At 65.1% G+C, this 112,577-nt stretch carries 108 protein-coding genes, 1 tRNA gene, 1 other RNA gene and 1 pseudogene (2 of these 111 only partly in view); 66 read left to right on the top strand and 45 right to left on the bottom strand.

Annotated elements, in window-relative coordinates:
• From zapD to HDG37_RS21250, 8 genes are all read right to left on the bottom strand, one after another.
• Window positions 1-42 carry the 5' portion of a cell division protein ZapD gene (gene zapD, locus HDG37_RS21285; RefSeq protein WP_008921182.1) on the bottom strand. It extends 714 nt beyond the left edge of the window, so the window shows 42 of its 756 coding nt (coding positions 1-42); it begins with the start codon at window positions 40-42; the stop codon falls past the left edge of the window.
• Between the two features lie 188 nt (window positions 43-230).
• The gene (gene coaE / locus HDG37_RS21280) at window positions 231-845 is read right to left on the bottom strand and encodes a dephospho-CoA kinase (protein ID WP_184051028.1); all 615 of its coding nucleotides are present in this window, start codon (window positions 843-845) and stop codon (window positions 231-233) included.
• A 3-nt stretch (window positions 846-848) separates the two neighbouring features.
• Entirely contained in the window at window positions 849-1,790 is a 942-nt protein-coding gene (locus HDG37_RS21275; RefSeq protein WP_184051026.1) for an A24 family peptidase, read from the bottom strand.
• Between the two features lie 27 nt (window positions 1,791-1,817).
• On the bottom strand, window positions 1,818-3,056 hold the full coding sequence (locus tag HDG37_RS21270; protein ID WP_184051024.1) for a type II secretion system F family protein: 1,239 nt from the start codon (window positions 3,054-3,056) through the stop codon (window positions 1,818-1,820).
• Complete coding sequence (locus HDG37_RS21265) at window positions 3,053-4,309, bottom strand: GspE/PulE family protein (protein WP_184051022.1); 1,257 nt, start codon at window positions 4,307-4,309, stop codon at window positions 3,053-3,055. The genes HDG37_RS21270 and HDG37_RS21265 overlap by 4 nt, the downstream gene beginning before the upstream one ends.
• A gap of 147 nt (window positions 4,310-4,456) precedes the next feature.
• Window positions 4,457-5,755 carry an HlyC/CorC family transporter gene (locus HDG37_RS21260; protein ID WP_184051020.1) on the bottom strand — a complete coding sequence of 433 codons (1,299 nt, stop codon included), beginning with the start codon at window positions 5,753-5,755 and terminating at the stop codon, window positions 4,457-4,459.
• Between the two features lie 241 nt (window positions 5,756-5,996).
• Window positions 5,997-6,073, bottom strand: a tRNA-Pro gene (locus tag HDG37_RS21255).
• A gap of 49 nt (window positions 6,074-6,122) precedes the next feature.
• Window positions 6,123-7,115 carry a polyprenyl synthetase family protein gene (locus HDG37_RS21250; protein ID WP_184051018.1) on the bottom strand — a complete coding sequence of 331 codons (993 nt, stop codon included), beginning with the start codon at window positions 7,113-7,115 and terminating at the stop codon, window positions 6,123-6,125.
• A 285-nt stretch (window positions 7,116-7,400) separates the two neighbouring features.
• On the opposite strand from HDG37_RS21250, the gene rplU reads away from it, so the two are divergent.
• The 4 genes from rplU (at window position 7,401) to proB (ending at window position 10,545) form a co-directional block, all read left to right on the top strand.
• Complete coding sequence (rplU, locus tag HDG37_RS21245) at window positions 7,401-7,712, top strand: 50S ribosomal protein L21 (protein WP_007180329.1); 312 nt, start codon at window positions 7,401-7,403, stop codon at window positions 7,710-7,712.
• A 25-nt stretch (window positions 7,713-7,737) separates the two neighbouring features.
• The gene (gene rpmA, locus HDG37_RS21240) at window positions 7,738-7,998 is read left to right on the top strand and encodes a 50S ribosomal protein L27 (protein ID WP_008923994.1); all 261 of its coding nucleotides are present in this window, start codon (window positions 7,738-7,740) and stop codon (window positions 7,996-7,998) included.
• A gap of 237 nt (window positions 7,999-8,235) precedes the next feature.
• Window positions 8,236-9,357, top strand: coding sequence for an Obg family GTPase CgtA (gene cgtA, locus HDG37_RS21235; RefSeq protein ID WP_184051016.1), 1,122 nt, complete (start codon window positions 8,236-8,238; stop codon window positions 9,355-9,357).
• Window positions 9,358-9,426: 69 nt separating this feature from the next.
• Entirely contained in the window at window positions 9,427-10,545 is a 1,119-nt protein-coding gene (gene proB / locus HDG37_RS21230; RefSeq protein WP_184051015.1) for a glutamate 5-kinase, read from the top strand.
• 132 nt (window positions 10,546-10,677) lie between these two features.
• Here the strand turns inward: proB and HDG37_RS21225 are convergent, their stop codons facing one another.
• Both HDG37_RS21225 and HDG37_RS21220 read right to left on the bottom strand, forming a co-directional pair.
• A complete protein-coding gene (locus HDG37_RS21225; protein ID WP_184022883.1) occupies window positions 10,678-11,235 on the bottom strand; it encodes a CNP1-like family protein in 558 nt (185 codons plus the stop codon).
• Between the two features lie 76 nt (window positions 11,236-11,311).
• Window positions 11,312-12,061 (bottom strand): RNA pyrophosphohydrolase, encoded by a 750-nt coding sequence (locus tag HDG37_RS21220; protein WP_184051013.1) that lies wholly within the window; start codon window positions 12,059-12,061, stop codon window positions 11,312-11,314.
• Between the two features lie 300 nt (window positions 12,062-12,361).
• Here HDG37_RS21220 and HDG37_RS21215 point away from each other — a divergent pair, with 300 nt between their 5' ends.
• Both HDG37_RS21215 and HDG37_RS21210 read left to right on the top strand, forming a co-directional pair.
• Entirely contained in the window at window positions 12,362-14,098 is a 1,737-nt protein-coding gene (locus HDG37_RS21215) for a proline--tRNA ligase (protein WP_184051012.1), read from the top strand.
• 12 nt (window positions 14,099-14,110) lie between these two features.
• Entirely contained in the window at window positions 14,111-14,710 is a 600-nt protein-coding gene (locus HDG37_RS21210; protein WP_018421862.1) for a MarC family protein, read from the top strand.
• Between the two features lie 93 nt (window positions 14,711-14,803).
• Here the strand turns inward: HDG37_RS21210 and HDG37_RS21205 are convergent, their stop codons facing one another.
• Window positions 14,804-15,355 carry a hypoxanthine-guanine phosphoribosyltransferase gene (locus HDG37_RS21205; protein WP_008923084.1) on the bottom strand — a complete coding sequence of 184 codons (552 nt, stop codon included), beginning with the start codon at window positions 15,353-15,355 and terminating at the stop codon, window positions 14,804-14,806.
• 157 nt (window positions 15,356-15,512) lie between these two features.
• Window positions 15,513-16,880 carry a signal recognition particle protein gene (gene ffh, locus HDG37_RS21200; RefSeq protein WP_184051010.1) on the bottom strand — a complete coding sequence of 456 codons (1,368 nt, stop codon included), beginning with the start codon at window positions 16,878-16,880 and terminating at the stop codon, window positions 15,513-15,515.
• 81 nt (window positions 16,881-16,961) lie between these two features.
• Between ffh and HDG37_RS21195 the strand changes: the two genes are divergently transcribed.
• From HDG37_RS21195 to HDG37_RS21170, 7 genes and pseudogenes are all read left to right on the top strand, one after another.
• Window positions 16,962-17,885: an inner membrane protein YpjD gene (locus HDG37_RS21195; protein ID WP_184051008.1), complete on the top strand. Its 924-nt coding sequence runs from the start codon at window positions 16,962-16,964 to the stop codon at window positions 17,883-17,885.
• Window positions 17,886-17,892: 7 nt separating this feature from the next.
• Window positions 17,893-18,204: a PP0621 family protein gene (locus HDG37_RS21190; RefSeq protein ID WP_184051006.1), complete on the top strand. Its 312-nt coding sequence runs from the start codon at window positions 17,893-17,895 to the stop codon at window positions 18,202-18,204.
• Window positions 18,201-18,797 carry a 1,6-anhydro-N-acetylmuramyl-L-alanine amidase AmpD gene (gene ampD, locus HDG37_RS21185; protein WP_184051004.1) on the top strand — a complete coding sequence of 199 codons (597 nt, stop codon included), beginning with the start codon at window positions 18,201-18,203 and terminating at the stop codon, window positions 18,795-18,797. The genes HDG37_RS21190 and ampD overlap by 4 nt, the downstream gene beginning before the upstream one ends.
• Before the next feature lie 534 nt (window positions 18,798-19,331).
• The gene (locus HDG37_RS21180; protein ID WP_184051002.1) at window positions 19,332-22,355 is read left to right on the top strand and encodes a ribonucleoside-diphosphate reductase subunit alpha; all 3,024 of its coding nucleotides are present in this window, start codon (window positions 19,332-19,334) and stop codon (window positions 22,353-22,355) included.
• 597 nt (window positions 22,356-22,952) lie between these two features.
• Window positions 22,953-24,188: a ribonucleotide-diphosphate reductase subunit beta gene (locus HDG37_RS21175; RefSeq protein WP_184051000.1), complete on the top strand. Its 1,236-nt coding sequence runs from the start codon at window positions 22,953-22,955 to the stop codon at window positions 24,186-24,188.
• Window positions 24,189-24,275: 87 nt separating this feature from the next.
• A pseudogene (locus tag HDG37_RS39425) lies at window positions 24,276-24,594 on the top strand (hypothetical protein).
• Window positions 24,595-24,623: 29 nt separating this feature from the next.
• On the top strand, window positions 24,624-25,265 hold the full coding sequence (locus HDG37_RS21170) for a histone H1-like DNA-binding protein (RefSeq protein WP_184051088.1): 642 nt from the start codon (window positions 24,624-24,626) through the stop codon (window positions 25,263-25,265).
• Between the two features lie 224 nt (window positions 25,266-25,489).
• Here HDG37_RS21170 and HDG37_RS21165 read toward each other — a convergent pair whose 3' ends face one another.
• The 10 genes from HDG37_RS21165 to HDG37_RS21120 all read right to left on the bottom strand — a co-directional run bounded on the left by HDG37_RS21165 (window position 25,490) and on the right by HDG37_RS21120 (window position 33,875).
• Complete coding sequence (locus HDG37_RS21165) at window positions 25,490-25,966, bottom strand: glycine zipper 2TM domain-containing protein (protein WP_184022888.1); 477 nt, start codon at window positions 25,964-25,966, stop codon at window positions 25,490-25,492.
• 25 nt (window positions 25,967-25,991) lie between these two features.
• Window positions 25,992-26,930 (bottom strand): carbohydrate kinase family protein, encoded by a 939-nt coding sequence (locus HDG37_RS21160; protein ID WP_184050998.1) that lies wholly within the window; start codon window positions 26,928-26,930, stop codon window positions 25,992-25,994.
• Between the two features lie 99 nt (window positions 26,931-27,029).
• Window positions 27,030-27,530 carry a thiol peroxidase gene (gene tpx / locus HDG37_RS21155; protein ID WP_090801909.1) on the bottom strand — a complete coding sequence of 167 codons (501 nt, stop codon included), beginning with the start codon at window positions 27,528-27,530 and terminating at the stop codon, window positions 27,030-27,032.
• Between the two features lie 72 nt (window positions 27,531-27,602).
• Window positions 27,603-28,994, bottom strand: coding sequence for a zinc-ribbon and DUF3426 domain-containing protein (locus HDG37_RS21150; protein ID WP_184050995.1), 1,392 nt, complete (start codon window positions 28,992-28,994; stop codon window positions 27,603-27,605).
• A 47-nt stretch (window positions 28,995-29,041) separates the two neighbouring features.
• Window positions 29,042-29,944: a 50S ribosomal protein L11 methyltransferase gene (gene prmA, locus HDG37_RS21145; protein WP_184050993.1), complete on the bottom strand. Its 903-nt coding sequence runs from the start codon at window positions 29,942-29,944 to the stop codon at window positions 29,042-29,044.
• 3 nt (window positions 29,945-29,947) lie between these two features.
• Window positions 29,948-31,312 (bottom strand): acetyl-CoA carboxylase biotin carboxylase subunit, encoded by a 1,365-nt coding sequence (gene accC, locus HDG37_RS21140; protein ID WP_184050991.1) that lies wholly within the window; start codon window positions 31,310-31,312, stop codon window positions 29,948-29,950.
• A gap of 116 nt (window positions 31,313-31,428) precedes the next feature.
• Complete coding sequence (accB, locus tag HDG37_RS21135; RefSeq protein WP_090801903.1) at window positions 31,429-31,902, bottom strand: acetyl-CoA carboxylase biotin carboxyl carrier protein; 474 nt, start codon at window positions 31,900-31,902, stop codon at window positions 31,429-31,431.
• A gap of 78 nt (window positions 31,903-31,980) precedes the next feature.
• Window positions 31,981-32,436 (bottom strand): type II 3-dehydroquinate dehydratase, encoded by a 456-nt coding sequence (gene aroQ, locus HDG37_RS21130; protein WP_090801901.1) that lies wholly within the window; start codon window positions 32,434-32,436, stop codon window positions 31,981-31,983.
• A 208-nt stretch (window positions 32,437-32,644) separates the two neighbouring features.
• Window positions 32,645-33,205 (bottom strand): TlpA disulfide reductase family protein, encoded by a 561-nt coding sequence (locus HDG37_RS21125; protein ID WP_184050989.1) that lies wholly within the window; start codon window positions 33,203-33,205, stop codon window positions 32,645-32,647.
• 19 nt (window positions 33,206-33,224) lie between these two features.
• The gene (locus HDG37_RS21120; RefSeq protein WP_090801898.1) at window positions 33,225-33,875 is read right to left on the bottom strand and encodes a UDP-N-acetylmuramate--alanine ligase; all 651 of its coding nucleotides are present in this window, start codon (window positions 33,873-33,875) and stop codon (window positions 33,225-33,227) included.
• A 188-nt stretch (window positions 33,876-34,063) separates the two neighbouring features.
• Between HDG37_RS21120 and mpl the strand changes: the two genes are divergently transcribed.
• The 16 genes from mpl to pyrF all read left to right on the top strand — a co-directional run bounded on the left by mpl (window position 34,064) and on the right by pyrF (window position 51,981).
• Complete coding sequence (gene mpl, locus HDG37_RS21115) at window positions 34,064-35,458, top strand: UDP-N-acetylmuramate:L-alanyl-gamma-D-glutamyl-meso-diaminopimelate ligase (RefSeq protein ID WP_184050987.1); 1,395 nt, start codon at window positions 34,064-34,066, stop codon at window positions 35,456-35,458.
• Window positions 35,455-36,069, top strand: coding sequence for a YqiA/YcfP family alpha/beta fold hydrolase (locus HDG37_RS21110; protein WP_184050985.1), 615 nt, complete (start codon window positions 35,455-35,457; stop codon window positions 36,067-36,069). The genes mpl and HDG37_RS21110 overlap by 4 nt, the downstream gene beginning before the upstream one ends.
• A 215-nt stretch (window positions 36,070-36,284) precedes the next feature.
• Entirely contained in the window at window positions 36,285-38,441 is a 2,157-nt protein-coding gene (locus HDG37_RS21105; RefSeq protein WP_184050983.1) for a ribonuclease catalytic domain-containing protein, read from the top strand.
• Window positions 38,438-39,301, top strand: a complete 864-nt coding sequence (aroE, locus tag HDG37_RS21100) for a shikimate dehydrogenase (RefSeq protein ID WP_184050981.1) — start codon at window positions 38,438-38,440, stop codon at window positions 39,299-39,301. Before HDG37_RS21105 ends, aroE begins: the two co-directional genes overlap by 4 nt.
• 25 nt (window positions 39,302-39,326) lie before the next feature.
• Window positions 39,327-40,061 (top strand): monofunctional biosynthetic peptidoglycan transglycosylase, encoded by a 735-nt coding sequence (mtgA, locus tag HDG37_RS21095; RefSeq protein ID WP_184050979.1) that lies wholly within the window; start codon window positions 39,327-39,329, stop codon window positions 40,059-40,061.
• A gap of 363 nt (window positions 40,062-40,424) precedes the next feature.
• Entirely contained in the window at window positions 40,425-41,453 is a 1,029-nt protein-coding gene (locus tag HDG37_RS21090) for an IclR family transcriptional regulator (RefSeq protein ID WP_184050977.1), read from the top strand.
• Complete coding sequence (locus HDG37_RS21085; RefSeq protein WP_184050975.1) at window positions 41,450-42,565, top strand: 2-dehydro-3-deoxygalactonokinase; 1,116 nt, start codon at window positions 41,450-41,452, stop codon at window positions 42,563-42,565. Before HDG37_RS21090 ends, HDG37_RS21085 begins: the two co-directional genes overlap by 4 nt.
• 45 nt (window positions 42,566-42,610) lie before the next feature.
• Window positions 42,611-43,291, top strand: coding sequence for a 2-dehydro-3-deoxy-6-phosphogalactonate aldolase (locus tag HDG37_RS21080; protein WP_184050973.1), 681 nt, complete (start codon window positions 42,611-42,613; stop codon window positions 43,289-43,291).
• Entirely contained in the window at window positions 43,288-44,070 is a 783-nt protein-coding gene (locus tag HDG37_RS21075) for an SDR family oxidoreductase (protein WP_184050971.1), read from the top strand. Before HDG37_RS21080 ends, HDG37_RS21075 begins: the two co-directional genes overlap by 4 nt.
• Window positions 44,071-44,190: 120 nt before the next feature.
• Entirely contained in the window at window positions 44,191-45,189 is a 999-nt protein-coding gene (locus tag HDG37_RS21070) for an arabinose ABC transporter substrate-binding protein (protein WP_184050969.1), read from the top strand.
• Window positions 45,190-45,302: 113 nt separating this feature from the next.
• Entirely contained in the window at window positions 45,303-46,859 is a 1,557-nt protein-coding gene (araG, locus tag HDG37_RS21065) for an L-arabinose ABC transporter ATP-binding protein AraG (RefSeq protein WP_184050967.1), read from the top strand.
• A gap of 54 nt (window positions 46,860-46,913) precedes the next feature.
• Window positions 46,914-47,930, top strand: a complete 1,017-nt coding sequence (gene araH, locus HDG37_RS21060; protein WP_184050965.1) for an L-arabinose ABC transporter permease AraH — start codon at window positions 46,914-46,916, stop codon at window positions 47,928-47,930.
• Window positions 47,931-47,981: 51 nt separating this feature from the next.
• A complete protein-coding gene (locus tag HDG37_RS21055; RefSeq protein WP_184050963.1) occupies window positions 47,982-48,782 on the top strand; it encodes an SDR family NAD(P)-dependent oxidoreductase in 801 nt (266 codons plus the stop codon).
• Window positions 48,779-49,720 carry an SMP-30/gluconolactonase/LRE family protein gene (locus HDG37_RS21050; protein WP_184050961.1) on the top strand — a complete coding sequence of 314 codons (942 nt, stop codon included), beginning with the start codon at window positions 48,779-48,781 and terminating at the stop codon, window positions 49,718-49,720. The genes HDG37_RS21055 and HDG37_RS21050 overlap by 4 nt, the downstream gene beginning before the upstream one ends.
• A gap of 220 nt (window positions 49,721-49,940) precedes the next feature.
• Entirely contained in the window at window positions 49,941-50,999 is a 1,059-nt protein-coding gene (locus HDG37_RS21045; protein WP_184050959.1) for an aldose 1-epimerase, read from the top strand.
• Between the two features lie 166 nt (window positions 51,000-51,165).
• Window positions 51,166-51,981, top strand: a complete 816-nt coding sequence (gene pyrF / locus HDG37_RS21040) for an orotidine-5'-phosphate decarboxylase (protein ID WP_184050957.1) — start codon at window positions 51,166-51,168, stop codon at window positions 51,979-51,981.
• Window positions 51,982-52,092: 111 nt separating this feature from the next.
• Here the strand turns inward: pyrF and HDG37_RS21035 are convergent, their stop codons facing one another.
• The 4 genes from HDG37_RS21035 to thiL form a co-directional block, all read right to left on the bottom strand.
• A complete protein-coding gene (locus HDG37_RS21035) occupies window positions 52,093-52,623 on the bottom strand; it encodes a cupin domain-containing protein (protein ID WP_184050955.1) in 531 nt (176 codons plus the stop codon).
• A 32-nt stretch (window positions 52,624-52,655) separates the two neighbouring features.
• Window positions 52,656-53,156, bottom strand: a complete 501-nt coding sequence (locus tag HDG37_RS21030) for a CinA family protein (protein WP_184022908.1) — start codon at window positions 53,154-53,156, stop codon at window positions 52,656-52,658.
• Window positions 53,157-53,265: 109 nt separating this feature from the next.
• Entirely contained in the window at window positions 53,266-53,841 is a 576-nt protein-coding gene (locus HDG37_RS21025) for a phosphatidylglycerophosphatase A (protein WP_184050953.1), read from the bottom strand.
• Window positions 53,831-54,832 carry a thiamine-phosphate kinase gene (thiL, locus tag HDG37_RS21020; RefSeq protein ID WP_184050951.1) on the bottom strand — a complete coding sequence of 334 codons (1,002 nt, stop codon included), beginning with the start codon at window positions 54,830-54,832 and terminating at the stop codon, window positions 53,831-53,833. The genes HDG37_RS21025 and thiL overlap by 11 nt, the downstream gene beginning before the upstream one ends.
• Before the next feature lie 178 nt (window positions 54,833-55,010).
• Here thiL and HDG37_RS21015 point away from each other — a divergent pair, with 178 nt between their 5' ends.
• The 3 genes from HDG37_RS21015 (at window position 55,011) to HDG37_RS21005 (ending at window position 58,759) form a co-directional block, all read left to right on the top strand.
• Entirely contained in the window at window positions 55,011-57,350 is a 2,340-nt protein-coding gene (locus tag HDG37_RS21015) for an NADP-dependent malic enzyme (RefSeq protein ID WP_184050949.1), read from the top strand.
• Window positions 57,351-57,768: 418 nt separating this feature from the next.
• Entirely contained in the window at window positions 57,769-58,182 is a 414-nt protein-coding gene (locus HDG37_RS21010) for a ribonuclease (RefSeq protein ID WP_090801868.1), read from the top strand.
• 16 nt (window positions 58,183-58,198) lie between these two features.
• A complete protein-coding gene (locus tag HDG37_RS21005) occupies window positions 58,199-58,759 on the top strand; it encodes a barstar family protein (RefSeq protein ID WP_184050947.1) in 561 nt (186 codons plus the stop codon).
• A gap of 129 nt (window positions 58,760-58,888) precedes the next feature.
• Here HDG37_RS21005 and HDG37_RS21000 read toward each other — a convergent pair whose 3' ends face one another.
• The 3 genes from HDG37_RS21000 to speE form a co-directional block, all read right to left on the bottom strand.
• Complete coding sequence (locus HDG37_RS21000; protein ID WP_184050945.1) at window positions 58,889-59,629, bottom strand: 16S rRNA (uracil(1498)-N(3))-methyltransferase; 741 nt, start codon at window positions 59,627-59,629, stop codon at window positions 58,889-58,891.
• A gap of 19 nt (window positions 59,630-59,648) precedes the next feature.
• Complete coding sequence (locus tag HDG37_RS20995) at window positions 59,649-60,062, bottom strand: glyoxalase/bleomycin resistance/extradiol dioxygenase family protein (RefSeq protein ID WP_090801864.1); 414 nt, start codon at window positions 60,060-60,062, stop codon at window positions 59,649-59,651.
• Between the two features lie 104 nt (window positions 60,063-60,166).
• Entirely contained in the window at window positions 60,167-61,069 is a 903-nt protein-coding gene (gene speE, locus HDG37_RS20990) for a polyamine aminopropyltransferase (RefSeq protein WP_184050943.1), read from the bottom strand.
• Between the two features lie 270 nt (window positions 61,070-61,339).
• On the opposite strand from speE, the gene tkt reads away from it, so the two are divergent.
• Both tkt and gap read left to right on the top strand, forming a co-directional pair.
• A complete protein-coding gene (gene tkt, locus HDG37_RS20985; RefSeq protein ID WP_184050941.1) occupies window positions 61,340-63,361 on the top strand; it encodes a transketolase in 2,022 nt (673 codons plus the stop codon).
• Between the two features lie 112 nt (window positions 63,362-63,473).
• The gene (gene gap / locus HDG37_RS20980; protein ID WP_008923882.1) at window positions 63,474-64,484 is read left to right on the top strand and encodes a type I glyceraldehyde-3-phosphate dehydrogenase; all 1,011 of its coding nucleotides are present in this window, start codon (window positions 63,474-63,476) and stop codon (window positions 64,482-64,484) included.
• A gap of 71 nt (window positions 64,485-64,555) precedes the next feature.
• On the opposite strand, the gene HDG37_RS20975 is transcribed toward gap, so the two are convergent.
• On the bottom strand, window positions 64,556-65,242 hold the full coding sequence (locus HDG37_RS20975) for a FadR/GntR family transcriptional regulator (protein ID WP_090801859.1): 687 nt from the start codon (window positions 65,240-65,242) through the stop codon (window positions 64,556-64,558).
• Window positions 65,243-65,478: 236 nt separating this feature from the next.
• On the opposite strand from HDG37_RS20975, the gene HDG37_RS20970 reads away from it, so the two are divergent.
• The 3 genes from HDG37_RS20970 (at window position 65,479) to HDG37_RS20960 (ending at window position 68,493) form a co-directional block, all read left to right on the top strand.
• Complete coding sequence (locus HDG37_RS20970) at window positions 65,479-66,807, top strand: C4-dicarboxylate transporter DctA (RefSeq protein WP_184050939.1); 1,329 nt, start codon at window positions 65,479-65,481, stop codon at window positions 66,805-66,807.
• A 135-nt stretch (window positions 66,808-66,942) separates the two neighbouring features.
• Window positions 66,943-67,953, top strand: a complete 1,011-nt coding sequence (alc, locus tag HDG37_RS20965; RefSeq protein ID WP_184050937.1) for an allantoicase — start codon at window positions 66,943-66,945, stop codon at window positions 67,951-67,953.
• Between the two features lie 27 nt (window positions 67,954-67,980).
• Entirely contained in the window at window positions 67,981-68,493 is a 513-nt protein-coding gene (locus HDG37_RS20960) for an ureidoglycolate lyase (protein WP_184050936.1), read from the top strand.
• 101 nt (window positions 68,494-68,594) lie between these two features.
• Here HDG37_RS20960 and fur read toward each other — a convergent pair whose 3' ends face one another.
• On the bottom strand, window positions 68,595-69,023 hold the full coding sequence (fur, locus tag HDG37_RS20955) for a ferric iron uptake transcriptional regulator (protein ID WP_013090534.1): 429 nt from the start codon (window positions 69,021-69,023) through the stop codon (window positions 68,595-68,597).
• A gap of 152 nt (window positions 69,024-69,175) precedes the next feature.
• Here fur and HDG37_RS20950 point away from each other — a divergent pair, with 152 nt between their 5' ends.
• The 9 genes from HDG37_RS20950 (at window position 69,176) to HDG37_RS20910 (ending at window position 79,092) form a co-directional block, all read left to right on the top strand.
• Window positions 69,176-70,021 carry an outer membrane protein assembly factor BamE gene (locus HDG37_RS20950; RefSeq protein ID WP_184051086.1) on the top strand — a complete coding sequence of 282 codons (846 nt, stop codon included), beginning with the start codon at window positions 69,176-69,178 and terminating at the stop codon, window positions 70,019-70,021.
• A gap of 352 nt (window positions 70,022-70,373) precedes the next feature.
• Complete coding sequence (gene dapB, locus HDG37_RS20945; RefSeq protein WP_184050934.1) at window positions 70,374-71,171, top strand: 4-hydroxy-tetrahydrodipicolinate reductase; 798 nt, start codon at window positions 70,374-70,376, stop codon at window positions 71,169-71,171.
• Window positions 71,172-71,249: 78 nt separating this feature from the next.
• Window positions 71,250-71,969: a MotA/TolQ/ExbB proton channel family protein gene (locus HDG37_RS20940; RefSeq protein ID WP_184050932.1), complete on the top strand. Its 720-nt coding sequence runs from the start codon at window positions 71,250-71,252 to the stop codon at window positions 71,967-71,969.
• A 91-nt stretch (window positions 71,970-72,060) separates the two neighbouring features.
• Complete coding sequence (locus HDG37_RS20935; protein WP_184050930.1) at window positions 72,061-72,492, top strand: biopolymer transporter ExbD; 432 nt, start codon at window positions 72,061-72,063, stop codon at window positions 72,490-72,492.
• A gap of 184 nt (window positions 72,493-72,676) precedes the next feature.
• The gene (leuS, locus tag HDG37_RS20930) at window positions 72,677-75,268 is read left to right on the top strand and encodes a leucine--tRNA ligase (RefSeq protein WP_184050928.1); all 2,592 of its coding nucleotides are present in this window, start codon (window positions 72,677-72,679) and stop codon (window positions 75,266-75,268) included.
• 89 nt (window positions 75,269-75,357) lie between these two features.
• Window positions 75,358-75,909: an LPS assembly lipoprotein LptE gene (gene lptE, locus HDG37_RS20925; protein ID WP_184050926.1), complete on the top strand. Its 552-nt coding sequence runs from the start codon at window positions 75,358-75,360 to the stop codon at window positions 75,907-75,909.
• A gap of 54 nt (window positions 75,910-75,963) precedes the next feature.
• Window positions 75,964-77,091 (top strand): DNA polymerase III subunit delta, encoded by a 1,128-nt coding sequence (gene holA / locus HDG37_RS20920; protein ID WP_184050924.1) that lies wholly within the window; start codon window positions 75,964-75,966, stop codon window positions 77,089-77,091.
• Between the two features lie 263 nt (window positions 77,092-77,354).
• A complete protein-coding gene (locus HDG37_RS20915; RefSeq protein ID WP_184050922.1) occupies window positions 77,355-78,626 on the top strand; it encodes a glutamate-5-semialdehyde dehydrogenase in 1,272 nt (423 codons plus the stop codon).
• A 49-nt stretch (window positions 78,627-78,675) separates the two neighbouring features.
• A complete protein-coding gene (locus HDG37_RS20910; RefSeq protein WP_018421800.1) occupies window positions 78,676-79,092 on the top strand; it encodes a CopD family protein in 417 nt (138 codons plus the stop codon).
• Window positions 79,093-79,204: 112 nt separating this feature from the next.
• On the opposite strand, the gene HDG37_RS20905 is transcribed toward HDG37_RS20910, so the two are convergent.
• Window positions 79,205-80,050, bottom strand: a complete 846-nt coding sequence (locus HDG37_RS20905; protein WP_184050920.1) for a MurR/RpiR family transcriptional regulator — start codon at window positions 80,048-80,050, stop codon at window positions 79,205-79,207.
• Window positions 80,051-80,348: 298 nt separating this feature from the next.
• Between HDG37_RS20905 and edd the strand changes: the two genes are divergently transcribed.
• The 4 genes from edd (at window position 80,349) to HDG37_RS20885 (ending at window position 85,122) form a co-directional block, all read left to right on the top strand.
• Window positions 80,349-82,313 carry a phosphogluconate dehydratase gene (edd, locus tag HDG37_RS20900; RefSeq protein WP_184050918.1) on the top strand — a complete coding sequence of 655 codons (1,965 nt, stop codon included), beginning with the start codon at window positions 80,349-80,351 and terminating at the stop codon, window positions 82,311-82,313.
• A gap of 2 nt (window positions 82,314-82,315) precedes the next feature.
• Window positions 82,316-82,957: a bifunctional 4-hydroxy-2-oxoglutarate aldolase/2-dehydro-3-deoxy-phosphogluconate aldolase gene (gene eda / locus HDG37_RS20895; RefSeq protein WP_184050916.1), complete on the top strand. Its 642-nt coding sequence runs from the start codon at window positions 82,316-82,318 to the stop codon at window positions 82,955-82,957.
• A gap of 256 nt (window positions 82,958-83,213) precedes the next feature.
• Window positions 83,214-84,617, top strand: coding sequence for a gluconate:H+ symporter (locus tag HDG37_RS20890; protein WP_184050914.1), 1,404 nt, complete (start codon window positions 83,214-83,216; stop codon window positions 84,615-84,617).
• A 10-nt stretch (window positions 84,618-84,627) separates the two neighbouring features.
• The gene (locus HDG37_RS20885; RefSeq protein WP_090801834.1) at window positions 84,628-85,122 is read left to right on the top strand and encodes a gluconokinase; all 495 of its coding nucleotides are present in this window, start codon (window positions 84,628-84,630) and stop codon (window positions 85,120-85,122) included.
• A gap of 98 nt (window positions 85,123-85,220) precedes the next feature.
• On the opposite strand, the gene purB is transcribed toward HDG37_RS20885, so the two are convergent.
• Entirely contained in the window at window positions 85,221-86,609 is a 1,389-nt protein-coding gene (purB, locus tag HDG37_RS20880; RefSeq protein WP_184050913.1) for an adenylosuccinate lyase, read from the bottom strand.
• Window positions 86,610-87,058: 449 nt separating this feature from the next.
• Here purB and HDG37_RS20875 point away from each other — a divergent pair, with 449 nt between their 5' ends.
• From HDG37_RS20875 to HDG37_RS20850, 6 genes are all read left to right on the top strand, one after another.
• The gene (locus HDG37_RS20875) at window positions 87,059-88,015 is read left to right on the top strand and encodes a LysR family transcriptional regulator (protein WP_184050911.1); all 957 of its coding nucleotides are present in this window, start codon (window positions 87,059-87,061) and stop codon (window positions 88,013-88,015) included.
• 162 nt (window positions 88,016-88,177) lie between these two features.
• Window positions 88,178-89,500, top strand: coding sequence for a Glu/Leu/Phe/Val dehydrogenase (locus HDG37_RS20870; protein ID WP_184050909.1), 1,323 nt, complete (start codon window positions 88,178-88,180; stop codon window positions 89,498-89,500).
• Between the two features lie 284 nt (window positions 89,501-89,784).
• A complete protein-coding gene (locus HDG37_RS20865; protein WP_184022934.1) occupies window positions 89,785-90,678 on the top strand; it encodes a glutamate/aspartate ABC transporter substrate-binding protein in 894 nt (297 codons plus the stop codon).
• A 91-nt stretch (window positions 90,679-90,769) separates the two neighbouring features.
• Window positions 90,770-91,510 (top strand): amino acid ABC transporter permease, encoded by a 741-nt coding sequence (locus HDG37_RS20860; RefSeq protein ID WP_184050907.1) that lies wholly within the window; start codon window positions 90,770-90,772, stop codon window positions 91,508-91,510.
• Window positions 91,510-92,187 (top strand): glutamate/aspartate ABC transporter permease GltK, encoded by a 678-nt coding sequence (gene gltK / locus HDG37_RS20855; protein WP_184050905.1) that lies wholly within the window; start codon window positions 91,510-91,512, stop codon window positions 92,185-92,187. Before HDG37_RS20860 ends, gltK begins: the two co-directional genes overlap by 1 nt.
• Window positions 92,184-92,909 (top strand): amino acid ABC transporter ATP-binding protein, encoded by a 726-nt coding sequence (locus HDG37_RS20850; RefSeq protein ID WP_184050903.1) that lies wholly within the window; start codon window positions 92,184-92,186, stop codon window positions 92,907-92,909. Before gltK ends, HDG37_RS20850 begins: the two co-directional genes overlap by 4 nt.
• A 100-nt stretch (window positions 92,910-93,009) precedes the next feature.
• Here the strand turns inward: HDG37_RS20850 and HDG37_RS20845 are convergent, their stop codons facing one another.
• On the bottom strand, window positions 93,010-93,969 hold the full coding sequence (locus HDG37_RS20845) for a class II glutamine amidotransferase (RefSeq protein WP_184050901.1): 960 nt from the start codon (window positions 93,967-93,969) through the stop codon (window positions 93,010-93,012).
• 163 nt (window positions 93,970-94,132) lie between these two features.
• Here HDG37_RS20845 and pyrC point away from each other — a divergent pair, with 163 nt between their 5' ends.
• The 3 genes from pyrC to rnpB all read left to right on the top strand — a co-directional run bounded on the left by pyrC (window position 94,133) and on the right by rnpB (window position 96,584).
• Window positions 94,133-95,194, top strand: coding sequence for a dihydroorotase (pyrC, locus tag HDG37_RS20840; protein WP_184050899.1), 1,062 nt, complete (start codon window positions 94,133-94,135; stop codon window positions 95,192-95,194).
• A gap of 11 nt (window positions 95,195-95,205) precedes the next feature.
• A complete protein-coding gene (locus tag HDG37_RS20835; RefSeq protein WP_184050897.1) occupies window positions 95,206-96,135 on the top strand; it encodes a DUF3025 domain-containing protein in 930 nt (309 codons plus the stop codon).
• A gap of 35 nt (window positions 96,136-96,170) precedes the next feature.
• An RNA gene (gene rnpB / locus HDG37_RS20830) (RNase P RNA component class A) lies at window positions 96,171-96,584 on the top strand.
• An 86-nt stretch (window positions 96,585-96,670) separates the two neighbouring features.
• Here rnpB and HDG37_RS20825 read toward each other — a convergent pair.
• On the bottom strand, window positions 96,671-97,093 hold the full coding sequence (locus HDG37_RS20825; protein WP_184050895.1) for an OsmC family protein: 423 nt from the start codon (window positions 97,091-97,093) through the stop codon (window positions 96,671-96,673).
• A gap of 637 nt (window positions 97,094-97,730) precedes the next feature.
• Between HDG37_RS20825 and rplM the strand changes: the two genes are divergently transcribed.
• From rplM to erpA, 3 genes are all read left to right on the top strand, one after another.
• Entirely contained in the window at window positions 97,731-98,159 is a 429-nt protein-coding gene (gene rplM / locus HDG37_RS20820; protein ID WP_013090508.1) for a 50S ribosomal protein L13, read from the top strand.
• A gap of 11 nt (window positions 98,160-98,170) precedes the next feature.
• Window positions 98,171-98,563, top strand: coding sequence for a 30S ribosomal protein S9 (gene rpsI, locus HDG37_RS20815; protein ID WP_011489810.1), 393 nt, complete (start codon window positions 98,171-98,173; stop codon window positions 98,561-98,563).
• Between the two features lie 235 nt (window positions 98,564-98,798).
• Window positions 98,799-99,164, top strand: a complete 366-nt coding sequence (erpA, locus tag HDG37_RS20810) for an iron-sulfur cluster insertion protein ErpA (protein ID WP_027198818.1) — start codon at window positions 98,799-98,801, stop codon at window positions 99,162-99,164.
• 121 nt (window positions 99,165-99,285) lie between these two features.
• Here the strand turns inward: erpA and HDG37_RS20805 are convergent, their stop codons facing one another.
• Entirely contained in the window at window positions 99,286-100,416 is a 1,131-nt protein-coding gene (locus HDG37_RS20805; RefSeq protein WP_184051084.1) for an anhydro-N-acetylmuramic acid kinase, read from the bottom strand.
• A gap of 179 nt (window positions 100,417-100,595) precedes the next feature.
• On the opposite strand from HDG37_RS20805, the gene tyrS reads away from it, so the two are divergent.
• The 3 genes from tyrS to HDG37_RS20790 all read left to right on the top strand — a co-directional run bounded on the left by tyrS (window position 100,596) and on the right by HDG37_RS20790 (window position 103,072).
• On the top strand, window positions 100,596-101,846 hold the full coding sequence (gene tyrS / locus HDG37_RS20800) for a tyrosine--tRNA ligase (RefSeq protein WP_184050893.1): 1,251 nt from the start codon (window positions 100,596-100,598) through the stop codon (window positions 101,844-101,846).
• The gene (dtd, locus tag HDG37_RS20795; protein WP_184050891.1) at window positions 101,843-102,301 is read left to right on the top strand and encodes a D-aminoacyl-tRNA deacylase; all 459 of its coding nucleotides are present in this window, start codon (window positions 101,843-101,845) and stop codon (window positions 102,299-102,301) included. Before tyrS ends, dtd begins: the two co-directional genes overlap by 4 nt.
• 102 nt (window positions 102,302-102,403) lie before the next feature.
• Window positions 102,404-103,072: a histidine phosphatase family protein gene (locus HDG37_RS20790; protein ID WP_184022942.1), complete on the top strand. Its 669-nt coding sequence runs from the start codon at window positions 102,404-102,406 to the stop codon at window positions 103,070-103,072.
• Window positions 103,073-103,108: 36 nt separating this feature from the next.
• Here the strand turns inward: HDG37_RS20790 and HDG37_RS20785 are convergent, their stop codons facing one another.
• From HDG37_RS20785 to ruvC, 4 genes are all read right to left on the bottom strand, one after another.
• A complete protein-coding gene (locus tag HDG37_RS20785; RefSeq protein WP_184050889.1) occupies window positions 103,109-104,086 on the bottom strand; it encodes an oxygenase MpaB family protein in 978 nt (325 codons plus the stop codon).
• Window positions 104,087-104,109: 23 nt separating this feature from the next.
• A complete protein-coding gene (gene ruvB / locus HDG37_RS20780; protein WP_090801816.1) occupies window positions 104,110-105,171 on the bottom strand; it encodes a Holliday junction branch migration DNA helicase RuvB in 1,062 nt (353 codons plus the stop codon).
• A 30-nt stretch (window positions 105,172-105,201) separates the two neighbouring features.
• Window positions 105,202-105,783 (bottom strand): Holliday junction branch migration protein RuvA, encoded by a 582-nt coding sequence (ruvA, locus tag HDG37_RS20775; RefSeq protein ID WP_184050887.1) that lies wholly within the window; start codon window positions 105,781-105,783, stop codon window positions 105,202-105,204.
• Window positions 105,784-105,859: 76 nt separating this feature from the next.
• Entirely contained in the window at window positions 105,860-106,402 is a 543-nt protein-coding gene (gene ruvC, locus HDG37_RS20770; protein ID WP_184006515.1) for a crossover junction endodeoxyribonuclease RuvC, read from the bottom strand.
• Between the two features lie 131 nt (window positions 106,403-106,533).
• On the opposite strand from ruvC, the gene HDG37_RS20765 reads away from it, so the two are divergent.
• Window positions 106,534-106,773 carry a hypothetical protein gene (locus tag HDG37_RS20765; RefSeq protein ID WP_184050885.1) on the top strand — a complete coding sequence of 80 codons (240 nt, stop codon included), beginning with the start codon at window positions 106,534-106,536 and terminating at the stop codon, window positions 106,771-106,773.
• A gap of 75 nt (window positions 106,774-106,848) precedes the next feature.
• Here the strand turns inward: HDG37_RS20765 and purH are convergent, their stop codons facing one another.
• The 5 genes from purH to HDG37_RS20740 form a co-directional block, all read right to left on the bottom strand.
• Window positions 106,849-108,414: a bifunctional phosphoribosylaminoimidazolecarboxamide formyltransferase/IMP cyclohydrolase gene (purH, locus tag HDG37_RS20760; RefSeq protein WP_184050883.1), complete on the bottom strand. Its 1,566-nt coding sequence runs from the start codon at window positions 108,412-108,414 to the stop codon at window positions 106,849-106,851.
• Window positions 108,415-108,469: 55 nt separating this feature from the next.
• Window positions 108,470-108,703 (bottom strand): Fis family transcriptional regulator, encoded by a 234-nt coding sequence (locus HDG37_RS20755; RefSeq protein WP_008919619.1) that lies wholly within the window; start codon window positions 108,701-108,703, stop codon window positions 108,470-108,472.
• A complete protein-coding gene (gene dusB, locus HDG37_RS20750) occupies window positions 108,700-109,776 on the bottom strand; it encodes a tRNA dihydrouridine synthase DusB (protein ID WP_184050882.1) in 1,077 nt (358 codons plus the stop codon). The genes HDG37_RS20755 and dusB overlap by 4 nt, the downstream gene beginning before the upstream one ends.
• Window positions 109,777-109,964: 188 nt before the next feature.
• The gene (locus HDG37_RS20745; RefSeq protein WP_184050880.1) at window positions 109,965-111,236 is read right to left on the bottom strand and encodes a UbiH/UbiF/VisC/COQ6 family ubiquinone biosynthesis hydroxylase; all 1,272 of its coding nucleotides are present in this window, start codon (window positions 111,234-111,236) and stop codon (window positions 109,965-109,967) included.
• A gap of 6 nt (window positions 111,237-111,242) precedes the next feature.
• Window positions 111,243-112,577, bottom strand: partial view of an aminopeptidase P N-terminal domain-containing protein gene (locus HDG37_RS20740; RefSeq protein WP_184050878.1) — the 3' portion only. 84 nt of this gene lie beyond the right edge of the window; only the last 1,335 of its 1,419 coding nucleotides appear in the window; the start codon falls outside the window, past its right edge; the stop codon is at window positions 111,243-111,245.

Here is a 112,577-nt window from a genome sequence, read left to right as displayed (position 1 = left end):
CGTCCGGATTCGCTCATTGAAGGGGTACTCGTAAAGGATCAAGCGGGCTCGCCTCGGGCGTGGTCGGTGACAGGAATGCAAAACATTCTAATGCCGTGGGACTACCCAGGCAATCACGCACTTTTTCTGCGCGCTTTCGCAACTTTTTTGTGAGTTCCCGGTGTTATGAGCGCTTCGGCTCCCGCGTGCGCGCAAAGTTCAATGTGCCGGTGACGACGCGTCTGCGCGCGCTACAACTCGGCATCGCCCGTCGCCAGCGACAGATAGGCTTGATGGTGAGCGTCCACCTGCGCCTCGAGTTCTTCGAGCGGCGCATTGTCATTGACGATCACGTCGTCGGCGGCGGCGAGCCGCGCTTCGCGCGTGGCCTGGCGCGCAATGATTGCGAGCACCTGCTCACGGCTGAAGCCGTTGCGGCTCATCACACGCGCGATCTGCGTGTCGACGCTGCAATCGACGGTGAGCACGCGATTCACGCGGTTCTTCCAGGTCCCGGACTCGACCAGCAACGGCACCACGACGATCACATACGGTCCTTTCGCTTCGCGCTCTTCGCGCTCGGTTTCCGCGCGAATCAGCGGATGCGTGATGCCTTCGAGACGTTTGCGCGCGGTCTCGTCGCTGAACACGAGCGTGCGCATGCGCGCGCGATCGAGGGAGCCGTCGGCGGTGACGAATTGCGCGCCGAATTCGGCGGCGATGTGCGGCATTGCGAGGCCATGCGGCGCGGTGATGCGATGCGCGATCACGTCCGTGTCGACGAGCGGCACGCCGTGCGCGGCGAACAGGTCGGCCACCGTCGATTTGCCGCTGCCGATGCCGCCAGTGAGTCCCACAACGAACATGGTTCAGCCCCCCAGAGCCAGATAAAGCGGCGTGCCGGCAAACAGCGTCAACACACCGCCCGCCGCGAGAAACGGCCCGAACGGCAGCGGCTCCTCGAAGCGCATACGGCCACGCCACGTCGCCGCGAGGCCGATCACGGCACCGGCCACCGCGGCGACCAGCACGATCTGCGGCAGCGCGGGCCAGCCGAGCCACGCACCGAGCGCGGCGAGCAGCTTGAAGTCGCCATAGCCCATGCCTTCGATACCACGCACGAGCTTGAACGCCCAATGCACGGCCCACAACGCCAGATATCCGAAGATAGCGCCGAGCACGGCATCATGCAGATTCGTGAACATGCCGTTGAAATTGACGATCAGGCCGGCCCACAACAGCGGCAGCGTCAAGGAGTCGGGCAGCAAATGCGTGTCGACGTCAATCGCGCTCATCGCGAGCAACGTCGCGCACAGGCCGAACGCGGCGAGCGCCATCAGCGTCGGGCCGAACGCTATCAGTGCGCCTGCCGCGAAAGCGGCGCTCGCGATTTCGAGCAGCGGATAGCGTGCGCTGATATGCGTGCCGCACGCGGAACAACGGCCGCGTAACAGCAGGTAGCTCAGCACCGGCAAGTTTTCCCACGCGCTCAGCACATGGCCGCAATGCGGGCACGCGCTGCGCGGCGCCCACAGATTGTAGCGCGCGGGCAGTCCGTGGTCTGGCGGCGGCACGTCGGTGGTCTCGCTGATTTCGGCGCGCCATGCACGCTCGAGCATGATCGGCAATCGATGCACGACCACGTTCAGGAAGCTGCCAATCACGAGGCCAAGCACGATCGCGAATGCGATCTGCACGCCGGCGGGCAGGCTCGCGAGCGCGAAGCCGATATCGCTGGCAAAGCGGCCCGGCAGTAAGCCCGCGAGCAGGCTGGAGGAAGTTTGTGACACGAGCGGAAGAGGAGCCTGCATGGTGACGAAGTGGATTCGGCTGCGATGCTACACCACGTTGCCGAGTTGAATAATGGGAAGATACATCGCGATGACGAGGCCGCCGACCAGTGTGCCGAGCACGACGATCACGAGCGGTTCACACAGGCTCGATAGCGTGCCGATCCTGTCGTCGACCTGGCGATCCGCAAGCGACGCGACATCGAGCAGCATGCTGTCGAGCGCGCCGGATTCCTCCGCGACCGCAACGGGCTGCACGACTTCGGGAGGAAAGCAGCGGGCCGCGAGCATAGCCGCGGCGAGCCGTTCGCCGCGCCGCAATCTGATGGCGATGCTTGCCGTCGCGCGATCGAAGAAGGCATTGCCGGTCGCCTGAGTGAGCGAATCGAATGCGTCGGCGAGCGGCGTGCCGGCGGACAGCAAGGTGCCAAGCGCGCGACTCCAGCGCGCCGCGCACAGCGTGCGCAGCAGCGGGCCGGCCACCGGCAGGTCGAGCGACAGGCGCGCGAAGCGGATGCGCGCGCCAACCGAACGACGCAGCACGAGCGTGATGGCCGAGCTCATTGCGAGCATCAGTATGAACAGCGGCACACTCCAGCGCGCGGCGGCCGCCGAGAGCGCCAGCACGAACTGCGTCGGCGCGGGCAGCTTCGCGCCGAAGCCATCGAAGATCTGCTTGAACGTCGGCACGACCCACACCAGCAATGCGGCAGTTATCGCGAGCGCGAGCAGCAGGATCGCGGCTGGATAGGTGAGAGCCGCGCGCACCTTCGCGCGCTGCGCAGCGGCGCGTTCGCGATCGTCGGCGAGGCGGGCGAGCACGGTGACGAGCGCGCCCGCCGCTTCGCCCACCTCGACGAGCTGGCAATACAGCGCATTGAACTGCGCGGGGTGCCGCTGCAAGGCCGCCGAAAACCGCAGGCCGGCGGTGATGTCGCGCGCGACAGTGCCGACGATGCGCGGCATGCCTTGCCGCTGACCCGACGTCGACGCCTGCGCGAGTAGTTCGAGCGCGGGCGCGAGCGGCAAACCGGCACGCAGCAGACTGGACAGTTGTCGCGTGAACAGCGTGACAGCGGCCGCGCTCGTCTTCGGGCGTGGCGCCGGCCCTTGCGTTGCGAGTTCGACGATAAAGAGGTTGTCGCGTTTGAGCATCGTGCGTGCGGCGCTCGCGTCGGGCGCGATCAGCGTGCCGCTTTGGCGCGTGCCGTCCGCGTCGACGCCGCGCCATCTGAAGCGTAGGTCGGCTGAGACGGACCGGGTTGGTGACAGCGCGGCGGTACTCATGCGACCTCCGTGGCGGCGAGCGCTTCGGCGAGACTCGTGGTGCCGTCGCGCACGCGCGCAAGCGCCGCGTCGCGTAACGTCGCGACCTGCTCCATCTGCGCGAGGCGGGCCAGCTCGTGCGCGCCCGCGCTCGCGACGATCTGCTCACGCATCGCGTCGGAGACGGGCATCACCTGATGAATGCCGACGCGCCCCCGATAGCCGATGCCATGACAAACCGCGCAGCCGGTCGCCGCATACGGTTGCCAGCCGTCGAGCTCATGTTCGCCAAAGCCCGCGGCGTGGAGTGCCGCCGGCGAATGCGGCGCGGGCGCGCGGCATGCGACGCACAGTCGCCGCACCAGCCGCTGCGCGGTCACCATGCGCAGCGCGGCGGCAAGGTTGTACGGCTCGACGCCGATGTCGATGAGCCGCGCGATGGCCGCGGGCGCGTCGTTCGTATGCAGCGTGGACAGCACGAGGTGACCGGTTTGGGCGGCCTTCACGGCAACGTCGGCGGTTTCGTTGTCGCGGATTTCGCCAACCATGATCACGTCCGGGTCCTGACGCAGAAAAGCCCGCAGCGCGACCGCGAAAGTCAGTCCGGCTTTTTCGCGCACGCTGACCTGGTTGATGCCGGCCAGCTGGATCTCGGCTGGGTCTTCCACCGAGCAGAGGTTGCGTGCCTCGCCGTTCAGCAGGTTCAGGAAGCAGTACAGCGATAGTGTCTTGCCGCTGCCCGTCGGTCCGGTGACGAGCATCAGACCGTGCGGCGCGCGGATCGCGGCGTCGACGGCTTCGCGCTGCCGCGGATCGAGGCCGAGCGAATCGAGCGAAAGATCGGCGGGCAACGCGTCGAGCCGTCGTAGCACGAGCTTTTCGCCGAACAGTGTCGGCAGCGAATTGACGCGGTAATCCTCGAGCCGCCCTGGCGACGTCGCCAGGCGTAGCCGGCCGTCCTGCGGCACGCGTCGCTCGGCGATGTCCATGCGCGCGAGCACTTTCACACGCGTGACGAACGCGTCGCGCAGATGGGCGGGCGGCCGCGGGATTTCATGCAGCACGCCGTCGATACGCAGGCGCACACGCCAGCCATGCTCGGCCGGCTCGATGTGGATATCCGACGCATTGCGCCGCGTCGCTTCGTGCAACGTGTCGGTCAACAGACGCACGGCTGGGGCGTTGTCGGGATCGTTCAGACTCGTTGCGCTGGATTCGCCGTCGACAGCGAGTGGGCGCGGCAATGCCGCAGCGGTGGCAAAAGGTGTTTGCATGAGAGACCGGTGATGAACCGCCTTTAGAACATGACGGCTTCATCTTCCGGTTGCGGGCGTCCGAATGCCATTCGGCCATTCGGCTAATGGCGCGTTTCGCGAGCCTGTGCGATGCTGACCGTGAATCAGCGTGCGGCGGCGCGAAGTTCAGCCTGACCTTGCTTTACCGGCCTTTGTGCGCGACGGCGGTTTGAAGAGCTTGACGGTGCGGATCGCCTGATCGTCGCTGCGCATCACTTCGAGCTTGGTGTCTCCGATGCGCACGCAGACGTCGCCGTCGGGGATGTCTTCGAGGATCTCGAGAATCAGGCCGTTCAGCGTTTTGGGGCCATCGGTGGGCAGCCCGAGTTGCAGCCACCGGTTGAGCTCGCGCAACGGCATGCTTCCCGCGACGATGCATTCGCCCGCCTCGTTCCAGCCGCCGCGTGAGCTGGCGCTACGCGGAATCGACGTGGTGAATTCGCCGATCAGTTCTTCGATGATGTCTTCCGGTGTGACGAGGCCTTGCAGTTCGCCGTATTCGTTGACGACGAGCGCGATGCGTTGCCGGCTCTCCTGAAAGTATTGCAGCTGCTGGAACACCGGCGTGCCGCTTGGCACGAAGTACGGCTCGGCGAGCAGCTCGCGCAAGGTATCGCGCTCGAGCTCCTGGTTGTGCAGCGCTGACAGCGTCTTGCGCACGTGCAGCACACCGAGCACGCGGTCGATGTCGCCCTGGTAGACGATCAGCTTGTTGTGATAGCAGGTCTCCAGTTGATGCAGGATCTGTTCGAACGGGGCATCGAAGTCGAGGGCCTCGATACGGCGACGCGGGATCATCACGTCATCGACGGAGATGTTTTCGAGGTCGAACAGGTTCAGCAGGATGCTGCGGTGCTTGGTGGGCATGAAGCTTCCCGACTCGAGCACGATGGTGCGCAGTTCTTCGGTGGACAGCCGCTGGTCGCGCGCGCCCTTCGTGTTGATGTGCAGCACGCGCAGGATGCCGGTCGCGAACAGGTTGACAAACCAGATCAGTGGTCTCGCGACGCGCATCAACGGCGCGATCAGCAGGCTCGCGGGCAGCGCGATTTTCTCGGGAAACGTCGCGCCGACGATCTTCGGTGTGATCTCCGCGAACACGATAATGAGGAACGCGACGATACCGGTCGCGATCGACAGCACGAGGCTATTGCGGCCGAACGTATGCAGCGCGAGCGATGTCGTCAATACCGGAATGATCGTGTTGAACAGGTTGTTGCCTATGAGGATCACGCCGAGCAGCTGATCGGTTTTTGCGAGCAGGCCCTGAGTCGTCTTTGCGCCGAGCGTGTTCTTGCTGGCGAGATGTTTGAGGCGATGACGATTGAGCGCCATCATCGCTGTCTCGGAAATGGAAAAGAAGGCGGAGCAGACAAGCAGCAGAAGGACGGCGCCGATCTGCGCCCATAAGGGAAGTTGTTCCACGCGTCGTGAAAAATAAGGGAAAGGATGGAGAGAATATAGCAGAGGGGGCCGCGCGCTCCGGCGTGGCCGAAGGCTGACGCCGCTAGGACGACAACGTGGCAACGTACGCGCTGTGCCTGGCGAGCCGGAGGAAAGAAAGCGGCGAAGGGCAGCACGAGAGCAACGAAAAAAGCGCCGCGCAAAACAAAAAACCGCCCAGCAATGCTGCGGCGGTTTTGAACCTTGAGCTACAAGGAGAATCTGGTCGGGGTGAGAGGATTCGAACCTCCGGCCTCTACGTCCCGAACGTAGCGCTCTACCAGGCTAAGCTACACCCCGATTGGGTACTGCTGACTCGATACAGACTAATTCGGCGTTTCAGTTTCGTTCAAGACTGTCTTGCCGTCGAGTAAGAACATAATTCTAGCAGGCTCTCTTTGAAAATGGAACGGGGAAATGACGATATTGCTGCCGCGGCTGCCTGCGCCTCCTGTTTCGCGCACTCGAGCGTGTGATCCAGCGCGCCCGAGCGCGTGATCGCGTCGAAAATCGTATCGAAACGGTCGGTGCCACCTTGCTCGATGGCTTCGCGCGCGAGCGCCGACTGCTCGGGCGTGCCGCGTTCGATCAGATAGATGAGCGGAAGCGTCGGTTTGCCTTCGCGCAGATCGTCGCCGGCGTTCTTGCCCATCGACTCGGCCGTGCCCGTGTAGTCGAGCCAGTCGTCCATGATCTGGAACGCGGTGCCGATGCGACGACCGTACTCGGCGGCGGCGGCTTCGGTTTTCGCGTCCGCGCCGGCCAGCACAGCGCCGAGCTGGGCGGCCGCCTCGAACAACTTTGCGGTCTTGTAGCGGATCACCTGCATGTAACGGGCTTCGTCGACGTCGGCATCGTGCATGTTCAACAACTGCAGCACTTCGCCTTCAGAGATGATGTTGGTCGCCTCCGACAGAATTTCCATCACGCGCATCTTGCCCACGCCGACCATCATCTGGAACGACCGTGAGTAAAGAAAGTCACCGACCAGCACGCTCGCCGCGTTGCCGAACAGCGCATTGGCGGTCTGGCGGCCGCGCCTCAGGTCGGACTCGTCGACCACGTCGTCATGCAGCAGCGTGGCCGTGTGGATGAATTCGACGACCGCCGCCAGCTCGTGCCGGTGCCCCGTCGTATCGCCCAGCGCGCCCGCCACCAGCAACAGCAGCGCGGGCCGCAGCCGCTTGCCGCCGGCGCTGATGATGTACTCGGAAATCTGATTGATCAGCATCACGTCCGACGCAAGACGTTGCCGGATGACGCGATTGACCTGCTGCATGTCTTCGGCGATCGGAGCAAGCAGGCTGGCGACGTTGGGGGAGGTGGTGGCAGTCGACGACATGATGGCTGAATTGGGTAGTGCCGCGAATTATAAGGCGATCGGGGCGCTTCCGGGTCGTCGGCTGCGGCGTGGATGCGTTCCGCATCGCGCGCGGGGCGCCTGCCAAGGCCGTCTGCGGGGCGCCGCGCGTCGCAGGTATGCCATCTGCGCGCGCCTGCGAGGGAGGGCAAAGCCGGACGGTAGACGGTTTGGTAAGCAGGTTTTGACCGAGCAGCTAACTCTATGTATAATTGAGGGTTTCCGCGCGCGGTGCGTGGGAAAAATGAATACAGAGTGAGGTTCTCAATGTACGCGGTCATAAAAACCGGTGGCAAGCAGTACAAGGTTGCCGTCGGCGAAAAACTTAAAGTAGAACAGATACCGGCAGACATTGACGCTGAAATCACGCTCGACCAGGTTCTCGCAGTGGGCGAAGGCGAATCGATTAAGTTCGGTACGCCGCTGGTCAGTGGGGCTTCCGTCAAGGCTACCGTCGTGTCGCAAGGTCGTCACGCCAAAGTGACGATCTTCAAGATGCGTCGCCGGAAGCACTACCAGAAGCATGGCGGCCACCGCCAGAACTATACCGAACTGCGCATCGACGCGATCAACGCGTAAGCGCACCGGTTAAGGAGCAAATCAAATGGCACACAAAAAGGCAGGCGGATCGTCCCGGAACGGCCGCGACTCCGAATCGAAGCGCCTCGGCGTTAAGGTTTACGGCGGCCAGGCTATTAACGCTGGTGGCATCATCGTGCGTCAGCGCGGTACGCGCATGCACGCTGGCGAGAACGTCGGCATGGGCAAGGATCACACCCTGTTCGCGCTGAAGGACGGCCACGTCCAGTTCTCGACGAAGGGCGCGGCGAAGAAGCACACCGTTTCCGTCGTCCCGGCAGCCTGAGTTTAATCAGGCACGGGCTTCAGGACCGGAAAAAGGCCCCGCGAAGTTCGCGGGGCTTTTTTTATTGCGGCGCCTCCGTAGCTTGGCGCCGAAGCCGCGCAGCCGACCGCTCCTCATCGGCGGACTATGCCGTTCGGTCGATTGATCAACGCGCGGCGCGCGCGGCAAAATAGCAGCATCCAATCAGTGTCAACCCCTGCATCGAATCGGGCAGTACACCACGGGACGGAGTAACAAATGAAGTTCATTGACGAAGCGAGGATTGAAGTCATCGCCGGCGACGGAGGGGATGGCAGCGCGTCGATGCGCCGCGAGAAGTTCGTCCCGTTCGGCGGCCCCGATGGCGGTGACGGCGGGCGGGGCGGCAGCGTGATCGCGGTGGCTGACCGCAACATCAACACGCTGATCGATTACCGCTACGCGAAAAAACATCTGGCGCGCAACGGCGAAAACGGCCGCGGCTCGGATTGCTACGGCAAGGGCGGTGATGACATCACGCTGCGCATGCCGGTCGGCACCACCATCACGGACATGGAAACCGGCGAGCTGATCGCCGATCTGACCGAGCACAACCAGAGCGTGCAAATCGCCCAAGGGGGAGCCGGCGGCCTCGGCAACCTCCATTTCAAGTCCAGCACGAACCGCGCGCCGCGTCAGAAGACCGACGGCAAGCCGGGCGAGCGCCGGATGGTCCGCCTCGAACTGAAAGTGCTGGCCGACGTCGGTCTGCTCGGCATGCCGAATGCGGGCAAGTCGACGTTTATCTCGTCGGTGTCGAACGCGAAGCCGAAAATCGCCGATTACCCGTTCACGACGCTCGCGCCGAACCTCGGCGTCGTGCGCGTCGGGCCGAGCCGCAGCTTCGTGATTGCCGACATTCCGGGGCTGATCGAAGGCGCGGCGGAAGGCGCCGGCCTAGGCCATCAATTCCTGCGTCACCTGCAGCGCACCGGGCTGCTGCTGCACATCGTCGACATCGCACCGTTCGATGAATCGATCGATCCGGTCGCCGAAGCGAAGGCGATCGTCAACGAACTGCGCAAGTACGACGAAGAGCTTTATCAGAAGCCGCGCTGGCTTGTGCTGAACAAGCTGGACATGGTGCCTGAGGACGATCGCGAAGCGCGCGTGGCGGCGTTCCTCGAAGGCTTCGGCTGGGACGGTCCGGTGTTCGAGATCTCGGCGCTGACTGGCCAGGGCTGTGAAAATCTTTGCTACGCCGTGTTCGACTACCTCGCCGAGCACTCCGACGCGCAACGCGCGGCCGAAGCCGAAGACCTGGCCTCCGATGTCCGTTTCCGCGACGGGACGCAGGTACCGGCCGCGACCCGCGAAGCCGGCACCGATCCGCAGGAATAACAACTCGAGCGCCGGCGCCAGCGGCGGGTGCCGGTATGCATCACGCGTCACCTTGGGAGACAGCGCACAATGCGTTCCGTCATCGCAGATTCACGGCGATTGGTCGTCAAAGTCGGTTCGAGTCTCGTCACGAACGACGGGCGCGGCCTCGATCATGCGGCGATCGGCCGCTGGGCCGCGCAAATTGCCGCACTGCGCGCGCAAGGCAAGGAAGTGGTGCTGGTCAGCTCGGGCGCGATCGCCGAGGGCATGCAGCGGCTCGGCTGGACGAAGCGACCGCGTGAAATCGATGAACTGCAGGCGGCCGCGGCGGTCGGTCAGATGGGTCTCGCGCAAGTGTACGAAAGCCGCTTCGCCGAACATTCCATCCAGACTGCGCAGATCCTGCTTACTCACGCTGACCTTGCTGACCGCGAGCGCTATCTGAACGCTCGCTCCACGCTGCTCACGCTGCTGGGGCTCGGAGTTGTACCGATCATCAACGAGAACGACACGGTCGTCACCGACGAAATCAAGTTCGGCGACAACGACACGCTCGGCGCGCTGGTTGCCAATCTGATCGAGGGCGACGCGCTGATCATTCTGACGGACCAGCAAGGCCTCTTCACCGCAGATCCGCGCAAGGACCCGAGCGCGACACTCGTCCAGCAAGCCGACGCCGGCGCGCCCGAGCTCGAGGCGATGGCGGGCGGTGCGGGCTCGAGCCTCGGCCGCGGCGGCATGCTGACCAAGATTCTCGCTGCGAAGCGTGCGGCCCATAGCGGCGCCAATACGGTGATCGCGAGTGGGCGCGAGCCGGACGTGCTGGTGAGACTGGCGGCCGGCGAGGCGATCGGCACCCAACTGATCGCGCGCACCGCGCGCATGGCGGCGCGCAAGCAATGGATGGCCGATCACCTGCAGGTGCGCGGCCACGTCGTGATCGATGACGGCGCGGTCGAAAAACTGACCGCCGGCGGCAAGAGCTTGCTGCCGATCGGCATCGTCGGTGTGCAGGGTGCTTTCGCGCGCGGCGAGGTGATCGCGTGTCTGAGCGCGTCAGGCCGCGAGGTCGCACGTGGTTTGACGAACTACAGCAGCGCGGAAACCAAACTGATCCAGCGGCGTCCGAGCGGCGAAATTGAGTCAGTGCTCGGCTATATGCTCGAGCCCGAACTGATTCATCGCGACAATCTCGTGGTGCTTTGATCTGCGAGGCGGCGCGCATATCGCGCGTATGAAGAGCCAACAATAAAGCCGTTCCAGCGCAGGCTGGAACGGCTTTTTAATCGTCACGGATAAGCAACGGCGCCTGAGCCGGGCGCGCGCCGCGCAACGGCGTCAATGAATCTGCGACGTCTGCGTGCGCTTGTAACGAATGTTCTCGACGATGTGCTGCGCGCTGCCGGTCGGAATCTTGTTTGCACACATATAGTCCTGATACAACGCGGCCTGGTACGCATTCAGCGCGCCGTTTTCTATCCGCGAAAACGGGTTTGCGACCGTCGTGTCCCAGCCGTCGTGATCGGCGTTCAGGCCCGCATACTGACGCCATTCATACGTGTCGCAACGGATGCCCTCGTAATTGACGTTGCGCGCACCGCCCGGGCTCGTGACGACCACCGTGTAACGCACGACGCCGTCGTTGCCGACGCTGACGGACTTCGGGTCGATCGCAAATTGCAGCGGCGTATTGCCGGAGACTTCGAACGGCAGCAGGTTCGCGTCGGAGGGCAGCGGCGGCAACGTGTCGACCTTGTTTTCAACCCAGTTGCTCTTGCGATCCAGCAGATAGGTGAACTCGCTGTCGTCTTTGTTGGTCGGTTTGCCGGCGCTCGAACAGCCTGCCAGCAGGGCGCCGGTGGCGACGCACGCCACGGCGAATGCAAGTGCTTTCAATCTGATTCCCTCGAGAGACAGACGCGGCTCGAAAGCCGCGCCAGAGAGAGGCGGCGCGAGCCGCCGCCTGGAATGGTTAATCGCGCACGCCTCGTCGGACTAACGGGGCGACGGCCTCGTCGACTTCGGCCGTTTCGCGCTCATCCTCCGATCTCATGTTGGCATCCGGTGAGCCGGGACCGCAATCCGGCGCGACCAGCACGTGCGTCGAAGATTCGACGCTGACCGAAGTTACGGTCGTGACGGTGGCGACCACCGTGCTTACCGTGGAATCCGGCGGGCTTTGCATCGACGACGCTATCCGGGGATAACGCGACCCATGATGCCCGCCAGGTTTTTCCGCACGCGGCGCAGGCCGGCGCATGAAACGGGACAGCTCCGTTAGCGCCAACTGATACACATCCCGCTTGAACTCGATCACACAGTCGAGCGGCACCCAATATTCGTTCCAACGCCACGCATCGAACTCAGGGTGGTCGGTGGCGCGCAAACAGATGTCGCAGTCGCGTCCTACCATCCGGAGCAAAAACCAGATTTGTTTCTGGCCGCGGTAATGACCGCGTACTTCGCGCTTGATGAACTTGTCAGGCACCTCATAACGCAACCAGTCGCGCGTGCGACCGATCACCTTGACGTGCTCAGGAAGCAGCCCGGTCTCTTCGTGTAACTCCCGATACATCGCTTGCACGGGGGTCTCGCCATATTTGATGCCCCCTTGCGGAAACTGCCAGGAATGTTCACGGAGCCGTTTGCCCCAAAACACCTCGTTGTGCGCGTTCAAGAGGATGATGCCGACGTTCGGGCGAAAGCCTTCACGATCCAGCATACAACCACCTTCGAATCCTTTAAAATTGCTTTGATTATAAACAGATAACCGACCCTACGCACCGAATCGCATAAGAATGGAGCGATTCGCCGCAACAGGCCCGGGTTTGCGGTAGCCTGTCGGTTTTCCGTGCCTATCCCTTGTGAGAGAGGCTTTGCGCGGCGGTTTCGGTGCCGCACGGGGGCAGGGCGCCGCCAGTCGGGCGAACCCTGCCGGCTTCGCCGCGGATCTGTGTCGATTTCCCTCATTTTCCCCTTTTCTGGCGGTCCTACCGGAAGCCGCCGCTTTTGGACACCTTGAATGAAAGCTTCCCGTTTCTTTATCGGCACTCTCAAAGAAGCGCCCGCCGACGCCGAAATCATCAGCCACAAGCTCATGGTGCGCGCGGGCATGATCCGTCGCGTCGCGGGCGGTATCTATAACTACCTGCCGGTCGGCCTGCGTTCGATCCGCAAGGTGGAAGCGATCGTGCGTGAGGAAATGAACCGGGCGGGCGCCATCGAGCTGTTGATGCCGGCCGTGCAGCCGGCCGAACTGTGGCAGGAATCGGGGCGCTGGGAGAAGTACGGTCCCGAGCTGCTGCGCTTCAAAGACCGCAAGCAGGCCGATTTCGTGATGGGCCCGACGCACGAGGAAGTGGTCACCGACATCGCGCGCAACCAGATCAAGAGCTATCGCCAACTGCCGGTCAACTTCTATCAGATCCAGACGAAGTTCCGCGACGAGATCCGTCCGCGTTTCGGTGTGATGCGCGGCCGCGAGTTCATCATGAAAGACGCGTACTCGTTCGACAAGGACGCGCAGGGTCTGCGCGAGTCGTATCGCAAGATGTACGACGCGTACGTGCGCATCTTCACGCGCCTCGGTCTGGACTTCCGCGCGGTGGCGGCCGACAACGGCTCGATCGGCGGCAGCGGCTCGCATGAGTTCCATGTGATCGCCGACACCGGCGAAGACGACATCGCTTATTGCCCGACCTCCGATTTCGCCGCGAACGTCGAGGCGGCCGAAGCGCTACCGCTGATCGCAGAGCGCGCGGCGCCGGCAGAAGAGATGAAGAAGACCGCGACGCCCGGCAAGGCGAAGTGCGAGGCGGTTGCCGAACTGCTGAACATTGCGCTCGAACGCACGATCAAGTCGGTCGTGCTCGCCACCGAGAACGAAGGCGCCGAGCCGACAATCTGGCTGCTGATGCTGCGTGGCGACCATGATCTGAACGAGATCAAGGTGGCCAAGCTCCCGGGCCTCGGTAATTTCCGCATGGCGACCGAAGCCGAGATCGTCGAGACGTTCGGCACACCGCCGGGCTATCTCGGTCCGATCAACACGAAGAAGCCGGTCAAGGTGATCGCGGACCGCACGGTCGCGAACATGAGCGACTTCGTGGTCGGCTCGAACGACGTCGACTATCACACCACCGGCGTGAACTGGGGCCGCGACCTGCCGGAGCCGGTCGTCGCCGACATCCGCAATGTGAAGAAGGGCGATCCGTCGCCGGACGGCAGGGGCGTGCTCGACATCTGCCGCGGCATCGAAGTGGGCCACGTGTTCCAGCTCGGCACCAAGTATTCCGAAGCGATGAACGCGGCCTGTCTCGACGAAACCGGAAAGCCTCGGCCGATGGAAATGGGCTGCTACGGCATCGGCGTCACGCGGATTCTCGGCGCCGCGATCGAACAGAATTTCGACGACAAGGGCATCATCTGGCCGGAGTCGATTGCGCCGTTCGAAGTCGTGCTGTGCCCGATGGGCTATGACCGCAGCGACGCGGTGCGTGAGCAGGCCGACAAGCTGTACGCGGAACTCGTCGCGGCCGGTATCGACGTGATCCTCGACGATCGCGGCGAGCGGCCGGGCGTGATGTTCGCCGACTGGGAACTGATCGGCGTGCCGCATCGACTGGTGATCGGCGACCGTGGTCTGAAGGACGGCAAGATCGAGTATCAGGGCCGTCGCGAGGCCGAAGCGACGCTGTTGCCGGTCGCGGACGCCGCGCAGACCGTGATCGGCAAAGTGCGCGCGGCGCTGGCGAACTAAGCGGAGCGGGCGGTGGAGTACACCTTCCTGTCCGCGACGGTGCTGCTGATCCTGATCACCGATCCGCTCGGCAACATCCCGATCTTCGTCAGCTGTCTGCGCGGTGTGTCGCCGGAGCGTCGCACGGTCGTGATCCTGCGCGAGGTCGCGATCGCGTTTGCGATCCTGCTGGTGTTCATGATGCTCGGGCAGAGCTTTCTGCGCATGATGAGCCTCAGCGACCAGTCGTTGCGGATCGGCGGCGGCATCGTGCTGTTTCTGATTGCGCTGCGCATGGTGTTTCCGCATCCGGACGGTCCGTTCGGCGGCGACGCGCGCGGCGGCGAGCCGCTGATCGTGCCGCTCGCGATTCCTGCGCTAGCGGGTCCGTCGGCGTTGGCGACGGTCATGCTGCTGACCTCGCAGGCGCCGGGCAAAACGTTCGAGTGGGTCGGCGCGCTGACCGTCACGATGATCATCTGTGCGATCGTGCTGATGCTCGCCGAGCGCATTCAGGCGTGGCTCGGTGAACGTGTGATGGCGGCGTTCGAGCGGCTGATGGGGCTCGTGCTCGTCGCGATTTCAGTCGAGATGATGCTCGGTGGAATCCGCTCTTTCGTGCACAAGCTGTGAAACGCGAGCCGGTGCGCGCATTGCCACCGTCGCAGCCATAAAAAAGCAGCCAGGCAGGCTGCTTTTTTTTCGCCGGTAGGGCGGATGCCCCGCTCACGCTCCCTCGGTCAACGCCCGAATGGTCGGCAGGTTGCGCCAGTAGCCCTTCGCATCCATCCCGCAGCCGAACACGTACCGGTCCGGCACTTCGAAGCCGCAGTAATCGGGGCGCAGCGGTTTCGCCTTCGGAATGATCTTCTCGCACAGCACCGCGGACAGGAAGCGCTTCGCGCCCATCGCGAGGATGCGGTCGCGGATTGCGGCCATCGTCTCGCCTTCGTCGAGGATGTCGTCGAGCACGAGCACCACGCGATCCTTGACCGATTCGGCCGGCGCGACGCGCCATTGCATCTCGTTGCTGCCCTTCGTCGTATTGCGGTAGCGCGTCAGGTGGATGTAGTCGAACTCGAGCGGGAAATCGAGGTGCGGCAGCAGCATGCCGGTGAATACCGCGGCGCCGCCCATCACCGACAGCACGAGCGGGAAGTCCTCGCTCATCTCGTCGCGGATGGCAGCCGCCATGCGGGCGATCGACGCAGTGACGTCCGAGGCCGAAACTATCTCTTCGGAGTGTTGAAAAATATGGAGGGCTTCTTCGCGGTTCATGACGTCTGACGGACGGTAACTGTATACATAGTGTGAGTGGCAACGTCCCGAGGGACGTTCCCGCGAGGGACGGCGCAATGCGCTACAGAATAAACCCGCACGATGCCGAAGTCAGCCGCGCCGCACTCGGCGCGAGCGCGCGCCGGTCCCATCAAGCTTAGCGCATGCCGGGCATCATGCCCTTCATGCCGCGCATCATCTTCTGCAGGTTGCCGCCCTTGAGCTTCTTCATCATCGTGCGCATCTGTTCGTACTGGTTCAGCATGCGGTTGACTTCCTGCACCTGCACGCCCGCACCCGCGGCGATGCGGCGCTTGCGGGTTGCCTTGATCAGTTCGGGCTTGGCGCGCTCGGCCGGCGTCATCGAGTTGATGATGCCTTCCATGCGGCGCATCTGCTTCTCGGCCTGACTCATGTCGGCGCCGGCCGCGGCTTGCTGAAACTGCGCGGGCAGCTTGTCCATCAGCGACGACAGGCCGCCCATGCCCTTCATCTGCGTGAGTTGCGCGCGGAAATCGTTGAGGTCGAAGTCGCCGCCTTTCTTGACCTTGTCGGCGAGCTTCTGCGCGGCCTGCACGTCGACGCCGCGCTGCGCTTCCTCCACCAGCGCGAGAATGTCGCCCATGCCGAGAATCCGGCTCGCCATGCGGTCCGGGTGGAACACTTCGAGGCCGTCGAGTTTTTCGGCGACGCCCACGAACTTGACCGGCTTGCCCGTCACGTGACGCACCGAAAGCGCCGCGCCACCGCGCGAATCACCGTCTAGCTTGGTGAGCACGACGCCGGTGAGCGGCAGCGCGTCGCTGAACGCCTTCGCGGAGTTGACCGCGTCCTGGCCGAGCATCGCGTCGACGACGAACAGCGTTTCCGCCGGCTTCAGCTCGGCGTGCAGCGCGGTGATTTCGTTCATCATCGCCTCGTCGATACCGAGACGGCCGGCCGTGTCGACGAGCAGCACGTCGTGATAGTGGCGCTTGGCCCAGTCGAGCGCGGCGCGGGCAATGTCGACCGGCTTCTGGTTCGGCTCCGACGGGAAGAAGTCCGCGCCGACCTGCTCGGTCACCGTTTTCAGCTGCGCGATGGCGGCGGGACGATAGACGTCGCACGAAACGGTCAGCACCTTCTTCTTGTACTTCTCGCGCAGCAGCTTGGCGAGCTTGCCGACCGTGGTCGTTTTGCCGGCGCCCTGCAGACCCGCCATCAGGATGATCGCGGGCGGCGCGACGGCGAGATTGAGCTCGGAGGCCTTGCCTTCGTAATCACCGCCGATCACCGCGGTCAGTTCGCGCTGCACGACGCCGACGAGCGCCTGACCCGGCGACAGGCTGGAGATCACTTCCTCGCCGAGCGCCTTCTCCTTGACCTTCGCGATGAACTCGCGCACGACGGGCAGCGCCACGTCGGCCTCGAGCAGTGCGAGACGCACCTCGCGCAGCATTTCCTGGGTGTTCGCCTCGGTGAGCCGGGCTTCGCCGCGCAGCGTCTTGACGACGCGCGCCATCCGTTGAGTCAGATTGTCGAGCATGGGGAGCGATGAACGGTGGGGCCCGCGCAGCGCGCGAAGCGCAAGACGTCGCGGAGTAGGGCCCTAGTGTAAACTTCGAATATGGATATTGTACTGTATGCCCTCACCGCGCTTCTCTATGGCGGTCTTGCCGTGGCCGGCTGGCGCTCGCACCGGCACGCGGCCGTGCGTCCGCTGCTCGAGAGCGTGCCGCCGCTGCCCGGTCATGCCGCCAACGCGGGCGCTCTGGTGGCCTCCGGCATGAGCGCGCCCGGGCGCGCGCTGCTGTTCGTCGCGCTGCTCGCTCACGGCGTGCTGCTGCATACCACGATCTTCCCGCAGAACGCGATGGTGTTCGGCTTCGCGTTCGCGCTGTCGGCGATGTTCTGGCTCGGCGCCGGCATCTACTGGATCGAGAGTTTCTTTTTCCCGCTCGACGGACTGCGCCTGCTGGTGTTGCCACTCGCGTGCGTCGCGTCGCTGCTGCCGCTCGCGTTCGGCGGCGTGCGCGTGTTGCCGTATGCGGCCGCGCCGATGTTCAAGCTGCACTTCCTGATTGCGAATATCGCGTACGGTCTGTTCGCGATCGCGGCGTTGCACGCGGTGCTGATGCTGGCGGTCGAGCGGCGTCTGCATTCGATGCGCGGTGGTCTCGCGCAAAGGCACGCGGCGGCGGACAATGGCTGGTGGTCGAGTTGGCTCGACGCGCTGCCGCCGCTGCTCACGCTCGAGAAGCTGCTGTTCCGTCTGATCAGCGCCGGCTTCGTGCTGCTCACGCTGACGCTGCTGTCGGGCATCCTGTTCAGCGAGCAGCTGATCGACCGCGCGTTGCGGCTCGATCACAAGACCGTGTTCGCGATTCTTTCGTGGGTGATGTTCGGCGCGCTGCTGACCGCGCGCAAGGTGTCCGGCTGGCGCGGCCGTGCGGCATTGCGCTGGGTGCTGGCCTCGTTCGTCGCGCTGTTGCTCGCGTACGTCGGCAGCCGTTTTGTTTTCGAGGTGCTGTTGCACCGGCCCGTGGTGTGAGTGTCCCATGCGACAAATCTTTTTGCTGATTCTGCTGTTCATTGTCGGTCAATGGCTCGTGAAGGCGCTGCGCCGCCACGACGCGCAATCCGCGCAACGCACCGGTGCCGGCGGCGCCAACGCTGCCGGCACCGCGAATGGCGGCGCGCGTTCTTCGAATGGGCAACAGCCGCAGCTTGCCGAGCCGATGATCCGCTGCGTCGAGTGCGGCGTGCACGCACCGAAGAGCGACTCGGTCAGCGTCGCGGGGCAGGCGTTCTGCTGCGCCGCGCACGCGCAGCGCCACGGCGCGCGTCCGAGCGGCCGCGAGGCCCGATGAGCGGCGCGTACACCGTCGATGCCGACGGTTGGGTTCCTGCCGCACGCAAGCTTGCCTCGCCAAACTTCGAAGCGCGGCCGCAAGGCGCGCTGCCGACGCTGATCGTCGTTCACAACATCAGCCTGCCGCCGAACCAGTTCGGCGGCACCGCGATTGCCGAGCTGTTCCAGAACGCGCTCGACTGCAACACTCACCCGTACTACGACACGCATCTGCGCGGCGTGCGCGTGTCCGCGCATTTCGTGATTCATCGCAATGGCGCACTCGAGCAGTTCGTGTCGTGCAACGAGCGCGCGTGGCACGCGGGGCCGTCGAATTTTTTCGGCCGCGAGCGCTGCAATGATTTCTCGATCGGCATCGAGCTCGAAGGCAGCGACACCACCGCCTTCGAAGCGGCGCAATACCGCACGCTCGCCGCGCTCGTCAGAGCACTGACGGCACGCTATCCGATCGACGCGCTTGCCGGCCACTCCGACATCGCACCCGGTCGCAAGACCGATCCCGGTCCGTATTTCGAGTGGCCGCGACTGCAGCGCGACACGTTGCTCGACGGTCGGTATTTCCCCTATCTCAAGTTTTCCGAAACGCGGTAACCCCCTTCGCACGATCTTGCGTGATCCACGGAGAACGAGGCGCAGCCTGCTTCTCCGGGGAGCTTGTGCGCGCCGCGTGAAGCAAAAGTCAAGACTGCGAGCGCAAATAAAACCTTTTGACCTGTCTCGAAACTCCACTATACTTGGTGCCGACAACTGAGTTTCGCACTATATCTTGTGTTGTGCTGTGAATAACCATGTGCATAACCGAGTGAATAAGAGTGGATAAGTCTGCGGCGTCCCGCTCCCCGAGCCTGGCACCGCAAGCATTCCGGACAGCGAAAAAAATTCCTGGGGCGCAGCCGGTAGGGGATCTCCGGCCGCATCCAGAAGCATTCAGGAAAGGACCAGCCAGTGATCGCGACCGACCCGATGAAGACCGTCATCAAATCGAACCAGGCTTCCTCGCAGTTGCATCCCGCCAACCGGCGTAGCCGGCCTTCCTGCACCTCATCGCACGCGCACGCGGCGGCGCGGCGTTCGATTTAATCCGCGGCACTCGCCGCAATATTTCCAAGACCAGGAGCTTTGCACATGCAAACCACCGACAACGTGACGACCCGTTACGAGGGCTCACCGACTGGCCAGGCCTTCGGCCAGACCCAAGGCGCGCAGGCGCTCGCGCCGCAAGCGAATTACGCCGACTACAAGGTGATCCGCCGCAACGGCAGTGTGGTGTCGTTCGAGCCGTCGAAAATCGCGATCGCCGTGACGAAGGCGTTCCTCGCCGTCAACGGTGGCCAGGGCGCGGCGTCGGCACGGGTGCGCGAACTGGTCGAGCAACTCACGCAGAACGTGGTGCGCGCGCTGGTGCGCAGCCGTCCGAATGGCGGTACGTTCCATATCGAAGACATTCAGGATCAGGTCGAGCTCGCGCTGATGCGCGGCGGCGAACACAACGTCGCGCGTGCTTACGTGCTGTATCGCGAGAAGCGCAACCAGGCGCGCGCGCATGACGCTCATGAAGGTCAGGCAGCGGAAGGCGCCAGCACCCCGGGCCTGAACGTGACCGACAACGGCATCACGCGTCCGCTGGACATGGCTGCGCTGCGCGGCATCATCGAGTCCGCGTGCGCGAACCTCGGCGACGCCGTAAGCGCCGAGCCGATCGTCGCGGAAACGGTGAAGAACCTGTACGACGGCGTGCCGATGAGCCAGGTGTACGACTCGGCGATCCTCGCTGCCCGTACGATGATCGAAAAGGACCCGGCCTACAGCCAGGTCACCGCGCGCATCCTGCTGCATACGATCCGCCGCGAGATTCTCGAAGACGAAGTCACGCAAGCCGAGATGGGCGAGCGCTACGCCGAGTACTTCCCGCAGTTCATCAAGCGCGGCGTGCAAGCCGAGCTGCTCGACGACAAGCTGCTGCAGTTCGACCTGAAGCGCCTCGGGGCCGCGCTCGACGCGAACCGCGACCTGCAGTTCGGCTACCTCGGTCTGCAGACGCTGTACGACCGCTACTTCCTGCATCACGACAACGTGCGTATCGAAATGCCCCAGGCATTCTTTATGCGTGTCGCGATGGGTCTGTCGCTGAACGAGATCGACCGCGAAGCGCGCGCGATCGAGTTCTACAACGTGCTGTCGAGCTTCGACTTCATGAGTTCGACGCCGACGCTGTTCAACTCCGGCACGCGCCGCTCGCAGTTGTCGTCTTGCTACCTGACCACGGTCGACGACGACCTCGACGGCATCTACGAAGCGCTGAAGGAAAACGCCCTGCTGTCGAAGTTCGCCGGTGGCCTCGGCAACGACTGGACGCGTGTGCGCGCGCTCGGCTCGCACATCAAGGGCACCAACGGCAAGTCGCAGGGCGTGGTGCCGTTCCTGAAGGTCGTCAACGACACGGCGGTCGCCGTGAACCAGGGCGGCAAGCGCAAGGGCGCGGTGTGCGCGTACCTCGAATCGTGGCACCTCGACATCGAGGAATTCCTCGAGCTGCGCAAGAACACCGGCGACGACCGTCGTCGCACGCACGACATGAACACCGCGAACTGGATTCCCGACCTGTTCATGAAGCGCGTGATGGAAGGCGGCGACTGGACGCTGTTCTCGCCGTCCACCTGCCCGGACCTGCACGACAAGTTCGGCGCCGAGTTCGAAACGGCTTACGCGGCTTACGAAGACAAGGTCGCGCGCGGCGAGATCAAGCTGTTCAAGAAGATCCCGGCGGCGCAACTGTGGCGCAAGATGCTGGGCATGCTGTTCGAAACCGGCCATCCGTGGATCACGTTCAAGGATCCGTGCAACGTGCGCTCGCCGCAGCAGCACGTCGGCGTCGTCCACTCGTCGAACCTGTGCACGGAAATCACGCTGAACACGAGCGACGCCGAAATCGCCGTCTGTAACCTCGGCTCGGTGAACCTCGTCGCGCACCTGAAGGAGCAGGCCGACGGCACGCTCGCGCTCGACCACGACAAGCTGAAGCGCACGATCAGCGTCGCGATGCGCATGCTCGACAACGTGATCGACATCAACTACTACGCGGTCGCCAAGGCGCGCAACTCGAACCTGAAGCACCGTCCGGTCGGCCTCGGCATCATGGGCTTCCAGGACTGCCTGCACGTGCTGCGCACGCCGTACGCGTCGCAGGAAGCAGTCGAGTTCGCCGATCGCTCGATGGAAGCGGTTTGCTACTACGCGTACTACGCGTCGAGCGAGCTCGCCGAAGAGCGCGGCCGCTACTCGAGCTACCGCGGTTCGCTGTGGGATCGCGGCATCCTCCCGCAGGATTCGGTGGCGCTGCTCGCCGAAGCGCGCGGCGGTTATGTCGAGGTCGATTCGAGCGAGTCGATGGACTGGCCCGCGCTGCGCTCGCGTATCTCGACCTACGGCATGCGCAACTCGAACTGCGTGGCGATCGCGCCGACCGCGACGATCTCGAACATCATCGGCGTGTCGGCGTGCATCGAGCCGACCTATCAGAACTTGTACGTGAAGTCGAACCTGTCGGGCGAGTTCACGGTGGTCAACGACTACCTGGTGCGCGACCTGAAGGCGCGCGGCCTGTGGGACGAAGTGATGGTCGCCGACCTGAAGTACTTCGACGGCACGCTGTCGCGCATCGACCGCATCCCGGCCGACCTGCGTGCGATCTACGCGACCGCGTTCGAAGTCGATCCGGTGTGGCTCGTCGAGTCGGCTTCGCGTCGTCAGAAGTGGATCGACCAGGCGCAGTCGCTGAACATCTACATGGCGGGCGCATCGGGCAAGAAGCTCGACGAGATCTACAAGCTCGCATGGCTGCGCGGACTGAAGACCACCTACTACCTGCGCACGATGGCGGCGACGCACGTCGAGAAGTCGACGGTCGCGCACGGCGCGCTGAACGCGGTGAGCTCGGGTCATGACGGCTCGGGTGGCGCGGGCGGCGCGGCAGGCGGCTTCGGCGTGGGCGGCGGCGCGGCGGGTGGTGTGGGCGGCGGCTTCCAGGCTGCTGCGGCGGTCGCGGCGACTGCCGCGGTCGCGCTCGACGCGGCACCCGAAGCGGATGGTCCGGTCTGCATGATGCGTCCGGGCGATCCTGGCTTCGACGAGTGCGAGGCTTGCCAGTAAAGATTGGCAAGCAGCGGGAGCGATGCTTGCTAACTGCACGCGAGGGTCGTAGGTGGTGATCCGCAGGCGGTGAGCGACGCGCCCCGTCGATGAAGTAGAAGCAGGTCGACGAGCGGTGAGCAGTATCGAAGTCTCACCACTCGTCGATGCAGTGAAGCAACCCAGCCGTTGCCAACACCAGACGATCGCACGACATGGCATTGCACCTCGACCGCCAACGCTGACGCAACACGCTCGACACGGCTCACCGCCGACTCTCGCGATGCGCGGCTCGTGCGGCATCGATCAATCCATCGATCAGTCCATCGATCAGTCGGCGGATGCCGTGAACGCACTGCGCAATACATATAGATAGAGCAACGAAACGTCGTGTCGAAACGTTGCTCTTCGAGTTCGCGAAGGACCTCGGCAACACATGTTCAACACGCGTTCATCACGCGTCACTCGATGCGTCACTGGATGGGTCACACGCAGCATGTTGAACAAAGTGTTGTATGAACGTAGCAACGCGAATCGAAAACAGGAATTTTCGCGAGTGAACTCTTTTATCGCTCGTGAAAAGATGGTACAAACCGTTCTAAATTGATGGTGACATTTATGCTCAACTGGGATGACGAGATCACTGCCGTAACTCCCTCGAGCGCGACGCAACCGAACGTGTTGCGCAACGCTGCGGGGTCGGCTGTTGATTCGCAAATCGGAACGCGTTCCGCTCCGCATGCTCCCTCCGCTCAAGAAGTCTTCGCGAACGACGTCGCTGTCGCTCCCGTCGCTCATATTGGCAACGCGGTTGCCGACGCGGCGGCCGCTTCCGAAGCGCGCGTCAATGTCGCCGACAAGCGCATCATCAACGGCCAGACTGACGTCAATCAGTTGGTGCCGTTCAAGTACAAGTGGGCTTGGGAAAAGTATCTGGCGGGTTGCGCCAACCACTGGATGCCGCAGGAAGTGAACATGTCGCGCGACATCGCCCTGTGGAAAGACCCGAACGGGCTGACCGAAGACGAGCGCCGCGTCGTCAAGCGCAACCTCGGTTTCTTCGTGACGGCAGATTCCCTCGCCGCCAACAACATCGTGCTGGGCACCTACCGCCACATCACGGCGCCCGAATGCCGCCAGTTCCTGCTGCGCCAGGCGTTCGAAGAGGCGATCCACACACACGCTTACCAGTACATCGTCGAGTCGCTCGGTCTGGACGAGGGCGAAATCTTCAACGCGTATCACGAGGTTCCATCGATCCGCGCGAAAGACGAATTCCTGATTCCGTACATCCACGTGCTGACCGACCCGGCCTTCAAGACCGGTACGCTCGAAGCAGACCAGACGCTGCTGCGCTCGCTGATCGTGTTCGCCTGTGTGATGGAAGGCCTGTTCTTCTACGTCGGCTTTACGCAAATCCTGGCGCTCGGCCGCCAGAACAAGATGACCGGCGCGGCGGAGCAGTACCAGTACATCCTGCGTGACGAGTCGATGCACTGCAACTTCGGCATCGATCTGATCAACCAGATCAAACTGGAAAACCCGCACCTGTGGACAGCTGAGTTCCGCGCCGAAATTCGCGCGATCTTCCAGCAGGCGGTCGAGCTCGAATACCGCTACGCCGAAGATACGATGCCGCGCGGCGTGCTCGGCCTCAACGCGTCGATGTTCAAGAGCTATCTGCGCTTCATCTGCAACCGCCGTTGCCAGCAGATCGGTCTCGATCCGCTGTACCCGAACGAGGAAAACCCGTTCCCGTGGATGAGCGAGATGATCGATCTGAAGAAGGAACGCAATTTCTTCGAGACGCGAGTGATCGAATATCAGACTGGCGGTGCGCTTTCCTGGGAGTAAGCCGGGATTCGTATCGCGGATGTATTCATTGATGGGGATGCCGCCGCCTGTGGCCGCGGCGCCCCGGGTTAGGAGCAGAACGGCCTGATGCAAAGCGTGCCCGGTGCCTTGACGGCCCACAAACATGACAGGCACTTTGCGGACCCTTCAGTGGGATGGGCAAACTTCCCCCCGGAAAAAGCCGCTGGCGTCGTTGCCGGCGGCCCGATCAAGCAATTGCCGGCGTCGCCTTGCGACGCCGACCAGATTTGGCGCGCCGTGCCTTCGGGCACGGCGCGCCTTACCGCATTCATTAGCGTAAGCGCGCCGCACCTGCGTACGCCGATGAATAGCCCGCTTCGTAGCGCGCGCCCTGAGAAGCGCGCTGCGGGAAGCGGGTTTTGACGAAGGGTGTAGTTTGAACTGACCTCATCTGAAAACCTGAAGGAGAAAATGATGGCAACTGCAAAGAAGGCCGCGGCCAAGAAGCCCGCAGCAAAGAAGACCGCAGCAAAGAAGGCTACTCCGGCTAAGAAGGCAGCTCCGGCCAAGAAGGTCGCCGCGAAGAAGGTCGCAGTGAAGAAGGTCGCAGTGAAGAAGGTCGCAGCGAAGAAGGTCGCGGCGAAGAAGGTCGCGGCGAAGAAGGCAGCACCGGCGAAGAAAGCCGCAGTGAAGAAGGTCGCGGCGAAGAAGGTTGCAGCCAAGAAGGTCGCGGCGAAGAAGGCAGCACCGGCGAAGAAAGCCGCGGTGAAGAAGGTCGCAGCGAAGAAGGTCGCAGCGAAGAAGGCAGCACCGGCGAAGAAGGCCGCAGCGAAGAAGGCAGCACCGGCGAAGAAGGTCGCGGCGAAGAAGGCCGCTGCCAAGAAGGCGGCGCCTGCCAAAAAGGCTGCAGCCAAGAAAGCTGCACCTGCCAAGAAGGCTGCCGCGAAGAAGGCCGCTGCGCCTGCGAAGAAGGCTGCCCCTGCGAAGAAGGCTGTCGCCAAGAAGGCCGCGCCTGCTCCCGCTGCGCCTGCTGTCTCGAGCGCACCGGCGGCGACGGTGAAGACCGCGCTGAACCCGGCAGCGGCATGGCCGTTCCCGACGGGCAGCCGTCCGTAAGCAGTAGCGGTAAGTCGACACATCGTACGATGTGCCGGATGACCGGGTCGTGCTCGATTTCTTGCGGGCGCCACCCGGTCAATGACCCGTTACCGGTGTGTCGGTGGCGGGTTTTTTTTGCCCGTCGTCCCGAAAAGAAAAAACACGCATGGATCCGTGAGGACCCATGCGTGTGAAGTCGTCGTCGCGGCGCTGAACTACGCGCCGCCGCGCGAGAGGTGCGCTTAGTGTGTGATGCGCGTGACGCCGCCGCTCGACAGCAGCCTCACGCGATCGCCGGCGCGGAAGATTTCGCCGGTAGCAGTTTGGGTGACGGCGCGCATGTCGCCGTTGTCGAGGCGCACGGTGATTTCGATACCGTCGCGCATGGCGACGCGGTTCTCGATTGCATTGCCGGCGACCGCACCGCCGATGCCGCCGACGATACCCGTCGCGACCGAGCCACGTCCGCCGCCGATCGTGCTGCCGGCGAGCGCGCCGAGCGCCGCGCCACCGAGTGCGCCGATGCCGATCGGCTGACCGTCGTTCGTGCTGATCCGCACCGCGCGCACGCTCTCCACCGTGGCCATGCGAACCGTCTGTTCACGCTGCGCCTGCGAGGCGGTGAAAACGTCGGGAGAGCTGCTGTTGACCGCACACCCCGACATGGCCAGCGAACCGGCGATCAAGGTGACGACGATCAGGCGACTCGATGTTCTCATTCCCAAACTCCCATAGCACGCGATATCAGTGCAGGTCGTATCCGAAGGCCTGCTTGAACCGCTCGTTGATTTCCGCCCGGCTGGGCGCGTAGTTTTGCGGGCCTTGATGCTCGATCTTCAGTGCGCCCATCAGGCTGGCGAGACGGCCGGTCGTGGCCCACCCGAGACCCTTCTCGATACCGTAGAGCAAGCCACCGCGAAACGCGTCGCCGCAGCCGGTGGGATCGAGCACCTGCCTGGCCGTGACCGCCGGAATCTCTTCGATACCGCCGCCGTGATGGATCTGCGCACCCTTCTCGCCGAGCGTGATGATCAGCGCGTCGACCTTGCCGGCGATCTGTTCGATCGACCAGCCGGTCTTGTTGCTCACCAGCGCGGCTTCGTAATCGTTGACCGCTACATAAGTAGCAAGTTCAATGATGCGCCGCAGCGTCTCGCCGTCGAACAGCGGCAAGCCCTGGCCCGGATCGAAGATGAACGGCACGCCTGCGGCGGCAAGCTGTTCGGAGTGCTGGACCATGCCGTCATAGCCGTCCGGCGCGACGATGCCGAGCGTCAGGCCCGCCACTTCGTCGGCGCGGTTCTGATGCGACTGCATCATCGCGCCCGGATGGAAAGCGGTGATCTGGTTGTTCTCGAGGTCGGTCGTGATCATCGCCTGCGCCGAGTAGGTGTCGGGCACGACGAGCACGTTTTCCGTCGACAGGCCGAGCTGCGCGAGCCGGTCCAGATAGAGCCGTGCGTCGACGGCGCCGATCGCGCCCATGATGCGTGCGTCGCCGCCGAGCAGATTCAGCGCATAGGCGATGTTGCCCGCGCAGCCGCCGAACTCGCGACGCATGGTCGGCACGAGAAAGCTTACGTTCAGGATGTGGACCTGCTCCGGCAGGATGTGCTCCCGAAAGCGGCCTTCGAAGGTCATGATGTTGTCGTACGCGAGCGAGCCGCAGATGAGCGTAGCCAAGGCGAGCGTTCCTGTATGAAAGCGGAGGGAAGAGACGCGCCGCGCCGACAGCGCCGCGCGCGAGGCGCGGCGCCGTGGTTCGCGCGAGAGAGAGAGGGCTTACTTCAGCGCGGCGAGCGCTGCGTCGTAGTTCGGCTCGTTCTTGATCTCGCCGACCAGCTCGGCGTGCACGACCTTGTCGTTTTCGTCGAGCACGACGACCGCGCGCGCGGTCAGGCCGGTCAGCGGACCGCTCGTCACGTCGACGCCGTACGCTTGCGCGAACTCATGGCCGCGGAATGTCGACGCGGTCACCACGTTCTCGATGCCCTCGGTCGTGCAGAAGCGCGACGCCGCGAACGGCAGGTCGCCCGACACGACGATGACGGCCGTGTTGCTGAGCTTCGCGGCGGCTTCGTTGAACTTGCGCGTCGACGTCGCGCAGGTCGGCGTGTCGAGACTCGGGACGATGTTGAGCACCTTGCGCTTGCCGGCGAAGTCGGCAAGCGTCAGCGGCTTCAGGTCTCGGCCGATCAGCGAGAATGCGGCGGCTTGCTGGCCGACCGACGGGAACGTGCCGCTTACTTCGATCGGGTTGCCACCCAGCGTGACTTGACTCATGTGTTGTGCTCCGAAAAGGGCGTCAGTGATGACAATGATGCGCCCGCTCGGGAGCGGGCGCGCGAGGGTGCGTTACGGATAAAAAATCTGTACGCGAAAATTGGAGGCAATCGCGCTGCCGGTGTCGAGGTGCACGATCATCGTCTGCGTCGCGTGCGCGGGCAGGCCGGACGCGATCACGGTGCCGGGCGGCACGTAATCCTGCGGCCACAGCACGCGCCGCACGGCGACGTTGTTCTGTTCGTCGAGCAGCGTGAGTTCGATCGCGGGGTAGGCGAGCGCGATGTTCAGGCGGTTGTGCAGCGGCATCTTCAACTCGAGCTTGTGCGGGCCGTCGATCTGCCGCAGATCGGAGGGCTCGACCAGCAGGCCTTCGAGGTCGTGCGGCGGCGTCAGCTGACAGCCGAGATGCGCGCAGGCCTGCGCGTACAGGATCTGCGAGCGCGGCAGGTTGACCATCACGGTCTCGCGTTGCCACCACGCGAGTTGCGCGAGCAGCGCAATGACGAGCAGCGCGGCGAGCACCACACCGGCGACGATCCAGCCGACGCGTCCGGCGTCCACCGGGCGGGTTTCGCGCACGACCGGGAACGGATCGTCGCCATCGCCGACGGGAGGATTGACCGAGAACGGCTCGCCGCTCGATGGGGCGGCCGACGGACCGCCCGGCGGGCGCGGGCCGCCGGGACCGCCGGCGCCCGAGGCACCTGCGGCACCTGCGGCACCCATGCCTGCGGCGGCGCCGAAGCCGGCCACGCCCCCACCGACCGGGCCGAAGTGCGGCTCGTTGTCGGGCATGCCATGCAGACTTGCTGGTTCGCGCAGCGCCGGTTCATCGAGCGTGGACGGCTCCGGGCGTTCGATCTTGTGCCAGACGCGCGGCGCTTCGTCTTCGACTCGCGGTGGGGCAGCAGGCGCGGTGGGCGGGACGACAGGCGGTTCATCGACCGCGTTGTCGGCGGGATAGGCGAAGGGTTCGAGCGGCGCGTCGGCCAGCGTCGGCTCATCGTCCGTGGGTAGCGGTGCCGTGAAAGCGCCGGCGCGCAATTCCGGTTCGGTCGCCTGGCGAGGAGTGGCCGATGTGACGGGTGCGTGCTCGTTGCCGCCAGGCGGCAGCGGCGCGAGCGGCACGCTGCTCACGTGGTCGCGCAAACGGGCATCGAGCGTGCTGCGGGAAATGCTGGTGGAGTCTTGTTCCGAAGCCGGCGCCCATGGGTCCCACGCGACCCCGCTGAAGTCCGGGTTGGGTTGCCGCACACCCGACAGCGCTTCGATTGCCGCCGCGGCGGCAACCGGTTTGGCCGTGGAAAAATCGCCGCCTTCGGAGACGTCGAACAGACTGCTCGACGCGTCGAAGACTTCCTGGCAATGCCCGCACCGCACGAGGCCGCGGCGCTGCGCAAGCTGCGCCGGTTGCAGAAGGAAGACAGTTTCGCAGAAGGGGCAACGCGTCGCCAGGTGCATATCGAGCCGTTAAGCCTGAGGCCGTTAGGTTGACAATACGCCTTATTCTAATTGCTTTCGCGGCGCGTTCCGGCGAGGCACACCCAACCTTCATGTTCGCGCCACACGCTGATATCGATCCAGCGCGCGTAGACCTGCGCGACCTCCTCGGCCTGGCGGGCGAGAATGCCCGACAGCGCGATGTGGCCGCCCGGCTTCACCTTCGACGACAGCATCGACGCCATCAGCTTGAGCGGATTCGACAGGATGTTCGCGACCACGACGTCGAATTCGCCGGCCGGACAGGCGTCGGGCAGGCCATAGGTGACTTCGGCGTGATTGCGTTCGCTATTGTGACGCGCCGATTCGACCGCCTGCGGATCGATATCGATGCCGATCACCGGATCGGCGCCGCACTTCTTCGCGAGAATCGCGAGGATGCCCGAGCCGCAGCCGTAGTCGAGCACGGACTGGCCGGGCTTGATCGACTGCTCGATCCACTCCATGCACAGACGCGTGGTGGGGTGGCTGCCGGTGCCGAACGCGAGGCCCGGATCGAGTTCGAGCACGAGCGCGTCGGGGTCCGGTGCATCGTGCCACGACGGCACGACCCAGATGCGCTCGCCGATCTGGATCGGATCGAACTGCGACTGCGTGAGCCGCACCCAGTCCTGCTCCTCGACCTCGCGCACGGTATATGCCGGCGCGGCATCGAGTCCGATCTCGTTGGCCGCGGCGGTCAGCAGCACGGCCGGATCGTGTTCCGGCGCGAGCAGCGCGATCACGCGCGAATGCTGCCATGCCCTGCGATCCGGCGTGAGGCCGGGCTCGCCGAACAGCGGCTGCTCGTCGGGCGTGTCGGCGTCGGCGTCTTCGACCGACACCGACAACGCGCCCAGCTCGAGCAGCGCGTCGGACAACTCCTCCGCGTGCTCGCGCGCCAGTTCGGCAACCAGTTCCCGATAGCTCATGACTTACGCTTCTTCCGCGACCTGCTGACGCGCGGCCAGCCGGTTTTCGAGGTAGTGGATGCTGGTGCCGCCTTCAACGAACTTCGCGTCGAGCATCAGCTCACGGTGCAGAGGGATGTTGGTCTGAATACCTTCGACCACCATTTCCGACAGCGCAATGCGCATCCGCATGATCGCCTGTTCGCGCGTGGCGCCGTAAGCAATCAGCTTGCCGATCATCGAATCGTAGTGCGGCGGCACGAAATAACCATTGTAGGCGTGCGAATCGACGCGGATGCCGGGACCGCCCGGCATATGCCACGAGGTCAGGCGTCCCGGTGACGGCGTGAACTTGAACGGATCTTCGGCGTTGATCCGGCATTCGATCGCATGGCCGCGGAACTGGATGTCGCGCTGACGGAACGTGAGCTTCTCGCCGGCCGCGATGCGGATCTGTTCCTGCACGATGTCGACACCGGTGATCAGTTCGGTCACCGGATGCTCGACCTGTACGCGCGTGTTCATCTCGATGAAGTAGAACTCGCCGTTTTCATACAGGAACTCGAAGGTGCCCGCGCCGAGATAGCCCATCTTCTTGCACGCGTCCGCGCAACGATCGCCGATACGGTCGATCAGGCGACGCGCGATGCCCGGCGCCGGCGCTTCCTCGATCACCTTCTGGTGACGGCGTTGCATCGAGCAGTCGCGCTCACCGAGCCACACGGCGTTCTTGAACGAGTCGGCCAGCACCTGGATTTCGATGTGCCGCGGGTTCTCGAGGAATTTCTCCATGTAGACCTGCGGGTTGCCGAACGCGCGGCCGGCTTCTTCGCGGGTCATGATGACCGCGTTGACGAGCGCCGCTTCCGTGTGGACCACGCGCATGCCGCGGCCGCCGCCGCCGCCAGCCGCCTTGATGATGACCGGATAACCGATCTGGCGGGCGATCTTCACGACCTCCTTCGGATCGTCCGGCAGCGCGCCTTCCGAACCCGGCACGCAAGGCACGCCGGTCTTGATCATGGTCTGCTTGGCCGTGACCTTGTCGCCCATCATGCGGATCGTTTCCGGACGCGGGCCGATGAAGGTGAAGCCGGACTGCTCGACGCGCTCGGCGAAGTCGGCGTTCTCCGACAGGAAGCCGTAGCCGGGGTGGATCGCTTCGGCGTCGGTGACTTCGGCCGCGCTGATCAGCGCGGGCATGTTCAGATAGCTCAGATTCGACGGTGCCGGGCCGATGCAGACCGCCTCGTCGGCGAGCTTCACGTACTTGGCTTCCTTGTCGGCTTCCGAATAGACGACGACCGTCTTGACGCCGAGCTCGCGGCAGGCGCGCTGGATACGAAGCGCGATCTCGCCACGATTGGCAATGAGGATTTTTTCAAACATAGCGGGTTTTCGACTCATCAATGGGCGCCGGGTCGGTCATGACGCCGGCTGCCGCAGAGGATCGGTCGCGCGCCTCGGGACGAGCGGCGCGCGGGCGGCAAATAGTGCGTGCCGCGTTAGCCGACCACGAACAGCGGTTGGCCGTATTCGACCGCCTGGCCGTTTTCGACGAGTATTTCCTTGACCACGCCGGACTTGTCCGACTCGATCTCGTTGAGCAGCTTCATCGCTTCGATGATGCAGATGGTCTGGCCTTCCTTGACCGTGTCGCCGACCTGCACGAACGGATCGGCGCCCGGCGACGGCGCGCGGTAGAACGTGCCGACCATCGGCGAGGTGACGACGTGACCCTGCGGCGCGGCGGCGGCCGGCGTGGCCGGAGCGCCCGCGGGGGCTGCGGGTGCTTCGACAGCGCCGAACGGTGCCGGTTGTGCGAATTGCGGTACGGCGTATGAGGCGGACGGCTGGACGTAAACCGGCGGCGCATTCTTGACGATGCGGACCTTGCCTTCGCCCTCGGTCACTTCGAGTTCGGAAATACCGGACTCCGAGACGAGGTCGATCAGAGTTTTGAGTTTACGTAGATCCATCAGGTTGCCCCTTTCAATGCGTAGTGTGCCGGCGTGTGCAAAGTCGCAGTAGCCGGCTCAAATTGGACGTGTTTGGATTCAGCCGCGCGACGACCCGGCCGCGAGCCGGTCGAGCGCGAATTCGAGCGCGTACAGATACCCCTTCCAGCCGAGGCCGCAAATGACGCCCTCAGCCTGGTCGGAGAAATACGAGTGATGCCGGAACGGTTCGCGGCGATGCACGTTCGACAGATGAATCTCGACGAACGGGATGCCGACCCCCGCCAGTGCGTCGCGAATGGCCACGCTCGTGTGTGTGTACGCGGCGGGATTGATCAGGATGAAATCGGTTTGCTCGGTGCGGGCCGCCTGAATACGGTCGACCAGCGCGCCTTCGTGATTGCTCTGGAATGACGCGAGCTCGACGCCTGCGTCGGCTGCGCGGTCCGCGAGCGCCTGATCGATCTGCGGCAGGGTCACGCGACCGTAGACCTCGGGTTCCCGGCTGCCGAGAAGATTGAGGTTGGGTCCGTGCAGTACCAGCAGTCGCGTCATGGTCGCTTCTTTTTCCGTGGAATTGCGCGCACTTTAGCGCTGATTAGAGAAACTTGTCTAGTTTCGCGCGCGTACGCGGCGACGGCCGGCGCGGGCCGCGGCGCAGCCTTGGGTCCAACTTCACTCAAATTCGGGAATTATCCGCGTATTTTTGCTCGTTCTGCACGGAATCGCATGCCAAAAAGCGTAGCGTGGGAAATCGGGAAATTTACAGCGCGTCGAGCGTCTGACGCAGCGCCGTCGGGTCGATCTGGCCCAATTTTGTCGAGCGGATGTTGCCTTTTGCGTCGATCACGACGGTAAACGGCAAACCGCCCGCATTGTTGCCGAACGCGCGCGCGAGGTCGGCGCCCCCGAAGCCGGTCACGTAGACGGGGTACGCGACCTTGATCTTCTGCAGGAAGGTCTGGATGTTCTTTTCCGAGTCGACGCCGAGGCCGACGAACTGGATGCCTTTCTTCGCGTACTCGCGCTGGATCTGCGACAGCGCCGGCATTTCCTCGACGCACGGAGCGCACCACGACGCCCAGAAGTTGACGACGATCGGGTGGCCCTTGAGCAGGCTCAGCGACTGCGGTTTGCCGTCGACGCTCGTGACCGGCGCGCTCCACAGTTGCTGCACGGGACTCGCGGAGGTGGCAGGCCGCGCTCCGGCCTGCGCCGCGTACGCGACGTCGGAACCGCGATCGAGCCAGTGATTGGCCAGTACGCCGCCGCCCGCGGCAATCAGCGCGACGACCGCGCCCGCCAGCATACGTCTCGTGTTCATCGTGCTCCGTTCTGTCTGATCAATTGGTGAAGGACGGCACTTCGTCGCCGTCGAGCAGCGCCTGCACCGCCGGCAAATTGGCCCGCGCCGTGCGGCCGCGCGCGTCGGCGCGTACCGCGCCACGCAGGTCGTCGGTTTCGTACAGCGCGACGTGGATGCCGACCGGCTCGGCGTTGCGCTCGCCCGCGGGGCGCCACAGAAAGCTCAGCGTCTCCACGTAGCCGCGGCCCGCGAAGTGGCGCGTTTCCGACACGTCGTACTGGATGTTTGCATTGAGCATGTAGATCGCGACTTCCTTCGGGTTGTCGCAAAACACCTGCAGATGCACATCCGAATGCTCGCCGGCCGTACCGCCGAGCACCGCGCCCGTCAGATACGGATTGAACGGCGCGAGCCGCTCCATCCAGTCGACCGCGATCATGCGCAGGCGCCGCAGCAGCGCCGGCTGGCTGTCGCTCTGGAACAGCGACTGATATTCGCGGATTTCTTCTTCGATCTGATCGTTGTCCGGCAGCCATTCGCCGGCAACGCGAGTCTCGCCGACGACCTGCCGGGCCGCCTTGCGCTTCGCGCTGGCGTAATCCAGGCCGTCTTCGGCAATCAGGCGTGCCGCCGCGATTGCGATTTCCTCGCGCACGCGCTGCGGATCGAAATGTGATTTGCGGACCATCCTCGCATGATACTCGATCGAGCCTGCGACGCGGTTCGGCGGCCCGCACGGAGCGGCGCCGGGCGTGGCCGGCAGGGGGCAGCGCGCGTCGCGTCGGTTACAATAGGCGTCCTTTGCAGACGGACGTTCCGACCGTCCTGTGGCTCTCTCATCCCTCGCAAGAAATGCCCCCGCGGCACGACAGGCTTATGCATATCCACATCCTCGGCATCTGCGGCACCTTCATGGGCGGTCTCGCGGTGCTCGCGCGCAATGCGGGCCACACGGTGACCGGCTGCGACGCCGGCGTCTATCCGCCGATGAGCACGCAGCTCGAGGCGCAAGGCATCGGTCTGATCGAGGGTTATGACGCGGACCAACTGAACGGCCTGAACGCGGATCTATTCGTGATCGGCAACGTGGTCACGCGCGGCAACCCGCTGATGGAAGCGATTCTGGACCGCGGCCTGCCGTACGTGTCCGGTCCGCAGTGGCTCGGCGAGCACGTGCTGAACGGCAAATGGGTGCTGGCCGTGGCCGGCACGCACGGCAAGACCACCACGAGCTCGATGCTGACCTGGCTGCTCGAAGACGCGGGCCTGAACCCCGGCTTCCTGATCGGCGGTGTGCCGCTCAATTTCGGCGTGTCGGCGCGGCTCACCGATTCGAGCTTCTTCGTGATCGAAGCTGACGAATACGACACCGCATTCTTCGACAAACGCTCGAAGTTCGTCCATTACCGCCCGAAAACGGCGGTGCTGAACAATCTCGAATTCGATCACGCCGACATCTTCCCTGATCTCGCCGCGATCGAAACGCAGTTCCATCATCTGATCCGCACGGTGCCACGCCTCGGCCGCGTCGTCACGAACGGCCGCGAGGACGCGCTCGAGCGCGTACTGACGCGCGGCTGCTGGAGCGAGGTCGAGCGCTTCGGCGTCCAGGGCGGCTGGGAGATCCAGGCGGCGGAGCAGGGCGTGCCCGTCGACGAACGCTTCGCCGTCTATCACAACGGCGAGCGCGTCGGCGTGGTCGACTGGCAGGTGCAGGGCGAGCATAACCGCCTGAACGCGCTCGCCGCGATCGCCGCCGCGCGCCATGTCGGCGTGCCGCCCGCGCAGGCCGCGAAGTCGCTGTCCGGCTTTCGCAACGTGAAGCGCCGCATGGAAGTGCGTGGCAGCGTCGAGGGTGTGACCGTGTACGACGACTTCGCGCATCACCCCACCGCGATCGAGACGACGGTGGCCGGCCTGCGCGCGCGGGTCGGCCGCGACAACACGCGAATCCTTGCGGTGCTGGAACCACGCTCGAACACGATGAAGCTCGGCATGATGAAAGCGCAACTGCCGGCGAGCCTCGCCGACGCCGATCTCGTATTCGGCTACGGCGCGCCGGGCGGGCGCGACGCGCTCGGCTGGAACCTCGGCGAAGCGCTCGCGCCGCTCGACGGCAAGGCGCAGGCGTTCGACAACCTCGACGCGCTCGTGAAGGCGGTGGTCCACGCGGCGCGCCCCGGCGACCAGATTCTGGTGATGAGCAACGGCGGCTTCGGCGGCGTGCATCAGAAACTGCTCGACGGTCTTTCGACGCGAGGCGCGTCGTGATTCTGTATCTGCACGGTTTCCGTTCGTCGCCGAATTCGTTCAAGGCGCGCCTGCTCGCGGCGCGTCTCGCCGAGCTGGGTCGCGCCGACGAGTGGTGCTGCCCGATGCTGCCGGTGTCGCCGTTCGAGACCGTGGCGCTCGCCGAATCGCTGGTCGCCGAGGCACGCGCCAAGGGCGATGCGCGGCAGGTGACCGTGATCGGCAGTTCGCTCGGCGGCTACTTCGCCACCCATCTGGCCGAGAAACACGGCTGGCCGGCCGTGCTGCTGAACCCGGCGGTCGTGCCGCAGCGCGACCTGAGCGCCTATCTCGGCGAGCAGCCGTTGTGGCACGGTGGCGGCAGCATCGTCGTCGAGCCGCATCATCTGGATGAATTGCGCGCGCTCGGCGTGGCGTCGATCACGCAGCCCGAACGCTATTATTTGATGGCAGCCACCGGCGACGAAGTGCTCGACTACCGCGAAATGCTCGCGCACTATCCGGGCGCGCGCACCACGCTGATCGAGGGCAGCGACCACGCGATCAGCGAGTTTGCGCAGTATCTCGGCGACGTGCTGGCCTTTTGCGACGCCGAACATGTCGAGCCGCCGGCGCCGCGCGCGGCGGCCTGACGGCACGCAAGGGCGGTGGCATCGAACCCTGCCAGGACGTCAGTCAGAAAGACCCACCGACCGCCACCGCTGGTCGCAAGATTCAACCCGCTGGCACGCGCAGTGCGCGCCGCGGATTCACTATCACGAACAGGTTGCCGTGCCGCGCATGCAGTGATCGATCGCCGCAAGGCGTCGGGCGCGACGGCAGATGCAAGTCAGAACGAGAGTATTGAGTGAACGTTTTCTTCGAGGAATCGGGCAGTTTCAAGGCCGGCAGCGTGCTGTCGCGCCAGGGCGACGCGTTTCAGGTCGAGTTGCCGGGCGGGCGGCGCGCGAAGGTGCGCGCGAAGGATGTGCTGATCGAATTCGAGAAGCCCACCGCGGCCGAACTGATGCAGCAGGCCGACGCGTTGGCGCAAGAGATCGATCTGGACTTCCTGTGGGAATGCGCGCCGGACGATGAATTCCCGTTCGCGACGCTGGGCGCCGAGTACTTCGGCGCGAACTTCGGCGCGATCGAGCGCGCGGCGCTGGTGCTGCGCATGCACGGCTCGCCGGTGTACTTCCGCCGCAAGGGCCGCGGCATGTACCAGCGCGCGCCGCAGGAGCAACTGAAGATGGCGCTCGCGGGCCTCGAGCGCAAGCGTCAGCAGGCGCTCGTGCAGGCGCAGTACGAGGAAGAGCTGAAGGCAGGCCGTCTGCCTGAAGCGTTCGCGGGCGGCAAGGGGCTCGCGCTCCTGACGAAGCCCGACAAGAACACGATCGAGTACAAGGCGCTCGAGGGCGCCGCGGCCGCGCGCGGCATCTCGCAGGCGCGGCTGATGCTCGAATGCGGCGCGATCGCGTCGCCGCGCGCGCTGCACGAAGCGAAGTTCCTGTCCGAGTTCTTCCCGCACGGCACCGGCTTCCCGTCCGTCGCGGCCGCGAACGTGCCCGACGATCTGCCGCAGGCGGACGTCGAGGCGTTCTCGATCGACGACATCACCACGACCGAAATCGACGACGCGTTCTCGGTCGAGCATCTGGGCGACGGCCGTGTGCGCATCGGCGTGCACATCGCCGCGCCGGCGCTCGGCATCCAGCGTGGCGACGACGTCGATGCGATTGCGCGCGCGCGTCTGTCGACGGTCTACATGCCCGGCGACAAGATCACGATGCTGCCCGACAGCGTCGTCGACACCTTCACGCTTGCCGAGGGTGGGTATCGGCCGGCGCTGTCGCTGTACGTGATCGTCAATCGCGAGACGCAGGAGATCGTCGCGAGCGAAACGCGCGCCGAGCGCGTGTTCGTGAAGAACAATCTGCGCCACAACACGCTCGACGAAATCGTCACCGAGAAGGCGCTCGCCGAGGGCACCGGCGAGTATCCCCACAAGGACGATATCGCCGTGCTGTGGCCGTTCGCGCAAGCGCTGTTCGAAAAGCGCCAGACCGCGCGCGCCGGCTACGGCCTGCGCCGCGAAGTGCAGCGCAATACCGACTTCAATTTCTACGTCGACGGCGAGCACGTCACGATTACGCCGCGCCGGCGCGGCTCGCCGCTCGACACGATCGTCGCCGAGCTGGCGATTCTCGCGAACTCGTCGTGGGGCGGGTTCCTGCACGATCACGGCGTGCCGGGCATCTATCGCACGCAGCGCGCGTTCGGCGTGCCGAGCGGCCCGAAGCGCACGCGCATGCAGACCAATGCCGCGCCGCACGAAGGGCTCGGCGTCACGCAGTACGCGTGGAGCACGTCGCCGCTGCGCCGCTACGTCGACCTCGTGAATCAGTGGCAGCTGATCGCGTGCGTGCAGCATGGCGTGACCGCCAAGCTCGCCGCGCCGTTCAAGCCGAAGGACGCCGATCTGTTCGCGGTCGTGCAAGGCTTCGACGACACCTACACCGCGTACGCCGACCATCAGCGTCGCATGGAGTACTTCTGGTGTCTGCGCTGGCTCACGCAGGAAAACCGCAAGCAGGTGGTCGCGTCGGTCGTGAAGGGCGATCTCGTGCGTCTCGAGGAAATTCCGCTGCTGTTGCACGTGCCGGGCCTCGGCGTGCATGCGCGCGGCACGCGTTTGCAAATGGAAGTCATGTCGATCGATGAACTGACGATCGAAGCGTCGGTGCGTCTGTTGCACGTGCTCGATGCACCGACCGTGACGAGCGGCGCCGAAGCCGAAGAAGGCGAGGACGAGAGCGAGGAAGCGTTGCTCGACGCATCCGACGACAGCGCCGAAAGCGAAGCCGAAGCGGAAGCGGAAGCCGAAGCCGACGGCGGCAATCCCAACGACAACCCCAGCGCAGACGAATCCGCGGCGACCGGCGACGGCAACGACGCCGCGAACAACGCCGACAACGCCGACAACGCCGACAACGACCAACACATCACGGAGCCGGGACGATGAGCGGCAACCCAACGCGCGAGCGCTACGCGGTCATCGGCAACCCCGTCGGGCATAGCAAGTCGCCGTTCATCCACGGCCGCTTCGCCGCGCAAACCGGCGAGCCGGTCGAGTACGGTCATCTGCTCGCGCCGCTCGACGCGTTCGTGCCGCACGTGTGCGCGTTCATCGAAGCGGGCGGACGCGGCCTGAACGTGACGGTGCCGTTCAAGCTCGACGCGCATGCATTCGCGAATACGCTGTCGCCGCGCGCGGCGGCGGCCGGCGCGGTGAACACGCTGCGGGTCGACGCCGACGGCATCTACGGCGACAACACTGATGGCTTCGGCCTCGTGCGCGACATCGAGGTGAATCTCGGCGTGTCGCTGAAGGGCGCGCGCATCCTGCTGCTCGGCGCGGGCGGGGCCGCGCGCGGTGTCGTGCTGCCGATGCTCGAGCGCGCACCGCATACGCTGACGATCGTCAATCGCACGGCGCAGAAGGCCGAAGCGCTGGTCGACCAGTTCGCGCAGGCTGCCAGCGGCGCGCACTGCCGTCTGACCGGCGGCAGCGCCCGCGCGATCGAAGCGGGCCAGTACGACGTGATCGTCAACGCGACCGCGGGCAGCCTCGATGCGTCGCTGCCCGAGTGCGACGATCGCGCGTTCGGCAACGGCACGCTCGCCTACGACATGATGTACGGCGCGCATCCGACCATCTTCATGCAGCACGCGGCGAAACTCGGCGCGCGCGGCGCCGACGGACTCGGCATGCTGGTCGAGCAGGCCGCCGAATCGTTCCATGTGTGGCGCGGCGTGCGTCCGGACAGTGCGCCGGTGCTCGCCGAATTGCGCGCGCTGCTGACGGCGCCGTCGCCCGCGTGACGTCGGCACGCGGATAGCACGCACCATGACAGCGACGCGGCGCGCCAGCGGTTCGCGCGGCCAGTCCGGCCCGCTGCGCTGGCTCGCCTGGTTGACCGCGGTCGTGGCCATCGCCTGGCTCGCGACGCAGGCGTACTACTTCGCGCAGATCGCAATCTGGAACGTCGTCAATCCGCGCTCGACTGCGTTCATGCGCTCGGACGCATGGCGTCTGTCGCAGGACCGGCCGGATCTGTCGGTGCAGCGAACGTGGGTGCCGTACGATCAGATTTCGCGCAACCTGAAGCGCGCGATCATCGCGTCCGAAGACGCGAACTTCGTCAACAACAAAGGCTACGAAACCGACGCGATCCTGCAGGCGTGGGAGCGCAACAAGGCGCAGGGCCGGATCGTGCGCGGCGGCTCGACGATCTCGCAGCAGCTTGCGCGCAACCTGTTTCTGTCGCGCGAGAAAAGCTATATCCGCAAAGGCCAGGAGCTGATCATCACGTGGATGCTCGAAACGCTGATGGACAAGCAGCGCATCTTCGAGATCTATTTGAACTCGGTCGAATGGGGCAGCGGCGTGTACGGCGCCGAGGCGGCCGCGCAATACTACTTCAAGACCTCGGCGAGCAAGCTCACGGCCGCGCAGTCGGCGCGGCTCGCGGTGATGCTGCCACGCCCCAGGTATTTCGATGAACACAGGAATTCGGCGTATCTCTCGCAACGCGCGCGCGTGATTGCGCGGCGGATGGGCGCGGCTGAATTGCCGGATTGAAAGAGCCCTCGATCCCGTTGTCCTGCTTCGAAGCCCGCCTCGCGCGGGCTTTTTTGCGTCAGCAGACCGCGACCGCGACAGTTCGCTAAACACTCGATCGCCCACTAAAATCTCACTATATGGACTCAACATTCACATATTGGTGATTCTCAAAAGTCGCCCTACAATCCAAGCCAACATGCATCGCGAGTCGGCGCCTCAGCGCGCCGAAACAGCGAACAGCGACAGAAAAAAACCGGAGACGAGACCGACCATGTCTGGCAGCCAACCACAGCAGCCGCGCGAGCGCGGCGCCGCACCCGTTCCCGCCCTGTTCTCCGGCCCCGCGCGCTAAGCGCAGAAACCATCCGAAGGCGAATCGCCATGAACAAAGCGATGCCCACTCCCGCCGCCAGCGCGGCCGAGGCCGCGCAGGGCTCGAACGGCGGGCCGAACAGCGCCGCGAATCCGGCGCTGAATTCCGCGCCGCGCGAGGCTTCAGCCGTCACCGCCAATGTCGCCGCCAGTGCGTCCGCTACCGCGAGGGCGTCGCGCCCGGTGGCGCGCGCGGCGACCGTCGACGGTCTCGGGCTGCCGGTCACGCTGCTGGAAATCACGCCGCAGCAGGCCGGCACGCAGACGCTGTTGCGCGGCCTTGCGATTCTCGAGGCGGCCGCGGCCGGTGTGCGCGATCTGCGCAGCTTCGGCGCCGCGCTCGGCACGACCCGCAGCACCACGCACCGGCTCGTCAGCAGCCTCGTGCAGGCGCGCTATCTGCGCCAGGTGCAGGGCGGCTATCTGCTCGGGCCGAAGCTGATCGAGCTCGGCACGATCGCGCTCGAACAGATGCCGCTGACGGCCGTCGCGCGTGCGCACCTCGAGTCGCTGGCCGAGCAGACGCGCGACACGATCCACCTCGGCGTGCGCGACGGCGACGACGTGCTGTACATCGACAAGATCCCCGGCACGCGCGGCCTCGAAATGCGCTCGCGGGTCGGCCATCGGATGCCGCTCGCGTCGACCGGCATCGGCAAGGCGATGATGCTCGACCTCGCGCCGGACGCATGGCAGTCGCTGTTCGACGCGTCGCGCCGCGCGCTCGCAGGCGTCAGCTTCAAGCCGGACAACCGCCCCGATGCGCCGACCTTCCTGCAGCGCATGACGAACTACGCGGCCGGCGGCTACACGTTCGATCTCGAAGAGAACGAAGCGGCGATCCGTTGCGTCGCGGCGCCGGTGCGCGATGCGTCGGGCGCGATCGTCGCGGCGTTGTCGGTGGCCAGCACGATTTCCTATATGCCGCTCGAACGTATGGACGAGCTGATTCCGGTCGTGCAGCGCGAGGCGCGCGCGATTTCGGAAGAACTCGGTTGGCGCGCACCGCGACCGGCCACGCGCAGGATCAAGCGATGAAACAAGCGGGCACCGCCACGCCGGCGAACCACCGGGCGCCCGCCGCGCCCACCTCGGGCGTGAAGCCGGACGCGACCGCCGCCGCCGATACCGCCGCCGTCGATTTCACGCACGCCGCGCTGATCGCGCTCGACTGGGGCACGACGTCGCTGCGCGCCTATCTGTTCGACGCGCACGGTCGCGTGCTGGCGACGCGCGCATCGACGGCCGGCATCATGAATCTGCCGCGTAGCGCGGCCGAGGGCGGCTTCGACGCCGCGTTCGACGACGCCTGCGGCGCATGGCTCGACCATGCGCGCGGCGTGCCGGTGATCGCGGCGGGGATGGTCGGCAGCGCGCAGGGCTGGCTCGAAGCGCCGTATGTCGAGACACCCGCGAACGCCGATGCGCTGGTGGCCGGTGTCGTCCGCGTGCAGACCGCGCGCGGTGCGACGCTGCATATCGTGCCGGGCGTGCTGCAACGCGGTGAACTGCCGAACGTGATGCGCGGCGAGGAGACGCAAATTTTCGGCGCGCTCAGCGCGGACGCGGACGGCGCGCACGACGCGAACTCGGTCGACAGCAACGCCCGCTCGCTGATCGGCCTGCCCGGCACGCACGCGAAATGGGCGGTCGTGCAGGCGGAGCGCATCGAGCGTTTTCATACGTTCATGACCGGCGAGGTGTTCGCCGCGCTGCGCGAGCACACGATTCTCGGCCGCACGATGATCACGCCCGATCGCCCGGATACCGAAGCATTTCTGCGCGGCGTGAACATCGCGCGCGCGAAGGGCCAGGCAGGCGTGCTCGCGACCGTGTTCAGCACGCGCACGCTCGGCTTGACCGGCGCGCTGTCGAGCGAGGCACAGCCGGACTATCTGTCGGGCCTGCTGATCGGGCACGAACTCGCCGGCCTCGAAGCGGTACTCGCGCAGCAAGGCAGCTCGCTCGCGCAGCAGAGTCTGCGGCTGATCGGCAACGAAGCGCTGTGCGAGCGCTACCGCCTCGCGCTCGCGCAATTCGGCTGTCTGCGCGCGGAGCCGGTCAGGCATGCAACCGAACGCGGCCTGTGGCGCGTCGCCGTCGAAGCGGGGCTGGTCCGGCCGTCCGCCCAGGCGGCGCGCGCAGGCTGACCGGCGGCAGAGCCCTTTACGACGCTCACGAAACAAGGAACCGACATGCAACCACACATCAATCTGCCCGCACCGTACATGCCGCACGCGGGTCTGATCGCCGCGTTCGAAGCCTGTCCGCTGATCGCGATCCTGCGCGGCGTCACGCCCGCCGACGCGGCCGATCACGGTCAGGCCCTGTACGAAGCCGGTTTTCGCATCGTCGAAGTACCGCTCAATTCGCCGCAGCCGTTCGACAGCATCTCGGCGATCCGCAAGGTGCTGCCGGCCGACGCGATCGTCGGCGCGGGCACGGTGCTGCATCCGCAGTTCGTGGACGACGTGAAGGCCGCGGGCGGCGAACTCATCGTGATGCCGCACAGCGATCCGGAAGTCGTGATCGCCGCGAAGGCGCGGGGCCTCGCCTGCGCGCCCGGCGTCGCGACGCCGACCGAGGCGTTCATCGCGCTGAAGAACGGCGCGGACGTGCTGAAGATGTTCCCCGCCGAGCAGCTCGGCTGCCAGGTCGTCAAGGCATGGCGCGCGGTGATCGCCGCGCAGGTGCCGCTCGTGCCGGTCGGCGGCGTCACGCCGGACAACATGGGGCCGTTCCTGAGCGCCGGCGCGAACGGTTTCGGCCTCGGCTCGGCGCTGTACAAGCCGGGCCAGAGCGCGGCGGTGACTGCGTCGCATGCGAAGGCGTTCATCAACGGTTTGCGGATCGCCCGCGCGGGCGTGAAGAAATGAACCGGCTCGCCGGCAAAGCCGCTCTCGTGACGGGCGCCGGACGAGGCATAGGCGCGGCGATCGCGCTGGCGTTCGCGCGCGAGGGCGCGGCGGTCGTGCTGGCGGAACTCGACCTCGACCTGGCGCAGCGTACGGCCGCGCAGATCGAGGCAGACGTTGGCGCCGGCGCGCGCGTGCTCGCGGTGCAGACCGACGTGACGCAACCGGCGTCGGTGCGGCACGCGGTCAGCGAAGGCGAACGCGCGTTCGGCGCGCTCGACATCCTCGTCAACAACGCGGGCATCAACGTGTTCTGCGATCCGCTGACGATGACCGACGCCGACTGGCGGCGCTGCTTCGCGGTCGATCTCGACGGCGTGTGGAACGGCTGTCGCGCGGTGCTGCCGAGCATGGTCGAGCGTGGCGCGGGCAGCATCGTGAACATCGCGTCGACGCACGCGTTCAAGATCATTCCGGGCTGCTTTCCGTACCCGGTCGCGAAGCACGGCGTGATTGGCCTCACGCGCGCGCTCGGCATCGAGTACGCGCCGCGCAACGTGCGCGTGAACGCGATCGCGCCGGGCTACATCGAGACGCAGCTGACGCACGACTGGTGGAACGAGCAGTCCGATCCGGCTGCCGCGCAGCAGGCGACACTCGATCTGCAGCCGATGAAGCGCATCGGCCGCCCGGAGGAGGTGGCGATGACCGCGGTGTTCCTCGCGTCGGACGAAGCGCCGTTCATCAACGCGAGTTGCATCACCGTCGATGGCGGGCGCTCGGTGCTTTACCACGACTGAATTTGCGTCGCCAAAAGACGCACAGAACACCGGACGACGCGCTGGCCGCGTGTGTCAGACCGGTACAAGAAGACGCGGCCGATTACCTTCTCGTTATCAATTAGTCAGGAGACACGCATTATGAAACGCAGAATTTTCCTCACGCTGGCAGCGGCGGCGGCGGGTGTGCTCTTCAACGCACCGGTCGTTCAGGCCGCCGATTCGGTCAAGATCGGCTTCCTCGTGAAGCAGCCGGAAGAGCCGTGGTTCCAGGACGAATGGAAGTTCGCCGAGATGGCCGCCAAGCAGAAGGGCTTCACGCTCGTGAAGATCGGCGCGCCGTCGGGCGAGAAGGTGATGAGCGCAATCGATAACCTCGCCGCGCAAAAGGCGCAGGGCTTCGTGATCTGCACACCCGACGTCAAGCTCGGGCCGGGCATCGTCGCGAAGGCGAAGGCCGACGGCCTGAAGATGATGACGGTCGACGACCGCCTCGTCGACGGCGCGGGCAAGCCGATCGAAGCGGTGCCGCACATGGGCATCTCGGCGTATAACATCGGCAAGCAGGTCGGCGACGGCATCGCGGCTGAAATCAAGAAACGCGGCTGGGACATGAAGGACGTCGGCGCGATCGACGTGACCTACGAGCAGTTGCCGACCGCGCATGACCGCACCACCGGCGCGACCGACGCGCTGGTCGCCGCGGGCTTCCCGAAAGCGAACATCGTCACCGCGCCGCAGGCGAAGACCGACACGGAAAACGCGTTCAACGCCGCCAACATCGCGCTGACGAAGAACCCGCAGTTCAAGCACTGGGTCGCTTACGCGCTGAACGACGAAGGCGTGCTCGGCGCGGTGCGCGCGGCGGAAGGCCGTGGCTTCAAGGCCGACAACATGATCGGCATCGGCATCGGCGGTTCGGAGTCCGCGATGAACGAGTTCAAGAAGCCGCAGCCGACGGGCTTCTACGGCACCGTGATCATCAGCCCGAAGCGTCACGGCGAGGAAACCTCGGAACTGATGTACGCGTGGATCACGCAGGGCAAGGAGCCGCCGCTGCTGACGCTGACGACCGGCATGCTGGCGACGCGCGACAACGTCGGCGAAGTGCGCGAGAAGATGGGCCTCGCGTCGAAGTAATCGCAAGACTTGCGGTGGTATGAAGTACACCGCCGGCGCGTCGCTTTCCCTGCCTGGCGCAGGAGACGGCGCGCCGGCGGCGAGAGAAGATCTGCGGTAGACAAGGAGGCGAAGTGTCAGCGACGCTACGTTTTGACAATATCGGCAAGGTTTTTCCAGGCGTGCGTGCGCTCGACGGTGTGTCCTTCGACGTCAACGTCGGCCAGGTGCACGGCCTGATGGGCGAAAACGGCGCGGGAAAATCGACGCTGCTGAAAATTCTCGGCGGCGAGTATCAGCCCGATTCGGGCCGCATGATGATCGACGGCAACGAGGTGCGCTTTCCGAGCGCGGCCGCGTCGATCGGTGCCGGCATCGCGGTGATTCACCAGGAACTGCAGTACGTGCCCGACCTCACGGTCGCGGAAAATCTGCTGCTCGGCCAGCTGCCCAATGCGCTCGGCTGGGTCAACAAGCGCGAGGCGAAGCGCTTCGTGCGCGAGCGGCTCGAAGCGATGGGCGTCGCGCTCGATCCGAACGCGAAGCTGCGCAAGCTGTCGATCGCGCAGCGGCAGATGGTCGAAATCTGCAAGGCGCTGATGCGCAACGCGGGCGTGATCGCGCTCGACGAGCCGACCAGCTCGCTGTCGCACCGCGAGACCGAGGTGCTGTTCAAGCTGGTGCGCGATCTGCGCGCCGACAACCGCGCGATGATCTACATCTCGCACCGCATGGACGAGATCTACGAGCTGTGCGACGCGTGCACGATCTTCCGCGACGGCCGCAAGGTCGCGTCGCATCCGACGCTCGAAGGCGTGTCGCGCGACACGATCGTCAGCGAGATGGTCGGGCGCGAAATTTCGGACATCTATAGCTATTCGGCGCGGCCGCTCGGCGAAGTGCGTTTCGCGGCGAAGGCGATCGAAGGTCATCCGCTCGCGCAGCCGGCGAGCTTCGAGGTGCGGCGCGGCGAGATCGTCGGCTTCTTCGGACTCGTCGGCGCGGGCCGCAGCGAGCTGATGCATCTGGTGTACGGCGCCGAGCATCGCAAGGGCGGCGAACTCATGCTCGACGGCAAGCCGATCAAGGTGCGCAGCGCGGGCGAGGCCATTAAACACGGCATCGTGCTGTGCCCCGAGGATCGCAAGGAAGAGGGCATCGTCGCGATGGCGAGCGTCGCGGAGAACATCAACATCAGCTGCCGCCGTCACTATTTGCGCGCGGGCGTGTTTCTCGATCGCAAGAAGGAGGCGCAGACGGCCGACCGTTTCATCAAGCTGCTGAAGATCAAGACGCCGCATCGCCGGCAGAAGATCCGCTTCCTGTCGGGCGGCAACCAGCAGAAGGCGATTCTGTCGCGCTGGCTCGCCGAGCCCGATCTGAAAGTCGTGATTCTCGACGAACCGACACGCGGCATCGACGTCGGCGCGAAACACGAGATCTATAACGTGATCTATCAGCTCGCGGAGCGCGGCTGCGCGATCGTGATGATTTCGTCGGAATTGCCGGAAGTGCTCGGCGTGTCCGACCGGATCGTCGTGATGCGCCAGGGCCGCATTTCCGGCGAGCTCGCGCGCAAGGACGCGACCGAGCAGTCGGTGCTGAGCCTTGCGCTGCCGCAAAGCTCGACCGCTCTGCCTGAAAACGCGAACGCCAACGCCGCCAACCGGAGCGCGTCGCGCGCGGCCTGAACCTTATCCGGACGTGAGTCCGCAACCCGTGGGGAACGGGGAGGAGTATTGAACATGCAAGTCAGAGAAAACCTCGCGCAGCAGGGCGCCAAGAGCGCGGCCGACGCGCTGATTCCGCAGACGGGCGACAAGGCCAAATGGTGGCAGCAGATCACCGAATACAGCCTGATCGTGATCTTCATCCTGATGTTCGTCACGATGTCGCTGACCGTCGATCATTTCTTCTCGATCGAGAACATGCTCGGCCTCGCGCTGTCGATCTCGCAGATCGGCATGGTCGCGTGCACGATGATGTTCTGTCTCGCGTCGCGCGACTTCGACCTGTCGGTCGGCTCGACCGTCGCGTTCGCCGGCGTGCTGTGCGCGATGGTGCTCAACGCGACCAACAGCACGGTCATCGCGATCATCGCGGCGGTCGCGGCGGGCGCGATGATCGGCTTCGTCAACGGCGCGGTGATCGCTTATCTGCGCATCAACGCGCTGATCACGACGCTCGCGACGATGGAAATCGTCCGTGGCCTCGGCTTCATCGTGTCGCATGGGCAGGCGGTCGGCGTGTCGTCGGATACGTTCATCGCGCTCGGCGGCCTGACGTTCTTCGGCGTGTCGCTGCCGATCTGGGTCACGCTGATCTGCTTCATCGTGTTCGGCGTGATGCTGAACCAGACCGTGTACGGCCGCAATACGCTGGCGATCGGCGGTAATCCGGAAGCGTCGCGGCTCGCCGGTATCAACGTGGAGCGCACGCGCGTCTACATCTTTCTGATCCAGGGCGCCGTCACCGCGCTTGCCGGCGTGATTCTCGCGTCGCGTATCACGTCGGGTCAGCCGAACGCCGCCGAAGGCTTCGAGCTGAACGTGATCTCCGCGTGCGTGCTCGGCGGCGTGTCGCTGTTGGGCGGCCGCGCGACCATCTCCGGCGTCGTGATCGGCGTGCTGATCATGGGTACGGTCGAGAACGTGATGAACCTGCTGAACATCGACGCGTTCTATCAGTACCTGGTGCGCGGCGCGATCCTGCTCGCGGCCGTGTTGCTCGACCAGTTGAAGAACCGCGGCTCGCGCGATTGAGTCGCTTTCACCCCATCCCAAGCACATCCAAGCTCATAAAGGAATCGAACGATGTCGTCTCCGGCCAATGCAAACGCCAGCCTCGCTGACACCGCGTACGCGCGCTATCCGAGCCTCGTCGACCGTACGGTGCTGATCACGGGCGGCGCGACCGGCATCGGCGCATCGTTCGTCGAGCACTTCGCGGCGCAGGGCGCGCGCGTCGCGTTCTTCGATATCGACGCGAGCGCGGGCGAAGCGCTCGCCGACCAGCTCGGCGATTCGAAGCACAAGCCGCTGTTTCTGGCCTGCGATCTGACCGACGTCGACGCGCTGCAAAAAGCGATCGCCGACGTGAAGGCCGCGCTGGGTCCGATCCAGGTGCTCATCAACAACGCGGCGAACGACAAGCGCCATCAGATCGGCGACGTGACGCGCGAGTCGTTCGACGCGGGCATCGCCGTGAACATTCGCCATCAGTTCTTCGCGGCGCAGGCCGTGATGGAGGACATGAAGGCCGCGCGTAGCGGCTCGATCATCAACCTCGGCTCGATCAGCTGGATGCTGAAGAACGGCGGCTATCCGGTGTACGTGATGTCGAAGTCGGCGGTGCAGGGGTTGACGCGCGGGCTCGCGCGCGACCTCGGCCACTTCGATATCCGCGTCAACACGCTGGTGCCGGGCTGGGTGATGACCGACAAGCAGCTGCGCCTGTGGCTCGACGACAACGGCCGCCGCCAGATCAAGGAAGGCCAGTGCATCGACGCCGAGCTGATGCCGGCCGACCTCGCGCGCATGGCGCTGTTCCTCGCCGCCGACGACAGCCGCATGATCACCGCGCAGGACATCGTCGTCGACGGAGGCTGGGCGTGAGCGCCAGCCCGCGCGTGGAGCGGGCCACGCTGCTGCTCGACGCGCAATGCGAGCTCGGCGAAGGCGCGACCTGGTGCGCGAGGAGCGCCCGCTTCTACTGGACCGACATCGAAGGCGCGCGGCTGTGGCGCTACGATCCGGCCGACGGCCGCAGCGATTCGTTCGACATGCCCGAGCGGCTCGCCACCTTCGCACTGTGCGAAAACCCGCGCTACGTGCTGCTCGGGCTCGCATCGCACCTCGCGTTTTTCGATCTGCAGACAGGCAGCATACAGCGCATCGTCGACGTCGAGCCCGGCATGAATACACGCGTCAACGACGGCCGCTGCGATCGGCAAGGGCGCTTCGTGTTCGGCACCAAGGACGAAAGCGGGCAACGGCAGACGGTCGCCGGTTTTTATCGGTTGCATCACGATCTGTCGCTCGAACGTTTACCGTTGCCAGCGCCGGCGATTTCGAACAGCATCGCATTCAGTCCCGACGGCGCGACGATGTACTACTGCGATTCGCCGACGCGTGAAATCCGCGCGTGCGACTATCGCGCGGACGGCGGCATCGCGAACGATCGCCTGTTCACTCGCCTGACCGATGCGAACGGCATCCCCGACGGCTCGACCGTCGACAGCGACGGCGGCCTGTGGAACGCGCAATGGGGCGGCGCGCGCGTGGTGCGTTACGGTCCCGATGGCGTGGAAACCGAGCGCATCGACGTGCCCACCACGCAGCCGAGCTGCGTCGCGATCGGCGGTGCCGCGCTCGGCCAGGCCAGGGGCAGCGCCCAGGGCGAGACGGCGCTCGACACGCTGTACATCACGAGCGCCTACGCCGAGCTCGATGCGACGGCGCGCGCGGCCGACACGCTCGCGGGCGACCTGTTCGTCGCGACGCTCGCGCGGCGCGGTGTTGCGGAGCCGCTGTTCCAGGGCGCGCCTATCTAGCGCAGAATGACGCAGCCCCGGCCGCACGCCGGGGCCGCGATCCTGAAAGTGAAGCAGAAGTCGATGTGGCAGTTTCGGTCCGCGAGCAATATGCCCGCGACCGGCCGGCAACGAATCGGCAGCATGCAGTTCGGACTCGAGGCGAATTGGTCACAAAAAATCGCCCGCCACTCCCGTCAACCCTGACGGCAACGTCCCACGCCTCTCGATGGAGCCAGATATGACTGTTGCGAATCTCGTTTCAGCCTCATCCCCAACCTCTCAAACGCGACGCTCGCGACTCGCCGCGGCCGCCAATCCCGTGCTGGCGGGCCCGAGCACGTCGGCGGTGGCCCTCGGCGAAGGCAGCGCCGGCGATGTCGCGTGCATCACGCTCGCCAACTCGCAGTTGCGTCTCGATGTCGCGCCGACGCTCGGCGGCGGCGTGACCCGCTTCGACTGGCGCGACGACGGCGCGCTGACGCCGATCTTCCGGCGCTGCAGTCACGTCGGTGTCGATACGCAACCGAACCAACTGGCCTGCTATCCGCTCTTGCCGTACTCGAACCGCATCGGCGGCGGCCATTTCAGCGTGGCCGGGCGGCGCGTCGAGGTGCCGCGCAACCGCGCCGACGAGCCGCTGCCGATTCACGGCGACGGCTGGCTCGCGCAATGGCAGGTGCTCGACGCGGGCCGCGAGCACGTGCGTCTCGCGCTCGACCGCAGCGACGGCAAGCCGTACGCGTTCCGCGCGACACAAACCTATACGCTGGACGGCCCGACGCTGGTCGTCTCGCTCAAGATCGAAAACGCTGGCCGCGAGACGCTGCCGTTCGGGCTCGGCGTGCATCCGTTCTTCGTGCGCGACGCGGACACCGAGCTGTCGGCGGCGGCCGGCGGCCTGTGGCTCTCGGGCGACGACTGGCTGCCGGTGCGCCACGTGCCGGCGCCCCCCGCGTGGCAGTTCGGCGTCGCGTATCCGCTGCCGGAGACGATCGTCAATCACGCGTTCACCGGCTGGAGCGGCCAGGCGGCAGTGGTGTGGCCGAAGCGCCGTCTGTCGCTGAACATCGCCGCCGACACCGACTATTACGTGCTGTACACGCCGCCCGGCGAAGACTTCTTCTGCTTCGAACCGGTCGATCATCCGATCAATGCAATGAACCTGGCGGGCGGCGCGAGCGAAAACGGCATGACGCTGCTCAAGCGCGGCGAGCGGTTGACGCGCACGTTCCGCTTCACGGTCGAGCGGACTGGACTGCGCTCGATGCCGGGCGGGCGTGGCGCGCGGCGCAGGTAGTAGCCGTAGCCGCCGGGCCGCCGGCCGGCGAGCGTCCGAACGGGCGCCTGGCGCTGCTTTCGCCAATGAGGCGCGGGCCGTGCGGTAACCGCCATCGACGGTTGGCGTTCGTGGGACAGGTAAAATACGCGCCTCCTCCGATTACCGGCTCGCCGCGAGACTCACCATGTCCAATTTCATCCAGACACTCAACGACGCCTGGCAGCGCACGAACTCGCTGCTGTGCGTTGGCCTCGATCCCGAGCCCAGCAAATTCCCGGGTGCGCTCGCGGGCCGCGCCGACGCGATCTTCGAGTTCTGCCGCACGATCGTCGATGCGACCGCGCCGTACGCGTCGTCGTTCAAGCCGCAGATCGCCTACTTCGCCGCGCATCGCGCAGAAGAGCAGCTCGAGCAGCTGATCGCCCACATTCACGCGAACCATCCGGGCCTGCCGGTGATTCTCGACGCCAAGCGCGGCGATATCGGCAGCACGGCCGAGCAATACGCACGCGAGGCCTTCGAGCGCTACCAGGCCGACGCGGTGACGGTCAATCCGTACATGGGTTTCGATTCGATCGAGCCGTATCTCGAGCACGCAGGCAAGGGCGTGATCGTGCTGTGTCGCACGTCGAACGCGGGTGGCTCGGATCTGCAGTTTCTCGAGACAAGCGGTCGGCCGTTGTATCAGGTCGTCGCGCAACTGGCCGCGCAGAAGTGGAATGCGAGCGGCCGGCTTGGGCTCGTGGTCGGCGCGACGTTTCCGAAGGAAATCGAAGTGGTGCGGGGGATCGTCGGCGACATGCCGTTGCTGATTCCGGGCATCGGCGCGCAAGGCGGCGACGTGCAGGCCACCGTGAGCGCCGGCCGGACCGCGAACGGCACCGGCATGCTGATCAACTCTTCGCGCGCGATCATCTACGCGGGCAGGGGCGACGATTTCGCGCAAGCGGCCGCGCAGGCCGCGAAGGACACGCGCGACCGGATCAACGCGTTTCGTTGAACCGACGGGCGATCCCGCGGCGGGCGATCCCGCGACGGGCGATCCCGCGGCGGGCGATCCCGCGGCGGGCGATCCCGCGGCGGGCGATCCCGCGACGGCCGGCGCGGCGCGTCAGCGCGCCGGTGCGAGCCGCCCGATCAACCCCGCATGCCGCGGATGCCGCGCCTTCAGCGCGTCCACCTCCGCGAGTTCGAACTCGCTGAATTCGAAACCCGGCGCGACCGTGCAGCCGACCAGCGCGAACGATGCCGGATCGGCGCACTCGGCCGCGAACCACAAGCCGGCCGGCACGACGGCCTGACAGACCGTATCGGGATGCGTGAGCGGATTGCCGAGCCGGTGCGTGACGAGCGCACCGCCGGCATCGTTTTCATCGAGCACGCGGACCAGCAGCGGCTCGCCGGCATAGAAATGCCAGACTTCGTCGGAACGGATCCGATGCCAAGCCGAATGCGCGCCGTCGCACAGCAAGTAATGGATCGCAGTCGACGCCGCACGGGCGTTCCCAACCTCGCTCGGTTCGCCGGCGCGCAGAACATGCGCGGCCGAGCGGTAGGTCTCCGCAAAAAAGCCGCCTTCAGGATGGGGCTTCAGATCGAAGCGGCGGATCAGTTCGTCTGCGATCGCGCGCGAATCCTGCATTGTCGGCCTCCTCGGTGATAGTTAGCCGCCGCTCAATGCTCGCGTTCGTCGAGTAGCGCCAGCAGGCCGCGCAGCGCGTGCGCCGCGGCCTGCACGCGGATCTGGTCGCGGTCGCCCTTGAAAATCTTCGTTTCCACCGACGTGTGCAGCCGGTTGCTCCAACTGAACGACACCATGCCGACCGGCTTGGTTTCCGTGCCGCCGCCGGGGCCGGCGACGCCGGTGATCGACAGCGACACCTGCGCTCGGCTGTTGCGCAGCGCGCCTTCGGCCATCGCTCGTGCGACCGGCTCGCTGACCGCGCCGTGCTTTTCGATCAGGTCGGCCGGCACACCGATCATTTCGCTTTTCGCCTGGTTCGAATACGTGACGAAGCCGCGTTCGAACCAGCCGCTGCTGCCGGAGATGTCGGTGATCGCGGTCGCGACCATGCCGCCCGTGCAGGACTCGGCGGTCACGAGCATCAGGCGCTCGTCGCGCAGACGGTTGCTCACGCGGATCGCAAGCTGGTGAACGACGGAATCGGTAGGCATGGCGTCAGTCAATCCGGAAAACGAAGCCGGCCGGGCGGCGCGGCGAACGGCAGGGGCCGGGCGGTGACCAAAAGAGTCGAACGGTACTCGAACGGTGAACAGGCAGCGCTCAAACCGACATCCGCCACAGCGCAATCACCAGCAACGTAAAAAATGCGGCGATCAGGTCATCGAACATGATGCCAAAGCCACCTTTCAGCCGGCGGTCGAAGTAGCCGATCGGCGGCGGCTTCACCATGTCGAAGAAGCGGAAGATCAGGAACGCCCACACCTGGCCGGTGAGCGTGGCAGGCGTGACCATCAGCAGCACGAGCCAGATCGCGACGATTTCGTCCCACACGACCGCCGACGGATCCTCGACGCCGAGCCGCTTCGCGGTAAAGCCGCACAACGCGATGCCGCCGAGAAAGCCGACGCCGATCAGCACGCCCCATTCAATAACTGTCAGATAACGACTCAGCACTGCGAACGAGGCCCACCCGAGCAGCGTGCCGATCGTGCCCGGTGCGACGGGCGACAGCCCGCTGCCGAAGCCGAGCGACAGAAGGTGGACTGGATGCGACAGCATGAAGCGCGCGGTCGCGCGGCGCGGCTGAGCAGGCTTCGGCGCGCGCGGTCCGGGCGCCTGGGGCGGCTCGCCGCCGAGGAAGTCGTCGGCGGGGCCGAGCGTGGGGTCATTCTGCATGAAAGTGATCGAAACCTTGCAAGGTCAGAGTGAGCGGCGCGCCGCTGGCGTTGCGCCACGCGATGGCCGGGCGGTCGGTGGCCGCCTCCAGTGCGCTTATTGTACCGATGCGGGTGACCGGCACGGCGGCCTTCTGCGCGGCGGCCTCGACCGCGGCGCGCGCGGCGGCGGGCGCGGTGAAGCACAGCTCGTAGTCGTCGCCGCCGGCGAGCGTGCAGCGCTGCTGGACGTCGGGCGGCAGGCGGCGTAGCGCGGCCGAGCGCGGCACCGCATCGACGTCGACGCTCGCGCCCACCGACGAGCGTTCGAGGATGTGCCGCAGATCGCCCGCGAGTCCGTCCGACAGGTCGAGCGCCGCGTGTGCGATGCCGCGCAGCGCGAGGCCGAGCGCGATGCGCGGCTCGGGGCGTTCGAGCGCCCGGCGGAACGTCGCGGCGTCATTCGGGGTGGCGGACCATTCGCCGCGCTGCGCGCCGAGGCCGGCGCGCGCGTCGCCGAGAGTGCCGGAAATCCAGATGTCGTCGCCGGGTTGCGCGGCATCGCGGCGCAAGGCTGTTCGTGGCGGCACGCTGCCGAATACCGTAATGCACAGATTGAGCGGCCCGCCCGTCGTATCGCCGCCGATCAGCTCGCAACCGTAGCGCTCGGCGAGCGCGAACAGGCCTTCGCTGAAACCGGAAAGCCAGGCTTCGTCGGCTTTCGGCAGCGAGAAGGCCAGCGTGAACGCCCGCGGCTGCGCGCCCATTGCGGCGAGGTCAGACAGATTGACGGCAAGCGCCTTGTGACCGAGCGCTTCGGGATCGATATCGGCGAGGAAATGACGGCCTTCGACCAGCATGTCCGTCGATATCGCCAGCATTTCGCCGGCAGGCGGCGCCAGCAACGCGCAATCGTCGCCGATGCCGAGCGTGCCGCCTTCGGCATTGGCGGGCCGCACGGCGGCGGCGCGGCGGGCAAAGAAACGATCGATCAGCGAAAACTCGGAAAGCATGATGGCGGACGGTGAGCGGAGAACGATTGGAGAAATAGCGCGGATCAGGGTGATTGAGCGTGATGCCCCGTCGCAAGCGCCGGACCATCCGGACAACGGGCAACGCGCGCTTTCACGCTGTTTCAGTCGCGGCTGTTGTACCCGTATTGAAGGAATTGCGTAGGCAATTGGGGCTACAATGCCGTCGAACGTCTATTCTAATCTGCCCTCCGAAGCCCGCCTTATGTCGAATCCCGTCAATACCAAACTCCGCGAAGCAGCTCTCGATTACCACGAGTTCCCGACTCCCGGCAAAATCGCGATCGCCCCGACCAAGCAGATGATCAACCAGCGCGACCTCGCGCTGGCGTATTCGCCTGGCGTCGCGTTCGCGTGCGAGGAAATCGTCGAGAGCCCGCTGAACGCCGCGCGCTTCACCGCGCGCAGCAACCTCGTTGGCGTCGTCACGAACGGGACCGCGGTGCTGGGCCTCGGCAACATCGGGCCGCTCGCGTCGAAGCCGGTCATGGAAGGCAAGGCCGTCCTGTTCAAGAAGTTCGCCGGCATCGACGTGTTCGATATCGAGATCAACGAGAACGATCCGCACAAGCTGGTCGAGGTGATCGCCGCGCTCGAGCCGACCTTCGGCGGCATCAACCTCGAAGACATCAAGGCGCCGGACTGCTTCATCGTCGAGCGCGAATGCCGCAAGCGCATGAAGATTCCGGTCTTCCACGACGACCAGCACGGCACCGCGATCGTCGTCGCGGCGGCGGTCACCAACGGCCTGAAGGTCGTCGGCAAGGACATCAAGGAAGTCAAGCTGGTCGCCTCGGGCGCGGGCGCGGCGGCGCTCGCGTGTCTGGACCTGCTGGTCGACATCGGCCTGTCGCTCGAAAACATCACCGTGACCGACCTCGCGGGCGTCGTGTACAAGGGCCGCACCGAACTGATGGACCCGGACAAGGAGCGTTTCGCGCGTGAAACCGACGCGCGCTCGCTTGCCGAAGTGATCGAAGGCGCGGACGTGTTCCTCGGGTTGTCGGCCGGCGGCGTGCTCAAGCAGGACATGGTCAAGCAGATGGCCGCCAGGCCGCTGATCCTGGCGCTTGCGAACCCGACGCCGGAAATCCTGCCGGAACTCGCGCTCGAAGTGCGTCCGGACGCGGTGCTGTGCACGGGCCGCACCGACTACCCGAACCAGGTCAACAACGTGCTCGTGTTCCCGTTTCTGTTCCGCGGCGCGCTCGACGCCGGCGCGACGACGGTCACGCGCGAAATGGAAATCGCCGCCGTCAACGCGATCGCCGAGCTGGCGCGCCAGGAGCAGAGCGACATCGTCGCGACCGCGTACGGCATCCAGGACCTATCGTTCGGACCGGAATACCTGATTCCGAAACCCTTCGATCCGCGTCTGATCGTGAAGGTCGCGCCCGCGGTGGCGAAGGCCGCGATGGAATGCGGTGTTGCCGAGCGTCCAATCGAGGACATGGACGCATACGCGCAGCATCTGCAGCAGTTCGTTTATCACAGCGGCACGACGATGAAGCCGATCTTCCAGCTCGCGCGCAGCGTCGAGCCGGAGAAGAAGCGCATCGTGTTCGCGGAAGGCGAAGAAGAGCGTGTGCTGCGCGCGATGCAGATCATCGTCGACGAAAAGCTCGCAAAGCCGATCCTGATCGGCCGGCCGGCCGTGATCGAGCAGCGGATCGCGCGTTATGGCCTGCGGCTCGTCGCGGGGCAGGACTACACGGTCGTCAACACCGATCATGACGAACGTTACCGCGAGTTCTGGCAGGAATACGCGAAGATGATGTCGCGCAAGGGCATCACCACGCAGATGGCCAAGCTCGAGATGCGCCGCCGCACCACGCTGATTGGCTCGATGATGGTCAAGAAGGGCGAGGCGGACGGCATGATCTGCGGTACGGTCAGCACCACACACCGCCACCTGCACTTCATCGATCAGGTGATCGGCAAGAAGCCCGGCGCGAAAGTCTATGCGGCGATGAACGCGCTGGTGCTGCCGAATCGGCAGATTTTCCTCGTCGATACGCACGTGAACGTCGATCCGACACCGGCCGAGCTGGCTGAGATCACGATCATGGCAGCCGAGGAAGTGCGCCGTTTCGGCATCGAGCCGAAGGTTGCACTCGTGTCGCACTCGAACTTCGGTTCGAGCAACGCGCCGACGGCGCAGAAGATGCGCGATACGCTCGAGATCCTGCGCGAACGCGTGCCGCAGCTGCAAGTTGACGGCGAAATGCACGGTGACGTCGCGCTCGACGCCAACCTGCGCCGCGAGGTATTGCCCGATTCGACGCTCGAAGGCGACGCGAACCTGCTGGTGCTGCCGAACATCGACGCGGCCAACATCTCGTACAACCTGCTGAAGACGGCGGCCGGCAACAACATTGCGATTGGCCCAATTCTGCTCGGCGCGGCCAAGCCGGTGCACGTGCTGACGCCGTCGGCGACGGTGCGCCGGATCGTCAACATGGCGGCGCTGCTGGTCGCGGACGTCAGCGCAACCCGCTAACTGCGCATCGTGATCGGGCCGCGAGAGGCCCGGCGCCGGTTTTCCAACCGGCGTACCTGAAAAAAAAGGCGTGCCCGCAATGGGCACGCCCTCAGGGCAAGCTGGGATCGCCACCCCGAAAATGGCAATGACACAGCCTTTCGGCTGAGTGGTTACAGGCTCCAACAACCGCAATCGAACGCCTCGGCCAGCGGCCGCTTGCACCGCCCGCACTGCATTCGATCACGATTGAGCTCAGTTTAGCCCGATCGAGCTAAACATTCTGTCAAAAGTCGTCAAAGTCCGCGCCACCGGCTTTTCCGCGGGGTGAGGCGGGGTGCCATCGGCCGTCGAACGTTGATTCCAAAGGCTATTAGCGATACCCTTACGACTTTCATGGTCGTCAAACTCGTGATCTGACAGCGGGGAAACCTGATACATGGCACGCAACTGGTTGCGCATGAAAGGCGTGCTGATCGGTGCCGCCGCACTCTGCGCGTTGTCCAGTTCCGCGCCCGAAGCGCTGGCGCGAGATTACTCGGCGCCAACTGGGGTGGAAGCGCAGGTGGGCACCATCGCGTTGGCGCAATTGCCGCGCGAGGCGGTCGATACGTTGAACCTCATTGCCGCCGGCGGGCCTTACCCGTATCAGAAGGACGGCATCGTATTCGGCAACTACGAACGGGTGCTGCCCGCCCACCGGCGCGGCTATTACCACGAATACACCGTCCCCACGCCTCACGCGCGTAATCGCGGGGCGCGCCGCATCGTCTGCGGAGGTCCGCTACAGCGGACCGACAATTGTTATTACTCGGACGACCATTACACCAGTTTTAACCATATTGTTGAATGACATTGGGATGAACGGCATGAGCGACAACATCTACGCGCACGATTCCGGAGTCGCGACGGATCTTTTCGCGGCCGGCGACGGCAATTTGTTCCAACGCGTCATGAAGATGCGCGCCGACGAGCAGGGTCGCGACAATCAAAGCGAGGCTGCCACGGTGGTTTCATCGAACGAGGAGCCCATGAGCCTTTTCAGGACGGTGCGGCCGAACATCGTGCAGTCGATCCGCGCGTTCCGCGTGCAGGATCTCGCCGACGAGGCCAACCTGCTCGGCCAGCACTTTCTGTATGCATACTGCGCGAACGCCGCCTCGAAGCAGGAAGTGCTCGAGACGATCGCGACGTCGTTCCTGTTTCCCAAGCATTTCGGCAAGAACTACGACGCGCTCTACGACTGCCTGACCGACCTCGTGCACAAGGCCGGCGCGCAGCCCGGCTTCGTGATCGTGCTCGAACACCTGCCGATCGCGCAGAAATTCGACAAGGAAGGGCGCGAGACGCTGCTCGACGTGTTCCGTGAAGCGGCCGAATTCTGGGCCGAGCGCAAGGTCGCGTTCCGGGTGTTCTACTCGTTCGCTTGAAGTTCGCCGGATTTTCGCCTGTTCAGGCGTAGCTGCTTGAGTCTGACAGTGAACGTCGCGGTATAAACGGCAAAGGCCCGCTAATTGGCGGGCCTTTGCTTTTGTCGCGCTGCTTGGGCAAGCACCCGCTCACCAGCCGCCCCAGCGCGCCGCGAGCCCCGCCAACACTGCGATTCCGGCGGTCTCTGTACGCAGCACACGCGGTCCCAAGCCAATCGCGGTAAAGCCCTGTTCGCCGGCGGCAGCTTCCTCGTCGGCGCAAAGGCCGCCTTCGGGGCCGATCAGCAGCGTCACGCCGCCAGGCGGCGGCGCGTCAGGCAGCGCCGCAAAGCCGATGCTCGCGCGCGGCGATAACAGCAGGCGCAGCTCGTCAGGCGCCGGCTCGCGCGACAGCGTATCGAGCCACGCGCCAATCTCGCACACCGGCATCACGTCCGGAACCCGATTACGTCCGCACTGTTCGCACGACGCCCGCACCACACCCTGCCAGTGCTGCTGCCGCCGCTGCGCGCGCTCGCCGGTAAGCCGCACGATGCTGCGCGCGGTCGCGAGCGGCACGAAGCCCGAGGCGCCGAGTTCGACCGCCTTCTCGATCAGCCAGTCCATCTTGTCGCCGCCGGCGATGCCTTGGGCGAGCGTCAGCCGATACGGCGGCTCGACCTCGATCGCGCGAAATTCGCCGATTTTCACGCGAGCCGCACGACGCTCGACCTCGACGAGTTCGGCGGCGTATTCGCCGCCCTGGCCGTTGAACAACGCCAGGGAATCGCCTGGCTGCAGACGCAGCACGGCCACGTGGCGCACGACGTCGTCGGGCAGTGCGATCACGTCGTCGGCGTAAAGCGGCATATCAACAAAAAAACGGGGCATCGACGGGAGACTCTTGAATTCAGGACAGGTGGCGGGCGAGTGCCCAGCGATAGCCGTCGATATCCTCGACCTGCGCGAAGCGGTCGCCCCAGAACTGGTCCTGTGGCTCGCTCAGCGACTTCGCGCCGGCCGCGAGCGCGCGAGCATACACGGCGTCGACGTCCTCGACATAGACATAGAACGATTGCGGCGCGATCGTGCCCGCGCTTTTCGGCGTCTTCGCGGTCGAGCCGAACGCGCCTTCAGGCGCGAACATCACGATCAGCTGGCCTTGATAGGTCATCTCGACGTGCATGACGACGCCGTCGTCCTGCACGCTGTCGCGCACGTCGAAACCGAACGCCGCCGAGAAGAATGCCGTCGACGCGCGCGCGTCGCGCACCGTCAGATAGGGGGTGAGCCAGGGCACACCGGCGGGGTGGGGGGCGGTCATGGAGTTCTCCGGATCTCGTGAGGCGGCGAGGCCACGGTTGCGGGTTTCGGTCGGGCGCGGCACGCCGGCATCACACGAACCGATTCGCGCAAGGTGTCCGCGCTTCAAAAGGACGACTTCGTCAACGGGCTCAGTTTATCGCGCGCCGATCGCGCCGCCGAGAATAGCCCCGCGTGCAGGGCTGGTTCGTAATGACGCAGCGCATCGATGCCGCGCGCGGCGAGACGCTCGGTGAGCGTGTCGGCGGTGAGCGCGGCGGGGTCGAGCGTGTCGCTGGCGATCGCCATCAGCCATAGCGAGCCGTAGAGCGGCACGAAGGTGCCCAGCGTGCGCACTTGTGCGAACGCGGCGTGCAGATCGCCGAGCAGCGCGGCGATGCGCGGCGCGTGGTGGTACGGCGAGCCGAGATGGAGCGACAGCAACGCATCGGCGCGCAGCACGCGCTTCAACTGCGCGTAGAAGGTCGGCGTGTACAGGCCGGCCGCGGGCGAATCGGGTGGCGTCAGGTCGAATACGACGAGGTCGAACTGCGCGGCCGCGACGTTCGTTGCACCCTGCGTCGCGCGGGCCGCCGCCGCGACGTAGTCCGCCGCATCGCCGATCACCAGCTCGACGCGCGGATCGTCGAACGCACCGCCATGCACCTGCGGCAAATGTCCGCGCGTGAGCCGCACGACCTCGGGATCGAGCTCAGCGACGACGATCCGCTCGATGCCCGGATGCCTGAGCAATTGCCTCGCGGCCCCGCCATCGCCGCCGCCGAGCACCAGCGCCGCGCGCGGCGCCGGATGCGCGAGCGCGGCCGGATGCACCATGCATTCGTGGTAGATGAACTCGTCGCCTGCGGACGTCATCGGACGGCCGTCGAGCGTGAACAGCGCGCCGAGCTGCGGCGTGTCCCAGATCTCGATCGTCTGATAACGGGATTCGACACGCTCGACGAGGCGCGCGTGAGGAAAGCCGTAGACGGCGTCGGGACAAGGCTGGAACAATAGCGGGGCGTTCACGGCGGACGGGCTCGATCGGTAGTGCGGGCACACAGCTGCTCGAATTGTAAATGCCGCCGCCTGGCGGTGTGCGTTGAACCTCGCGGCCAGGCGGCTTTCCGGCCGGGTAGGGGGTTAGCCTTCTGCTAGAATGTGACGCTTTCAGCCTTGTCCGCTTGCTCTGCCCGTTTCGCGTCTCCTGGCGCCGCATCGTGCGCCGTAGCGAAGTGACCGCCGAGCTTCCGGGCCTCAAGCGCGCCCCCGCTTTCTGACTCTGTCTCCGGACTCGACATGACGACCCCGTCTCCCGCACCCACCTCCCTGATGGCCAACGCGATCCGCGCGTTGGCCATGGACGCCGTTCAAAAGGCGAACTCCGGTCACCCCGGCATGCCGATGGGCATGGCCGAAATCGGCGTCGCCCTGTGGTCGCGTCATCTGCGCCATAACCCGAAGAACCCGCAATGGGCCGATCGCGACCGCTTCGTGCTGTCGAACGGTCACGGCTCGATGCTGCTGTACTCGCTGCTGCATCTGACCGGCTACGACCTGCCGATGGACGAGCTGAAGAACTTCCGCCAGCTCCATTCGAAGACGCCGGGTCACCCGGAATACGGCATCACGCCGGGCGTCGAGACGACCACCGGCCCGCTCGGCCAGGGTCTCGCGAACGCGGTCGGCATGGCGCTCGCCGAATCGCTGCTCGCCACCGAATTCAACAAGCCCGACGCCAGCATCGTCGATCACCACACGTACGTGTTCGTCGGCGACGGCTGCCTGATGGAAGGCATCTCGCACGAAGCCTGCTCGCTCGCGGGCGTGCTGAAGCTGAACAAGCTGATCGCGTTCTACGACGACAACGGCATTTCGATCGACGGCGAAGTGGTCCACTGGTTCCACGACGACACGCCGAAGCGCTTCGAAGCATACGGCTGGAACGTGATCCCGAACGTGGTCGGCCATGACGTCGACGCGGTCGACGCGGCGATCAGGCAGGCGAAGCTGTCGGACAAGCCGACGCTGATCTGCTGCAAGACCGTGATCGGTGAAGGCGCGCCGACCAAGGCGGGCTCGCACGATTCGCACGGCGCGCCGCTCGGCGACAAGGAAATCGCGGCGACGCGCGAAGCGATCGGCTGGAACTGGGAGCCGTTCGTGATTCCGCAGGAAGTCTACACGGCATGGGACGCGAAGGAAGCGGGCGCGCGCTTCGAAGCGGAATGGAACGAGGCGTTCGCTGCCTACGCGGCGAAGTACCCGCAGGAAGCGGCCGAATTCAAGCGCCGCAGCGCGAAGCAACTGCCGGCCGACTGGAAAGATAAGGCGAAAGCGATCGTCGCCGGCGCGAACGAGCGCGCTGAGACCGTGGCGACGCGTAAGGCATCGCAGCAGGCCATCGAAGGTCTGTCGGCCGTGTTGCCCGAACTGCTCGGCGGTTCCGCCGACCTGACCGGCTCGAACCTCACCAACTGGAAGGCCGCCAAGCCGGTGCGCGTGAATGCCGAAGGCCGTGCCGCCGGCAACTACGTGAATTACGGCGTGCGCGAATTCGGCATGAGCGCGGCGATCAACGGCGTCGCGCTGCACGGCGGCTACAAGGCGTTCGGCGGCACGTTCCTGACGTTCTCCGACTACAGCCGCAACGCGCTGCGCGTCGCCGCGCTGATGAAGTCACCGTCGATCTTCGTGTTCACGCACGACTCGATCGGTCTCGGCGAAGACGGCCCGACCCACCAGTCGATCGAACACGTCGCGAGCCTGCGCCTGATCCCGAATCTGCAAACGTGGCGCCCGGCCGACACGGTCGAAACCGCGGTGGCCTGGACCCATGCGATCGAGCATGAAGGTCCGTCGTGCCTGATCTTCAGTCGCCAGAACGTGCAGTTCAACGAGCGCACCGACGCGCAGATCGCCAACATCGAGAAGGGCGGCTACGTGCTGCGCGACTGGGATGAAGAGATCGTCGCGCGTAAGATCATCCTGATCGCGACGGGCTCGGAAGTCGAACTCGCGATGAAAGCCGTCGAGCCGCTCGCGCGCGAAGGCATCGCCGCCCGCGTCGTGTCGATTCCGTCGACGACCGTGTTCGACAGGCAGGACGCCGAGTACCGCGAACGCGTGCTGCCGCATGGCGTGCGTCGCGTCGCGATCGAAGCGGGCGTGTCGGATTTCTGGCGCAAGTACGTGGGTCTGGAAGGCGGCGTGGTCGGCATCGACACGTTCGGCGAATCGGCCCCGGCAGGCGTGCTGTTCAAGCATTTCGGTTTCACCGTCGAGCACGTGGTGGCGACGGTCAAGGCCGCGCTCGGCTGATGGCTGCGTCGCGTTGCCGTCGTGCCCCTCGTGGCTGCGCGCGGCAACGCACCGAACCAGATGTCCGAGCAGCCGAACATACACGGATTTTTTAGCCATCAGGAGATAAATCATGACGATTCGCGTCGCAATCAACGGCTACGGCCGGATCGGCCGCAATACCCTGCGCGCCTTCTATGAAAACGGCAAGAAGCACGATATCGAAATCGTTGCCATCAACGATCTGGGCGATGCGAAGACCAACGCCCACCTGACGCAGTACGACACCGCGCACGGCAAGTTCCCGGGCGACGTGTCGGTGGACGGCGACTACCTCGTCGTGAACGGCGACAAGATCCGCGTGCTGGCGAACCGCAACCCGGCCGAACTGCCGTGGGGCGAGCTGGGCGTCGACGTTGTGATGGAGTGCACGGGCTTTTTCACGACCAAGGAAAAGGCGAGCGCGCACATCAAGGGCGGCGCGAAGAAGGTCATCATCTCGGCGCCGGGCGGTAAGGACGTCGACGCGACGATTGTCTACGGCGTGAACCACAACGTGCTGAAGGCGTCGGACACGGTCATCTCGAACGCATCGTGCACGACCAATTGCCTCGCGCCGCTGGTCAAGCCGCTGAACGACAAGATCGGCCTCGTGAACGGCCTGATGACGACGATCCACGCGTACACGAACGACCAGGTTCTGACCGACGTGTACCACGAAGACCTGCGCCGCGCGCGTTCGGCCACGCATAGCCAGATCCCGACCAAGACCGGCGCGGCATCGGCGGTCGGCCTCGTGCTGCCGGAACTGAACGGCAAGCTGGACGGCTACGCAATCCGCGTCCCGACGATCAACGTATCGGTCGTCGACCTGTCGTTCATCGCCGCGCGCGACACGACGGTCGAGGAAGTCAACGCGATCATGAAGGAAGCATCGGAAGGCGCGCTGAAGGGCGTCCTCGGTTACAACGACGCACCGCTCGTGTCGATCGACTACAACCACAACCCGGCTTCGTCGACGTTCGACTCGACGCTGACCAAGGTGTCGGGCCGTCTCGTGAAGGTGTCGAGCTGGTACGACAACGAGTGGGGCTTCTCGAACCGCATGCTGGACACGGCTGTGGCGCTCGCGAACGCGAAGTAAGTTTCGGGTTTCACGCTGCATGAAAAAGCCGCTCTTCGGAGCGGTTTTTTTTCGTCTGCGATTTTTGCCGTCTACGGCGTGGGGAAATAGACGCCGGCGCGCTGCGCGGCGTTCGCGATGTGCGTCTCGATCGCCTTGCCCGCGGCGAGCGAATCGCGGGCCTTCAACGCGTCGAGAATCGCGCGATGTTCGGTGTACGTGGACAGCACCCGCTCGCGCCGGTAGAACGGCATGCGCTGGCTTTCCTGCATGATCTCGGCGCTGCTGCGCAGGATCGACTCGATCGCCGCATTGCCCGCGATGCTGACGATGCGCATATGGAACGCGTAGTCGAGCCGAGCTGCTTCGTCGAGTTCCTCGCAGGCGAGCGCGCTTTGCATCGCGGTGATGTTTTCCTCGAGCCACGCGAGGTCGTCGTTGGTGACCGCGAGCACCGCCATGCGCGCGACGAAGCCTTCGAGCGCGTAGCGCATCTGATACGTGTCGGGCAGCGACGACTGCTCGGCGAAGCGCCACGCCTGCGCGTTTTTCGCCTGCGCGCTTTCCACGTAGACGCCCTTGCCGGGGCGGATCACCAGCAGACCAAGCGCTTCCAGCGTGGAAAGCGCTTCGCGCAGTGACGCGCGGCTGATCGACAGTTCATCGGATAGCTGGCGCTGCGCCGGCAGCAGACTGCCCACCGGATAGACGCCCCCCTCGATACGCTCGCGGATGGTCGCGATGGCCGCGTCGGTGACGGTGTGCGGGACGTTTTTCATGAGGGATGGCTCGGTAGCGTGGTCTGACCGCAATTCTAATACTTGCGCGTGAGAAGGCGCGCCGCGCGCCGTCTGAAATCCCGAATCCGACCCGAAATCGCCGAAAAAACAACGGGTAAACACTGCTCGATGAGTCCTTGACGCGGGTATATCGGCTTCCTACTATTCGCCATAACAGCACTGGTCGGACCAGTCTGAACAGAAGTGACCGAGATAACCATCCGCAGGAGGAAGCCGTGTTGAAATTCTTCAATTCGCTATTTGGCCGGGTCGTGATAGCGCTCGTGGTCGGCATCGTGCTCGGTGCCGTTTTTCCGCATTTCGCGCAGTCCTTGCGGCCGCTTGGCGACGGCTTTCTGAAGCTGATCAAGATGGTGATCGGGCCGATCGTGTTCTGCGTGGTGGTGAGCGGCATGGCGCACGCGGGCGATCTGCGCAAGGTCGGCCGGGTCGGCTTGAAGTCGGTGATCTACTTCGAGGCGATGACGACGATCGCGCTCGTGATCGGCGCGGTGCTCGCTTACGCGACGCGTCCTGGTGCAGGTATGAACGTGAATCTGAACTCGCTCGATGCGGCGTCGCTCGCGACCTATACCGAGCACGCGAAGAGCCTGAAGGACACTGCGGGCTTCCTGCTGAAGATCATCCCCGACACGGCGATCAGCGCGTTCGCGACCGGCGACATTCTGCAGATCCTCGTGTTCTCGGTACTGTTCGGCTCGGCGCTGTCGCTGCTCGGCAAGCGCGCGCAGCGCGTGAGCGGGTTGATCGATGAGCTGTCGCAGGTGTTCTTCCGCGTGATGGGCTTCATCATCAAGCTCGCGCCGCTCGGCGTGCTCGGCGCGATCGCGTTCACGACCGGCACCTACGGCGTCGAGTCGCTGAAGCAGCTCGGCATGCTCGTGCTGGTGTTCTACGCGAGCTGCGTGGTGTTCGTCGTGCTCGTGCTCGGCGCGGTGATGCGGCTCGCCGGCTTCAGCATCTTCAAGCTGATCCGCTATCTGCGCGAAGAACTGTCGATCGTGCTCGGCACCGCGTCGTCCGACGCCGTGCTGCCGCAGATCATGCGCAAGCTCGAATGGATGGGCGTCAAGGATTCGACGGTCGGTCTAGTGATTCCGACCGGCTACTCGTTCAACCTCGACGGCTTCTCGATCTATCTGACGCTCGCCGTGCTGTTCATCGCGCAGGCGACCAACACGCCGCTGTCTATTCATGACCTGATCGTCGTCGTGCTGGTGTCGCTGGTGACGTCGAAGGGCGCGCACGGCATTCCGGGCTCGGCGATCGTGATTCTCGCGGCGACGCTCTCCGCGATTCCCGCGATTCCTGTGCTCGGTCTCGTGCTGATTCTGCCGGTCGACTGGTTTGTCGGCATCGCCCGGGCGCTCACCAACCTGATCGGCAACTGCGTCGCGACGGTGGTGGTCGCCGTGTGGGAAAACGATATCGACAGGGCGCGCGCGCATCGCGTGCTGAATCGCGACGCGGCGCTGCGCTACGTGCCCGTCGTCGACGACACGTTCGTCGAACCCGGTGCGGCCGAACCCGCGCCGGCGGTCTGACGGCTGCGCGGGGATCTGGTCTGACCAGACGAACCGGCATCGCTTCCTGGATAGCTCCTCGACCTTTTTTCGCAAAGCCGGCGGTTGCCGTGGCGCCGCCGGCTGTTTCCGACCTCTTCGACACCGACCGACATCATGGCCAACCCGATCCTCGACCCGAACGCTCCCGCCTTCGCACGCCGCTACATGAACCTCGCCGATCCGCGCCTCGGCGCGAAGGCGCTGTTCGCCAGCGACGAATTCTTCGCGCCGAAAGAGCGCATGCTCGACCCGCAGCCGGCGGTGTTCATCCCCGGCAAATACGACGACCACGGCAAGTGGATGGACGGCTGGGAGACGCGTCGCAAGCGCACGACCGGCCACGACCATTGCGTGATCCGGCTCGCGCGGCCGGGCGTCGTGCATGGGGTCGATCTCGATACGAGCCACTTCACCGGCAATTTCCCGCCGGCGGCGTCGATCGATGCCTGTCATAGCGACGCTGACGTGCCACCCGAGCACGCCGACTGGCAGCCGCTCGTGCCGGCGACAACGCTACAGGGCAACCAGCATCACTACGTCGAGGTGAAAGACGCGCGCCCGGTCACCCATCTGCGCGTGAATCTGTATCCGGACGGCGGGCTCGCGCGACTGCGCGTGTATGGCCAGCCGCAGCGCGACTGGAGCCGCGTCGAGCGCGGCACGCTGCTCGATCTCGCCGCGATCGAAAACGGCGCGTACCTCGTCGCCGCGAACAACCAGCATTTCGGGCCGGCCTCGCAGATGCTGATGCCGGGCCGTGGCGTGAACATGGGCGACGGCTGGGAAACGCGGCGGCGTCGCGAGCCGGGCAACGACTGGGCGATCGTCGCGCTCGCGCGGCCCGGCGTGATCCGCAAGATCGAAGTGGACACCGCGCACTTCAAGGGCAACTTCCCGGATCGCTGCTCGCTGCAGGCGGCATCGGTGACGGGCGGCACAGACGATTCCCTCGTCACGCAGGCGATGTTCTGGCCGGTGCTGCTCGGCGAACAGAAACTGCAGATGGATCACGTGCACGCGTTCGCGGACGACCTCGCCGCGCTCGGGCCGGTCACGCATGTGCGCTTCAACATCTTCCCGGACGGCGGCGTGTCGCGTCTGCGTCTGTGGGGCGAGATCGCTTAACGAAAGCAACATCATGGAGCGGCACGCATGAAGATCCTGCAGATGGAACGCCTGACGCGCGCGGCCTTCGCGCCGTTCGGCGACGTGATCGAACTCGACGGCGCGCGTCGTTTTCCGATCAACGGCGGTACCACCGAGCGCTATCACGACCTCGCGCGCGTCGACGTGGTGGAGCAGGGCGGCCGGCCGCTCGTCAGTCTGTTTCGCGCGCAGCCGCGCGCGCTGCCCGTCGAGATCACGATGATGGAGCGGCATCCGCTCGGCAGCCAGGCTTTCATTCCCTTACGCGCGGGCCGATATCTGATGGTGGTCGCGCCGGCCGGCGAGTTCGACGCCGCGCGCATGCGCGCGTTCTGGACCGATGCGTGGCAGGGCGTCAATTACGCGAAAGGGGTCTGGCACCATCCGCTGCTCGCGCTGGATCAGGTCAGCGACTTCATCGTCGTCGATCGCGGCGGCGACGCGCCGAATTGCGACGAATTGCAGTTGGCCGAGCCGCGGCGCCTCGCCTTCGAGCCGAGCGTGGAGCTGGTCGGATAGCGGCGATTGCCGCCGCCTGAATAGAAAAGACCCGGCCGATGCCCATCGGCCGGGTCTTTTTTCTGACTTGCCGGTCGCGTTCGCAGGCGACCCGCGACGCATCAGTGCTTACGATGCGGACAATTTTCCTTCGTGCACGCCCCATACAGCGCCAGCGCGTGTTCCTGCAGCTTGAAGCCGCGTGCCTTGGCGATTGACTGCTGACGGCTTTCGATTTCGGGGTCGAAAAATTCCTCGACCAGCCCGCAATCGAGGCACACGAGGTGGTCGTGGTGCGACCCCTCGTTCAGTTCGAACACCGCCTTGCCCGATTCGAAATTGCTGCGCGAGAGCAGGCCGGCCTGCTCGAATTGCGTCAGCACACGATACACGGTGGCGAGACCGATATCGAGCTCCTCGTGCAAGAGGTTGCGGTACACGTCTTCGGCGGTCAGGTGACGCACCGGGCTATGCTGGAAAATCTCAAGGATTTTGAGGCGCGGAAGGGTCGCCTTGAGCCCGATATTCTTGAGATCGGTTGGATTGGTCATGACAAGGGATCCCTAGAGTACAATGCTGGGCTCTCATAGTAATGTGTTTTGGCGTTCTGGTCATTTTCGATGGAATGAGCGCGGCCCGCAAGCGGGCCCGCACGGTGAGTGAAATGATTTCTAAATCTCAATTGATCTACCGGGGGAGCCGCATGCGGGGTACCTTGATCGCTGTTGCGACTGTCGCGGTTCTTGCCGGATGTTCCACGTACGACAGCCTGACCCAGCGCGTTGCCCAACGCATTACGCCGTATCGGATTACGGTTGTGCAAGGTAACTTCGTGTCACAGGAAATGGCCGATCAGATGAAGGTCGGCATGACGCGCGCGCAGGTGCGTCAGTTGCTCGGCACGCCGCTGCTGACCGACATGTTCCACGCGAATCGCTGGGATTACGTGTTCTATTTCAAGCGCGGCTCGACGTCGATCGTGCAGCAGCGTGACTTCGTCGTGTACTTCTCCGGCGACCTCGTGACCCACTGGACGGGCGGCGAGGATCTGCCGACCAATCTCGAATTGCTGGCCGAGATCGACGGCGACCGCCGTGGCCGCAGCCCGAACGCGACGCCGCCGCGCGCGGCGAGCGCGGCCGAGGCCGCCAACGCCGTGGCCGCCAGCGACGCAGTCGCCGCGAAAGCTGCCGCTGCGGCACCGGCGACGGTGGATACGACGCGCTCGCCGTCGGTCGAGGGCGCCCAGCAGGCCGCCACGCCGTCGATGGACGCCAACGCCGAAGCCGCCCAGGCCGCCAATCGCGCGACGAATGCGGTGTCGACGTCGAACGGCGCGCCGTCCGTGCGGTCGGCCGTGCCGAGAGCGGGCGCCGGCGGGATCCCGACGCAAGGCCCGACGTCCGGCGGTCAGCCGCAGTTCCAGTTCAAGCGTCCGCCGCCGCCCGCTCAGGAGAACGAGAGCAACCCGGTCGGCCCGACGGGCTCGCAAAGCAGCGGCAGCCCGACGCTGAACACTTCGCCGGCGACGCCGGGAACGAGCAACTGATTTGCTCGTCGGTGTTGTGAGGCGGGCTGCGCGCCACATGTGCGGCGCCCGCCAGATGTGTTTGTCCGGCACCAGGCGAGGTCGGAAAAGCGCCGCTTGGGCCGCATGAATGTGTTGCCGCGGTTGCCGCGGCAGTGGGTCGCCGCAGCGGGCCGTATCGGTCAGTCACCTGAGCGAGCCGTCCCGGTTGGCCGCCCCCATTGGCTCCAGCAGCGAGCCGGGTGACTTTGCTCCCTGCCGCCGCGTCTCCCTATATCGACCGGGCGCATTCCCCGGCACACTGGTCCGGGCATTCGCCGGGCCGCGTTTGCCGGGCTCCATACCGGTTGACTCTTTTCGAATCCTCATCGTCATGAAAATTGCCATTGCAGGCGCATCGGGCCGGATGGGCCGCATGCTCATCGAAACCGTTCTCAACGATGCCGACGCGACGCTGTCCGGCGCGCTCTGCCGCACGGGCGCTGCGCAGCTTGGCCAGGACGCCGGCGCGTTCCTCGGCAAAGAGACCGGCGTGCTGCTGTCCGACGACATCGAGCGTGTGTTCGCCGAATCCGACTACCTGATCGACTTCACGCGTCCCGACGCGACGCTCGCGCATCTCGAAGCCGCGCAGCGCCACGACGTGAAAATGGTGATCGGCACGACCGGCTTCGACAACGCGCAAAAAGCGCAGTTGCGCGCGGCGGCGCAGAAGATCGGCGTCGTGTTCGCGTCGAACATGAGCGTCGGCGTGAACGTTACGCTGAAGCTGCTCGAATACGCGGCGCGGCACTTCTCGACCGGCTACGACATCGAGATCATCGAGGCGCATCATCGTCACAAGGTCGACGCGCCGTCCGGCACCGCGCTGACGATGGGCGAAGTGATCGCCAGCGCGCTCGGCCGCAATCTCGACGACTGCGCGATCTACGGCCGCGAAGGCGTGACCGGCGAGCGCGATCCGTCGACGATCGGCTTCTCGGCGATTCGCGGCGGCGATATCGTGGGCGATCATACGGTGCTGTTCGCGGGCATCGGCGAGCGCATCGAGATCACGCACAAATCGGCAAGCCGCCTGTCATATGCACAAGGCGCGCTTCGTGCTGTACGCTTCCTCGAAGGCCACGACAACGGCTTCTTCGACATGCAGGACGTGCTCGGCCTGCGTTGAGCGAAGCCCGTTGCGCAGAGGCGGAGTAGCGCATCCCGAGCGCGCCCTCCCGAAGTCACTTTCCCAAGGCGAGGTCAGATGGCAGGCAGCAGCGGCATCATCCATTACCTGCAAACGAGCGACGCAATCACGCATGGCGTCGCCTATGTGCTGCTGGCCATGTCGATTGCGAGCTGGTGTTTTCTGATCGTCAAGAGCTGGATTCTGACGCGCGCGAAACGCCAGGCCAACCGGGCGATCGCGCGCTTCTGGCAGGCGCCGACGCTCGCCGAAGGCGTCGCCATCCTGCGCCGCACTGATCGTGAGCGCGTGTTCGCGCCGCTCGCCGAAGCGGCGCTGAATGCGGCCGAGGTCGACATTCCGGGCGCGCTGCTCGCGCGCGTCGAGCGCAGCGAACGGGTGCTGCGCGCGCTGCGCCAGGCGCTCAATGCGTCGCAGCGGCGGCTCGAGTTCGGTCAGGTGCTGCTTGCGTCGGTTGGCAGCACCGCGCCGTTCGTCGGTCTGCTCGGCACCGTATGGGGTATCTATCACGCGCTCGGCAGCATCGCGGCGAGCGGGCAGGCGCAGATCGAGAACGTCGCGGGACCGGTGGGCGAGGCGCTGATCATGACCGCGTTCGGTCTGGTGGTGGCGATTCCGGCGGTGCTCGCGTACAACGTGCTGGGCCGCCTCGTGCGGCAATTGTCCGAGGAGTTGGACGGCTTCGCGCACGATCTGCATGCGTACGTGTGCTCCCCAACCGAGCACACGCCGACGCCTCCGCGCGCGCAGCAGGCGGCGCGCGAGGCGCACCGCTGACTTGTCACGCGCGGCGGGCTCGGCACATCGCGACCTTCCTCGCACGACACACCGCCCATCGCACGGGCAAGCTCAGACGCAAGGAGGCGACATGGCATTCGGCGGACTCGAGAAGAAGCAGACGGCCGCGCCGATGGCCGAGATCAACATGACGCCGCTGATCGACGTGATGCTGGTGCTGCTGGTGATTTTCATCATCACCGCGCCGCTGTTCTCGCACGCGATCCGGCTCGATCTGCCGAAGGTCGCGGCGGCGCCCGCGCGCCAGACCCCGCAAACCATCTCCCTTTCGATCGACGGCGCCGGCAAGCTCTACTGGAACGGCAAGCCGATCACGCTCGCGCAGATGCGCGCGCAGTTCGCCGAAGCCGGCAAGCAGGCGGACCAGCCGGACCTCCAGTTGCGCGCGGAGCGCTCGACGCGCTACGAAGTGATCGCGCAGGTGATGGGCGCCGCGCAGCAGGCGGGGCTCGAGCGGATCGGCTTCGTGACGGACCCGCCGCCGCCCGCCGCGCAGCACTGAGCGCCACCGGGTGCGCACCGCGTTCACGAATCCGGCATACCCAGTCCCGCGCCACGCCGCGCGGCGCACCCGTCCGCGAACGGTATAATCAGCCCTTTCCCCGGCGAAGGGGAAACGACGCAACGACATTCTGCAGAGCACCGGGCCGGTGCGAAAGCACCGAACCTGGCGATCCCATCACACCATGCACGAAAAATACGTTCCCTCCGACGTCGAAGCCGCCGCGCAAGGGCAATGGCGCGCCATCGACGCCTACAAGACGACGGAAACCACCGACAAGCCCAAGTTCTACTGCGTCTCGATGCTGCCGTATCCGTCGGGCAAGCTGCACATGGGGCACGTGCGCAACTACACGATCAACGACGTGATGTACCGCTATCTGCGGATGAACGGCTACAACGTGCTGATGCCGATGGGTTGGGACGCCTTCGGCATGCCGGCGGAGAACGCCGCGATGGCCAACAACGTGCCGCCCGCGCAATGGACCTACGACAACATCGCTTACATGAAGAAGCAGATGCAGTCGATGGGCCTCGCGATCGACTGGTCGCGCGAAGTCGCGACCTGCAGCCCTGACTACTACAAGTGGAACCAGTGGCTGTTCCTGAAGATGCTCGAAAAGGGCATCGCGTACAAGAAAACCGGCACCGTGAACTGGGACCCGGTCGACCAGACCGTGCTCGCGAACGAGCAGGTGATCGACGGGCGCGGCTGGCGCTCGGGCGCGCTCGTCGAAAAGCGCGAAATCCCGATGTACTACATGCGCATCACGCAGTACGCGGATGAACTGCTGAACGATCTCGAAGGCCTCGGCTGGCCCGAGCGCGTGAAGATCATGCAGCAGAACTGGATCGGCAAGAGCTTCGGCGTGAACTTCGGCTTCCCGTATGAAATCGACGGCGAACAGAAGCTGCTGCGCGTGTTCACGACGCGCGCCGACACGATCATGGGCGTCACGTTCTGCGCGATCGCCGCCGAGCATCCACTCGCCACGCGTCTCGCGCTAGACAAGCCGGAACTGCAGCCGTTCATCGACGAATGCAAGCGCGGCGGCGTCGCCGAAGCCGACGTCGCGACGATGGAAAAGAAAGGCATGGCCACCGGCTTCTATGTCACGCATCCGCTGACGCAGGCGAAGGTCGAGGTGTGGATCGGCAACTACGTGCTGATGACTTACGGCGAAGGCGCGGTGATGGGCGTGCCGGCGCACGACGAGCGCGACTTCGCGTTCGTGAAGAAATACGGTCTGCCGGTAAAGCAGGTCGTCGCGGTCGAGGGCAAGGAATTCTCGACCGAAGCGTGGGCGGAGTGGTACGGCGAGAAGACCGGCACGCTGGTGAACAGCGGCAAGTACGACGGCCTCGCCTACGACGAAGCCGTAGACCGCATCGCCGCCGATCTCAAGGAACTGGGCCTCGGCGGCAAGCAGATCACGTGGCGTCTGCGTGACTGGGGCGTGTCGCGCCAGCGTTACTGGGGCACGCCGATCCCGATCATCCACTGCCCGAAGTGCGGCGACGTGCCGGTGCCGGAAAAAGACCTGCCGGTCGTGCTGCCGGAAGACCTCGTGCCGGACGGCACGGGCAATCCGCTCGCGAAGTCCGAAGCGTTCCTGAACTGCACGTGCCCGAGCTGTGGCGGCGCGGCAAAGCGTGAAACCGACACGATGGACACCTTCGTCGATTCGTCGTGGTACTTCTACCGCTACGCGTCGCCGGATGCGAAGACGATGGTCGACGAGCGCACCGACTACTGGGCGCCGATGGATCAATACATCGGCGGTATCGAACACGCGATCCTGCACCTGCTGTACTCGCGTTTCTGGGCGAAGGTGATGCGCGACCTCGGTCTCGTGAAGTTCGGCGAACCGGCGAAGAACCTGCTCACGCAGGGCATGGTGCTCAACGAAACCTATTACCGCGAAAACGAAGCGGGCAAGAAGACCTGGTACAACCCGGCGGAAGTGACCGTGTCGTTCGACGACAAGGGCCGCCCGGTCGGCGCGGTGCTCAACGCTGACGGCCAGCCGGTCGTGCTCGGCGGCGTCGAGAAGATGTCGAAGTCGAAGAACAACGGCGTCGATCCGCAGACGCTGATCGATCAGCACGGCGCGGACACCGCGCGTCTGTTCGTGATGTTCGCGGCGCCGCCCGAGCAGCAGCTCGAGTGGTCGGGTTCGGGCGTCGAAGGCGCGAGCCGCTTCCTGCGTCGCGTGTGGAACTTCGGCTATACGAACGAAGCCGCGCTGCGCGCGGGTGGCCAGTTGGACGCCGCACGATTCAACGACACCGACAAGGCGCTGCGTCGTGAGATCTATAGCGTGCTGAAGCAGGCCGATTTCGACTATCAGCGTCTTCAGTACAACACGGTGGTATCGGCCGCGATGAAGATGCTCAACGCGCTCGACGGCGCGAAGGGCGCGCAGAGCGCCGTGCTGCGTGAAACCTACGGTGTGATGCTGCGCGTGCTGTACCCGGTCGTGCCGCACCTGACGTTCCAGCTGTGGCAGGAGCTCGGCTATGCCGACGAATTCGGCCCACTGCTCGACGCGCCGTGGCCGAAGGTCGACGAGAAGGCGCTCGAACAGGCCGAGATCGAACTCGTGCTGCAGGTGAACGGTAAGGTGCGCGGCGCGATCACGGTCGCGAAGGACGCGTCGCGCGAAGCGATCGAGCAGCTCTCGGCCGAGCACGCAATGGTCGTGAAGTTCAGCGAAGGCAAGGCGCCTAAGAAGATCATCGTGGTGCCGGGCCGTCTCGTGAACGTGGTCGTTTGACGTTTCCACACCCTCATCCGGCAGACGGAGCGCCGCCCGCCAGGCGGCGTTCCTCGGCACCGCGAATCCACTGCGAACCGGGAGCGAATGTGACTCGCAGATCGTTTTTGACGCTCGCTTGCAGCGTAATGATGTTGTCGGCCTGCGGCTTCAAGTTGCGCGGCCAGCAGGACTTCGCGTTCAAGCGCCTCTATGTGGCGGGCGGCTCGCCCGCGGCCATGGCGCGCTTCACGCGCATCGTGCAGGGCGGCAGCGACACCGTGGTGGTCAGCTCGCCCGCCAATGCCGATGCGCTGCTGCAAATCACGCAGAACCGCAACGTCAGCACGCTGACGCTGAATTCGCTGGGCGTCGTCGCCGAGTATCAGCTGAATCTGCAGATGACCTACACGCTGACCGGCAAGGACGGCACCGTGTTGATTCCGGGCAGCGTGATCGCGCTGAACCGCGCGATGACCTATAGCGACCAGTTCTCGCAGGCGAAGGCCGCCGAGTCCGACATCCTGTTCGCCGACATGGAAAACGACGCGGTCGATCAGCTCGTCCGCCGTCTCGGCGTGGTGCGCTCGCTGCATCCGACGCCGGCCGAGGCCGTGCCGGCCATCGTGCCGCGCGCACCGCTGCCGCCGCCGCCGCTGTGAGCATCGCGCCGTTCGTGATTCGTCGAATCTCATCCATCCCGTCAACCGCCAGCCATGCAACTGCGACCTGACGCGCTCGAAGCGCATCTCGCCCGCGGCCTCGCCGGACTGTACGTCGTATACGGCGACGAGCATCTGCTCGCGCAGGAAGCATGCGATCGCATCCGCGCGGCGGCGCGCGCGGCCGGCTTCACCGAGCGCTCGGTGTTCACGGTCGAGCGCGGTTTCGACTGGAGCTCGCTGCTCGGCGCGAGCCAGTCGATGTCGCTGTTCGGCGACCGTCAGCTGGTCGAGTTGCGCATTCCGTCGGGCAAACCCGGTAAGGAAGGCGCCGATGCGCTGAAGGCGCTCGCATCCACCGTCAACGACGACGTGCTGACGATGATTACGCTGCCGCGCCTCGATGCGGCCACGCAAAAGTCGGCATGGTTCACCGCGCTCGCCGACGCCGGCGTCGCGCTGAAGATCGATCCGGTCGAGCGCGCGCAGCTGCCGAACTGGGTCGGGCAGCGGCTTGCGGCCCAGGGTCAGCGCGTCGCAGCCGGCGAGGAGGGGCGGCGTGCGCTCGCGTTCATCGCCGAGCGCGTCGAGGGCAATCTGCTCGCCGCGCATCAGGAAATCCAGAAGCTCGGGCTGCTGTATCCGAACGGCTCGCTGAGCTTCGATCAGGTTCAGGACGCGGTGCTCAACGTCGCGCGCTACGACGTGTTCAAGCTCAACGAGGCGATGCTCGCGGGCGACGTCGGCCGTCTCGCGCGCATGCTCGACGGGCTGCGCGGTGAAGGCGAGGCCGCGGTGCTCGTGCTGTGGGCGCTCGTCGAAGAAGTGCGCACGCTGCTGCGGATCAAGCGCGGCGTCGCGGCCGGCAAGCCGCTCGCGATGCTCACGCGCGAGAACCGCGTGTGGGGTCCGCGCGAACGGCTGATCGGACCTGCGCTGTCGCGCGTCAGCGAAGCGGCGCTCGAGAAGGCACTCGCGCTGGCGGCGCGGCTCGACCGGCACGTGAAGGGGCTGTCGGGCGGCACGCCGGGTAATCATCGCAACGATCCGCCGCCCGATCCGTGGGACGGCCTGTTCGAACTCGCGATGACGGTGGCGGCGCCAAAACCGTCGGCAGCTTCGCCAGTGCCGCCGCCGCGACCTCGGGTGCCAACGGCGGCGCCAGCGCGGCGGCCAGTCTGAAGCGGCACGGCTGATTCGCGCGAGCGTCGAAGCAGTGGTGGACGCGAGCAATCGTGTACCAACTGCCAGTCGTTCCACACATACAGACCAGCGTGTTTCGCGTGCCACGCGCCGAACGAAACGCATCGGCGAACCCGTGACAGCACAGTGCACCGCCGCCCGCGTGCGAGCAAAGCCCCGGTACCCGACTTACAATCGTTTGATCTTTCGCTAATCCTGCCCGACCACCGCATGCCAACGTGCGGGGCATCACGAGAATGACCATGGATATCGACCAGTACATGACCGACCTCGGCCAACGCGCCCGTCAGGCTTCGCGCGCGATGGCGCGGGCGTCGACCGCCGCGAAGAATGCGGCGCTTGCGGCCGTTGCCGAGGCGATCGAGCGCGATGCCGATCTGCTGAAGGCCGCCAACGCGCGCGACCTCGAACGCGCCCGCGGCAAGGGCCACGATGCCGCGTTCATCGACCGGTTGACGCTGTCCGACAAGGCGCTGAAAACGATGGTCGAAGGCCTGCGCCAGGTCGCGGCGCTGGCCGACCCGATCGGCGAGATCAGCAATCTGAAGTACCGACCGAGCGGCATCCAGGTCGGCCAGATGCGTGTGCCGCTCGGGGTGATCGGCATCATCTACGAATCGCGCCCGAACGTGACGATCGACGCGGCCGCGCTGTGCCTGAAGTCCGGCAACGCGACCATTTTGCGCGGCGGCTCGGAAGCGCTCGAATGCAATACCGCGCTCGCGAAGCTGATCGGCGAGGGCCTCGAAGCGGCCGGTCTGCCGCAGGACGCGGTGCAGGTGGTCGCGACGTCGGACCGCGCGGCGGTCGGCAAGCTCATCACGATGACCGAGTACGTCGATGTGATCGTGCCGCGCGGCGGCAAGAGCCTGATCGAGCGTTTGATGAACGAAGCGCGCGTGCCGATGATCAAGCACCTCGACGGCATCTGCCACGTCTATGTCGACGATCGCGCGGACCTGCCGAAGGCGCTCAACGTCTGCGACAACGCGAAGACGCACCGCTACGGCACCTGCAACACGATGGAGACGCTGCTGGTCGCGCGCGGCATCGCCGCTGAGGTGCTGCCGCCGCTGGGCAAGCTGTATCGCGGCAAGGACGTCGAACTGCGCGTCGATGCGGCGGCGCGCGCGGTGCTGGCCGATGCGGGCGTCGGTCCGCTCGTCGATGCGAGCGAGGAAGACTGGCGCACCGAATATCTCGCGCCGGTGCTCGCGATCAAGGTGGTCGACGGCATCGACGCGGCGATCGAGCACATCAACACGTATAGCTCGCAGCACACCGACGCGATCGTCACCGAAGACCACGACCGCGCGATGCGCTTCCTGCGCGAAGTCGATTCGGCGAGCGTGATGGTCAACGCGTCGACGCGTTTCGCGGACGGCTTCGAGTTCGGCCTCGGCGCCGAGATCGGCATTTCGAACGACAAACTGCACGCGCGCGGCCCGGTCGGACTCGAAGGGCTGACGTCGCTGAAATACGTCGTGCTGGGTCACGGCGAAGGCCGTCAATAAAGCACGAATCGAAGCGCCACAACAACAAGGACCACAAGGACCCCCGCCGATGCTTTGGGTAAAGACGTTTCACATCGTATTGATTGCCTCCTGGTTTGCCGGCCTGTTCTATCTGCCGCGCATCTTCGTCAATCTGGCGATGGAAACGGAACCCGCCGCGACGGCGCGTCTTCTGCTGATGGCGCGCAAGCTGTTCCGCTTCATGAGCTTCATCGCCGTGCCCGCGATCGCGTGCGGCCTGTGGTTGTGGCTCGTGATCGGCATCGGCAGCGGGCAGGGTTGGATTCACGCGAAGGTCGGCGTGGTCGTGCTCCTCGTCATCTATCACGCGTATTGCGGCGTGCTGTTGCGCAGGTTCGAGCGCGGCGAGAATCGCCGCTCGGACAAGTGGTATCGGATGTTCAACGAGCTGCCGGTGCTCGGTATGCTCGCCGCGGTCGCGCTAGTAGTGATCAAGCCGTTCTGAGCGGCTGACGGCGTTAAGCAGGGCGCTGGAAAAGATCAAAGGGCGGTATGCCGGTTGAATGGCACACCGCCCTTTTGCGTTATCCCGTCGTTCCGCATTCCATCGCAGCGGTTCACCCCTGCGAATCCACCCGGCGCCGGTGGATCACTTCCTTCGTTTGCGCGAGCTTCTCCAGCAGTTCGGGCCCGCGGCTCAGCGCGACGCCGACCGCCAGAATGTCGCCGATCGCCAGATGTGACACGCGCGAGGTCATCGGGGAAAAGATGTCGGTGTCTTCGTCGACGTTCGCAAAGAGGCCCACGGTTGCGAGCCGCGCGAGCGGCGAATTGCCGTGCGTGATCCCGATCACCTTCGCGCCCGCGTGCAGCGCGGCCTTCGCGGCATCGATGATGTCGCGCGTGCGGCCCGTATTGGAAATCGCGACGACCACGTCCCCAGGTCCGAGCAGCGCGGCCGACATCAGAAACGTATGCGGGTCCGAATACGCGACGCTCGGCATGCCGAGCCGAAAGAACTTGTGCTGCACGTCGAGCGCGGCGATGCCTGAGCCGCCCGCCCCGTAGAACTCGATGCGCTTCGCTTGCGCGAGCATGTCGATCGCCGCGGCGACGCTATCCGACGACAGATTGTTGCGCACCTGAATCAGCGCGCCGATCGTCCGGTCGAGCACCTTCGCGGCGACGCCCGGCGTCGGCTCGTCGGGCCGCACGTCGCGATAGACGGCGGGCACTTCGCTGGCGATGCCCTGCGCGAGACGGATCTTGAATTCGCGAAAGCCGGAGAAACCGAGCGCGTGGCAGAAGCGCGCGATCGTCGGCTGACTCACGCCCGCGCGCGCGGCGACCTCGGTCATCGACAGATCGAGCACCTCGCGCGGCGCCTCGATCACGTAATCGGCCAGCTTGCGCTCGGACGGGCGCAGCTGGTCGCGCATCTCTTCCACCTGGGACAGCATCATCGGAAAACTCGCACTATGCTGAAGAACGTGTGGACTATATCCGATTGGTCGTTGGCGCACAAAAGGTAGGTACAAAAACTACATATCGGCGAGTAAGTGTATTCCCTGGGTTTCTGCTGTAAAGCGGTAAGGCGCCGCCAGCATGGTGATCTGGCGATCCGCGCCATGCGGCGCCGCAACAGAGTTCGTCATTGCGATCGTGTAGTTTTTCTACTAAGATGACGTCGTTCGATATCACAACCCCGCGATACCGCCAGGTGTCATGCGTGCGCCTGCCGCCAGCGACGAAGGAGCTCCGATGGTTTCCCCGCATTCGCAATTGTTGAAGATCACGCAACGCGTGATCGAGCGCAGCAAGCCCACGCGCGCAGCGTATCTGGCCCGCATCGAGCATGCGCAGGGGCGCTTTCCGGCGCGCGGCGCGTTGTCGTGCGCGAACCTCGCTCACGGTTTCGCCGGCCTCGAGGGCAACGACAAGCTCGTGATCAAGCAGATTCGCGAGCCGAATATCGGCATCGTGTCGTCGTACAACGAGATGCTGTCGGCGCACGCGCCGTACAAAAACTACCCGGACATCATCAAGCAGGCCGCGCGCGAAAACGGCGGCGTCGCGCAATTCGCGGGCGGCGTGCCGGCGATGTGCGACGGCGTCACGCAGGGCAACGCGGGCATGGAGCTGTCGCTGTTCTCGCGCGAAGTGATCGCGATGAGCACGGCCGTCGCGCTCACCCACAACATGTTCGACGCGGCGCTGTGCCTCGGCATCTGCGACAAGATCGTGCCGGGCCTGCTGATCGGCGCGCTGCAGTTCGGCCATTTGCCGACCATCTTCGTGCCGGCCGGCCCGATGGCAAGCGGCTTGTCGAACGACGACAAAGCCAGGACGCGTCAGCAGTTCGCGACCGGCCAGTGCGGCCGCGACGCGCTGCTCGAAGCGGAAGCGGCCGCCTATCACAGCCACGGCACCTGCACGTTCTACGGCACCGCGAACAGTAACCAGATGCTGATGGAAGTGATGGGCCTGCATCTGCCGGGCTCGGCCTTCGTGCATCCGCACACGCCGCTGCGCGACGCGCTGACCGCGCAGGCCGCGCGCCGCGTGCTCGATCTGACGGTCGAGCGCGGCCACTACATGCCGATCGGCCATGTGGTCGACGAGAAGGCGATCGTCAACGGCATCGTCGCGCTGCTGGCGACCGGCGGCTCGACCAATCACACGCTGCACCTCGTCGCAATCGCGCGCGCGGCCGGCATCGTGATCGACTGGGACGACTTCGACACGCTGTCGCAGGCGGTACCGCTGCTTGCGAAGATCTATCCGAACGGCAAGGCCGACGTGAACCATTTCCACGCGGCGGGCGGCGTCGCGTTCCTCGTGCGCAATCTGCTCGAAGGCGGTCTGCTGCATGAAGACGTGAACACGGTCGCGGGCAAGGGCCTGAAGCGCTACACCGAGGAGCCGAAGCTGCTCGACGGCAAGCTGCAATGGGTGGCAGGTGTCGAGGCGAGCGCGGACACAGCGGTGCTGCGCGGCATCAAGGAGCCGTTCCAGCCGGACGGCGGCCTGCGTCTGATGCAGGGCAAGCTCGGCCGCGGCGTAATCAAGATTTCGGCGGTCGCGGCGCAGCATCGCAAGGTGAAGGCGCCGGCAATCGTGTTCGATTCGCAGGAAGCGGTGCAGGAAGCATTCGACAAGGGCGAGCTCAAGCGCGACTTCATCGCGGTGGTGCGCTTCCAAGGCGCACGCGCCAACGGCATGCCCGAGTTGCATCGTTTGACCCCGCTGCTCGGTGTGCTGCAGGATCAGGGCTTCCATGTCGCGCTGGTGACCGATGGCCGTATGTCGGGCGCGTCGGGCAAGGTGCCGGCGGTCATCCATCTGTCGCCGGAAGCGTTGCTGCAAGGCCCGATCGGCAAAGTGCGCACGGGCGACATGCTGGTGATCGACGCCGAAGCGGGCGTGCTCGACATCGAAATAGACGCAGCGGAGTGGGCCGCGCGTCCGAACGCCGAGCCGCTGCATCAGGCGGACAACGAAGTCGGCTTCGGCCGCGAGCTGTTCGGCGTGTTCCGTGCGGCGGCGGCGCCGGCGGAGCAGGGCGCGTCGGTGTTCGGCAAGCTGGTCGGCGAGGGCGGCACGGTCGACGGCAAGCACGGCCACGGCAGCCATCACAAGCACGGCCACGACGGTGACCATCAACCCAGCGACCATCACACGAGCACCGCGCAAGCCGGCGCGGCGCTGCAGAAACAAGGAGTCTGACTATGACGTCGAAAACAGTAAGCGATATCGTGCGCCTCGGCCCGGTGATTCCGGTGCTCGCGTTCGACACGGTCGAACAGGGCGAACACGTGTCGCGCGCGTTGCACGCGGGCGGCGTGAAGGTGCTCGAAATCACGCTGCGCACGCCGGCGGGCCTCGGCGCGATCGAGCGTGCGTGCGAACTCGCGGACGACATCGTGGTTGGTGTCGGCACGATCACGAAGCCCGAGCATTGCGCCCAGGCGAAGAGGGCGGGCGCGCAGTTCGGCGTGTCGCCGGGTCTGACCAAGGACATGCACAAGGCCGCGCAGGATGTGGGTCTGCCGCTGTTGCCCGGCGTGATGACGCCGTCGGACATCATCCTCGCGCTCGAGCTCGGCTACGAGATCGTCAAGTTCTTCCCCGCACAGCAGGCGGGCGGCGTGCCGATGCTGCAGGCGTTCCACGGCCCGTTCCCGGCGCTGAAGTTCTGCCCGACCGGCGGCATCACGCCGGAAAGCGCGCCGCACTTCCTGTCGCTGCCGAACGTGGTTTGTGTCGGCGGTTCGTGGCTCACGCCGAAGGCCGCGCTCGCCGCGCAGAACTGGGACGAGATCACGCGCCTCGCGCGCGCCGCGAGCCAACTGGCGGCACCCGCGCACTAAGCCCCACAACCCAATAGCGCATCGGTCAACTGAACCGGGCCCAGGAGTCTCGTCGATACAGCCGCATCAGGCTGTCGCGCCGAGACTCTTTTTTTACTTGATATGCGTGCTGCATTTGCGCGCGCTTTCTGGAAACAAACAGTAGAATTCAGCGTCCGCGCGGCTAGCCGGGTTTTCAGGCATCGCGCAGGTTGCCGTGAGACGAAGTGGCGGCCGCATCCGCACTCTGAAATCAATAAACCAAAGGAGGGGCTTCATGGAATCTGCCCACGGCAGCTTGCTGCTGGTCTACGCATTGATCGCGATCGCGCTGCTGATCTTGATGATCACGCGCTTCAAGGTCTATCCGTTTCTCGTTCTGATCATCGTGTCGTTGCTGCTGGGCCTCGTGGCCGGCATGCCGATGCAGACCATCGTCAAATCGTTCGAAACGGGGAACGGCAACACGCTCGGGCACATTGCCATCGTCGTCGGTCTCGGTACGATGCTCGGCAAGATGATGGCCGAATCGGGCGGCGCCGAGCGTGTCGCGACCACGCTGATCAACTGGTTCGGTGAGAAGCACATTCACTGGGCGATGATGGTGGTCGCGATCATCGTCGGCTTGCCGGTGTTCTTCGAAGTCGGCTTCGTGCTGCTGATTCCGATCGCGTTCAACGTCGCCAAGCGCACCAACAAATCGCTGCTGCTGGTCGGCCTGCCGATGGTCGCGGGTCTGTCCGTCGTGCACGGGCTGATTCCGCCGCACCCGGCCGCACTGCTCGCCGTGCAGGCATATCACGCGGACATCGGCAAGACGATCGCCTACGGTCTGATCGTCGGCGTGCCGTGCGCGATCGTCGCCGGTCCGCTGTTCGCGTTGCTGGTGAGCCGTCATGTCCAGTTACCGAAGGAAAATCCGCTTGCCGCGCAATTTCTGGGCAGCGACGTGAAGGACGCCAACGGCGTGCAAAGTGGTAACGCCGCGAAGGCCGCTGCACCGAAGCGCGAACTGCCGGGCTTCGGCATCACGCTGGTCACGATCCTGTTGCCGGTGGTCCTGATGCTGGTCGGCAGCTGGGCCGACCTGGTTTTCGAGCCGAAGACGCTGCCGAACGATCTGCTGCGCTTTTTCGGCAACACCGACGTCGCGCTGCTGACGGCCGTGCTGGTCAGCTTCTGGACCTTCGGCGCGAGCCGCGGCTTTAACCGCGAGCAGATTCAGAAGTTCTGCGGAGAATGTCTGGCGCCGATCGCGGGTATTACACTGATCGTCGGTGCGGGCGGCGGTTTTGGCCGCGTACTGATGGATAGCGGCATTTCGAAGGAAATCACCAGCGTGGCGACCGCGGTGCATCTGTCGCCGCTGCTGTTCGGCTGGCTCGTCGCGGCGATGATGCGTCTCGCGACCGGCTCGGCCACCGTCGCGATGACGACCGCCTGCGGCATCGTCGCGCCGATCGCGGCGGCGGGCGCGGTGCAGGTGAAGCCGGAACTGATGGTGCTCGCGACCGGCTCGGGCTCGCTGATCTTCTCGCACGTGAACGACGGCGGCTTCTGGCTGATCAAGGAATATTTCGGCATGACGGTGGTGCAGACCTTCAAGACGTGGTCGCTCCTCGAAACCATCATTTCGGTGATGGGGCTGGGCCTGACCTTCGCACTCGCGGCGGTCCTGTAAGGAGTTTCAAATGATTCTGATCGCAATGGGCGTGTCGGGCGCCGGCAAGACGAGGATTGGCGAAATGCTGGCCGAGCGCCTGCATTGCGCGTTCACCGACGGCGACGCGTTCCATAGCGCGGCGAACAAGGAGAAGATGCACCACGGCATTCCGCTCACCGACGAAGACCGCTGGCCGTGGCTGAAGACGATCCGCGCGGCGATCGAGGAAAAGCAGAAAGCGGGCGAGACGGCGGTGTTCACGTGTTCGTCGCTGAAGCGCTCGTATCGCGACATTCTGCGTGCCGGCGACAAGGACGTGTGCTTCGTCTACCTGAAGGGTTCGCGCGAGGTGCTCGCGGAGCGTCTCGGGGATCGCACCGGGCATTTCTTCGATCCGTCGCTGCTGCAAAGCCAGCTCGATACGCTCGAGGAGCCCGGTGACGACGAAGCGATCACGGTCAGCATCGATCTGACGCCGGAACAGATCGTCGACGAGGTGCTCAGGCAGGTCGAAGCGCGCTGAGTCGTTGATTGCTTCGCGTTCCAGCTTCGAACGCGGGACGAAAAAAAGCCGCTCCCCGGAGCGGCTTTTTTATGCATTGAAGAAGCTGGGCCTGCAGATCAGCCGATCCGCTTCGCCAGTTCGACGGCCCGGCCGATGTACGAGCCGGGCGTCATCGCGAGCAGGCGGTCCTTCGCGTCCTGCGGAATCGCCAGGCCGCCAATGAAGCTCTGCAGCGCCTCGCGCGTGATGCCCTTGCCGCGCGTGAGTTCCTTCAGCTGCTCGTACGGATTCTCGATGCCGTAACGGCGCATCACGGTCTGCACCGGCTCGGCCAGCACTTCCCAGCAGTTGTCGAGGTCTTCGTTCAGACGCTGCGCATTCACTTCGAGCTTGTCGAGGCCGCGGATCAGCGAGTCGTACGCGAGCAGCGAGTAGCCGAACGCGACGCCGATGTTGCGCAGCACCGTCGAGTCGGTCAGGTCGCGCTGCCAGCGCGACACCGGCAGCTTGTCGGCGAGGTGACGCAACGTCGCGTTCGCGAGGCCGAGGTTGCCTTCCGAGTTTTCGAAGTCGATCGGGTTGACCTTGTGCGGCATCGTCGACGAACCGATTTCGCCGGCCTTCGTGCGCTGCTTGAAGTAGCCGACCGAGATGTAGCCCCACACGTCGCGGTCCAGATCCAGCAGGATCGTGTTCGCGCGCGAGATCGCGTCGAACAGCTCGGCCATGTAGTCGTGCGGCTCGATCTGGATCGTGTACGGATTGAACGCGAGCTTCAGACGGTTCTCGACGACGTCCTTCGAGAATGCTTCCCAGTCGAACTCCGGATACGCGGACAGGTGCGCGTTGAAGTTGCCGACCGCGCCGTTCATCTTGCCGAGCAGTTCGACCTTCGCGATCCGCTCGATCGCACGCGCGAGCCGCGCGGCGACGTTGGCGATTTCCTTGCCGAGCGTGGTCGGGCTGGCCGGCTGGCCGTGCGTGCGCGACAGCATCGGCTGGGCGGCGTGCGCGTGCGCGAGCGCGACGAGGCGTTGATGCACCGAGCGCAGCGCCGGCAGGATCACGTGTTCGCGCGCGCCGGCGAGCATCAGGCCGTGCGACGTGTTGTTGATGTCTTCCGACGTGCACGCGAAGTGGATAAACTCGCTCGCGCGCTCCAGTTCTTCATGGCCCTTCACCGATTCCTTCAGCCAGTATTCGACGGCCTTCACGTCGTGGTTCGTCACGCGCTCGATTTCCTTGATGCGCGCGGCGTCGTGCGCGGTGAAGCGCTCGGCCAGTTGCAGCAGGAACTGCTCGGACGCCTCGGAGAAGCGCGGCACTTCGGCGAAGCCGGCGCGCGACAGCGCGATCAGCCAGTGGATTTCGACCGTCACGCGATTGCGCATGAAGGCGGCTTCCGAGAGCCAGTCGCGCAGGGCTTCGGTTTTGGCGGCATAGCGGCCGTCGAGCGGGGAAAGCGCGTTCAGCGCGAACAGGGTGTCGGGGCGGGTGTCGGACATGATGAGGACCGGGTTGAAGCGGTTGAGCGCTCAGCGAGCGGGTCGGGAACGGAGGGAACCGTGGATTTTACCACTGTGACGCGATCGGCTCGTCCGGATGCGTCGGTCGCAATCCGCGCCGCTAGGGTCTGTTTACATATGGAACGCACGTGCGTTGCCGCGAGAAGGGCCGCTCGCAAGGATTGCGACGCCGCGAATACTCGACGTATTCGCAAGGAGCATGACGCAGCGAGCGGCCCTTCTCGCGGCAACCCCAGTTCTGAATTTCATTCCAGGGGAATGCCCGCTATCGGCCGCATGGCGGCGTCGTGCGTCGCTCACGTGGCGCGGCCACGCAGCGCTCCTTACTCCTTGCCCTGCGACCGATAGCGGGCATTCGCACGTGCGTTCCATATGTAAACAGACCCTAGAATGCAGACTTCTTCCCTCTCGACGGCAAGCGCAATCGCATGGAACTGAAATGGCTCGAAGACTTCATTTCGCTCGCGGAAACGCGTAGCTTCAGCCGCTCGGCCGAGTTGCGCCACGTCACGCAGCCGGCTTTCTCGCGCCGCATCCAGGCGCTCGAGGCGTGGCTCGGCACGGAACTGATCGACCGTTCTGTTTATCCGACGCGGCTCACGGCGGCCGGTCAGGTGTTCAACGAGCAGGCGCTCGCGATGCTGTCGCAATTCCACGAGGCGCGCGCGCTGCTGCGCGGCCACACGGCGACGCCCCAGGCGACGATCGAATTCGCGGTCCCCCACACGCTGTCGCTCACTTACTTCCCGCGCTGGCTGCAGCGCATCGAGGCGCAGATGGGCCCGATCCACACGCGGCTGCGCGCGCTGAACGTGCACGACGCGGCGCTCTCGCTGGTGGAAGGCGGCTGCGATCTGATGATGGGCTACCACCATCCGAGCCATCCGGTCGCGCTCGATCCGGCGCGCTACGACATGCTGACGCTCGGCCACGAGCCGATCAGCCCGTTCTCGGCGCCGGCCCGCGCGGGGCGGCCGCGTCACACGCTGCCAGGCTCGGCCGATGCGCCCGCGCCGTATCTGTCGTACACGCCGAACGCGTACCTCGGGCGCATGACCGAGGTGATTCTCGCGAACGCGCCGGAGCGCCTGTACCTCGACCGGCTCTACGAAACCGACATGGCCGAGGGGCTCAAGGCGATGGCGCTCGCCGGTCACGGCATCGCGTTTCTGCCGCATAGCGCGGTCGAAGATGCGGTGGCCGAAGGCCGGCTGATCCGCCTCGATCGCGCGACGCGCGGCACGCCCGAAGGGCAGCTGACGCTCAGCATGGAGATTCGCCTGTATCGCGACAAGCTCGCCGCGAAAAGCGACGACGCCCGCCAGATTCTCGTGCGCCGGTTGTGGGACGTGGTGTCGGAGGAACTCCGGCAGAGCGCCGCCTGAGCCGCGGCATAAAACTCAAACTCGAACCTGCGTCGCGACGACGCGAATTTGCGGCTTTGCGAACGTTATGCAAGAAAAACATAACGGGATAAGGAAACGGCATTGGATTTCGATACGGCGTTTTTCCACAATGCCCGTACTCGATCAAACGCCGGAGCGTTCATGTCATCCCAGCAACAAGCCGCAGAATCGGTCCAAGCCGCCTCAACGTTGCAAGCCGTTCCCTCCTACCTCAATAAGGAAGACCTCGGCCCTTGGGGCAACTATCTGCGCCAGGTCGACCGCGTCGCGCCGTATCTCGGTTCGCTGTCCCGCTGGCTCGAAACCCTGAAGCGCCCGAAGCGCATTCTCGTCGTCGACGTGCCCATCGAACTCGACAACGGCACGGTCGCGCACTTCGAGGGTTATCGCGTGCAACACAACGTGTCGCGCGGTCCGGGCAAGGGCGGCGTGCGTTATCACCAGGACGTTACGCTATCCGAGGTGATGGCGCTGTCCGCGTGGATGTCGGTGAAGAATGCGGCGGTGAACGTGCCGTACGGCGGCGCGAAGGGCGGCATCCGCGTCGATCCGCGCACGCTGTCGCGTGGCGAGCTCGAGCGCGTGACGCGCCGCTACACGAGCGAGATCGGCATCATCATCGGACCGAATACCGACATCCCCGCGCCGGACGTGAACACGAACGAGCAGATCATGGCGTGGATGATGGACACGTACTCGATGAATCAGGGCCAGACGGCCACCGGCGTCGTGACGGGCAAGCCGATCACGCTCGGCGGCTCGCTCGGCCGTCGCGAGGCGACCGGCCGCGGCGTGTTCGTGGTGGGCTGCGAAGCGGCTCGCCGCATCGGCTTCGACATCGAAGGCGCGCGTATCGCGGTGCAGGGCTTCGGCAACGTCGGCGGCATCGCCGCGCGTCTGTTCCAGGAGGCGGGTGCGAAGGTCGTCGCGGTGCAGGACCATACAGGCTCGGTGTACAAGTCCACCGGCATCGACGCGGTCGCGCTGCTCGACTACGTCGCGAAGACGGGCGGCGTCGGCGGTTTCCCCGAAGCCGACGCGATCACCGGTGATGAGTTCTGGACCGTCGAGTCGGACATCCTGATTCCGGCGGCGCTGGAAAATCAGATCACCGAAAAAAACGCCGGCAAGATCAAGACCAGGATCATCGTCGAGGGCGCGAACGGCCCGACCACCACGGCGGCGGACGACATCCTGCACGATCGCGGCATCCTCGTGATTCCGGACGTGGTCGCGAATGCCGGCGGTGTGACAGTGTCATATTTCGAATGGGTCCAGGACTTCTCGAGCTTCTTCTGGACCGAGGACGAGATCAACGAGCGCCTCGAGCGCGTGATGCGCGAAGCGTTCGCGGCGGTGTGGCAGGTGTCGAGCGAGCAGAACGTGTCGGTGCGCACGGCTGCGTTCATCGTCGCGTGTAAGCGGATTTTGCAGGCGCGCGAGTTGCGCGGCTTGTATCCCTGATGGACCGTGTCCTATCTTGTTTGAAACGGCGGTGACGCGGCGCGGTATCCGGGCCGGGAGGCGCACACCGCCGAAACCTCGTGCATCAACGCGGTCCACAAGACGGCGTGTTTGACCGGCGGGCGGCATCCTATCGATGCCGCCCGCCTTCTCATATGCGCGAAACGGCCGTGCCACGGCGCCGCGAGCCCATCGCGGCGTGCGCGCAACAGAATGGTTAATAGCGATACTTTCAGAAAAATTACTTTGTTACACTGGCGCCGGTTCTTGCCAAGGAGATCAAGATGAAGATTAAAAAAGCTGCGCTGCTGCTCGCGACTCTCGGACTGTTTACGGTTGGCGCGCATGCGCAAGACTCGGGCACGCTGAAAAAGATCAAGGATACGGGCGTCATTTCGCTGGGCCATCGCGAATCGTCGATCCCGTTCTCCTATTACGACGAAAAGCAGAACGTGATCGGCTACTCGCAGGATTACGCGATGAAGATCGTCGAGGCCGTCAAGCAGAAGCTGAACATGCCGAACCTGAAGGTGAAGCTCGTGCCGGTCACGTCGCAGAACCGCATTCCGCTCGTGCAGAACGGCACGGTCGACATCGAGTGCGGCTCCACCACGAATAACCTCGAGCGTCAGCAACAGGCCGCCTTCACGAACACGATCTTCGTGATCGGCACGCGCCTGATGACCAAGAAAGATTCCGGCATCAAGGACTTCCCGGACCTGAAGGGCAAGACGGTCGTCACGACCGCCGGCACCACGTCCGAGCGCCTGCTTCGCAAGATGAACCAGGAAAAGAACATGGGCATGAACATCATCAGCGCGAAGGATCACGGCGAATCGTTCCTGACGCTGTCGACGGGCCGTGCCGCCGCGTTCATGATGGACGACGCGCTGCTCGCCGGTGAGCGCGCGAAGTCGAGCAACCCGGGCGATTTCGTGATCGTCGGCACGCCGCAATCGCGGGAGGCGTACGGCTGCATGCTGCGCAAGAACGACCCCGACTTCAAGAAGGTCGCCGACGACGCCATCGCGAAGGTGCAAACGTCGGGCGAAGGCGAACAGATCTACAAGCGCTGGTTCGAATCGCCGATCCCGCCGAAGGGCCTGAACCTGAACTTCCCGATGAGCGACGATATGCGTGCGCTGTTCAAGAACCCGAACGACAAGGCAATCGACTAAACCCTAGCTGCTTTTTCGACACTTTCGAAACGCTGAACGGAACGGAAGGGGCCACGCGCTTCTTCCGTTTCTTTTTGCCGGAGTCTTGGTCATGTCATATCACTGGAACTGGGGCATTCTGCTGAGTCCCGTCTCCACGGGCGAGCCGACCACCTATCTGGGCTGGCTGTTCTCGGGGCTGTGGGTGACGGTCACCGTGTCGCTGTCGGCATGGGTGATCGCGCTGATCGTCGGCTCGCTCTTCGGTGTGCTGCGCACCGTGCCCAACAAATGGGCGTCGGGCGCCGGCACCGTCTACGTCGCGATTTTCCGTAACATTCCGCTGATCGTGCAGTTCTTCATCTGGTATCTGGTGATACCGGAGCTGCTGCCCGTGTCGATCGGCAACTGGTTCAAGCAATTGCCGCCGGGCGCGCAGTTCTTCTCATCGTCGATCGTGTGTCTGGGCCTCTTCACCGCCGCGCGCGTGTGCGAGCAGGTGCGCTCGGGCATCAACGCGTTGCCGCGCGGCCAGCGCGCGGCCGGTCTGGCGGTAGGCTTCACGCAGTGGCAGACGTATCGCTATGTGCTGCTGCCGGTCGCGTACCGCATCATCGTGCCGCCGCTCACCTCCGAGTTTCTGAACATCTTCAAGAACTCCGCGGTTGCCTCGACGATCGGTCTGCTCGATCTGTCCGCGCAGGCGCGCCAGCTCGTCGACTACACGTCGCAAACTTACGAGTCGTTCATCGCGGTCACGCTCGCATACATGCTGATCAATCTGATCGTGATGCAACTGATGCGCTGGGTCGAAGTGAAGGCCCGGCTGCCCGGCTATATCGGAGGAAAGTGATGCATCATTTCGACTGGAGCGGTATTCCGGGCGCGCTGCCTACGCTATGGACCGGCGCAATCATCACGTTCAAGATCACGCTGATCGCGATCGTATTCGGCATCATCTGGGGCACCATTCTCGCGATGTTTCGACTGTCGCCGATCAAGCCGCTCGGATGGTTCGCGCAGACTTACGTGACGCTCTTCCGTTCGATCCCGCTCGTGATGGTGCTGCTGTGGTTCTTCCTGATCGTGCCGCAGGTGCTGCAAAGCGTGCTCGGTCTGTCGGCCGACATCGACATCCGGCTCGCCTCGGCGATGGTCGCGTTCTCGCTGTTCGAGGCCGCGTATTATTCGGAGATCATCCGCGCCGGCATTCAGGCGGTGCCGCGTGGTCAGGTCAACGCGTCGTTCGCGCTCGGCATGACCTATGGGCAGGCGATGCGCCTGATCGTGCTGCCGCAGGCGTTCCGCGCGATGGTGCCGCTGCTGCTCACGCAGGGTATCGTGCTGTTTCAGGATACGTCGCTCGTCTACGTGATCAGCCTCGCCGACTTCTTCCGCACGGCTACGAATATTGGCGATCGTGACGGCACGAACGTCGAGATGGTACTGTTCGCGGGCGCGTGTTATTTCGTGATCTGCGTGATCGCGTCGAGCCTCGTCAAAGGTCTTCAGAAAAAGGTCGCAAGATGATCTCTATCAAGAATGTTTCGAAGTGGTACGGCCATTTCCAGGTGCTGACCGACTGCACGACGGAAGTCAAAAAGGGCGAAGTGGTCGTGGTGTGCGGGCCGTCCGGTTCGGGCAAGTCCACGCTGATCAAGACCGTCAACGGACTCGAGCCGTTCCAGAAGGGCGAGATCGTCATCAACGGCCAGTCGTTGACCGACAAGAAAACCAATCTGTCGAAGCTGCGCTCGAAGGTCGGCATGGTGTTCCAGCACTTCGAACTGTTTCCGCATCTGTCGATCGTGCAGAACCTGACGCTCGCGCAGGTCAAGGTGCTCGGCCGCTCGAACGACGAGGCGACCGCGAAGGCCCTGAAGCTGCTCGATCGCGTCGGTCTGCGCGCACATGCGGAAAAGTATCCGGGGCAGCTGTCCGGTGGTCAGCAGCAGCGCGTGGCGATTGCACGTGCGCTCTCCATGGACCCGATCGCGATGCTGTTCGACGAGCCGACCTCGGCGCTCGATCCGGAGATGATCAACGAAGTGCTCGACGTGATGGTCGAACTCGCGCAGGAAGGCATGACGATGATGTGCGTGACGCACGAAATGGGCTTCGCGAAGAAGGTCGCGCATCGCGTGATTTTCATGGACAAGGGTTTGATCGTCGAAGACGACCGCAAGGAAGACTTCTTCGCGAATCCGAAGTCGGATCGCGCGAAGGATTTTCTCGCGAAGATTCTGCACTGAGGGTGGGTGCGCAGGCCTCGTTTTGGGGCTCGCGCGGGACGAAAAAAAGCCGCTCCGTGGAGCGGCTTTTTGTTTCGCAGGCGTAGGGTGACGCGGCGGCTTACGACTCGAACGCTGCCGTGTCATCGGCGGCTTCGAGATCGGTTTCGCTGTCGGGTGAAAGCGTGGTTGCGCTCGTGCCCACCGCGTGCGCGCCGTTCGACGCCGCGATCGTGGTGGCCGACGCCGATGCGTCGAGCGCCGGATTGCGCAGCTTTTCGAGCACCGACTGCGGCACCGGAATATTGGCGCGGCCGATCACGTCGCCATGCTGGAACATCAGCAGATCGCCGGGCTTGAACGCGGTCCACACTTCGTTGTCGGTCAGCGGCTTGGTCGCGATGACTGCGACGCGGTCTTCGGGTGTCGTGTATTTGGCGAAATCGATCGACACGTCCGCGTCGACCAGATGCGCGGTCGAAAACGGCCAGCGACGCACGACGTAATGCAGATGCGTCGAGCAATGCGCGAACAGGGCCTGGCCGTTAGACATCAGGAAATTGAACACGCCGTACTGCGTGATTTCACGCGTGAGCGTCTCGAGCGCGGCGAACAGCTCGTGAAGCGGCGGCTGCTGCGCGCCCGGAAAAGCCTTACGCAAACCTTCCAGCAGCGCGCAGAACGAGAGTTCGCTGTCGGTCGTGCCGACCGGCTGATACACGCCATTCAGTTCCGGCGCGTAAGCCTGCAGATCGCCGTTATGCGCGAAGATCCAGTGACGCCCCCACAGTTCGCGCATGAACGGGTGGCAGTTTTCGAGCAGGATGTGCCCTTGCGTCGCCTTGCGGATGTGCGCGATCGTGTTTTTCGATTTGATCGGGTAGCGCTTGACCATCTCGGCGATTGGCGACGTGGCCGACGACTGATGATCGATGAACAAGCGGCACGCCTTGTCTTCAAAGAAAGCGATGCCCCAGCCGTCGGCGTGGTGATCGGTGACGCCGCCACGCGCCGCAAAGCCGGTAAAGGAAAACGTGACGTCCGTCGGCGCGGCGCAGTTCATTCCGAGAAGTTGGCACATGTTGCAGGTGAGCCTGTGAACGGAGTGAGCCGTTACAATGATGATTTTCCAAGCATATCACCGAGCCGGAGACGCCAAATAGCAAAATTGACGTGTGTTTGGGCCGCTACAACGCGGTTTGACCGGTCGATCAGCGAGGCGCGCGAAGTCTCGTATTCCTGCCATGACTGCTTCCAACGTTTCCCCCGATTCCGTCACACTGGTCCGCCCGGACGACTGGCATCTGCACGTGCGCGACGGCGCGATGCTCGCGGCCGTGCTGCCTGACACCGCGCGCCAGTTCGGTCGCGCGATCATCATGCCGAACCTGAAGCCGCCGGTCGCGACGACCGCGATGGCGAAGGCATATCGCGAGCGCATCAACGCCGCGATTCCCGAGGGCGCGAAATTCGAGCCGCTGATGACGCTGTACCTGACCGACAACACGCCGCCCGACGAGATCCGCCGCGCGCGGGAGAGCGGCTTCGTGCACGGCGTGAAGCTGTACCCGGCGGGCGCGACGACGAACTCCGACGCGGGCGTCACCGATCTGATGAAGTGCGCGAAGACGCTGGAAGTGATGCAGGAAGTCGGCATGCCGCTGCTGGTGCATGGCGAGGTGACCGATTCGGACATCGATCTGTTCGATCGCGAAAAGGTCTTCATCGATCGCGTGATGATGCCGCTGCGCCGCGCATTTCCGGCGCTGAAGGTCGTGTTCGAGCACATCACGACGAAGGACGCGGCCGACTACGTCCGCGAAGCGGGCGTCGCGCCGGAACTGCTTGGCGCTACGATCACCGCGCACCATCTGCTGTACAACCGCAACGCGATTTTCCAGGGCGGCATCCGTCCGCATTACTACTGCCTGCCGGTGCTCAAGCGCGAGACGCATCGCGTCGCGCTGGTCGAGGCGGCGACCTCGGGCGATCCGCGCTTTTTCCTCGGCACCGACAGCGCGCCGCATCCGAAGGGGCTGAAGGAACACGCGTGCGGTTGCGCGGGCTGCTACACCGCGCTGCACGCGCTCGAGCTCTATACCGAAGCATTCGACAAGGCCGGCGCGCTCGACAAGCTCGAAGGCTTCGCGAGCTTCCATGGTCCGGACTTCTACCGTCTGCCGCGCAATACGGAGAAGGTCACGCTGCGTCGCGAGGAATGGACGCTGCCGGCCGAGTTGCCGGCCGGCGATACGCCGGTCGTGCCGCTGCGAGGCGGGGAGTCGATTGGCTGGCGTCTCGTTTGAGGCTGCGGTAGATGCGGGAGCGTGAGGCGGGGCAGCGCGCTGCCAATATTGATAAGGCGGCGAAAGCGGGCTCCGCGGTAGCGCATGAAGCCGCGGCGGCCAAAGCTGCGCGCGGCATGGCACCCGAGCCTCTGCCACCGTGCTTCGCCGCAATCGACTGGTCGAAGCCGTGGTTCGCGCAATTCGCCACACGCGGTCAGCGTTGGCAGCAAGCCGCGCTGACCGGCTACGCGGACCTTCTCGCCGCGATGAACGCCGACGCCGCCCAGATGCAACCGACCACCGGCCGCGGCCAGCCTCTTGCGTTCATCGCGCAGGACGACCTGCCACCGGGTGCCGCGTACGAGGGGCATATCGCGTCGACCGGTTGCGTGCCGACGCGCCACAATCTGCACGACTTCTTCAACGGTTCGATGTGGTTCGCGTTTCCGCGCATCAAGGCGGCGCTGAACGCGCGCCAGTCGGCGGAACTCGACGTGCTCGGCATCGGCCCGACGCGTGGCGGTGTGCGCGACATGCTGACCCTCTTCGACGAAAACGCGCTGCTGTTCGCTTGCGCCGATTCTTCGCTGAGCGCCGCGCTACGCGGCTTCGAGTGGCAGACGCTGTTTGTCGCGTGGCGCGATGCGTGGGGGCGGAGCTGCGAAGTGCGGTGCTTCGGCCATGCGCTGCTCGAAAAGCTGATCGCGCCGTTCAAGGGCTGCACCGGCCATGCATGGATCGTCGACGTTCCGGCAGAGTATTTCGAATGGGACACCCCGACGCGCGACGCATGGCTCGATGAAGTCGTCAGCGCGGCGCTGCTCGGCCCTGACGCTTTGACGAGCCGCATGTTCGCGCCGCTGCCGGTGCTCGGCATTCCGGGCTGGTGGCCCGAGAACGAATCGCCGGCGTTCTACGACGACACGTCCGTGTTCCGCATGGGGCGGCGCAAGCGCTAGGCGCTTCCAAGTTCGGTGTTAAAATTCGCGCCAGCAAAGCAGGCCAGGCAGTCGCGGCCTCGACGGCTTCGGCCAACGAGGGCGAGGAAAGTCCGGACTCCACAGGGCAGGGTGATGGCTAACGGCCATCCGTGGCGACACGCGGAACAGGGCAACAGAAAACAAACCGCCGATGGCCCGGCGCAAGCCGGGATCAGGTAAGGGTGAAACGGTGCGGTAAGAGCGCACCGCGGCTGTCGCAAGGCAGACCGGCACGGTAACCTCCACCCGGAGCAATTCCAAGTAGGCAGGCGCGCATCTTCGCGATGCAGGACGGGGCCCCCGTCTCGTCTGCGGGTAGGAAGCTTGAGCGCGTCAGTAATGGCGCGCCTAGAGGAATGGCTGCCACGCGGGTCGAGTCTTCGGGCGCGGCGCGTGCACAGAATCCGGCTTATCGGCCTGCTTTGCCGCTGAATAAGAAAAGCCGGCGTCCGTTGGGACGCCGGCTTTTTCATTTGGGGCGGGGTGGCGGCCGTGGCCGCGATCGCTTTCGCGCTCAGAGCGCGACGATGTCGAACGAATGCGTGAGCTCGGCGGTTTTCGCGATCATGATCGACGCCGAGCAGTATTTGTCGTGCGAGAGGTTGATCGCGCGCTCGACGGTCGCCGGGTTCAGATTCTTGCCCGTCACCGTGAAGTGGAAGTGGATCTTCGTGAACACCTTCGGATCTTCGCTCGCGCGCTCGGCCTTCAGCGTCACCGAGCAGCCGGCGATCTCCTGGCGGCTCTTCTTCAGGATCATCACGACGTCGTAGGCGGTGCAGCCGCCGGTGCCGAGCAGCACCATTTCCATCGGGCGCGGCGCGAGGTTGCGCCCGCCACCCTCGGGTGCGCCGTCCATCGCGACCAGATGACCGCTGCCCGTCTCGGCCGCGAACGCCATCCCGTCTTGTCCCAGCCAGCTTACTTTGCATTCCATGCTGTCACTCCCACCGCGCATCGCTTTATCGAGACGGCATTGTAGCCCGGTGTCTGACGATTGGCGCACGCTGAGCGCATCCCGCGTCCATGCACGGCGATTGCTCTCTTGTTGCGGTGCGGAATGGGCGGGCGGTTCCGGAATTCCTCGGGCAGTTTAGGGGCCTTACTCTGGGGCATGTCTGATGCGATTCGAATTCTTTGGCCTTTAGTGCTTGATCCAAAAGGAGTTTCGTCAGATGTCCTCCCTGCATCGAATCTGTCACATTATGAAAACTAATTTCACAATGCAAATCTTCTTGCGTTGCACAAGGGTGACTCTTATAATTTGCTCCATCGTTGCAGCAGTTCTGCAACCTCCGCTGTCTCCTCCACCTCCTCCTTTGGTGGATTAAACCCGAACCGCTCGTTCGGGTTTTTTTTCGGCCCCGTTTGTCAGGCGTTTCGCCCCGTTTCCTGGCCGCTCGCGGCGAGCGCATCGCACGTTTTGACTTGCCAGCACAAATTCCTTTATAATTCAGGGCTTTTCCGCATCCGCGCCCGCGGAAGAAGAACCAGGGAGAGCCTGCACGCGCCTCGATGCGCACACTACAAGCAGGAAAGAACACATTGGGCGCAGCAATTTTTTTGGATCGATCATGAAGACGTTTTCCGCAAAAGCCCATGAGGTGACGCGCGAATGGTACGTGATTGACGCGACGGATAAGGTTCTCGGGCGTGTCGCCAGCGAAGTGGCACACCGTCTTCGCGGCAAGCACAAGCCTGAATTCACTCCCCACGTCGACACCGGTGATTTCATCATCGTCATCAACGCCGGCAAGCTGAAGGTCACGGGCAACAAGGTTACCGACAAGAAGTACTACCGTCACTCGGGCTACCCGGGCGGTATCTATGAAACGACGTTCGGCAAGATGCAGGAACGCTTTCCGGGCCGCGCGCTCGAGAAAGCGGTCAAGGGCATGCTGCCGAAGGGTCCGCTCGGCTACGCGATGATCAAGAAGCTGAAGGTCTACGCTGACGCAACGCATCCGCATTCGGCACAACAGCCGAAGGCGCTCGAGATCTAAGGGGAGCCCACATGATCGGTAACTGGAATTACGGCACGGGCCGCCGCAAGAGCGCCGTCGCTCGCGTGTTCATCAAGGCAGGCAAGGGCGACATCGTTGTGAACGGCAAGCCCATCGCCGACTACTTCTCGCGCGAAACGTCGCTGATGATCGTGCGTCAACCGCTGGAGCTCACGAACCACGGTGTCACGTTCGACATCAAGGTCAACGTGACCGGCGGCGGTGAAACGGGTCAAGCAGGTGCGGTGCGCCACGGCATCACCCGCGCGCTGATGGACTATGACGCAACGCTGAAGCCGGAACTGTCGAAGGCTGGCTTCGTCACGCGTGACGCTCGTGAAGTCGAACGTAAGAAGGTCGGCTTCCACAAGGCACGTCGCCGCAAGCAGTTCTCGAAGCGTTAATCGTTTCGGGCGTGAACCGGCCCTCGCGCCGGTTTGCAGCAAAAGCCGCCAACGCCACGCGCGAAGGCGGCTTTTTTTATGGTTCGCCGGCGTTCGCACCCCGGTCCCGTTCGCTCAAGTGCCAACGGATCGCCTCGCATCGACCTTGCAGCAAGAGCGCATTGATTTTGTGGACTTCAGCACGATATCCGGAACAGCCCTACAATATCGGCTGAAGCTTTTTGGAGAGTTCGAAATGAACGCAGTCACCGACACCCCCGTGACCGAGATGCCGGCCCCCTTCGTCTTCACCGACGCAGCGGCTGACAAGGTCAAGCAACTGATCGATGAGGAAGGCAACCCGGAGCTCAAGCTGCGCGTGTTCGTGCAGGGCGGCGGCTGCTCGGGCTTCCAATACGGCTTCACATTTGATGAAGCGATCAACGAAGACGACACCGTGATGAACAAGAGCGGCGTCCAGCTGCTGATCGACTCGATGAGCTACCAGTACCTGGTCGGCGCAGAGATCGACTACAAGGACGACATCAACGGCGCGCAGTTCGTCATCAAAAACCCGAACGCGAGCACGACCTGCGGTTGCGGTTCGTCGTTCTCGGTCTGAGCGGACAGGCTCTTCGTGCCACAGTGAAAACGGTGCCTCGGCGCCGTTTTTTTATTGTTTTCGCGCCGTAGAGGCAACCCGCGACATCAAGAGGCGTGGGTTTGTTCGCATCTGCCTTTTCTCAGCGCGGATAAATAGCCCCCAACACCCGCTCCGCGGATGCCCCGGTCACGCTTGGCAGACTGCCCGGCAGACGCGCGATGCAGCGCATCGCGAGCCACGCGAACGCGAGCGGCTCGACCTGGCTCGGCGGCACGCCGAGCGCGTCGGTCGTCATCACGGGCACGCCGCTTACGCCGCTGTCTTCGAGCGCCTGCTGCAACGCCTTCATGATCTCCGGATTGCGCGCGCCGCCGCCGCACACGTACACGGCCCGCGCATCGGATGCATGCCGCTCAATCTCGCGCGCGACCGTCACCGCGGTCAGCGCGACGAGCGTCGCCTGTACGTCGGCTGGTGCGAGCGCGGAGAACGGCTCGAGCTTCGCGTCGAGCCATGCGGTGTTGAACAGATCGCGGCCGGTGCTCTTGGGCGGCTGCTCTGCGAAGAATGGTTCGTCGAGCAACGCGTTCAGCAGCTTGCGATCGACCTGGCCACTCGCCGCGAAATGACCGTTTTCGTCGAATGGCTTGCCGAGCTGGCGCTCGGCCCACGCGTCGAGCAGCGCGTTCGCCGGCCCGCAGTCGAAGCCGCGCACGCCGCCGGTCGCGTTCAGGATCGTGATGTTGCTGATTCCGCCAAGATTGCAGACGACGCGCGTTTCGTCCTTCGCACCGAAGATCGTCGCGTGAAAAGCGGGCACGAGCGGCGCGCCCTGGCCGCCTGCCGCGACGTCGCGGCTGCGGAAATCGGCGACCACGTCGATATGCAGCATTTCCGCCAGCAGCGCCGGGTTGTTGATCTGTCGCGTATACCCCTTTTCCGGCCGATGCCGCACGGTCTGCCCATGCACGCCGATCGCACGGACGTCATCGGCCGATACGCGGCTGTCGCGCAGCAGATCGTGGCAGCACACCGTGTATCGCGTCGCGAGCGCGTTGGCGGCGAGCGCCTCGCGCTCGATCTCGTTGTCCCCCGGCTGTTGCAGCGCGAACAGCGCTTCGCGGATGCCGGCCGAAAAGCCGACGAACGCCTCGGCCAGGACCTCGGGCGGCTTCCCATTGGCAAACCGGACGGCCACGCCGTCCACACCGTCCATGCTGGTTCCCGACATCAGTCCGAAATAGATGCCGTCTGCGGGATCTTGCGCCACGTCGCTGCTCCTGTCGATGTTCATTCCGATTCGTTGTAGCAGATTATCGGCGCAAACGGCGAAGGTGACGCGAGCCGCAACGAATTGGCCCGTCGCGGGCCCGTGCGGGGCGCGTGAGTGGGCGCGGCGGCGCGCATCTATGGGACAATCCTGTTTTTTCGCGACTTCACGTTTCCAGCATGAGCACCGAGTCCACCCAGCCCAATCCCGCTTCCGCCTTCCCGATCACCGACGAAGTCCGTCACGCGCTCGCCGTGACCAGGCGCGGCGTCGACGAACTGCTGATCGAAGACGAATTCGCGCAAAAGCTCGCGCGCAGCGCGGCGACGGCCAAGCCGCTGCGCATCAAGCTCGGGCTCGATCCGACTGCACCCGACATCCACATCGGCCACACGGTCGTGCTGAACAAGATGCGCCAGTTGCAGGACCTCGGCCACACGGTGATTTTCCTGATCGGCGACTTCACGTCGCTGATCGGCGATCCGTCCGGGCGTAACGCGACCCGCCCGCCGCTTACGCGCGAGCAGATCGAATCGAACGCGAAGACCTATTTCGAGCAAGCCGCGCTCGTGCTCGATCGCGACAAGACCGAGATTCGCTACAACAGCGAATGGTCGATGCCGCTAGGCGCCGACGGCATGATCAAGCTTGCGTCGCGCTACACGGTCGCACGCATTCTCGAGCGCGAGGACTTCACGAAGCGCTTCCAGGGCGGCGTGCCGATCTCGATCCACGAATTCCTGTACCCGCTGATGCAAGGCTACGACTCGGTCGCGCTGAACGCGGACCTGGAGCTCGGCGGCACGGATCAGAAGTTCAACCTGCTGGTGGGTCGCGAGTTGCAGAAGCAGTACGGCCAGGAGCAGCAGTGCATCCTGACGATGCCGCTGCTCGAAGGGCTCGACGGCGTCGAGAAGATGTCGAAGTCGAAGAACAACTACATCGGCATCAGCGAAAAGCCGACCGACATGTTCGGCAAGCTGATGAGCATCTCCGACACGCTGATGTGGCGGTACTTCGAACTGCTGTCGTTCCGTCCGATGGACGAAATCGCCGGCTTCAAGCGCGAGGCCGACGCGGGCCGTAATCCGCGCGATTTCAAGGTGATGCTCTGCCAGGAAATCGTCGCGCGTTTCCACTCGCAGGCGGACGCCGAACGCGCGCTCGAGGACTTCAACCATCGCGCGAAGGGCGGCGTGCCCGACGACATCCCGGCCGTGACGCTCGCGGGCGCACCGCTCGCGATCGGCCAGTTGCTGAAGCAGGCGAACCTCGTGCCGTCGACGAGCGAGGCGCTGCGCAACATCGAGCAAGGCGGCGTGAAGATCGACGGCGCCGCGGTGTCCGACAAGGGCCTGAAGGTCGAAGCGGGCGAATACGTCGTGCAGGTCGGCAAGCGCCGTTTCGCGCGCGTGACGCTGACGGCGTGATCGCGCTAATCCAACGCGTGCGGCGCGCCGAAGTGCGCGTCGCCGATCGCGTGACCGGCGCGATCGACGCGGGCCTGCTTGTGCTGGTCTGCGCGGAGCGCGGCGACACCGAGGCCACGGCCGACAAGCTGCTCGCCAAGGTGCTCGGTTACCGCGTGTTCAGCGACGCGGCCGGCAAGATGAACCTGTCGGTGCAGAATCTCGACGGCGCCGGACGCGCGGGCGGGCTGCTGCTCGTGTCGCAGTTCACGCTCGCGGCCGATACCAACAGCGGCCTGCGCCCGAGCTTCACGCCGGCCGCGCCGCCCGACGAGGGCAAGCGCCTGTTCGACTACTTCGTCGCGGCCGCGCGCGCGAAGCATCCGATCGTCGAGACTGGCGAGTTCGGCGCGGATATGCAGGTGTCGCTCGTCAACGACGGGCCGGTCACGTTCTGGTTGCAGACCAACCCGTAACAGAACGCAAACGTTCGAGCACGCCGTCGCCGCACGCGGGCCGTGCCGCTGCTTTTTGCGACAATAGTCGCTCGACACCACCGCGAACGGCACCTCTCTTTCATGACGACGCAGATCCTGTTTATCCGGCACGGCGAGACCGACTGGAACCGCATCAAGCGCATTCAAGGCCACATCGACATTCCGCTTGCGACGACCGGCGTCGCGCAGGCGCGACGTCTTGCGCAGCGCCTCGCCGACGAGGCGAAGCAGGGCGCGCGGCTCGACGCGATCTATTCGAGCGACTTGCAGCGCGCGCAGCAGACCGCGCAGCCGATCGGCGAGGCGCTCGGCCTGCCGTTGCAGTCGCGCGAGAACTTGCGCGAGCGCTCGTACGGCGCGTTCCAGGGCCATGACAGCGACGAGATCGCGCTGCGTTTCCCCGACGAATACGCGCAGTGGCAAACCCGCGATCCCGGCTTCGCGCCACCCGAGGGCGAGTCGCACCGCGTGTTCTACCACCGCATCGTGCATGCGATCGAGCCACTCGTTGCCGCGCATCCGGGCGGGCGCATCGCCTGTGTCACGCATGGCGGCGTGCTCGACTGCGTGCGCCGCTTTGCAACCGGCATGCGGCTCGACGCACCGCGCGACTACCCGCTGCTGAACACCAGCCTGAACGTCGTGGATTACGGGGACGGTCGCGCGACGATCGTGTCGTGGGCGGACGTAACGCATCTCGACGCGGGCAGCGCCGACGATGATGGTTTCAGGAAGGGACCGGGGCGGTAAGCAAAGGCGGGCAATGGCCCGAGACGCGTGGCGCAATCAATCCTGCTCCCGCACCGCCGCCGCCGCGCGGCGCCGAGCCCGCTTCGATACTCCATTGACCAGCGCCCAGCGGATCACCGGCGCGACGACCCGCACGCCGGGCCGCGCGAAGGTTCGACGCAGCGCCGCGTGGCGATTCAAGCCGAGCATCGTCTGCGCCCAGTCGGGCAATAGATCGACCCCCGCGTTGAGCATCAGCGTGCCAGCGGGCCGCATTGCGAAGCTCGGTGCCGGCGCGTTCATCAGAATCCTCACGACTTCGCGCGTGCGCTCGCTCGCGACGAGCGCGGGCCGCATCGCGAGCAGGTACGCCTCGATCTCGGCGCGCGAGCGCGGAATATCGACGGCGCCGAGCATTTCCGCGATGCGCGCGGTTTCCGCGAAGTATTGATCCTGCGCCGCGACGGACAGCACCGGATTCACATAGCGCAGATGCGCGGTCATAAAGCTCGACACTTCCGCGACGTGCACCCACGTCAGCAGCGCGGGCTCGCTCGCGCGATACGACTGGCCGTCCGGTGCGACGCCGGTCACGTCGAGATGAATGCGTTTCACGCGCTCGATCAGCGCGAGCGCATCGCTCTTGCTGCCGTACGTCGTGCCGGCGATGAACGTCGCCGTACGACGCAGCCGGCCCAGGATGTCGGTGCGAAAGCTCGAGTGATCCCAGACGCCCGCGAGCGCGAGCGGATGCAGCGCCTGAAGCAGCAGCGCGCTGATGCCGCCGGTCATCATCGACGCGAAGTCGGCGTGGACCTTCCAGCAGACGGAGTCCGGCCCGAACAGGCCGGGGTCGCCCGGGGGCGACGAGTAGTCGAGCACCGGTCCGCTGCCGGTCGTCAGATGCGTGACGCCGGCGGCGAGCTTCGAGCGCAGGCGGTGGGTGAGGCGCTGCTTGACATTGCCGGACGGGTCGCCGGCGGGATTGACCGGTGAACGGTTGGAAGGGCCGGGTTGCTGGGTCTGGTCTGACATCCTGGTCGGCCTCGTCGCGTGACTCAGTTCGTGGAATCCCACAGACCCGGCCGCGCGCTCGCCGAATCCGGCGCGGCCAGCCCGAAATGCCGGTACGTGAGCAGCGTGGCGATGCGGCCGCGCGGCGTGCGCTGCAGGAAGCCCTGCTGGATCAGATACGGCTCGAGCACGTCTTCGATCGTGTCGCGCTCCTCGCCGATCGCCGCGGCGAGGTTGTCGACACCGACCGGGCCACCGTCGAACTTGTGCAGGATCGCTTCGAGCAGCTTGCGGTCCATCAGGTCGAAGCCGACCGCGTCGACGTCGAGCATCCTGAGCGCGGCGTCGGCCACCTGCGCGGTGATGTTGCCGTCAGCCTTCACTTCGGCGAAGTCGCGCACGCGCCGTAGCAGGCGGTTCGCGATACGCGGCGTGCCGCGCGCGCGACGGGCGATTTCGACCGCGCCGTCCGGATGGATCTGCGCGCCGAGCAGCGCGGCCGAACGCGTGACGATGCGCGCGAGCTCCTCGGCGTTATAGAACTCGAGTCGCGCGACGATGCCGAAGCGGTCGCGCAGCGGATTGGTCAGCATACCCGCGCGCGTGGTCGCGCCGACCAGCGTGAACGGCTGCAGATCGAGCTTCACGCTGCGCGCGGCCGGCCCTTCGCCGATCATGATGTCGATCTGATAATCCTCGAGCGCTGGATACAGGATTTCCTCGACGACCGGCGAGAGCCGGTGGATTTCGTCGATGAACAGCACGTCGTTGGCTTCGAGATTGGTCAGCAGCGCGGCGAGGTCGCCGGCGCGTTCGAGCACCGGCCCCGACGTTTGCCGCAGATTGACGCCCATCTCGCGCGCGATGATGTGCGCGAGCGTGGTCTTGCCGAGGCCCGGCGGCCCGAACAGCAGCACGTGGTCCAGCGATTCGGAACGGCGCTTCGCGGCCTCGATGAAGATTTCGAGCTGGCCGCGCACTTTCTCCTGCCCGACATATTCGTCGAGCTGACGCGGGCGCAGCGCGCGCTCGAACGCTTCTTCGTTCGGCGACACGGGCGTGGCCGCGATGATGCGCTCGGCGGCGAGTTTGTCGGTTTCGATCATGCGGTCATTGTACCGCGCGTGGCTTGGCGCTTAGCCCTTCGACAGCGCCTTCAACGCGAGCTTGATGCCCTCGGACACGCCCGTACCGGCCGGCACGTTCTTGATTGCCGCGAGCGCTTCTTTTTCCGAGTAGCCGAGCGCGAGCAGCGCATTGAGGATGTCGGACGCGTGGTCGGATGGCGACGCGGCGCCCGCCATCGCGCCGAGGTCGGCGCCGAGCTTGCCCTTCAGTTCGAGCAGCAGCCGCTCGGCGGTCTTCTTGCCGATGCCCGGTACACGCGTGAGGCGCGCGGCGTCCTGCATCGTGACGGTCTGCGCGAGCTCTGCGACGCTCATGCCCGACAGCACCGCGAGCGCCATGCGCGCGCCGATGCCGGAAATCTTCAGCAGCTCGCGGAACGTCGAGCGTTCCTGCGGGGTGCCGAAGCCGTACAGCAGATGCGCGTCCTCGCGAACGATCATCTGCGTGAGCAGCACGATGCGCTCGCCGGTCGACGGCAGGTTGTAGAAGGTGCTCATCGGCACGTCCACTTCATAGCCGACGCCGTTGCAGTCGACGAGCAGATGCGGCGGATTTTTTTCCAGCAGAACGCCGGCAATGCGACCGATCATGGCGGATTAGTTTTCAGAGTCGGATGGGAAAGCGCGAGTGTAGCGCAGCGGATCGGCGGCGCGGGGCATAGTTGCGCTAGCCGACCAGACGCCCGCGCCGCACTCGCAACCCCTTCTTCGCGAGCGCCGGTGCGATGCCGCCAAGCGTGCTCAGCGTCGAGCCGCCGTGCGCGTGGCAGATGGCCATGCCGAGCGCGTCGGCGGCGTCGGTGCCGGGCACGCCCGACAGGCTCAGCAGCCGCACGACCATCTGCTGCATTTGCTCCTTGGTCGCGCGGCCATAGCCGACCACCGACTGCTTCAGCTGCAGCGCGGTGTATTCGGCGACCGGCACGCCGCCCGCGACGAGCCCGCAGATCGCCGCGCCGCGCGCCTGGCCGAGCAGCAGCGTCGACTGCGGATTGACGTTGACGAAGACTTTTTCGATGGCCGCCTGATCCGGCGCGTGCTCGCGGATCAGCGTCGAGATGCCCGCGAAGATGGTGCCGAGCCGTGACGGCAGATCGGCGTCAGCGGTGCGGATCACGCCGCTCGCGACGTAGCTCAGTGTGTGGCCGTGTTGTTCGATCACGCCGAAGCCGGTCACGCGCAGGCCGGGGTCGATGCCGAGAATTCTCATGAGGTGCCGCACAAGCGATAAAAACCAGGTGCCTGCGATACTACATCGAACGCGGCGCGCGCCGGTCCGCTGGCAGCATGCTTAGCGGAATAAAAGCTGCTAAAGGCATTGCGCAGGGAGGGCGATCGAGAATGGAGCGCTACCGCAATCTCAGCGGCGACTCGGGTGTCGACGCTTACGAAATCGGCGACGATTTCATCAAGGTGCGCTTTCGGCCGGGCCTCGTGTATTGGTACACAGAGGCGAGTGTCGGCGCCGAACATGTCGCGGTGCTGAAACGTCTCGCGCGGCGGGGCCGGGGTTTGGGCACGTACATCAGCCAGCATGCGCAGGTGCGGGACGGTTACGCGCGCAAAGAGCCTGACGATTGAACGCGTCGCCGCGAAACAAAAGGCCCGGCGGGACAACCCGCCGGGCCTGTCTTGCGGCTACCGAACTTCAACCGATCAATGACGGAAGTGACGCACGCCAGTCAGCACCATCGCGATGTTGTGCTCGTCGGCGGCGCTGACCACTTCGTCGTCGCGCACCGAGCCGCCCGGCTGGATCACGCAGGTCGCGCCTGCCGCGACGACCACGTCGAGACCGTCGCGGAACGGGAAGAACGCGTCCGATGCGACCGCCGAACCGGCCAGCGTCAGACCGGCGTTCTGCGCCTTGATGCTCGCGATGCGCGCCGAGTCCACGCGGCTCATCTGGCCCGCGCCGACGCCGAGCGTCATACCGTTCGCGCAGAACACGATCGCGTTCGACTTCACGTACTTCGCGACTCGCCATGCGAACAGCAGGTCGTCCATTTCCTTCGGCGTCGGATGACGCTTCGTGACGACGCGCAGTTCGCGCGGTTGCACGTTCTTCGAGTCGAGCGACTGCACGAGCAGTCCGCCGCCGACGCGCTTCAGATCGAACGTGTTATGGCCTTCGCCCAACGTGATTTCGAGCAGACGCACGTTCTGCTTCGCCGCGAACACCTGACGCGCTTCGGCGCTGAACGACGGCGCGATCAGCACTTCGACGAACTGCTTCGCCACCGCTTGCGCGCTCGCTTCGTCGACTTCACGGTTGAACGCGATGATGCCGCCGAACGCCGAGGTCGGATCGGTCTGGAATGCTTTCGAATACGCTTCGTGAGCGTCCGCGCCGAGCGCGACGCCGCACGGATTCGCGTGTTTGACGATCACGCACGCCGGCACGTCGAAGGTCTTCACGCATTCCCACGCCGCGTCGGAGTCGGCGATGTTGTTGTACGACAGTTCCTTGCCCTGCAACTGGTTGTAATTCGCGAGCGCGCCGGCCGGCACCGCCAGGTCGCGGTAGAACGCCGCGCTCTGATGCGGGTTTTCGCCGTAGCGCAGGTCCTGCACCTTGTCGAACGCCATGTTGAAGGTGGCCGGGTACTCGTTGCGCGACGAATGCTTCAATTCGTCGGTCAGGCTCGTCAGGTAGTTCGTGATCGCGCCGTCGTATTGCGCGGTGTGCGCGTACACCTTGGTCGCGAGGCGGAAGTTCGTCTTGTACGACACCGTGTTGCCGTTCGAGCGCATTTCGTCGAGCACGACCGCGTAGTCGGCCGGATCGACCACCACCGTCACGTCGCGGTGATTCTTCGCGGCCGAGCGCAGCATCGTCGGGCCGCCGATGTCGATGTTCTCGATCGCGTCCTCGAGCGAGCACTCTTCCTTCGACACGGTCTGCACGAACGGGTACAGGTTCACGACCAGCAGGTCGATGGTCGGAATGTCGTGCTTCTCGAGCGCGGCCATGTGCTCGGGCAGGTCGCGGCGCGCGAGGATGCCGCCGTGCACCTTCGGATGCAGCGTTTTCACGCGCCCGTCGAGCATTTCCGGGAAACCCGTGTAGTCGGCGACTTCGGTGACGGACAGGCCCGCGTCCGCGAGCAGTTTCGCGGTGCCGCCGGTCGACAGGATCTTGATGCCGAGGTCCGACAGCGATTTGGCGAAGTCGACGATGCCGGACTTGTCGGAAACGGAGATGAGCGCTTGCTTGATCATGATGAAGACGAAAAGCCGAAGGGAAACGTGGCAGGGCGCGAGAAACTACGACGCGCTACAGCAAACCGTGTTGTTGCAGCTTCTTGCGCAGCGTATTGCGGTTGATGCCGAGATACTCGGCGGCCAGCGACTGGTTGCCGCCGGCCTGCTCGAGCACCACTTCGAGCAAGGGTTTTTCCACGCATGAAATGACCATGTCGTAGACGTCGTGCGGATTGGAGCCGTCGAGATCCTGGAAATACACGTCCAGGCTGTCGCGGACAGATTGTTCGATGTTGTTCTTGCTCATGCTGCTAGTCGGTCGGAGTTGTCCTCGCTCCCGCTGTCGAGCCCGGGGTTGCCGGGCGCTTCGTCGACGTAGACGAGGCGGTCTGAGATCGCCTTTTGCGCGTCAAAGAACTCGTTGACGGCGAGGAGTTGTTCGCGCGTGGTGTCCAGCGTATTCATGCGATGCCGGAACAGGTTGGCGCCGGAAAGGCCGCGAGTGTACCAGCCGATGTGCTTGCGCGCAGTGCGGACACCGGTAAATTCCCCGTAAAAAGCGTAGTGATCTTCGAGATGTTCGTTCATCACCTGCTGGATTTCGTCGATGCGCGGCGGCGGCAGCAACTCGCCCGTTTGCAGGAAATGCTCGATCTCGCGAAAGAGCCACGGACGCCCCTGCGCGGCGCGCCCGATCATGATCGCGTCCGCGCCGGTCGCGGCGAGCACCTCGCGCGCCTTTTGCGGCGACGTGATGTCGCCGTTCGCGACGACCGGAATGCGCACCGCCGCCTTTACCGCGGCGATGGTTTCGTACTCGGCGTCGCCGTGGTACAGGTCCGCGCGCGTGCGGCCGTGCACGGTCAGCATCGAAATACCCGCTGCTTGCGCGAGACGCGCGACGTTCAGCGCGTTTTTGTTCTCGCGATTCCAGCCGGTGCGGATTTTCAGCGTGACGGGCACCGCGTCGGGCCCGACGCCGACCGCGTTCACGACGGCCTCGACGATGCGCTGCACGAGCGGTTCGTTTTGCAGCAGCGCCGAGCCGGCCGCGACGTTGCAGACCTTCTTGGCGGGGCAGCCCATGTTGATGTCGATGATCTGCGCGCCGTTCGCGACGTTGTAGCGGGCGGCTTCGGCCATCATCTCCGGGTCCGCGCCGGCGATCTGCACCGCGATCGGCTCGACCTCGCCTTCGTGGTTCGCGCGGCGCATGGTCTTTTCGCTCTTCCACAACTGCGCGTTCGACGCGACCATTTCCGACACCGCATAGCCCGCGCCGAGCCGTTTGCACAGCTGGCGGAACGGTCGGTCGGTCACGCCGGCCATCGGGGCGACGAACAGGTTGTTACGCAGATTGTGGGGGCCGAGAGGGGGCATGGCGTGAGCGCGCGCCGACGACGGGCCAGGATTTGACAATCTTGACAGTCGGCGCAGCGCGAAATGCGAGGGAAAACCGCTATTTTAGCGTTAACGGGTTGCCGGGACTCGCGAACCGAGTCTCGTAACCCATTAAATCTTCTATGAAAGTCGCCCTGCTCATAGAACCGCGCAGCGATTTCTCGCGCTTAACGGCGCTGGCCGAACATCATCTGCCGGGCGAGCGCGGTTTTGACCGGCGGCACGAATTCGAGTGCGGTGAGGGCGAGGCCGCGCAGTACCGCGAGCGGCGCGAAGTCGACGGTAAAGAGGCGCGCGAGCATGTCGGTCGAGCCGATCGTCAGGCGCCGGTCGAGCGCGCGGCGTTGCGCGAAGGTGGCGAGCGCGAGCGGGGTCGGGCCTTCGGCCGACAGCGCGTCGACGAGCGCGTGCGCATCGCGCAAGCCCAGATTGAGGCCCTGGCCGGCTACCGGATGCAACGTCTGCGCCGCATTGCCGATCGCGGCGATGTGGCCGTTCACCAGCGTGTCGACCGTGTTGAGACCGAGCGGGAACGACGCGCGACCCTTGATGTGCGTAAAGCGGCCCATGCGGCCGCCGAACGCGGCGTCGAGTTCGCGCAGGAACGCTTCGTCGGAAAGCTGCGCGCGGCGCGCGGCTTCGTCGGGCGCGCAGCACCAGACGAGCGCGTAGTCGGCACCACGCACGCCACCCATCGGCAGTAGCGCGATCGGACCTTGCGACGTGAAGCGCTCCCATGCGACGTGCGGCTGCGGCGCGGACACGGTGACCGTGCCGACCAGCGCGGTCTGGCCGTAGTCGCGCGAGCCGGCGCTGTTTTTACCGATGTCGCGTGCGCCGGCGGATTCGTCCGTGGCGCGGCTCGGATTTTTCGCGTGCTTCTGGTCGCCGAACAGGCCGCCCTCGGCGTTGACCAGAATCCGCGTGCGCAACTGGCGCGCGACGCCCGCGGTTTCGATCGGCAGCGTGACGCCGTCGAGCTCCTGAACCGGCGCGCCGGCCGAGGTCGAGCGGAACCAGTGGACCGGCGTCGCATGCACGGCGTCGGCGAGGCCATGCACGATCGAGCCATAGCGCAGCACGTAGCCGAGCGCGGGCAGGCCGTGCTCGCGATGATCGATCAGCGTGCGGCCGAAATGACCGCGTTGCGACACGTGGATGCGCTCGATCGCGGTGGCGTCGGCGGGCCAGCGCAGCGGCTCGAGGATCATCCGGCTGCCGTGCGAGACCGCGATCGCGCGCGGATCGGCGATCGAGTCTTCCGGCTCGCGCGCGTCGACGAGCGCGATCTTCAGCTCGCGCGTCACGCTGCGGCGCGCGAGCCAGCCGGCGAGCGCGAGGCCGACCGGCCCGGCGCCGACGATCGTCACGTCGAAATCGAACCCCTGCTGGTGGGAGGCGGGCCTCAGGATCACCGCCGAGGGAGATGCTTCGTTCATCGCGGATCAGGTCCTCTGTTGATGCGACGCTTGATGGAGGGCTCGTGCTTCCTGCATCAGCGCCTCGATCTCGGCGGCGGCGACCGGCACGTCGCGCGTGATCAGCTCACAGCCGGTCGGCGTCACGATCGCGTCGTCCTCGATGCGGATGCCGATGTTCCAGTAGCGTTCGGGCACACCCTCGGCCGGGCGGACGTACAAGCCCGGCTCGATCGTCAGCGTCATCGACGCGCGCAGCGTGCGCCACGGCAGCACGCCCGCTTCGTCGCGCGGCGCGCCGCGCTCGCGGTAGTCGCCGCAGTCGTGCACGTCCATGCCGAGCCAGTGGCCGGTGCGGTGCATGTAGAACGGCACGTAGGCGCGCTCGGCGATCACGTCGTCGACCGAGGCGAACTTCGCGCGCGGCACGATGCCGGTGTCGAGCAGCCCCTGCGACAGCACGCGCAGCGCGGCCTGATGCGGATCGTCGAAGCTCGCACCGGCGCGCGTCGCGTCGACGGCGGCCTGCTGCGCTGCCAGCACGATGTCGTACAGCTCGCGCTGCGCCGGCGTGAAACGCCCGCTCGCCGGAAACGTGCGCGTGATGTCGGACGCGTAGCCGTCGAGTTCGCAGGCCGCGTCGATCAGGATCAGGTCGCCGTCGCGCGCGATCGCGTTGCCGGCCGGGTAGTGCAGCACGCACGCGTTCGCGCCAGCCGCGACGATCGACGTATAGGCCGGCGCCTGCGCGCCGAACTTGCGGAACGTGTAGAGCAGTTCGGCCTCGAGTTCGTACTCGCGGATACCGGGCCGGCACAGCGCCATCGCGCGACGATGCGCGGCCGCCGAAATCTGTCCGGCGCGGCGCATGATCGCGAGTTCGTGGTCGTCCTTGACGAGCCGCATCTCGTCGAGCAACGGCAGCAGGTCGCGCGCGGCCGTGGGCGCGACGGTGCCGCCGCGGCTTTGCGCGCGCACCGCGTCGAGCCAGCCGCGCACCTGCTCGTCGAAATGCGCCGAGGTGCCGAACGCGTAGTGCAGCGCCGGCTTGTCGGCGATGATGCGCGGCAGTTGCGTGTCGAGTTCGCCGATCGGGAACGCGGCGTCGAGCCCGAATGCTTCGCGCGCGCCGTCGGGGCCGAAGCGGAAGCCTTCCCATGTCTCGCGCTCGACGCTTTTCTCGCGGCAGAACAGCATCGACGCGGGCGCGCCGGGCGCGGCGCCGGCATCGAGCACCAGCAGCGCTTCGGGCTCGGTGAAGCCGGTCAGATAATAGAAGTAGCTGTCGTGGCGGAACGGGTAGTCAGTGTCGCGGTTGCGCAGCGCTTCCGGCGCGGTCGGGACGAGGGCGACGCCGCCGCC

It is taken from the genome of Paraburkholderia sp. MM5384-R2 (assembly GCF_014201025.1).
Taxonomy (GTDB): Bacteria; Pseudomonadota; Gammaproteobacteria; order Burkholderiales; family Burkholderiaceae; genus Paraburkholderia; species Paraburkholderia tuberum.
The sequence above is the reverse complement of the archived record's forward strand: the minus strand, read 5'-3'. Positions and strand labels throughout refer to the sequence as shown.

What these genes read in the sequence shown, in the direction of transcription:
- coaE (WP_184051028.1), bottom strand. Translation starts at nt 845, where the DNA reads ATGTTCGTTGTGGGACTCACTGGCGGCATCGGCAGCGGCAAATCGACG.
- HDG37_RS21275 (WP_184051026.1), bottom strand. Translation starts at nt 1,790, where the DNA reads ATGCAGGCTCCTCTTCCGCTCGTGTCACAAACTTCCTCCAGCCTGCTC.
- HDG37_RS21270 (WP_184051024.1), bottom strand. Translation starts at nt 3,056, where the DNA reads ATGAGTACCGCCGCGCTGTCACCAACCCGGTCCGTCTCAGCCGACCTA.
- HDG37_RS21265 (WP_184051022.1), bottom strand. Translation starts at nt 4,309, where the DNA reads ATGCAAACACCTTTTGCCACCGCTGCGGCATTGCCGCGCCCACTCGCT.
- HDG37_RS21250 (WP_184051018.1), bottom strand. Translation starts at nt 7,115, where the DNA reads ATGTCGTCGACTGCCACCACCTCCCCCAACGTCGCCAGCCTGCTTGCT.
- rplU (WP_007180329.1), top strand. Translation starts at nt 7,401, where the DNA reads ATGTACGCGGTCATAAAAACCGGTGGCAAGCAGTACAAGGTTGCCGTC.
- rpmA (WP_008923994.1), top strand. Translation starts at nt 7,738, where the DNA reads ATGGCACACAAAAAGGCAGGCGGATCGTCCCGGAACGGCCGCGACTCC.
- cgtA (WP_184051016.1), top strand. Translation starts at nt 8,236, where the DNA reads ATGAAGTTCATTGACGAAGCGAGGATTGAAGTCATCGCCGGCGACGGA.
- proB (WP_184051015.1), top strand. Translation starts at nt 9,427, where the DNA reads ATGCGTTCCGTCATCGCAGATTCACGGCGATTGGTCGTCAAAGTCGGT.
- HDG37_RS21220 (WP_184051013.1), bottom strand. Translation starts at nt 12,061, where the DNA reads ATGCTGGATCGTGAAGGCTTTCGCCCGAACGTCGGCATCATCCTCTTG.
- HDG37_RS21215 (WP_184051012.1), top strand. Translation starts at nt 12,362, where the DNA reads ATGAAAGCTTCCCGTTTCTTTATCGGCACTCTCAAAGAAGCGCCCGCC.
- HDG37_RS21205 (WP_008923084.1), bottom strand. Translation starts at nt 15,355, where the DNA reads ATGAACCGCGAAGAAGCCCTCCATATTTTTCAACACTCCGAAGAGATA.
- ffh (WP_184051010.1), bottom strand. Translation starts at nt 16,880, where the DNA reads ATGCTCGACAATCTGACTCAACGGATGGCGCGCGTCGTCAAGACGCTG.
- HDG37_RS21195 (WP_184051008.1), top strand. Translation starts at nt 16,962, where the DNA reads ATGGATATTGTACTGTATGCCCTCACCGCGCTTCTCTATGGCGGTCTT.
- HDG37_RS21190 (WP_184051006.1), top strand. Translation starts at nt 17,893, where the DNA reads ATGCGACAAATCTTTTTGCTGATTCTGCTGTTCATTGTCGGTCAATGG.
- ampD (WP_184051004.1), top strand. Translation starts at nt 18,201, where the DNA reads ATGAGCGGCGCGTACACCGTCGATGCCGACGGTTGGGTTCCTGCCGCA.
- HDG37_RS21180 (WP_184051002.1), top strand. Translation starts at nt 19,332, where the DNA reads ATGCAAACCACCGACAACGTGACGACCCGTTACGAGGGCTCACCGACT.
- HDG37_RS21175 (WP_184051000.1), top strand. Translation starts at nt 22,953, where the DNA reads ATGCTCAACTGGGATGACGAGATCACTGCCGTAACTCCCTCGAGCGCG.
- HDG37_RS21170 (WP_184051088.1), top strand. Translation starts at nt 24,624, where the DNA reads ATGGCAACTGCAAAGAAGGCCGCGGCCAAGAAGCCCGCAGCAAAGAAG.
- HDG37_RS21165 (WP_184022888.1), bottom strand. Translation starts at nt 25,966, where the DNA reads ATGAGAACATCGAGTCGCCTGATCGTCGTCACCTTGATCGCCGGTTCG.
- tpx (WP_090801909.1), bottom strand. Translation starts at nt 27,530, where the DNA reads ATGAGTCAAGTCACGCTGGGTGGCAACCCGATCGAAGTAAGCGGCACG.
- HDG37_RS21150 (WP_184050995.1), bottom strand. Translation starts at nt 28,994, where the DNA reads ATGCACCTGGCGACGCGTTGCCCCTTCTGCGAAACTGTCTTCCTTCTG.
- prmA (WP_184050993.1), bottom strand. Translation starts at nt 29,944, where the DNA reads ATGAGCTATCGGGAACTGGTTGCCGAACTGGCGCGCGAGCACGCGGAG.
- accC (WP_184050991.1), bottom strand. Translation starts at nt 31,312, where the DNA reads ATGTTTGAAAAAATCCTCATTGCCAATCGTGGCGAGATCGCGCTTCGT.
- accB (WP_090801903.1), bottom strand. Translation starts at nt 31,902, where the DNA reads ATGGATCTACGTAAACTCAAAACTCTGATCGACCTCGTCTCGGAGTCC.
- aroQ (WP_090801901.1), bottom strand. Translation starts at nt 32,436, where the DNA reads ATGACGCGACTGCTGGTACTGCACGGACCCAACCTCAATCTTCTCGGC.
- HDG37_RS21125 (WP_184050989.1), bottom strand. Translation starts at nt 33,205, where the DNA reads ATGAACACGAGACGTATGCTGGCGGGCGCGGTCGTCGCGCTGATTGCC.
- HDG37_RS21120 (WP_090801898.1), bottom strand. Translation starts at nt 33,875, where the DNA reads ATGGTCCGCAAATCACATTTCGATCCGCAGCGCGTGCGCGAGGAAATC.
- mpl (WP_184050987.1), top strand. Translation starts at nt 34,064, where the DNA reads ATGCATATCCACATCCTCGGCATCTGCGGCACCTTCATGGGCGGTCTC.
- aroE (WP_184050981.1), top strand. Translation starts at nt 38,438, where the DNA reads ATGAGCGGCAACCCAACGCGCGAGCGCTACGCGGTCATCGGCAACCCC.
- mtgA (WP_184050979.1), top strand. Translation starts at nt 39,327, where the DNA reads ATGACAGCGACGCGGCGCGCCAGCGGTTCGCGCGGCCAGTCCGGCCCG.
- HDG37_RS21090 (WP_184050977.1), top strand. Translation starts at nt 40,425, where the DNA reads ATGAACAAAGCGATGCCCACTCCCGCCGCCAGCGCGGCCGAGGCCGCG.
- HDG37_RS21085 (WP_184050975.1), top strand. Translation starts at nt 41,450, where the DNA reads ATGAAACAAGCGGGCACCGCCACGCCGGCGAACCACCGGGCGCCCGCC.
- HDG37_RS21080 (WP_184050973.1), top strand. Translation starts at nt 42,611, where the DNA reads ATGCAACCACACATCAATCTGCCCGCACCGTACATGCCGCACGCGGGT.
- HDG37_RS21075 (WP_184050971.1), top strand. Translation starts at nt 43,288, where the DNA reads ATGAACCGGCTCGCCGGCAAAGCCGCTCTCGTGACGGGCGCCGGACGA.
- HDG37_RS21070 (WP_184050969.1), top strand. Translation starts at nt 44,191, where the DNA reads ATGAAACGCAGAATTTTCCTCACGCTGGCAGCGGCGGCGGCGGGTGTG.
- araH (WP_184050965.1), top strand. Translation starts at nt 46,914, where the DNA reads ATGCAAGTCAGAGAAAACCTCGCGCAGCAGGGCGCCAAGAGCGCGGCC.
- HDG37_RS21055 (WP_184050963.1), top strand. Translation starts at nt 47,982, where the DNA reads ATGTCGTCTCCGGCCAATGCAAACGCCAGCCTCGCTGACACCGCGTAC.
- HDG37_RS21045 (WP_184050959.1), top strand. Translation starts at nt 49,941, where the DNA reads ATGACTGTTGCGAATCTCGTTTCAGCCTCATCCCCAACCTCTCAAACG.
- pyrF (WP_184050957.1), top strand. Translation starts at nt 51,166, where the DNA reads ATGTCCAATTTCATCCAGACACTCAACGACGCCTGGCAGCGCACGAAC.
- HDG37_RS21035 (WP_184050955.1), bottom strand. Translation starts at nt 52,623, where the DNA reads ATGCAGGATTCGCGCGCGATCGCAGACGAACTGATCCGCCGCTTCGAT.
- HDG37_RS21030 (WP_184022908.1), bottom strand. Translation starts at nt 53,156, where the DNA reads ATGCCTACCGATTCCGTCGTTCACCAGCTTGCGATCCGCGTGAGCAAC.
- HDG37_RS21025 (WP_184050953.1), bottom strand. Translation starts at nt 53,841, where the DNA reads ATGCAGAATGACCCCACGCTCGGCCCCGCCGACGACTTCCTCGGCGGC.
- thiL (WP_184050951.1), bottom strand. Translation starts at nt 54,832, where the DNA reads ATGCTTTCCGAGTTTTCGCTGATCGATCGTTTCTTTGCCCGCCGCGCC.
- HDG37_RS21015 (WP_184050949.1), top strand. Translation starts at nt 55,011, where the DNA reads ATGCCGTCGAACGTCTATTCTAATCTGCCCTCCGAAGCCCGCCTTATG.
- HDG37_RS21010 (WP_090801868.1), top strand. Translation starts at nt 57,769, where the DNA reads ATGGCACGCAACTGGTTGCGCATGAAAGGCGTGCTGATCGGTGCCGCC.
- HDG37_RS21005 (WP_184050947.1), top strand. Translation starts at nt 58,199, where the DNA reads ATGAGCGACAACATCTACGCGCACGATTCCGGAGTCGCGACGGATCTT.
- HDG37_RS21000 (WP_184050945.1), bottom strand. Translation starts at nt 59,629, where the DNA reads ATGCCCCGTTTTTTTGTTGATATGCCGCTTTACGCCGACGACGTGATC.
- HDG37_RS20995 (WP_090801864.1), bottom strand. Translation starts at nt 60,062, where the DNA reads ATGACCGCCCCCCACCCCGCCGGTGTGCCCTGGCTCACCCCCTATCTG.
- tkt (WP_184050941.1), top strand. Translation starts at nt 61,340, where the DNA reads ATGACGACCCCGTCTCCCGCACCCACCTCCCTGATGGCCAACGCGATC.
- gap (WP_008923882.1), top strand. Translation starts at nt 63,474, where the DNA reads ATGACGATTCGCGTCGCAATCAACGGCTACGGCCGGATCGGCCGCAAT.
- HDG37_RS20975 (WP_090801859.1), bottom strand. Translation starts at nt 65,242, where the DNA reads ATGAAAAACGTCCCGCACACCGTCACCGACGCGGCCATCGCGACCATC.
- alc (WP_184050937.1), top strand. Translation starts at nt 66,943, where the DNA reads ATGGCCAACCCGATCCTCGACCCGAACGCTCCCGCCTTCGCACGCCGC.
- HDG37_RS20960 (WP_184050936.1), top strand. Translation starts at nt 67,981, where the DNA reads ATGAAGATCCTGCAGATGGAACGCCTGACGCGCGCGGCCTTCGCGCCG.
- fur (WP_013090534.1), bottom strand. Translation starts at nt 69,023, where the DNA reads ATGACCAATCCAACCGATCTCAAGAATATCGGGCTCAAGGCGACCCTT.
- HDG37_RS20950 (WP_184051086.1), top strand. Translation starts at nt 69,176, where the DNA reads ATGCGGGGTACCTTGATCGCTGTTGCGACTGTCGCGGTTCTTGCCGGA.
- dapB (WP_184050934.1), top strand. Translation starts at nt 70,374, where the DNA reads ATGAAAATTGCCATTGCAGGCGCATCGGGCCGGATGGGCCGCATGCTC.
- HDG37_RS20940 (WP_184050932.1), top strand. Translation starts at nt 71,250, where the DNA reads ATGGCAGGCAGCAGCGGCATCATCCATTACCTGCAAACGAGCGACGCA.
- HDG37_RS20935 (WP_184050930.1), top strand. Translation starts at nt 72,061, where the DNA reads ATGGCATTCGGCGGACTCGAGAAGAAGCAGACGGCCGCGCCGATGGCC.
- leuS (WP_184050928.1), top strand. Translation starts at nt 72,677, where the DNA reads ATGCACGAAAAATACGTTCCCTCCGACGTCGAAGCCGCCGCGCAAGGG.
- holA (WP_184050924.1), top strand. Translation starts at nt 75,964, where the DNA reads ATGCAACTGCGACCTGACGCGCTCGAAGCGCATCTCGCCCGCGGCCTC.
- HDG37_RS20915 (WP_184050922.1), top strand. Translation starts at nt 77,355, where the DNA reads ATGGATATCGACCAGTACATGACCGACCTCGGCCAACGCGCCCGTCAG.
- HDG37_RS20910 (WP_018421800.1), top strand. Translation starts at nt 78,676, where the DNA reads ATGCTTTGGGTAAAGACGTTTCACATCGTATTGATTGCCTCCTGGTTT.
- HDG37_RS20905 (WP_184050920.1), bottom strand. Translation starts at nt 80,050, where the DNA reads ATGATGCTGTCCCAGGTGGAAGAGATGCGCGACCAGCTGCGCCCGTCC.
- edd (WP_184050918.1), top strand. Translation starts at nt 80,349, where the DNA reads ATGGTTTCCCCGCATTCGCAATTGTTGAAGATCACGCAACGCGTGATC.
- eda (WP_184050916.1), top strand. Translation starts at nt 82,316, where the DNA reads ATGACGTCGAAAACAGTAAGCGATATCGTGCGCCTCGGCCCGGTGATT.
- HDG37_RS20890 (WP_184050914.1), top strand. Translation starts at nt 83,214, where the DNA reads ATGGAATCTGCCCACGGCAGCTTGCTGCTGGTCTACGCATTGATCGCG.
- HDG37_RS20885 (WP_090801834.1), top strand. Translation starts at nt 84,628, where the DNA reads ATGATTCTGATCGCAATGGGCGTGTCGGGCGCCGGCAAGACGAGGATT.
- purB (WP_184050913.1), bottom strand. Translation starts at nt 86,609, where the DNA reads ATGTCCGACACCCGCCCCGACACCCTGTTCGCGCTGAACGCGCTTTCC.
- HDG37_RS20875 (WP_184050911.1), top strand. Translation starts at nt 87,059, where the DNA reads ATGGAACTGAAATGGCTCGAAGACTTCATTTCGCTCGCGGAAACGCGT.
- HDG37_RS20870 (WP_184050909.1), top strand. Translation starts at nt 88,178, where the DNA reads ATGTCATCCCAGCAACAAGCCGCAGAATCGGTCCAAGCCGCCTCAACG.
- HDG37_RS20865 (WP_184022934.1), top strand. Translation starts at nt 89,785, where the DNA reads ATGAAGATTAAAAAAGCTGCGCTGCTGCTCGCGACTCTCGGACTGTTT.
- HDG37_RS20860 (WP_184050907.1), top strand. Translation starts at nt 90,770, where the DNA reads ATGTCATATCACTGGAACTGGGGCATTCTGCTGAGTCCCGTCTCCACG.
- gltK (WP_184050905.1), top strand. Translation starts at nt 91,510, where the DNA reads ATGCATCATTTCGACTGGAGCGGTATTCCGGGCGCGCTGCCTACGCTA.
- HDG37_RS20850 (WP_184050903.1), top strand. Translation starts at nt 92,184, where the DNA reads ATGATCTCTATCAAGAATGTTTCGAAGTGGTACGGCCATTTCCAGGTG.
- HDG37_RS20845 (WP_184050901.1), bottom strand. Translation starts at nt 93,969, where the DNA reads ATGTGCCAACTTCTCGGAATGAACTGCGCCGCGCCGACGGACGTCACG.
- pyrC (WP_184050899.1), top strand. Translation starts at nt 94,133, where the DNA reads ATGACTGCTTCCAACGTTTCCCCCGATTCCGTCACACTGGTCCGCCCG.
- HDG37_RS20835 (WP_184050897.1), top strand. Translation starts at nt 95,206, where the DNA reads ATGCGGGAGCGTGAGGCGGGGCAGCGCGCTGCCAATATTGATAAGGCG.
- HDG37_RS20825 (WP_184050895.1), bottom strand. Translation starts at nt 97,093, where the DNA reads ATGGAATGCAAAGTAAGCTGGCTGGGACAAGACGGGATGGCGTTCGCG.
- rplM (WP_013090508.1), top strand. Translation starts at nt 97,731, where the DNA reads ATGAAGACGTTTTCCGCAAAAGCCCATGAGGTGACGCGCGAATGGTAC.
- rpsI (WP_011489810.1), top strand. Translation starts at nt 98,171, where the DNA reads ATGATCGGTAACTGGAATTACGGCACGGGCCGCCGCAAGAGCGCCGTC.
- erpA (WP_027198818.1), top strand. Translation starts at nt 98,799, where the DNA reads ATGAACGCAGTCACCGACACCCCCGTGACCGAGATGCCGGCCCCCTTC.
- tyrS (WP_184050893.1), top strand. Translation starts at nt 100,596, where the DNA reads ATGAGCACCGAGTCCACCCAGCCCAATCCCGCTTCCGCCTTCCCGATC.
- HDG37_RS20790 (WP_184022942.1), top strand. Translation starts at nt 102,404, where the DNA reads ATGACGACGCAGATCCTGTTTATCCGGCACGGCGAGACCGACTGGAAC.
- HDG37_RS20785 (WP_184050889.1), bottom strand. Translation starts at nt 104,086, where the DNA reads ATGTCAGACCAGACCCAGCAACCCGGCCCTTCCAACCGTTCACCGGTC.
- ruvB (WP_090801816.1), bottom strand. Translation starts at nt 105,171, where the DNA reads ATGATCGAAACCGACAAACTCGCCGCCGAGCGCATCATCGCGGCCACG.
- ruvA (WP_184050887.1), bottom strand. Translation starts at nt 105,783, where the DNA reads ATGATCGGTCGCATTGCCGGCGTTCTGCTGGAAAAAAATCCGCCGCAT.
- ruvC (WP_184006515.1), bottom strand. Translation starts at nt 106,402, where the DNA reads ATGAGAATTCTCGGCATCGACCCCGGCCTGCGCGTGACCGGCTTCGGC.
- HDG37_RS20765 (WP_184050885.1), top strand. Translation starts at nt 106,534, where the DNA reads ATGGAGCGCTACCGCAATCTCAGCGGCGACTCGGGTGTCGACGCTTAC.
- purH (WP_184050883.1), bottom strand. Translation starts at nt 108,414, where the DNA reads ATGATCAAGCAAGCGCTCATCTCCGTTTCCGACAAGTCCGGCATCGTC.
- HDG37_RS20755 (WP_008919619.1), bottom strand. Translation starts at nt 108,703, where the DNA reads ATGAGCAAGAACAACATCGAACAATCTGTCCGCGACAGCCTGGACGTG.
- dusB (WP_184050882.1), bottom strand. Translation starts at nt 109,776, where the DNA reads ATGCCCCCTCTCGGCCCCCACAATCTGCGTAACAACCTGTTCGTCGCC.
- HDG37_RS20745 (WP_184050880.1), bottom strand. Translation starts at nt 111,236, where the DNA reads ATGAACGAAGCATCTCCCTCGGCGGTGATCCTGAGGCCCGCCTCCCAC.